The organism is Luteibacter sahnii (assembly GCF_034063545.1).
Taxonomy (GTDB): domain Bacteria; phylum Pseudomonadota; class Gammaproteobacteria; order Xanthomonadales; family Rhodanobacteraceae; genus Luteibacter; species Luteibacter sahnii.
The window spans coordinates 114014-225350 of the sequence record NZ_JAQLOK010000002.1 but is presented as its reverse complement, the minus strand read 5'-3'; the positions used below and the strand labels follow the sequence as shown (position 1 = coordinate 225350).

The following is a 111337-nucleotide window of genomic DNA, read 5'->3' as shown; positions in this document are numbered from 1 at the left end:
TCGGTGTCCGCGTGGGGCCAGGCGATGAGCACGCCGGCCTGCGGCTCCCATTCGGCGGGCAGGCGGTACGAAGAGCGATCGGTCATGGTCGGGGAGGGGCTGGCGGAAAGCCCGCTATTGTAAGCCCTGGCGATGACCGAACGCCCACCACCTACGCCAGAAGGGTACGGGGCGCCGCTACTGGCGGCCCCGAATGGCGCGGTTACCTGGGGTTCGCCGGATCGGTGTTGTTGCCGGCCGGGGTGTTCAGCACGGTATGGATCACCCGGCTGCGCTCGAAGTAGACGATGTAGCCCGGGTACATCCAGCGGTTGATCACCGGCTGGTGACGGCTGCCGCCGCCGCGGGCGTCCAGTTTCGACGTCGGCGTGCCGAACCGGCGCTCCACCTCGGCCATGCTCATGCCCTTGGTGGGCAGGTTCAGGCCCTGCTCCTGGTGCACACGATTGACCAGCAGCGCGTCGCCGGCATGGACGGACGACGCGGCGGCCGCCAGGGCGAGCGCGATGAAAGCAGGCTTGAAGGTGTGCATATCGGCTCCCGTGCGCTCCCCATGCGGCGCAGGACGCCGTTGTAGCAGATCGTCCCGACGCACGCCACGGGCGCGGTCCCGCCGCTGTCGCCGCGGTGGGCTGGGTCGCGTGTCGGGCGACGGCGCCCGTGCCGGGCGGCTATCATGGGCAGTCGCCTACACGCCTGACCGCCCGCCATGATCTCGTTTCGCAACCTCGCCCTGCGTCGGGGCAGCCGCACGCTGCTGTCGCAGATGGACCTCACCCTGCAGACCGGCTGGAGCCTCGGCGTCATCGGCCGCAACGGCTGCGGCAAGTCCACGCTGTTCGCCGCCCTCAAAGGCGAGCTCGAACCGGAGGTCGGCGATCTCGACATGCCCTCGAAGGTGCGCCTGGCGTCGGTAGCCCAGGAAACCCCGGCGTTGCCCGATCCCGCTATCGACTACGTGCTTGGAGGCGACGTGGCGGTGGCGGCCGCGCTCAAGGCCGAGCAGGAGGCCTATGCCGCGGAAGACCACGAGGCCGTGGCCGCCGCGCACCACCGCATCGAAGAACTGAACGGTTACGACGCGCGCTCGCGCGCCGGCCGGCTCATGCATGGCCTGGGCTTCAGTCCGGAAACCCACGAACGCCCCGTCGCATCGTTTTCCGGTGGTTGGCGCGTGCGCCTGAACCTCGCCCGTGCGCTGATGGCGCCGTCCGACCTGCTGCTGCTTGACGAACCGACCAACCATCTCGACCTCGACGCCGTGCTGTGGCTCGAGGAGTGGCTGCGCCGTTACCAGGGCACCCTGCTCATCATCTCGCACGACCGCGAGTTCCTCGACGGCGTCATCTCGCACACGCTCCACCTGCACGACGGCACCGCCAAGCTCTATACCGGCAATTACACGCAGTTCGAGCGCCAGCGCGCCGAACACCTTCGCCAGCAGCAGATCGCGCACGAGCGCGAACAGGCCGAGCGCGCGCACCTGCAATCGTTCATCGATCGCTTCAAGGCGAAGGCGAGCAAGGCCAAGCAGGCGCAGTCGCGCATGAAGCGCCTGGAGAAAATGGCCGGTACCGAAGCCGTTCGCGCCGAACGCGCCTTCAGTTTCGCGTTCCCTGTGCCCGATCGCCTCCCCACCTCGATGCTCCAGCTCGATCACATCGACGTCGGCTATGGCGAGCACGTGGTGTTGCGCGACGTCGCCTTTGGCCTGGAGTCGGGTGACCGCATCGGCCTGCTCGGCCCCAACGGCGCGGGCAAGTCCACGATGGTCAAGGCGCTCGTCGGCGAGCTGGCGCCGCTGGCCGGCGAGCGCGGCATGCACAAGGACACGAAGATCGGCTACTTCGCCCAGCACACGGTCGAAAGCCTGATCGAGGGTGCCAGCCCATTCGATCATCTCCAGCAGAAGGCGCCCAACGCCGGCGCGCAGGTCCTGCGCGACTATCTCGGTACCTGGAATTTTCCGGGCGATCGGGCTTTCGAACCCGTCGACGCGTTCTCCGGCGGCGAGCGGGCCCGTCTCGCGCTGGCCCTGATCGCCTGGGACAAGCCCAACCTGCTGCTGCTGGACGAACCCACCAACCACCTCGACCTCGACATGCGCGAAGCGCTGGCCGACGCGCTCGCCGCCTTCGATGGCGCCCTCGTGCTGGTGTCGCATGACCGACATCTGCTCGGCATGGTCTGCGATGAGTTCTGGCGCGTCGCCGACGGCTCGGTCGAGCCTTTCGATGGCGACCTCGACGACTACGCGAAGTGGCTGCGTTCCCGCGCCACCACGCGCAAGACCGCCGCCGTGGCCTCGGCGGCGGCGGAAGCGCCCATCCAGGCGTCCGCGAAAGAAAAGCGCAAGCTCAGTGCCGAAGAACGCGAGAAAGAAAAGCCGCTGCGGGCGCGGGTCAAGAAGATCGAGTCCCTCATTGAAGGCATGGACAAGGAACTCACGACGATCGAGGCGAAACTCGCGGATCCCGCGGTCTACGACGGCCCGACAGCGGAGTTGATGAAGCTCGGCCAGCGCCAGGCCGAGCTTCGCGGCGAAAAGGACACCCTCGAACGCGAGTGGATGGATATCCTCGAGAAGATCGAGGCCTGACGATGGCCCGCGTGTTGAACGTCCTGCTGCCGGGCCGCGAAAAACTCGCCTTCGTCGCGGATTTCGCGGCGTGGCTGGCGCGGGGCACGGCCTTGCCCGAACGTATGCCGGGCTATCTCAGCGCGTTGGCGGAGCAGTTCCGCTGGCCCGGCGGCCCGCTGCCGGCGGCCGCGCTCATCCGCCAGGCGGTGGCCGGCGATGCCGGCGATGCGCGCTGGCTGTGTGCCGATCCGGCCTGGGTGCAGGCCGAACTCAACGGTGCGCGACTGCTCGGCTGCGGCAACCTCGCCGTGAGCCCCACCGACGCCGTCGCGATGGTGCAGGCGCTGCGCGAGACGTTCGCCGAGCATGGCATGAACCTGCATGTGGGCGATCCGCAGCACTGGCAGTTGAGCGTGCCCGTCGATCTGCCGTTGCCCGCGTTTCCGGAGCCGGAAGACGCGCTGGGCGCCGATTTCTTCACGCAGTTGCCGCAAGGCGAAGAGGGGCGTCGCTGGCGCGCCTTGCTTAACGAGGCCCAGGTGGTGTTGCACCACCTGCCCGAGAACGCCGCGCGCGTGCGCGACGGCCTGCCGCCCGTGAACAGCGTGTGGCTGTGGGGCGCGGGCACCTTGCCGGCTTGGGTGGAATGCGGCCAAGGGCGCATCTACAGCGACGACCTGCTGGTCTGGGCGTTGGGCCAGAAGGCCAACGTCGACGTGCAGTCGCGCTCGGTTTTTTCGGCACGCGCCCGTGTCGGCGACGAACCCGTGGCCTTCACCCTGCTCGATCTCCAGGACGTGCAGCCGTCGCTTTTCGACCGGTCCTGGTGGCCTTTGCTACGCGAGCGCCTGGACGCCGGCCACGAGCTTCGCCTGTCGTTCGCCGACGGTCATCGCGTCGTGCTGCGCAAGCGTCACCGCCTGCGTTTCTGGCGCACGCCGTGACGACGAAGGTGTGGCGCCGTCGCGCCGTCGGCGAGGCGCCGCGCGGCTGGCCTGCGCATGTGCACGCCGTGGTGCAGCGGCTGTACGCCGCGCGTGGCGTCAGCACGCCCGACGGGGCGGAGCACAAGCTGGCGCGGATGCTCGCACCGACGCTCCTGGGTGGCATGGATCGCGCCGTGGCCTTGCTGAGGCAGGCGATCGACGAGGACTGGCGCATCATCGTCGCCGGCGACTACGACTGCGACGGTGCCACCGGCACCGCGGTGGCCGTGCGCGGGCTGCGCCTGCTCGGCGCGAAACACGTCGGTCACGTGGTGCCGAACCGCTTCGTGCACGGTTACGGCCTCGGCGAAGCGCTGGTTGCGTCGCTCGAGCCGGCCCCCGACCTCATCGTCACCGTCGACAATGGCGTGGCGAGCGTGGCTGGCGTGGCGGCCGCGCACGCGCGCGGCATCCGTGTACTGGTCACCGACCATCACCTCCCTGGCGACGTCCTGCCCGACGCCGATGCCATGGTGAACCCCAACCTCTCCGGCGACGGCTTCCCCAGCAAGGCGCTGTCGGGCGTCGGCGTGATGTTCTACCTCCTGCTCGGCCTGCGCGCGGCGATGCGCGATGCCGGGCGTTTTCCCGGGGAGGTGCCCGACCTCGGCGTCCTGTTGGATCTCGTCGCCCTGGGCACGGTCGCCGACCTCGTGCCGCTGGATTTCAACAACCGGGTACTCGTCGAAGCGGGTCTGAGGCGCATGCGCGCCGGCCGCGCCTGTCCCGGCATCGCCGCCTTGATCGACGTGAGTAACCGGTCGGTCGCGAGCGTGGCCGCCACCGACCTTGCGTTCGCCGTGGGGCCGCGACTCAACGCCGCCGGTCGCCTGGAGGACATGTCGCTCGGCGTGGCCTGCCTGTTGACCGACGAGGTCGCCATCGCCCGCCGGTACGCGGAGCAGCTCTCGGCGATCAACCAGGAGCGTCGCGAGGTCCAGGCCGGCATGGTCGACGAGGCCGAACGCATGGTGGCCGGCATGTCGCACGTGGATGCCGTCGGCGTCGCGTTGTTCGATCCGGGCTGGCACGCCGGGGTGGTGGGCCTGGTGGCCTCCAAGCTCAAGGAAAAGCTGCACCGGCCCGTGCTCGCGTTCGCGCCCGCCGGCGACGACAGCGACGAGCTGCGCGGGTCGGCGCGTTCGATTCCCGGCTTCCACATCCGCGACGCGCTCGCCGAGATCGACGCGCGCCATCCCGGTTTGGTGCTGCGCTTCGGAGGCCACGCGATGGCCGCCGGCCTCAGTCTGAAAACGGTCGATTTCGGTCGCTTCGCCGCGGCGTTCGACGCCGTGGCCCGCACGCATCTCGACGACGAGCGCCTGCAGGCGTCGATCCATACCGACGGCGAACTGGACTACCGCGACCACACCCTCGACCTGGCTCGACAGCTCCGCCACGCGGGACCGTGGGGGCAGGGCTTTCCGCCGCCGCTCTTCGAGAACGTGTTCGAGTGCGCTTCGTGGAAACCGATGGGCTCTCGCCACCTGCGCCTTCAACTGCGCCATACCCAGGGCGGTGCGCCGCTGGATGCCGTGATGTTCGGTGTTTACGACGGCACGCCCCCGCCGTCGCGGTTGCGCGCCGCCTACGAGTTGGCGGTTAACGACTGGCAGGGACGTGAAAGCGTGCGCTTGCTGCTGACCCACATGGAAGCGGTCTGAGCGCTCGATGCTCGCAGGCTCTGGCATAGTCGACCGATGTCATCGAACGCCCTCAAAGCCGTCGCCATCGCGCTGCTGTCCGCGCTGTTCTTCACGCTGACCTACGTGCTTAACCGCGCGGTCGTTAGCGGCGGCGGTCACTGGCAATGGGCGGTGATACTGCGTTACCTCCTGACCCTGCCGCTGCTGGCTGTCGTGCTGCCTTTCCAGGGCGGCCTGGGGCGCCTGCCGCATGAGCTGCGCACGCATCCGCGCACGTGGCTTGCCTGGAGCGGCGTCGGCTTCGTGCTCTTCGGCGTGCCGCTCACCTGGGCCGCGAGCAGCGGGCCGTCCTGGCTGGTCGCGGGTAGCTTCCAGACCACGGTGCTGGCCGGACCCTTGCTCGCGCCCTTCATCTACAGCGACGAGCGGGCACGCTGGCAGGGTGGGGTGCTGGCGATCGGCGGCCTGATCGTCACCGGCGTCATGTTGCTGCAGTTCGGGCACGCGCACGGTGCGCTCGATGCGTCCGCGTGGCTTGCCGTGGGCGCGGTGGTCTTCGCCGCGTTCGCCTATCCGCTAGGCAACCGGATGATCCTGCTGCATCTGGAGCGCAGCGGCACGCGACTGGGCGCGGTGCAGCGCGTGTTCGGCATGACGCTGTCGAGCTGGCCGTTCTGGTGGGTGTTGGCGGTGGTGGCGTGGCTTGCTGTGGGCCCCCCGTCGTGGCGCGACGTGCTCCTGGCCGGCGGTGTCGCCCTGTCGTCGGGCGTGGTCGCCACGGTGCTGTTCTTTCACGCGACCGAGCGCGTCGGCCGTCAACCGACCGCGCTGGCCGCGGTGGAAGCCATGCAGGCGGCGGAGCTGCTCTTCGCCACCGCGATGGGCGCGGCGTTTCTGGGCGAACCCGCGCCAGGCCCGCTGGCGGCCTGCGGCGCGGTGGCCATCGTGGCCGGCATCGTCGGGTTTGCCTGGGCGAGCGCCCGCGAAGCGGTGCCTGACCCGGCGGTAAGCACCGATCGCGGGGCCTGAGTATTCTCTTGCCCTGGCGCGGTACGCTGGCCGCGCTATCACGGAGGTTGCGCCATGAAGACCCTCATCCTCGCCTTGCTCGCCGGCCTTCCGTCGTCGCCGCAGACGCCGCCGGGCATGCACCGCGAGCCGGCCCCCGAGGTGCAGCCCCTGCGCCAGTTCAGCTGGCGCGATCCTGCGGTCGGCTACACGTTCATCGGCCCGCCGCGCTGGGCGGGCGTGGTGCAGGCGGTGCCCCTGCAGGGCGCGCACGGTGTGCGGTTCGTGGCCGATGGCAAGACGATCCTCACGGTGCGCAGCAGCGACGATGCCCAGGCGGAGGTGCGCGAAGGTTCCGGCGCGATCGCGCTGTCGCGCCGCGACGGCCGCGTGCTGACCGCCCAGGTCGGTGACGGGGCGGGGCCGCTGGCACTCACGCCGGAAGAAATGGCGTCGGCCATTCGCTGGGACGGCGACGCGGGCGGCGGGGCCGCCGAGCGCTGATACGGGGCCCTGACGATTCGTCAGGGCTATCGAACCGGAGGTTTTGCGGTATCGATTCGACTCAATCCAGGGTCTAGCCTGTGCCCATGACGGATTCCCTGGAGGTTCCCGTGGACGGTTCATCGCCTGCCACGCCCGACCGTCGCCTGCGCCACGGCACGGCGGCCTTTCGCCGCACCAACCTGGCGTTGTTCTCGTCGGGCTTTGCGACGTTCGGCCTGCTCTATTGCGTGCAGCCGCTGATGCCCGCGTTTTCCCACGCCTTTGGCGTGGACGCCGCGGCAAGTTCGCTATCGCTGTCGCTGACCACGGGCGTGCTTGCCGTGGCGATGCTGTTTGCCGGGGCGCTGTCGGACGCCTGGGGTCGCAAGCCGGTGATGCTCGCCTCGTTGCTCGGGTCGTCGCTGCTGGTGCTGGCGACCGCCGTGTCCACCGACTGGACCATGCTGCTGGTGTTGCGTGCGCTGCTGGGTGTGTCGCTCGCAGGCCTTCCCGCCGTGGCGATGACCTACGTCAGCGAAGAGATCCACACGGACTCGCTTGGCTTCGCCATGGGCCTGTACATCGGCGGCAACGCCATCGGCGGCATGGGCGGCCGGTTGATCGCGGGCTTCGCCGCCGATCACGCGTCGTGGCGCGTCGCCGTCGGCGTCATCGGCGTGCTGGGCCTGTGCGCTGCGGCGCTGGTGGCGAAGGGGTTGCCGCCGTCGATGCACTTCGAGCGCCGCCGTGTCCATCCGCGTGCGCTGGCGTCGGCCTTCGGCGGTCTCTGGCGCGATGCGGGATTGCCCTGGTTGTTCGCCGAGGGTTTCCTGTTGATGGGCGCGTTCGTGACGATCTACAACTACGTGTCCTACCGTCTGTTGGCGCCGCCGTTTTCGCTGTCGCAATCGCACGTGGGAGCGATCTTCCTCGTCTATCTCGTGGGCGTCGCCAGTTCGGCGTGGATGGGGGCGCTCGCGGGGCGCCTGGGCCGCCGCCGTGTCTTGTGGACGGCCTTCGTCATCATGCTGGCCGGCGTGGCGTTGACCGCGTCCGCGTCGCTGTGGGCCATCGTCGCTGGCATCGCCCTGGTCACCTTCGGTTTCTTCGGCGGTCATTCGATCGCAAGCAGCTGGGTCGGCAAGCGCGCGGGCGTGGCCAAGGCCCATGCGTCGTCGTTCTACCTCTTCGCGTATTACATGGGCTCGGCCATTGCCGGCTCGCTCGGTGGCTTCGCGTGGACGCATGCCGGCTGGGCCGGTGTCGCGGTCTACGTCGCAGGGCTGCTGGTGGCCGGCCTCGCGGTGGCGGCGAAGCTGCGCCACCTCGCGCCGTTGCCCGTTCGCTAGGGAACGACGTGCGTCGCACGCATCGCCGTGGTGAAGGCCTTGACGAGGGCCGAGCCATCATCACGGCGGTGCGCCAGGTGCAGCGCGCTGGCGGCATCGGGCGAATCGATGGCGACGTAGGCCACGCCGTCGACCTGCACCTGTCGCAGCGACGCCGGCAGCACGGCCACGCCCAGGCCCGCGGCCACCAGTCCGATCAGGGTGGAGGCCTCGCCTGCCTCCTGAGCGATGCGCGGCGAGAAGCCCGCGTTGCGGCACATGGTCAGCCACTGGTCGAGGATGCCCGTGCCCGCCGCACGGGTGAACACGACGAAACGCTCGTCGGCCAGCTCCGTCATGCGCAGGGAGCGCCGTCGACGCGTCGCGAGTGGATGCCCTGCGGGTAGCACGGCCAGCAGCGGATCGTCGACGATCCGGTGCGACACGAGCGAGGCGGGCAGGGCGGTGCCCCGGAGCAGCCCGACTTGCTGGCGACCGTCGAGCAGGGCTTCGATCTGCTGGAAGGTGTTGCGTTCCACCAGGTCGAGGTGGACGGCTGGATAGGCCTCGCGAAACGCGCGGATGGCGCGGGAAAACCGCTCGATCAGTGGCGCCGATCGGGTGAACGCGACGCGCAGCTCGCCGACTTCGCCGCGACTCGCCCGTTGCGCGAGGTCCGCGGCATCCCGCACGCGCCCGAGGATGTCGCGCGCGGCGGCAAGGTACGCCGCACCCGCGTCGGTCAGCTCCACCCGGCGATTGGTCCGGCGTAGCAGGCGCACGCCGAGCATGGTTTCCAGGTCACGGATCTGCTGACTCAGCGGCGGCTGCGAGATGCCGAGCCGTTCGGCGGCGCGGCCGAAGTGCAGTTCGTCGGCCACGGCGATGAAATAGCGCAGGTGCCGCAGCTCGACCTGCATCGCGGATCAGCCGGGCCGCACGCGGATCAGGCCTTCCTGGGCCGTGGAGGCGATAAGCCGCCCGTCGCGGGTGTAGATCATGCCGCGGGCCAGGCCGCGGCCGCCCTGCGACGTGGGGCTGTCGAAGGAATAGAGCAGCCACTCGTCGATGCGGAACGGCCGGTGGAACCACAGCGCGTGGTCGAGACTGGCCATCTGCATGTTGCGGGTGAGATAGGAGATGCCGTGGGGCAGCGTCGCGGTGCCGATCAGGTGGAAATCCGACGCGTAGGCGAGCAGGGCCTGGTGTAGTGGCAGCGTGTCGTCCACCGGGGCGGTGAGGCGAAACCAGATGTGCTGGTAGGGCGGACGCTTGGCGGGCCGCAGTTCGTCGCGTGGCCACACATGGCGGAACTCGAACGGACCGTCGATACCCAGCCAGCGCTGCGACTTCTCGGGCAGGCGCGCCAGTTGCTCGGCGTTGAGGGCGGGCATCGGTTCGACGTCTTCGGGCGCGGGCACCTCGGGCATCGACATCTGGTGTTCGTAGCCGGTCTCGGGTTCCTGGAACGAAATCGAGCCATTGAGGATCGGCTGGCCATGCTGGATGGCGACGACGCGCCGCGACGAGAACGAACCGCCGTCCCGGGTGCGCTCCACGCTGTAGACGATCGGCGCATCGATGTCGCCCGCGCGCAGGAAGTAGGCATGCAGCGAATGCGCTTCGCGCGACGGGTCCACCGTACGCTGCGCCGCGGACAATGCCTGGCCGAGCACCTGTCCGCCGAACACGAAGCGGGTGCCGATGTCGCGGCTCTGGCCGCGGAAGAGGTTGTCTTCGAGGCGTTCGAGTTGCAGCAGTTCGACGAGTTCGCCGACGTGATGTTCCGACATGGGGATCCTGGCAGGGTGGCGCGCGGTGGGGGCGGATTATAGCGGGGGTGCCGCCGTGATCCGCGTCAGCGGCAGGTCGGCGAGAAGGCGATCCCAGGGGAACATCGGGCCCGGGTCGCGCTTGCGCGGCACCTCGCGTCCGGGCGCGTCGCTTGCCGGCACGCGGGCCAGGTCGAGGTCCTCGTGGCCGGCCACGAGGCGCAGCGTGGGAAAGCGCGTCATCAGTTGCGCCACCAACGCGACGAGCGCGTCGACCTGGGTGTCGGGGTAAGGCTCGGTCATGACCTGGTTGTCCGAACGGAACCAGTCCGGGTAGCGCCCGAGGTTGACCAGTTCGATGCCGATCGAGCGAGGGTTGTAGCCGCGCGTGTGGTTGGCCGTGCGGTGTGGATCGACATAGCAGAGCGTCGTGCCGTCGCGGTCGATGTAGTAGTGGCCGCTGGCGCCCGTGCCGCGGTCCTCGTAGAGCACGCGTTCGCCGTATTCGCGGGCCATGCCGAGATCGGGCAATTCGGTGCAGTGGATCACCAGCAGGTCCACGTCGCCCGGCGATCGCTCGGGCAGGCGGGCCTCGTAAGGCAGGGGGGCATACAGGATGTCGATCATGGCGCTTTGATAACATAGCCGGTCATTTCGCGTACGGAGACCGCCATGCGCGGCCACATCATCCTTTCCCACGGGTCCGACTCCGGCCCCGACGCCACCAAGGTGAGCGCCCTGGCCGCCCTGGCCGAACGCCTCGGGTGGTCGACCGTGCGTCCCGATTACCGCGAAGCCGACCGCCTGGGCTACGCCGGGTCGATCGCCCCGCGCCTGGCGACGCTCGGCGAGGCCCTCGCCGCGGCGCCGGTGCCGCCGGTACTGGTCGGTTCGAGCATGGGCGCGTTCGTGTCGGGCCTCGCCTCGCTGGACGCGCCGGTCGCCGGGCTCTTCCTGCTGGCGCTGCCGACCCGCATCCCGGGCTATCCCCGGGCCTTCGCGGCGCGCGAAGGCGTGCCGTCGTTCCTCGTGCACGGGTATGCCGACGATGTCTGCCCGCTGGACGACGCCCTCGCGTTCGCTTCCGGTCGTCGCATGCCGGCGCTGCTGGTGGACGACGACCATCGGCTGGGCGCCACGCTGGGCGATATCGAGGCCGAATTCGGCCGCTTCCTGGAACGCCTGGCATGAATTTTTTCGCTACCTGCCCGAAGGGCCTGGAATACCTGCTCAAAGACGAACTGGTTGCCATCGGCGCCGCCGAGGTCAAGGAGGCGCTGGCGGGCGTGTCGTTCGAAGGCTCGCTGGAAACCGCCTACCGCGCTTGCCTGTGGTCGCGCATGGCCAGCCGCGTGCTGCTGCCCGTGGCCGAATTCGAGGCGGCCACGCCCGAGGCGCTCTATGACGGGGTGCAGGCCGTGGCCTGGGCGGATCACCTGGCGGCCCACGGCACCCTGGCGGTCGATGCCAACACCGCCCTGAGCAAGCTCACCCACAGCCAGTTCATCGCGCTGAAGACCAAGGACGCCATCGTCGACCAGTTTCGCGCCGCCAGCGGCGCGCGTCCCGATGTGGATCCCGAAGAGCCCGACCTGCGGGTGAACGTGCGCCTGCGCCGCGACCGTGCCACCGTATCGGTCGACCTGTCCGGCTCGCCGTTGCACCGTCGCGGCTGGCGCGAGCGCCAGGGCGAGGCCCCGCTCAAGGAAAACCTCGCGGCGGCGATGCTCGTCCGCGCGCAGTGGCCGCGCATCTATGCCGACGGCGGCGCGCTGGTCGACCCCATGTGCGGCTCCGGCACCCTGTTGATCGAGGGCGCGCTGATGGCTGCCGACGTGGCGCCCGGCCTGCGTCGGGGCTATTACGGCTTCCTGGGGTGGCTCAAGCACGATTACGCCCTGTGGCGGTCGCTGTGGGACGAGGCCAAGGCCCGCGCCGACGAGGGGATGCGCCAGCTGCGACCGGTGTTCTTCGGCAGCGATGCGGACCCGAACATGGTGCAGACCGCCAAGCGCAACGCGCAGGCGGCCAACGTGGCGGGCTTCATGCACCTGGACCGCCGAGACGCCGTGCACGTGGCGCCGCCTCCCGAGACCCCGCTGGGCCTGGTGATCACCAATCCGCCCTACGGCGAGCGCCTGGGCGACCGCGCCGAGTTGCCGCGCCTCTATCAGGACCTGGGCACCGCGCTCAAGGAGCGTTTCCCGGGCTGGCGGGCCGCCGTGCTCGCCGGCGACGAAGAACTCGGCCGCGCGCTACGCCTGTCGCCCGACAAGCGCTATGCCTTGTTCAACGGCGCCCTCGAAACCCCGCTGCTGACTTTCAGCCTGCGCGCCCGCGACGAGGCGCCCCGCGAGGCGAAGCCCCTCTCCGAGGGCGCGCAGATGCTGCGCAACCGGCTCGAAAAGAACGTGCGCCACCTGCGCAAGCGGCTGGCACGCGAGGGCATCACCTGCTGGCGGGCCTACGACCAGGACCTTCCCGAATATGCGGCTGCCATCGACGTCTACGAAAACTGGTTGCACGTCCAGGAATACAAGGCGCCCCAGGACGTTCCGGTCGACGTGGCGCGTCTGCGGATGCGTGAGATCGTTCGCGTGGCCGCCGAGGTGTTCGGCACGCCGCGCGAGCGGATCGCGGTGAAGACGCGCGAGCGCGGCAAGGGCGGCTCCAAGTACGGCCAGTTCGACCAGCGCGGCGAGTTCATCGAGGTGCACGAGGGCGGCCTGGCTTTCCTCATCAACCCGACCGACTACCTCGACACGGGCCTGTTCCTCGATCACCGTCTCGTCCGCGACAAGATTCGCGAACTCGCCCCCGGCAAGCACTTCCTCAACCTGTTTGCTTATACGGGCACGGCGAGCGTTTACGCCGCGGCGGGCGATGCCCGCGACACCACGAGCGTCGACCTGTCCGGCACCTACCTCGACTGGGCGTCGAAAAACCTGGCGCTCAACGGCTTCACGGGCAACCGCCACCGGCTGGTCCAGGACGATGCCATGGCGTTCCTCGAAAAACGCTCCATGCAGTACGGGCTGATCTATGTCGACCCGCCGACGTTCTCCAACTCCAAAAAAGCCGACGACTTCGACGTGCAGCGCGATCACGTCAAGTTGCTGCGCCTTTGCGCCGACCGTCTTCTGCCGGACGGGGTGATCGTTTTCTCGAACAATTACCGACGGTTCCAGCTTGATCGGGCGGCCCTTGAGCCCCATTTCTCCATCGAAGACTGGAGCGCACAGAGCATTCCGTTCGACTTTGCCCGTCGCCACGATATCCACGGCTGCTGGCTGCTTCGGAAGCCCTTCGTTAACCCTTGGAAAACGTGAAAGGGTCGTGCAGAAAACTTCAGTCCGGATTCAGTGCCGCGGCGCGAATCTGCGCTCAACACCCGGAGGCAACCGTCATGAAAGGTAAGCTCGTCAAGTCCGCCATCGCCCTCGCTGCCGTAGGCCTGATGGCGTTCACGCCCGCCACGTTCGCGCATGGCTGGGGGTACGGCGGCGGTTATCGCGGCGGTTATTACGGTGGTGGCGGCTATTACGGCCGCGGCTACCATGACCACACCGGTCGGTGGATCGCTGGCGCCATTGTCGCCGGCACAGTGGGTGCGCTGGTCTACAACGCCACCCAGCCGCGTACCGTGGTCTACGATCGCCCGGTGTATTACGACCGGCCGGTCTACTACAGCCGCCCGGCCACGGTGGTCTACGACGACGCGCCGGTCGTGACCCGTCGCGTTACCACTACCACCACCACGTACGACGACGGCTACACCACTCGCTACGTGCGCGACGATGGCGGTTACTGATCGCGTCACGCGGTAGCTGCTCGAAAAAAAGCCCGGCCGAACCATCGGCCGGGCTTTTTCGTTGGATGGCGATCCTAACGGACCATGCCGTTGGGTTCGGCGCCCGATCCTTTGCTCGCCGCCTTTTTCTCGAGATCCTGGTAGGTCGGCTTGTCGATCTTCTCGACGGTCTGGATCTGGCACGGCGGATCGTCCCGGCGAACGATCTGCTCGTCGATGCTGCCGCAGATTCGCATCGGCGCCACCGCCTTGATGTTCTCCGCGCCTCGAAAATGGATGCCACCGCCCAGGCCTACCCGCGGGCAGTCCACGTTGGTGGTGACGCGGTAGAAATTGGGGCCGTTCGCGACGATCACCGTGCGGTTGTCGACGACGGCCCAGTTGCTGATCCGGTCGGTACGCAGGCAATCGGCCATCGGCAACTCGTGACGTGCCTGGGGAGGGGGCGAGTTGTCCGCCGCCTGGGCGGCCCCGGCGAACGCGAAGACGGCAAGGGTGAGATATCGGGCTTGCATGGCGGAACCCTCCTGACGTGGTGCGCCCACGTTAAGCGCGTTGGGGATGAAAAACGAGGCTACGGCTTGCCTGGGTGCACCAGTCGTTAAGCCTTCGGTCGGCACCGCTCACGCCGGTTGAACGCTTGCTCGGGCATCGTCGTGCCGATCGCCGGTGTCCCCGCCGGCATGGGACCTCTTTCGCATGAGCCTTCGCCCCCTCGGCATCGCTCCCTTCTTACCCGCGAGCGCGGAGCGGGTCGCGCGGTTTCTTTCCGTACGGCATCGTACGGTGGCGTTGACAGCCCACCTGCGCCCGGAAGACACCGTGGTGCAGTCCATGCCAGACGCCAGCCCCACTAAGTGGCACCTGGCGCACACCACGTGGTTCTTCGAGCAGTTCGTGCTCGGTCGCGCGCGCGACTATGTCTCGCCCAACCCCGAATGGCATTACCTGTTCAATTCCTACTACCAGTCGGTCGGTCCCATGCACGCCCGCCCGCGACGGGGCATGCTCACGCGTCCCACGCTGGACGAGGTGATGGCGTATCGCCGTCGCGTGGATGACGCCGTGGCGGCGCGGCTCGAGGCTGGCGACGACGACGCGCTGCCCATGCTCGTCGAGCTGGGTATCCAGCACGAGCAGCAGCACCAGGAGTTGCTGCTGACCGACATCAAACATGCGTTCGCCCAGAACCCCCTCGAACCGGCCGCAATACCCGACGCCCCGCGGAGCCTGTCGATGGCGGCCCCCGCGTTGCGCTTCGTGCCGTTCGAAGAAGCCGTGGTGCGCGTTGGGTTCGAGGGCGATGGCTTCCATTTCGACAACGAAGGCCCGCGACACCGCACGTACCGCCAGGCAGGGTCCCTGGCGAATCGTCCGGTGACCAACGCGGAATACCGCGCCTTCGTGCTCGACGGTGGATACGACCAGCCGGCGCTGTGGCTCTCCGACGGCTGGGCCACCGTGCAGTCGGAGGGCTGGCGCCGTCCACTGTATTGGGATGAGGCACTGGAGACCGAATTCACCCTGCAGGGACGTCGCGAGATCGATCCGCACGCGCCGGTATGTCACGTCAGCTATTTCGAGGCCGATGCGTTCGCTCGTTGGGCGGGCGCACGTCTGCCGACGGAAGTGGAATGGGAAACGATGGCCGAAGATCTTCCCGTCCAGGGCAACCTGCAGGAGACGGGGGCGCTGCACCCGCGCGCCACGTCATTCGACACACCGCTGGGCCTGATGTACGGCGACGTTTGGGAATGGACGATGAGCCCTTATGTCAGTTACCCGGGCTTTCGTCCCCTCGACGGCTCGCTCGGCGAATACAACGGCAAGTTCATGAACGGCCAATGGGTGCTCCGTGGCGGCTCGTGCGCCACCCCTGCCGATCACGTGCGTGCCACTTACCGAAACTTCTTTCCTCCCCATGCCCGCTGGCAGTTTTCGGGGATCCGACTGGGAAACGATCGATGAGCGCTCAACCGCAAGACATCCGTGTCGACGACCGGCATCCGGACATCGAAGACACGATGCAGACCGTGCGCCGCGGCCTGTCGGCGAAACCGAAAAAGCTGCCTTCGCGCCTGTTCTACGATGAACGTGGCTCGGCACTTTTCGAGTCTATCTGCGAGCAGCCGGAGTACTACCTCACCCGCACCGAGATCGCGATCATGCGCGAGCATGCGGCGGACATCGCGGCCGCGCTCGGTCCCGAGGTGAGGCTGGTCGAATACGGCAGCGGTAGCGGCATCAAGACACGCATGCTCCTTGAGCACCTGGAGTCGCCGGCCGCGTACGTGCCCGTGGAAATCTCACGCTCTGCCTTGATGGAGAGCGTGGCCGCGCTGGCGGTGCAGTTTCCCGATGTACCGATGCAGCCGGTGTGTGCGGATTTCACCCAGCCGCTTCGCCTGCCGGTGGCGCTGCGCTCGCCCCGTCGCACCGTGATCTATTTTCCCGGCTCGACGATCGGCAATTTCGAGAGCAAGGATGCGCTGAAGATCCTCCGCCAGATGCGCACGGAGATGAGTGCCGGAGGCGGCATCCTGATCGGCGTCGACCTCAAGAAAGACACCGCGACGATCGAGGCGGCGTACAACGACGCGGCTGGTGTGACGCGCGACTTCACGCTCAACATGCTGGTGCGCCTGAATCGTGAGATCGGCACCGATTTCGATATCGACGCCTTCCGTCATCGCGCCCGTTACAACGCGCTTGCCGGACGCATCGAAACGTCGCTGGTCAGCACGACGCGGCAGGACGTTCACCTGGGCCGAGAGAGTTTCACCTTCGCCGAGAACGAGGCGATGCAGGTGGAGTACAGCTGCAAGTATTCGCTCGACGACTTTGCGCTGATGGCCGAGAAAGCCGGTCTTTCCGTGGAAAAGGTCTGGATGGACGCCGAGCGCCGGTTCAGCGTGCAGTATCTGGTGCGGGCGACACCCGCCGCCTGAAGCGTCTCGCCCGCCGGGAGGATCGGCGCCTACCGTACCGGTAGGCGCCGACGATCAGCCCGGGCGCCTCGCGCCCAGGGCCACCAGCGTATCTTGCGCCGCGCGAATTCGCTCGGCGCTTCCCGGCAGGTCCAGGATCACACGCAGCTTGTCCTGTCCATCCAGCTTGAACACCCGCGGTTGCTGCTGGATCAGCTTGATCAGCGACATCGGATCGATGTCGGGTTTGTCGCGAAAGGTGACGCGCCCCCCGTTGGCGCCGAAGTCGACCTTGCGGATACCCAGCGGAGTGGCCATGAGCTTGAGCTGGGCCACGGCGAACAGGCACTTGGTCTGGTCGGGCAGGAGGCCGAAGCGGTCAATCATTTCTACCTGGAGTTCGCGCAGGCCGTCGTCGTCGCGTGCGCTCGCGATCCGCTTGTAGAGGGTCAGGCGCGTGTGCACGTCGGGCAGATAATCGTCGGGAATGAGCGCGGGCAGGTGGAGTTCGACCTCGGTCTCGTGTTCGGAGGTGAGGTCGAAATCGGGCACCTTGCCCGACCTCAACGCGCGCACCGCGCGGTCGAGCAATTCGGTGTAGAGGCCGAAGCCGATTTCCTGGATCTGTCCGGACTGTTCTTCGCCCAGCATCTCGCCCGCACCACGGATTTCGAGATCGTGGGTGGCAAGGGTGAAGCCGGCGCCCAGTTCCTCCAGCGACGCGAGGGCTTCGAGACGCTTTTCCGCGTCGGCGGTCATCGCCTTGCGATCGGGCACGATCAGATAGGCGTAGGCACGGTGGTGGGAGCGACCTACGCGCCCGCGCAACTGGTGCAGCTGCGCCAGGCCGAAGCGGTCGGCGCGATTGACGATGATGGTGTTGGCGGTGGGAATGTCGATGCCGGATTCGATGATGGTGGTCGACACCAGCACGTTGAATCGCTGGCGATGGAAGTCGGCCATCACCTGTTCGAGTTCCCGCTCGGGCATCTGGCCGTGGGCGACGCGGATGCGCGCCTCCGGTACCAGCTCGCTCAACTCGCGCGCGATGCGCTCGATCGACTCCACTTCGTTGTGCAGGAAATACACCTGGCCGCCGCGCGCCAGCTCGCGCTGGATCGCCTCGCGGATCAGCGTGGGCTGGTAGGTCGAGATCAGCGTGCGCACGGCGGTGCGATGCGCGGGCGGAGTGGCGATGATCGACAGGTCGCGCAGCCCGCTCATCGCCATGTTGAGCGTGCGCGGGATGGGCGTCGCGGTGAGCGTGAGCAGGTCGACTTCGGCGCGCAGCTTCTTCAGCTGCTCTTTCTGGCGCACGCCGAACCGCTGCTCCTCGTCGACGATGACCAGGCCGAGGTTCTTGAAGCGGATATCCGGCTGCAGCAGCTTGTGCGTGCCGACCATGACGTCGACCTGGCCCTCCGCGAGCCGTTCCAGTGCATGGTCGACGTCTTTCTTCGACTTGAAGCGTGACAGCACGTCGACGCGGACCGGCCAGTCGGCGAAACGGTCGGCAAAGTTACGGTAATGCTGCTGGGCGAGGAGGGTGGTGGGCACGAGCACGGCCACCTGCTTGCCGGCGGTGGCGGCGGCGAAGGCGGCGCGAAGGGCTACTTCGGTCTTGCCGAAACCGACGTCGCCGCAGACCACGCGATCCATCGCTCGCGGGGCGGCGAGATCGGCGATCACTGCGTCGATGGCGCGTTGCTGGTCGAGGGTCTCTTCGAACGGGAAGGTCGCGGCAAATTCGTCGATCATCTGCCGGTCTACCGGCAACGACTCGCCCTGCTTCGCCTCGCGCTGCGCATAGATCGCCAGCAGCTCCGCCGCCACGTCGCGTACCTTTTCGGCGGCTTTCTTGCGGGCGCGCTCCCAGGCGTCGCCCCCCAGCGAGTGCAGCGGGGCCAGCTCGGGGGCGGTACCGGTGTAGCGGCTGACGAGGCCCAACTGGGCCACGGGCACGTAGAGCTTGTCGCCCTTGGCGTATTCGATGGTGAGGAACTCGCCCGGCATGTCCCCTACGTCGAGGGTGAGCAGACCCTGGTAGCGGCCCACGCCGTGATCGATGTGCACGATGGGCGAGCCGATCGACAGTTCGGTGAGGTCCTTGATGATGCTTTCGGGATCGCGCGCCGCGCCGACACGCTTGCGGCGGTCGGTACGCACGCGCTCGCCGAAGAGTTCGCGCTCGGTCAGCACGGTGAGCGCGGGCGTGTTCAGCGCGAAGCCCTGGTCCAGCGGGGCGACGGTAATGGCGAAACGCTCGTCGCTTGCCAGGAAGGCCTTCCACCCCTCGACGTTGGCTGGCTTCATGCCGCCCCCGCCAAGCTGCTCGATCAGGGCTTCGCGGCGACCGGCCGAGTCGGCTGCCACCAGCACGCGGCCCGGATAGTGGGCGAGAAACTGGCGCAAGGCCGTGCCGGGCTCTTCGCCCTTGCGGTTGAGCGGCAGATCGGGAGCGGGCTGCGTGCCGAGGTCGACGGCATGCGCATGCGCCTTGTCGACGACGTCGATGCGGACCTGCTTGTTGAGTTGCTCGCGCAGCGGTTCGGGGCCCAGGTAGATCTCCGCCGGCGGCAGCACCGGGCGCTCGATGTCATGCGCACGCTGTTCATAGCGGTCGGCCACCTGCTGCCAGAACGCGGCGGCCGCCTCCAGCGTGCCGTCGCCGAGCACGAAGAGCGCGTCGCCGGCCAGGTAATCGAACAGGGTTTCGGTGTGCGGGAAAAACAGCGGCAGGTAATATTCGATGCCGCCGGGCGTCACGCCTTCCTTCATGTCCTGGTAGAGCGGGCAGCGGCGCACGTCGATGGGAAACCGGTCGCGCAGCGCATGGCGGAAGTGCTTGGCCGCGTCGTCGGTCACCGGGAATTCGCGCGCGGGAAGCAACTCCACGCCCTCCACCTGGTGTTGCGACCGCTGGGTTTCCGTATCGAACGTGCGGATCGATTCGATCTCGTCGTCGAACAACTCCACGCGGTAGGGCTCGCTCGCGCCCATGGCGTAGATGTCGATCAATGCGCCGCGCACGGCGAAGTCGCCCGGCTCGGTCACCTGCGGAACGTTGCGGTAACCGGCGGCCTCCAGGCGGCGTTGTTCGGCGATGATGTCGAGCGTCTGCCCCTTGCGCAGCACCAGCCCCGAACCGGTGATGTGGCTGCGCGGGGCGATCCGCTGCATCAGGGTGGCCACCGGCACCACGAGCACGCCGCGCCTGACGCTGGGCAGGCGGTAGAGCGTGGCGATGCGCTGGGAGACGACCTCCGGGTGGGGGCTGAAAACGTCGTAGGGCAGGGTTTCCCAATCGGGGAAATGCAGCACCGGCAGGTCGCCCGCGAAGACGCCCAGTTCGTTTTCCAGCGTGTCGGCACTGCGCGTGTCCCGGGTCACCACCACCAACAGGCCCTCGTGCGCGCGGGCCGCCTCGGCGACCTCGAGCGCCCAGGAGGAACCATGCGGGACGGCCCAGTAACGGCGGGTTTTCGCGTTGGGGGGAAGCGGCGGGCGGGGAAGCGCTACGGGCATCGGGTCGGCGGCTCGGCGTTCGGGTGAGCCGCCGATTGTACTACCGCACGGTGAAGGGGCCGCCGCGGCCGTGGCCTGCGACGCCGCCTTAGTCGGTGATGTCCGGCTCGAAGAAGCTCCAGCGCACGTCCTTGAAGTGAGCCTTGAAATCGGCCTCGACGATGTTGATCGCCTCGACCATGGCCCGAGCGGTGGGCGTGGGCGCCATGCGTGCCTTGATCGCCACCATCACGTCGGTGCCCATCTGCAGGGTCAGCACGTTGTAGACGACTTCGATTTCCGGCCTTGCGTCGAGGAAGGCGACCATGTCGGCCTTGCGACGCGGCTCTACGCCCTGGCCGATGAGCAGCGCCTTGACCTCCCGGGCCACCGCGACGGCCACCACGATCAGCAGCACGCCGATGGCAATGGTGCCGATGGCGTCGAACACGAGGTTGCCGGTGACCATCGTCAGCAGCACCGCCACGAGGGCGACGCACAGGCCTAGCAGGGCGGCGAGGTCTTCGCCGAAGATCACGAGCAGTTCGCTGGCCCGGGTCTCGCGGAACCACTGCCAGAGGCTGCGTCCGTCACGCGCCTTGTTCACTTCCTGCAGGCAGCCGTGCATGGACACGCCCTCGGTGACGATCGAGAAGCCCAGCACGCCCACCGCGAGCCAGGCCCAGCGCAGCGGTTCCGGGTGGGTGAGCTTGTGTACGCCCTCGTACACCGAAAACATGCCGCCGACGCTGAAGAGCAGCATCGCCACCAGGAACGACCAGAAGTACAGCGCGCGGCCCCATCCCAGGGGATAGTCCGCCGACGGCGGCCGCTTGGCCTGACGCATGCCGAGCAGCAGCAGGCCCTGGTTGCCGCAGTCGGCCAGCGAATGGATGGCTTCGGCCAGCATGGCGCCTGAGCCGGTGAAGATCGCGGCGACCAGTTTGGCAATGAAAATGGCGAAATTGGCCCCGAGCGCGAGGAAGATCGCGCGTTTGGAATCGGCGTGTCCTGACATGGTCCCCGCTTGCCCTGGATGGTGTAAGCCGCCGGCCCTCGTGGCCGGCGGCGCGATCGCAGGATCTTACCGTATGACGCCGACGCCGACGCCGAAACTGACGTTGGGATGGCCGCCGGACATCTCCTTGGCCGTCCACACGTGCGACTGGTTCACCGATACCAACGGAAAGGTGTAGGACGCCTGGCCGACGTTGCCCGCACGCGTGCCGTTGAGCCGGCCCGCCACGGTGATCAGGCCGCCGTTGGGGTAGTCCAGGCTTTCCACGTAGCCGGGCATGGACGCGATGAAGCGACCGGCTCCCGTGTCATCGGCCGCTTTCGGCCGCTGTGAGGCGTCCAGCGGATAGGCCAGCACTTCGATTTCGCTGTGGTCGGCGAAATTTCGCACCTGGACGATGCGCCCGCCCCAGATGACGTCGGCGTTGCCATAGCGCTCGGGTGTGCGGGCGACCTGGCTGGGGGGCACCGACACGGTGTTGGGCGTGGCTTTGTAGATGGGCGCTGGCGCACAGGCGACCAGCGCCAGCAATGAGACGGGGATCAGGGCTCGGACAATATGACGCATGGGTCGGCTCCTTCGCAGGTGCCCCGACTCTAGCGCCTGCCGGGTGAACGTTTGGGCGAAGGCGGCGTGGGAGGCGCTTGGGCGGGCTCGTCGTTCACGAGCCAGCTAAGCCGGTACTCGGACTCGCCCGGCTTACCCAGCAGGCGCGGGAGCACCTTGAGCGAATCGCGCAGGGTTTCATCCAGTTTCCACGGCGCGTTGACGATGACCATCCCGCTGCCGTTGAGGCGCAGCGGTGAGTCATCCGGATGCAGGAGTAGTTCCGCCATGAGCACGCGTTTCGCCCCGCAGCGCGTCAGCCAGCGGTGGAACGGCTTCACGTGGCTGCGCTGCTTAATCGGATACCACACGGCGTACATGCCCGTCGGCCATTTTTCCAGCGCGGCCTTGAGCGATTTCTCGATGAGCCGGAACTCGGCCTCCTGGGCTTCGAACGGCGGGTCGATCAGCACCAGCCCGCGTTTTTCCTTCGGCGGCAGCAGCGCCTTCATGGCCTCGTAGCCGTCGCGCCCATGCACGTGCACGCGTGGATCGTGGTGGAAGACCTGGCGCAAGGCCGCGGCTTCCTCCGGATGCAACTCGCACAGCTGGGCACTGTCGGTGTCGCGCATCAGGTGCGCGGCGATCCACGGTGAGCCCGGGTAGTGGCGCAGGTCGTCGCCCTCGTTGCAGGCGCGCACCACCTCCAGCCATTTCCACAGCAGCGGCGGCAGGCCCGTGGCGGTGCGCAGCACGCCGAAGCCGTCGTCGGCCTCGGCCGTCTTGCGTGCCTCGACGCTGCGCAGGTCGTAGCGGCCGCGTCCGGCGTGCGTGTCGACGTAGCCGAACGGCGTGGCCTTCTGCTTGAGCGCGTCGACCAGGGCCACGAGCACCATGTGTTTGAGGACGTCGGCGAAGTTGCCGGCGTGGTAGGCGTGGCGATAGTTCATCCGGCGAGTATACCGGCCAGCGGCCCCGGCCGCTTTCTAGCGCGGATAGAGACGGCGCAGGGCGTCGGTCTTCCGGCGCAGCAGGGCCATGTCCGCGCGCACCAGCTCGGCGGGTGGCACGTCCCGGCCGAAGAACGTGCGAAGCAGCGTGGCCGGCGGCGCGTCGAACCCTTCGGCCATGAGGGCCGCGTAGCGCCTGCGGAAATCGGCCGGGTCGTTCATGGCCATGTCGAACATCCGCGTCGCAAGCAGTCCGGCATAGAGATAGTTCACGAGGTAGAGCGGGTCTTCGTACATCAGGCGCTTGCCGATCCAGGCGTGCGCCAGTTCGGGATCGATACCCGGCCAGATCTCGAAACGTGAGGTGGTCGCGAGGGTGAGCGTGTCCAGGTCGCCCGCCGAGCGGATCGTGCCGGCGCGCACGCCGTCGTAGATGGCTTCTTCCAATCGCGCTTCTTCGGCGGAGGTAAAGATCTCGAAGGTCATCTCGTCCAATTGGGCCTGCAGGTACCACGCCTTCGTCGCGGCATCCGGCGCGTGGCGATAAAGGTATTCGTAGAAGAGCATCTCGTTGAGGATGGCGATGCCTTCGTGCATCCAACTCGGGCCGTGGTTGTAGAACGGCGACACCCCGTGTTCGTTCATCAGCTGGCTGTGGATCGCGTGTCCCCCTTCGTGGGCGACGACGCTGGCGGCGTGCACCGTGGGTGTCCACGTGCCCAGGAAGAGCCCGGCCGGTACGCCGGGCGCGGCGATGGAGAAGCTGTCGTTGACGCGATGGCCCTGCGCGGCGGCGAGGTCCGTACGGTGGGTGGACGGGTCGAGCAGGTCCCGGAAGTGACGGACGTAGTCATCGCCCAGCGGGGCCAGGGCGGCCGGTATCGTGTCGCGCAGCCGGGCGAGGTCGAACGTGGGCGGCGTGACGCCGGGCGGGGGGACGGTCATGTCCCAGCTGTGCACGTCGTCGACGCCGAGCGCCTTGCCGGCCTGTGCCGCGCGCAGCCGCTGGTAGTCCTTCAGCACATCGGCCTGCGCCTCGACGGCGGCGACGGTCGCGTGCACGTCGTTCTTGTCGAACTGGCGCGAGACATACGCCGCCTCGGGCGCGTCGGCGAAGTGCTGGAGCGTCGCCTCGCGATCGTTCAGGCGCACCACGCCGATCAGGATCGCCGCATAGGTCTCGGCAAGCCCGTCGTCGGCCGCCTCACGTTGCCGCCACGCCTGGCGACGGACGTTCCGGTCGGGGTCCGCCGCCAGACGCACGGCATCCTTCGCGACGTCGAGGTCGCCATGCGCCGTGTGCACCAGGCCGTAGCGGGTGGCCCGGCGAGTCTTTTGGTAGGTCGTCCACAGCGCCTCGCCGGCCGTGTCGGAGAGGGCATCGAGCACGTCCTGCCCCTCCCGCGGCAGCGCGTGGGCCTGGTTACGTATCGCCCGTTCGCGAACGTAGGCGTAGCGGGCCAGGCTGGGCTCCGCCTTCACGGCCGCGCGGAAGCCGGCATCGTCGAATCGGCGCAGCGTCGCACGAACCTGATCGACGACGGCGTCCGAGGCGCTGCCGGCCGACGAGCGGGCGTCGCTCGCCGCGTGGTCATCGATGTCGAGCGCGGCGCGCAGGTGCAGGTACGCCGCGTGCCGCTGGCTCCTGGCCAGGAGGGCTTCCGCGTGCCGGAGGTAGCCGAGAAGGTTGGCGGGCGTCAGCGGCGCGGGTGGCGCAAAGGCCGCGACGTCGGCCTGTAGGGCGGCGAGATCGCTCGCCTCCTGGGCCGGCGTGGCGAAATACGGCGTGGGATCGATGTGGTAGTCGGTAGCCCCCAGCGGCGTGGCGCCGAGCAGGAGGAGAACGGCGGCGAGGCGTGGCGTGCGCATAGCGGTGGACCGAGGGCGTGGTGGACGTGACGCCACGCTATCAAGCCGCGATCGCCTGGGCTTTACCCGGATTAGCGCATCGCGGCGCGCCACGCGCTCGGGGTGGTCGCGTGCACCGCGCGAAACGACCGCGAGAACTGAGCCGCCCCGGCGAAGCCGCAATCCAGCGCGATGTCGAGCAGGGGACGTCGCGTCGTGCGCAGCAACAGGGCCGCCTGGTCGACGCGCAGCCGACGCACGTAATCGCCCACCGTGCACTGGTGAAACTGGCGGAAACTCCGGGCCAGGTGCACGGGATGGCGTTCCGCCACTGCGGCGAGCGTATCGAGCGAGACATCCCGCGAGGGATCCTCGTGCAGGTAGTCGCGTACGCGGCGCAGCCAGCGGGGTTCGTAACGGCAGGCGTCGTCGAGGCCTCGCGCTGCGTGACCAAGCATGTCCAGCGCCATCGATGCGATGGCGCTGGACGAGTACGGGTCATCCAACGCCAGCTCGCTGTCGACCCGCCGGCCCAACGCGAGCAGGGTGTCGGACCGGCGCAGCAGGGGGCGCCCGTCGAGGCGGGCCGCGTGCTCGTGGAGTAGCCCGGCGAGATGATCGTCGATCGCGAAGATGATCTTTTTCGCGCCTTTGGCGCCGAACCGTTGCGCGTGTTCGGCTTGCGCCGGGCAGTAGAGCAGGTCGCCGGGAAGGTGCGTGTTGCGCATGCCGAGGATGCGCTCTTCGTAGCCGCCTTCCACGATGAGGCAGAACCAGGCCTGGTCGTGGCGATGGGGGTGCATGTCGGCCCCGGCCGCGTAGCGTGAGACATGCAGATCGAGGATGCCGCTCATGGGTCCGCCCTGACCGAGGTGGCGACGACTATGCGGCGCCTCCTCGCGAGCGGCAAGTGCCGTCGGTCAGACCTGGCTTCCGAGCCGCAGGTTGATGCCCAGCGCCGTGGCGAGCAGGCGCATCGATTCGTCGTCGGAGGAGCGGGTGATCCATCCGGCGTAGACGCCGTCCTCGTCGGCCTCGCGCGCCCATAGCGTGTAGCCGTGTTCATTGAGTTGATCGAACGCGCGACCGAACAGCTCGGCGCCGTCGACGTCCTCGTGGAACTCGTCGTCGTCCGGGTCGCCGTCCCAGTCGATCTGGAGATTCCACCGCGCGACGAGTTCGTTGATGGCGTCGACGAAGCCACGGGTGTCGTCGGCATCCACTTCGAATCCGGAGCGCCAATCGGTGACCTGGGCAACGATGCGCATCGGGTCGTCGTCGCCTTCCTCATCGACGAGGTCGCGGTACTCGGAGAACTGCTGCATCGCCCCGTCTTCATCGCCTGGGTTGATCAGCTGGAGCAACTGCCAGACCTGCGATTCGAGGGTATCTTCGGCGTTGTCGCCGTCGCGTTCGTCGTCGTAATCGTCGTAGTCGTTCATCGTGATGTGCCCGGGGGAGGTCGGTGAAATGATGGCATAACGGCCGCGCCGGCTTGTTGACAAACGGGCGTTGCAATGCAACAAATGTGACTGCCCGCCGCCGTTTGGCGCGGGTCCAGGGCTCTTCCGCCGCCGCGCGCGGCGTCCCCACAGGCGATCCACCTTCCCAGTGACCGACATGCCTTTCCACGCTCCGACCCTCCCGGTAACGCTCGCGGCCTCGTCGCGATGTCCGGTGGCGTCGGCGTGTTGTCGCTGTCCGGGCTGATGTCGCGGCGCTAAGCCGCCCGTGCTTCCAGTGCATGCGCCGCCCGTGACCTGAGTCGCGGGCCTTACGCCTTTTTCCCTTTCCGACCCTGAGGGCCGGCGGCGCATCGCGTGGCCGCCCTTGGTCACCCCCTCCCGTCCGGCGCGATACGCGCCGGCGCCGTTTTTCTTTCCAGGATCCATCGTCCATGTCCCGTTCCGTTCGCCGCCCGCTGCTTTTTCCCACCCTCGCCGTGACCCTGGCCGCGTGGCAGCCCGTCGCCGCCCAGGAAGCGAAACAACTCGATACGGTCATCGTCACCGGCACGCGCAACACCGAACGCACGGTGTCCAGTTCGCTGCAACCGATCGACGTGATCACCCCGCAACAGCTCCAGCAAACGGGCGCCACGCAACTGTCCGCCGCGCTGGCGCGGCTCGTGCCGTCGCTCAACTTTCCCCAGCCGACCACGATCAGCGGCGCGGAAGTCGTGCGGCCGGTGACGCTGCGTGGCCTGAGTCCCGATCAGGTCCTCGTGCTGGTCGACGGCAAGCGCCAGCATGCGGGGGCGTTCCTCAACCTCGGCGGTGCGATCGGACGCGGGTCCAATCCCGTGGACCTCAACGCGATTCCGATGTCGGCCATCGAACGGGTGGAAGTGCTCCGTGACGGTCAATCGGCGCGCTACGGCTCGGATGCGATCGGTGGCGTGGTGAACGTCATCCTCAAGAAAGCGGGGCAGGGCGGGGAGGTGACCGCGCGCTTCGGAGGCTACGACGCGGGCGACGGTCTTCAGCGCCAGCTCGCCGCGGATGCCGGTTTCAGGCTGGGCGACAAGGGCTCGGTGCACGTGGCCATCGATACGCAGGACAACGACGGCACCAATCGGGCCGGCGTGGACCAGACCCGGGGCCCGACATTCGGCAAACGTGTCTATCGCCTGGGGGATCCGGCGGTCCGTTCGACCAAGCTGTCGCTCGTGGGCCAATACGCGTTCAGCAAAGCGGCTGAGGTGTATGTGGAGGCCCTCTATCGTCGGGACCGTGCCGAAACGGCCAGCCTGTATCGACAGGCGGGTGCCTCCAATAACGCGCGGGCGATCTATCCGGAGGGCTACCTCCCGGTCAGCGTACCGATCGTGAACGATACGTCGCTCACCGCGGGTGTCCGCGGCACGTTGGACGATGGCTGGCACTACGATCTCTCGGCGAGCCATGGCAGCAACGAGTACGACCAGCGCGCCCATGACATCAACGCCGACTATTACCGCGCCTTCGGCACCACGCCGTTTTTCATTCAGGGGCCGGATTACAAGGCGACGCAGCAGGTGGTCAACCTCGACATCGGCCGGGAAGTCTCACCCGGGTGGTTGCCCAACCCGGTGAGCGTGTCGTTTGGCGTGGAATACCTGCGCCAGGCGTATGCGGTCCGACCGGGCGACGCGGTGTCGCAATACGGTCCCAACGGTGGCATCACGGCCGACCTCCGGGGCCGCTGGCAGCGGCACGACACGTCGGCATACCTTGACCTGGAAACCAACCTCACCGACCGCTTCGCGGTGTCGCTGGCCGCTCGCCACGAAAACTACAGCGACTTCGGCGGCACGACGTCCGGCTCGCTCGCGGGACGATTCGACGTCACGCCCCGCGTGGCGATTCGCGGCAGCGTGGGCACGGGATTTCGCGCACCCACGCTCGTGCAACAGCATTACGCCGACATTTCCTCGCAATTGCAGGATCTCGGCCAGGGCCAGGTGATCGTGCAATCGGGTACCTTTCCCGTCGATGCGCGTGCGGCGAGCCTGCTCGGCGCGGAGGCCCTCAAGCCGGAAACGTCGCGTAGCGCCACGCTGGGCTTCGTGCTCAATCCGCTGGATGCGTGGCATGTCAGCGTCGATGCGTACTGGATCAAGATCCACAACCGCATCAACCTGTCGTCGAACATCCCCGTCAATACGCCGACGGTCAACGCGTATCTCGCGGCCAACGGCGTCGACGCCACCTATCAGTCGATCCGTTACTTCACCAACGCGGTGAACACCCGGACCCGCGGCCTCGACCTGGTGAGCCAGTACGCGTTCGCGTTCGCCAACGGGGATCGCCTGAATACGACGCTGGGCTGGGCCTACAACGACAACCGGGTCTCGCGGGTGAAGGCGAACCCGCCGATACTCGACGCGCTCGGCGTGGCCGTGCAGCGCGTGGAACGGCGCGAACGCCTTGGCATCCTCGCCGATACCAATCCGCGCACCAAGCTCGACCTCGGCCTCGACTACCTGCATGGTCGCTGGGCGGGGCATGCCAACGTGCAGCGATACGGCCGATACAAGGTCTACAGCAACAGCGGCCCCGCGCTCGATCAGACGTTCTCGCACCGGTGGGCGCTCGACCTCTCGGCCGACTACACCCTGGACCGCTGGACGTTCACCGCCGGGGCGAACAACGTCTTCGACGCGAAGCCGGGCCGGGTGAAATACGCCAACTCGACCAACGGCAACTTCCTCTACAGCCTGTTTTCGCCATTGAGCTGGAACGGTCGCTACTACTATGCGAGTGCCACATACCGGTGGGACTGAGCGCCGGTACGCTGCTTACCCCTTGAGCAACACCACGACCGCGCCGGTGCCGCCCTGCATCGGCCGGGCCGATGCAAAGGCAACCACATCGTCGCGTCGGCGCAGCAGCTTGTCGGTCAGTCCCTTGAGCACGGGGCCGCCGGCCTTCGAGCGCAATCCCTTGCCGTGAATGATCCGCACGCAGCGCAGGCCGTCATGCCTGCATTCGGCGAGAAACTCGGCGATGGTCATCTGCGCGGCGGCCGCGTTCATCTGGTGCAGGTCGACCTCGGCCTGGATGCTGAACTGGCCGCGCTTGAGTTGCCGCAGCACCTTCGGCGGGTAGCCGTCGCGCAGGTAGGCCAGTTCCTCGCCCACCTCCAGGTCGGCGGGGTCGTAATCGAAAAGCAGCGAGTCGGCCGGCACCGCGGCTTCATCCGCGTCGCGCATGAACGGGTGGGGCGCCGGGCGGGGGCGCTCGGGCACGCTCTCCACCGGTTCCATCGGACGGACATCGCCGATCGCCTCGCGGAAGAGGCGGATGTCGTCGTCCTGCACCGAGGGAGCGCGCCGTTTCATGACCCGCATCCTAGATCATCCCGGTCGTGCGTCGGTGAATCCGGGCGCCCGGTCCGGTAGACTGGGGCGGTCGGCGGCGCCCCTCATGGGGCCGCCATCCCCGTGTTTCGATCTGGATCAGCATGCAGGTTCTGGTAAGCAACGACGACGGCGTGGATGCCCCGGGTATCCGGGTGCTGGCCGGGCGTCTGGCCGAGTTCGGTACGGTGACCGTGGTCGCGCCCGACCGCGATCGCTCCGGCGCGAGCAACTCGCTCACGCTCGACGCGCCGATCCGCGCGCACCGCCTCGACAACGGCTTCTATCGCGTGGCCGGCACGCCCACCGATTGCGTTCACCTGGCCCTGGCGGGGCTGCTCGAGCACGAGATCGACATCGTTGTCTCGGGCATCAACAACGTCGCCAATCTCGGCGACGACGTCATCTATTCCGGCACCGTGTCCGCCGCGATGGAAGGCCGCTTCCTCGGCCTGCCCGCCATCGCCGTTTCGCTGGTGACCCGCGAGGGGTCGGGCTACCACTTCGACACCGCCGCCACCGCGGTGCTGATGCTCATGCGCCGGCTCATCGCCGACCCGTTGCCGGCCGACACCATTCTCAACGTGAACGTGCCCGACGTGCCCTGGGCCGACATCCGAGGGTTCGAAGTGACCCGGTTGGGCAAGCGCCACCGTGCGGCGCCCGCCATCCGCAGCGACGATCCCCGCGGTCGCCCGCTCTGGTGGATCGGCCCGCCCGGCGAGATCGACGACGCCGGCCCGGGCACCGACTTCGACGCGGTGCGCCGCGGCTATGTGTCGGTGAGCCCCATCCACACCGACCTCACCCGCTTCCAGGCGCTCGAGAAAGTCAGTTCATGGGCCACCGCGCTGTCGTCGTCGATCAGCGAGGAGGCGGCCTGACGTGGTGAACCTGCACGCCCTGCCGCCCTCGGCCCTGCGTGGCGAAGGCATGACGTCGCAACGCGCCCGCGACCGCCTCGTGGCGCGGCTGGCGGAGGAGGGCATCCGCGACCAGCGCGTGCTGGAGGTCATCCGCCAGCTGCCGCGCCACCACTTCATCGACCAGGCGCTGCATTCGCGCGCCTACGAAAACACCGCCTTGCCGATCGGCCACGGGCAGACGATTTCCCAGCCGTGGATCGTCGCTCGCATGACCGAGGCGCTCATCGAGCACGGCGTACCCGATCGCGTGCTCGAGATCGGCACGGGCTCCGGGTACCAGGCCGCGGTGCTGGCGGGCATCGTGCCCACCGTCTACACGGTCGAGCGCATCGAAGAATTGCTGCGCCAGGCCCGTCGCCGTTTCCGCCAGTTGGGGATCGAAAACCTGCGCTCTCGCCATGACGACGGCAAGCTGGGCTGGGAGTCCGACGCGCCCTTCGACGCCATCATCCTCACGGCCGCGGGTGACCGCGTTCCGCTCAAGCTCCTCGATCAGCTCGCTCCCGGGGGCGTGCTGGTCGCGCCCGTGGGCTCGCCCAGCCAGCAGGTGCTGGTCCGGCTGCGCAAGTCCGCCGACGGCGACGTGCAGCGCGAAGAGCTCGGTCCGGCGAGTTTCGTTCCGCTTTTGGGCGGCATCGGTTGATGCCGCTCCACCACAGGGAAAACCGCTGAATGCGGATGTTCGCTTCGCTCTATGATCGCGCCATCGTGTGGGCGCGCCACCGTCATGCGGTGCGTTACCTGGCCGGCCTGTCTTTCATCGAGGCCTTCATCTTCCCGGTGATGCCCGAGGTGATGCTGGCACCGATGATGCTGGCCGAGCCGCGCAAGGCGTTCCGCTTCGCGAACTGGAGCCTGATCTTCTCGCTGCTGGGTTCGCTGGTGGGATATGCGCTGGGCCATTTCGCTTTCGAGGCGCTGAAGCCCCTGCTGGCGTCGGCTCACCTGCTCGACCCGATCCTCAAGGGGGTCGACAACCTTCGCCAGGACATGCAGGCCCACTCGCTCGGCCTCTACATCGTGCTCGCCATGGCCGCGCTGCAACCCGTGGTGCCCATGAAGTTCGTGACCTGGGCGGCGGGCGTCGTCGGGGTGCCGGTGGTGCCGTTCCTGTTGTGCGTGCTCATCGGGCGGGGTAAGCGCGTATGGCTGCTCGCCCTGCTGGTACGCATCTTCGGCGAACGTGCCGAGCCGATCCTGCGCAAACACATCGAGTGGATCGGATGGGCTGCTATCGTAGCGCTCGTCCTCCTGGCCCTATGGTGGTTCCTCTCGCGATGAGTGCCCGTGCAAGGAATTTCGCGATGCGCCTGACCCGTCCCCTCGCCCTGGTCGCCGTGGCGGGCGCCGGTCTGATCCTGTCCGGCTGCGGCATCGAGCGCAGCTCTGTCGTCGTCACCCGCGCGCCCGGCAGCTACGCCGCGCCGTCGCACGGCGTGCCTGCGGCTGCGCCGGCACCGCCGGGCGGCAGCTATCGCGTACAGAAGGGCGACACCCTCTACAGCATCGCCTTCCGTAACAAGGTCGATTTCCGGCAGCTTGCCGACTGGAACGGCATCGCCTCGCCCTACACGATCTGGCCGGGCCAGGATCTCCGGCTCTCGCCCCCGGATACGGCCAAGCACGCGCCGGCCGTCGCCGCCGTCCCGCCGCCGTCGCACACGGCGCCACCGCCACCGCCATCGACGACGGCGCCTCCCTCGACGCCGCAACCGGGTTTCCAGCCGGTGGCGACCGCGGATGCGTTACCGCCGGTCGTTCCTGCGCCGGCGACGACCACCAACACGCCCGTGGTCGTGGCCGGCAAGCCTGCCGAGTCGGTCGTGCCCCCGCCGCAACCCGCGGCGCCACCCGCGATGCCACCCGCGCCCGTGGAAAACCCGGCCGCGGCTACGCCCATCGTCGCCAACGGCGCCACGCGTACCGCCGGCGGCATCGTTTGGCGCTGGCCGGCCGATGGCTCACTCATCAAGCGGTTCTCGTCCGGCGACGCCATTCCGGGCATCGAGGTGGCCGGCAAGTCCGGCGACCCGATCCGGGCCGCCGCCGACGGCGTGGTGGTGTATAGCGGCAACGGCCTGGTGGGCTACGGCGAGCTGGTGATCATCAAGCACAGCGACAGCTTCCTCTCCGCGTATGGCCACAACCGCAAGCGCCTGGTCAAGGAAGGCGAGAAGGTCAAGGCGGGGCAGCTTATCGCCGAGATGGGTTCGTCCGGCGCCACGCGGGACGAACTGCAGTTCCAGATCCGCCGCGACGGCAACCCGGTCGATCCACTGCAATACCTGCCGCCACAGAAGTGACCTCCCGGGGCCGGGCTCCGGGAGCGCCTGTCAGGCGGTGCGTGCCTGACGGGCTTCGAAGGCCTGGAGATGTGTCCAGGCGGCTTCGAGCATCGGGGCATTGACGCTCGCCTCGTACGCCCGGCGGAGCATGTCGCCCACGATGTGGTCGCCTTCGATCCGCTGGCCGGATTCGAGGTCGCGAAGCATCGAGGCCGTGAGCGGCGAGCCCTCCGCGGTCAGCGTCTTCCAGGCCATCGACCGGGCGTGGTCGGGTACGCCGTGGCCCGAGGCGCGGGCGACGGCAAGGCATTCCTCATAGCACCGTTCCATCAGTCGGCGCCCGTTGTCCGTGCCCACGATGTCGCCGACGCTCGCCCGGAACAGGCAGGTCATACCCGCAAGGGCGGTGAGGAAACTGAATTTCGCCCAGAGGTCGCGGGTGATGTCGTCGGCGAGGCGGTGATCGACGCCAGCCCTCGCGAAGGCGGTGGCCAGGGCCTCGCAACGGCCGCCATGGGCCAGGCCGTCCCGTTCGCCGAACGTGATCGACGCGCCGTTGCCGAAGTGGATGATCTCGCCGTCCGGCCCCTTCGCCGCGCTGATGACGCACAGGCCGCCAATGATCTTGTCCGGGCCGAAGCGGCGATCCAGCACGGGAAAATGAGCCAGCCCGTTGAGAATGGGCAGCACCGCGGTGTCCTCGCCTACCGCCGCATCGATGGATTCGAGGGCCGAATGCAGGTCGTAGGCCTTGCAGGACAGCATCACGACGTCGAAGGGCCCCGCATCGGCCACGGTCGCTGCCGTGACGTGGCGGACGTCGAGTCGGGCATCGCCGAGTGGACTGCGGATAACCAGGCCCCGGTGATCCAGCGTCGCCGCGCGTTCGGGGCGCACGAGAAAGGTGACGTCGACACCCGCCTGGGCCAGCCGGCCGCCGAAGTAGCCACCGGTGCCGCCAGCTCCCAGCACGAGGATGCGCACGGCTCAGCCCCGGGCGGGAAGGATGAAGGCGGCGAGCACGCGGCGACCTTCGCCGGCGAGCAGGCTGTAGGTGCGGGCGGCGGCGCCGCTGGTCATGGCTTCCACGCCGATGCCCCGGCGCAGGAACGCCGCCATGACCTCGGCCGGCGGAAAGACCTGGCGCTCACCGGTGCCGATGACGACGATCTCCGGCTTGAGCGCGGCGACGGTGTCGACGTCGGCCAGACTCATCGCCTTCGCGTCGGTCACCGGCCACTGCTCGACGACCTGTTCGGGCGTGATCAGCAGGCTGGCGTGGAAGTCACGATCGACGACGGTGACCGTGTCGGGTCCGACACGACGGACGAACAGGTAGTCGCCTGGGCGGTCGAGCGTGAGATCCATAGGGAATTACCGGGGCAGGGCCAGCTTCGGGTCCTGCTCGTTCCGGCGGAAAAGGACCACGACGTGTCCGATTTCCTGGACGTTTTCCGCACCGGTCTGCCCGGTGAGGAAATCGATCTGGGCCTGGCGTTCGTCCTTGTCGCCACCGGAGAGCTTGACCTTGACCAGTTCGTGAATGTCCAGCGCCTGGGCCAGTTCCTTCGCCACGGCCTCGGTGGCGCCCTTGTTGCCCAGCAGGATCACGGGGCGGAGGTCGTGGGCGAGGCTGCGCAGGTAGCGGCGCTGAGTAGGGGAGAGCGACATTGCGTTCAGGTTCGGTTCGCGGCGGACAGGCCGCAAAGGGTATCATGCGACACCGCAGCTTACTTCACCGGTCGTCACCCGATGTCACGCAGCAAGAGCAGTTCCCGCTGGCTTCGGGAGCATTTCGACGACGTTTACGTCAAACGTGCCCAGGCGGAGGGCCTGCGCTCGCGCGCCGTCTTCAAGCTCGAGGAGGTCGTCGACCGCGATCGGCTGATCAAGCCGGGCATGACCATCGTCGATCTCGGCGCCGCCCCCGGGGGCTGGTCGCAGCTGGCCCGCCAGCGCCTTGGCGACACCGGCAAAGTGATCGCGCTCGACATCCTCCCGATGACCGGCCTGGCCGGGGTCGAGTTCATGCAGGGCGATTTTCGCGAAGAATCGGTCCTGCGCGACCTTGAAGCCATGCTCGACGGCAAGAAAGTCGACCTTGTCCTGTCCGACATGGCCCCCAATATGTCCGGAGTGGCACTCGCCGATCAGATTCGCGCCATGGACCTGTGCGACCTCGCCCGGCAATTCAGCCTCGACTGGCTGAAGCCCGGTGGGTCCTTCCTCGTGAAACTGTTCCAGGGCGCGGGCTTCGACGATTACTTGAAGAACTTGCGCGCAGACTTCAGTCGCGTGACGATGCGTAAACCGAAGGCCTCCCGCGCCCGTTCGCGAGAGGTCTATGCGCTGGCGACCGGCCTGAAAGCCGCGTCCCGGCAACCTGGCGAGAACCGCGCATGAACGAGATGGCAAAAAACCTGTTGCTCTGGCTGATCATCGCGGTGGTCCTTCTGACCGTGTTCCAGACCTTCAACCCGCACGGCGGATCGTCGCAGGACATGTCCTACACGAGCTTCGCGCAGCAGGTCGATAACGGCAACGTCGCGAGCGCCACGATCACGTCCTCCGCACCGCCCACCATCACGGGCAAGCTGAAGGACGGTGGCGCGTACCGTACCGTGGTGCCGGTGGTCGGCCTGTCCACCAGCGACCTGGTCAAGCAGATGCGCGACAAGGGCGTCGAGCTTCGCCAGGAGCCCGCCGACAACGGCTTCTCCCTGCTGGGCCTGGTCTTCAACTGGTTGCCCATCATCATTTTCGTGGCCGTGTTGATCTGGTTCATGCGACAGATGCAGGCCGGCTCGGGTGGCCGGGGCGCCATGAGTTTCGGCCGCTCGCGGGCCAAGCTTCAGGGCGAGGACCAGGTCAAGGTCAACTTCACCGACGTCGCGGGTTGCGACGAGGCCAAGGAAGAAGTCGGCGAACTGGTCGAGTTCCTCCGTGACCCGGGCAAGTTCCAGAAGCTGGGCGGCAAGATTCCTCGCGGTGTGCTGATGGTCGGCCCGCCCGGCACCGGCAAGACGCTGCTGGCCAAGGCCATTGCCGGCGAGGCGAAGGTGCCGTTCTTCTCGATTTCCGGTTCCGACTTTGTCGAGATGTTCGTAGGCGTCGGCGCGAGCCGTGTGCGCGACATGTTCGAGCAGGCGAAAAAGCACGCCCCCTGCATCATCTTCATCGACGAAATCGACGCCGTCGGCCGCCATCGCGGCGCCGGCATGGGTGGCGGTCACGACGAGCGTGAGCAGACCCTCAACCAGCTGCTGGTCGAGATGGACGGTTTCGAGGGCACCGAAGGCATCATCGTCATCGCCGCCACCAATCGTCCCGACGTGCTCGACCCGGCGCTGCTGCGACCGGGCCGCTTCGACCGCCAAGTGGTCGTGGGTCTGCCTGATGTCAAGGGTCGTGAGCAGATTCTTAAGGTGCACATGCGAAAGGTGCCCACCGCGTCGGACGTCGACGCGATGACCATCGCGCGAGGCACGCCGGGTTTCTCGGGTGCCGACCTGGCCAATCTGGTCAACGAGGCCGCCTTGTTCGCCGCGCGTGAGAATGCGCGCGAAGTCCGCATGAGCCACATGGACCGCGCCCGCGACAAGATCCTCATGGGCGCCGAGCGCCGCTCCATGGCGATGAACGACGAAGAGAAGCGGCTCACCGCGTATCACGAGGCCGGCCACGCGATCATCGGTCGCCTGGTGCCGGAACACGATCCCGTCTACAAGGTCACCATCATCCCGCGCGGCCGTGCGCTGGGCGTCACGATGTACCTTCCCGAGGGCGATCGCTACAGCATGAACAAGGTAGCGATCGAGTCGCAGCTTTGCTCGCTTTACGGCGGCCGTGTCGCGGAAGAGGTCATCTTCGGCCACGACAAGATCACCACGGGCGCTTCGAACGACATCGAACGCGCGACGAAGATGGCCCGCAACATGGCCACCAAGTGGGGTCTGTCCGACGAGCTCGGCCCGGTGATGTACGGCGAGGAAGAAGACGAGGTCTTCATCGGCCGCTCGGTGACGCAGCACAAGAGCGTCTCCAACGAGACCGCCCGCAAGATCGACGAGGTGGTGCGCACCATCCTCGATCGTGCTTACGCGCGTAGCAAGGACCTGCTCACCACCAACATCGACAAGCTGCACGTGATGGCGGAGGCCTTGCTGCAGTACGAAACCATCGACGCCCGCCAGATCGATGACATCATGGCCGGACGCGAACCCGGGCCGCCTGCCGATTGGCAGAAGCCGGGTCCGACGCCACCCCCGCCGCCCCGCGGCGATGCCGGCTCGGCGCCAGACAAGGTCGGCAAGCCGGCCACGCAACTGTAAGAAGAAGGGCGGCCAATGGCCGCCCTTTTTTCAGGTTCATCGCGGATCCCCGAAGGCTATCCGTCTGTGGACCTGACGTCCCGGTGGACGGTTCGATCGTGCGAGCCGTGGTGCTCCTGTGACCGGGACGTCGACACGGCCTTTCGCCATCGTCGCGCCGATGAGTCGCCACGCGCATGAGCGCTCCGACAAGGACGGCGAGAACGCTACCAGGGCGCGATCAAGCGTCTACCCCATGGGCCGGGGCGGATCGGGTATCCGCCGACAGATCGCGTGGTACGGCGACGTCTTTCGCGTTAGTAGCGCCTACGGCCACGACGCTTCCTTTCACGCCGGCCGTGTCGTGCGTGGCGCTGATCATTCCGCCAGCCACAGAGCGCACGCACCCAGGTATGGACGTCCATTCCCACGCCGTCGTTACCGCGCCGCGAAAAAAAGTTTCAGAAAAGTGTTGACGCGCACCCTCAATATCTGAATAATTCCGCTTCTCGGCACGGCGCTAACGCTCCACAGCGATAGGCACCGGGTCAAAGCTTTTAAGTGTGCGCCCGTAGCTCAGTTGGATAGAGTACCAGGCTACGAACTTGGTGGTCGGGAGTTCGAATCTCTCCGGGCGCGCCATTTTTAAGCAGGCTATCGTAGTGGTTTATGCGATAGCGGCGGTTGTTGAAAGTGTGGTGTGTTCATACGGATTGACGGGCTAGGCTTTGACCCGTAGCATCTGAAAGCTTCACCGGTCCATTAGGTGAAACTTGAGGTTCCGGGGTATAGCTCAGTCTGGTAGAGCGCCAGCTTTGGGAGCTGGATGTCGGGGGTTCGAATCCCTCTGCCCCGACCATTTGGTGCTCTACGTACAGTGCCTGCGCCTGTAGCTCAACCGGATAGAGCATCGGCCTTCTAAGCCGACGGTTGCAGGTTCGATTCCTGTCGGGCGCGCCAGTTCAGGTTTTATGGTGGGCGTAGCTCAGTTGGTTAGAGTACCGGATTGTGATTCCGGATGTCGTGGGTTCGAATCCCATCGTCCACCCCACTTTTAGTGTGTTACAATTTGTGTTTTATGGGCCGTTAGCTCAGCTGGTAGAGCAGTTGACTCTTAATCAATTGGTCCTAGGTTCGAATCCTAGACGGCCCACCAATTTGAAAAGCCGACAGTGAAAACTGTCGGCTTTTTTCTTTTCAGAAAATGCTTGTACGCATTTAAATGGCCCACCTAGAATGGGTTGCCGCGCGAAAGTGGCGAAATTGGTAGACGCACCAGATTTAGGTTCTGGCGGAGCAATCCTTGAGGGTTCGAGTCCCTCCTTTCGCACCATGTTCGAGCGCCTGGCCAGCGCAGGTATCGCCCGCACCGCGCCTGCAGCCAACGCACGAGTTTGACGATCATCGCTTCCAGCACGATCGTCGCGCCCCGTATCGCCACGACGAGCCCGCTTGCTGCCGGCATAGGGTAGAAGCGAATCTGCGCGTTGATCTTCGCGGTTTCGGCGCTGAGCTTCATGGTCTCGGCCATCATCGTGTTGGTTCGCGTGGATGAGTTCGCGGCCGTCGTCGTTCACGATGCATCGGTGCGTGGTGGGAGCATCGAGACTATCGTCGCGCGTCATCATGCACCGGCTGACCGAGCGTTACCGCGTCGCGCGGCGACGTACGCGTTCGGCGCGTAACAAGGGCTTGGCGTCACCCATGCGGCGTTTCGGAGCGTTGCTCACCGCGTGGCGTCGGTGCGACGTGCGACGATGATGCCAAGCGCGGCGAGCGCTGTCGTGATCGCGAAGTTCGCTGCGAAAGCGAGCGGGTAAGACACGGTGAGCAGGGCGGCGAAAAGTGAGCCACCGATGGCCAGCGTGGCGGCGACCATCAACGATTCACACAATTGAAGCGCCGAACTGTTCGTGCCCTGGTCCTGCGTCGACGACATAGACAGCGTCACGACCGACACCGTCGCATAGGCCATACCCATCCCAAGGCCGGTGAACGCCCAGCCCGCGATAGACGCTGCGACCGGCATACCGTGGAACGTGCCCAAGGCTGCGAGGATCGTTCCGGCCAGCATCGTCGCCGTGCCGCGGCGGAGCAGGGCCTGGCGCGAGATGGTGGCGTAATGGCCCTGGTACCACGATCCGCAGAACCAGCCGAGCGCGCCACCGCTGATCGCCAGGCCTGAACCCAGCGGCGACATGTCGTGCTCGTGCGAGAACATCAGGGGAAGAAAGGCTTCGGTGCCGAAGAAAGCAGACGCCGCCACGCCGCGTAGGGCGATCACCGACGGCAACCCCCGGGCGAGCGAGAGCGTGCCTCGCGGCAGCAGTTGCCGGCCACAGCCGACGAGCAAGGCGATCGCGGGCAGGAACAACGCGGCCGCGAGCCATCCATGCTCCTGGCCAGCGACGAACAGCAGGCATGCACCGAGGGAGGCGCCCACCGCATGGCGCATGCGGCCTGGCTGGACCGGCGGCGGGCTGGCGGGACGTTCCATCATGCGTAAGGCGCCACGCAGCGCGACAGCGGCGGGCACGGCCAAGACCGGTACGGCGAGGAAGACCCAGCGCCATCCCGCATGCTCGACGATCGCGCCGCTGATGGCCGGGCCGATCAGCGCCGGTATGACCCATCCCGCCGAGAAGGACGCGAAGACCTTCGGCCGCATCGACTCGGGGTAGAGCCGCCCCACGATGACGTAAAGCGCGGGAAACAGACAGCCCGCACCGAAGCCCTGCACAAGACGCCCGAGGAGCAGTACCGGCATGGTCGGTGCCAGCCCGGCGATCAACAGGCCCGCCACGAAGCCGGCCAAGCCGGTCCATATCGCGGGCGCGGGGCCGCGCCCGTCGCTCCAGCGACCCGAGAGGGTCATGCCGATGATGCTCGTGGCGAGCACGCCGCCGAAGGCCAGGGCATACAGCTTGACGCCGTCGAGCTCGCGCGCCACGGTCGGCATGGCGGTGGTCACGGCCAGCGCCTCGAAGGCGATCAGCGAGATCAGGGCCACCATGCCCATCGTCGCCGCCCGGTATGGCGCGGACAGGATGCCGCCGGTGCCGTCGCGCTCATGCAGGTCGGCGTCTCGCGTGCTCACGTTCATGGATAGTCCTTCCGCATCCGGGCAGTGTCTCACGCTTGCTTCGCGGCCCCGTGTCGCGCAGCATGCGACCTTAACCTATGTTGAGGTCAAGGCGATGCGCGAGCTGAGCGTGGGCGACGTGGCCCGCAGGGCGGGTGTGGCGGTATCCGCCCTGCATTTCTACGAGCGGAAAGGTCTGATCCACAGCCTGCGGACGGCCGGAAACCAGCGCCGGTACCCTGCCGACGTCCTTCGTCGACTGGCGGTGATCCGGGTGGCCCAGCGGGTGGGCATCCCGCTCGATGCCGTGGGTCGGGCGTTTGCCGCGCTTCCGGCCGGGCGCCCCCCGGGCAAGGACGATTGGACCGCGATGTCGGCGTTGTGGCGCGATGAGCTGGCGCAGCGCATCGTCCAGCTGACCCACCTGAAGGACCGCCTGGACGATTGCATCGGCTGCGGATGCCTCTCACTGACCGCCTGCGCCCTGGCGAACCCGGGCGATGCCCTGGCGGACGGCGGGGCAGGCCCACGGCGCTGGTTCGCTTAGGGCATGTTGCGGCGGTATGAAGGCGAAACGTAGAATGGGCAGTCATTTGCGGGGTTTTTCGCCACCGGGGATGGGGTCGCCGCGGCGGCCCGGCGTTCACGGCGAGTCCCTTTGTTTCGGTTACGGCGACGGATGGTCGCCATCGCGCCACGGCACGTGGTGGTTTCAGGAGAGGTCATGCAGGTTTCGGTTGAGAATGTCGGCAAGCTCGGGCGCAAGCTCACGGTGAAGTTCCCGGCCGAGCGCCTGGAGGCGCAGGTCAGCGAGCGCATCGCGGAAATGGGTCGCACGGTCCGCCTCAAGGGCTTCCGTCCCGGCAAGGTGCCCACCAACGTGATCAAGCAGCGCTTCGGCGCGCAGGTCCGTGGCGAGGCGCTCTCCGAGCTCATCGGCAGCACGCTGCGCGACGCCGTGACGCAGGAGAAGCTCCAGCCCATCGCCAATCCGTCCGTCGACACCACCGGCCATCCCGTGGACGGCGAAATCGCCTACACCGCCACCTTCGAGGTGATGCCGGAGTTCCCGGCCATCGATGTCTCGGCGCTCGAGATCGCCCGTCCGAAGGCCGAGGTGACCGACACCGACATCGACAAGATGATCGAGACCCTGCGCACCCAGCGCCGTAGCTTCGACGATGTGTCGCGCGCCTCGAAAGAAGGCGACTTCGTGATGTTCGAATACGCCGCCGAAGCGGGCGATTACCGCTTTCCGGCTGAAGGCCTGGAGCGCGCAGGCAGCGTGATCGGCTCGGGCACCCTGTTCAAAGCGCTCGACGAGGCCCTCACCGGCCGCACCGCGGGTGACGACCTGGTGCAAGATGTCGCCTTCCCCGACGACTTCCGCAACCCGGATCTGGCGGGCAAGACCGCCAAGGTCACGTTCAAGATCGTGAAGGTGCAGGAGCCCAACCTCCCGGCCGTCGACGCCGACTTCGTGAAGCTGTTCGGCGTGGCCGACGGCAGCATCGAGACCTTCCGCAAGGAAGTCCGCGCCAACCTCGAGCGTGAACTGAAGGCCACCCTCATGGCCCGCCTGAAGTCCGAAGTGGCCGAGAAGCTCGCGGGCGCCTATCCGGAACTCGACGTGCCCGACCTGATGGCCAACGCCGAGGCACAGAGCCTCGCTGCCGGCAACCTGCCGCGCGGTCAGCAGCCGTCGCCGGAGATGGTGGCCGAGGCCCTGCCTTTCGCCCGCAAGCGCGTCGCCGCTGCCCTGCTGATGGGTGAGATCGCGCGCAAGAACGAACTCCGCCTCGATCGCAAGCGCCTGGCCGAGATGCTCACGGCGATTGCTTCTACCTATGAAGAGCCGGAAAAGGTCATTGAACTCTATAACGGCGATCCCCAACTGATGCAGGGACTGCAGAACCGCGTGATGGAAGACCAGGTGGCCGAGTGGGTGGCGGACAACGCCAAGACCACCGACCAGGCACTGAGCTTCGACGAGGTGATGCGACCGGTCGGCGCCTGAGCGCCGATCGTCCGATTACCCCTTGGGCCCCATACGAAGGAGAGACCGAATGTCCATGGCTCCGATCCAGAACCTCAACCTGGTGCCCATCGTCGTCGAGCAGACCTCGCGCGGCGAGCGTTCCTATGACATCTATTCGCGTCTCCTCAAGGAGCGCATCATCTTCGCGGTCGGCCCGGTCGACGATTACATGGCCAATGTGATCGTCGCCCAGTTGCTGTTCCTCGAGTCCGAAAACCCGGACAAGGACATCAACCTGTACATCAACAGCCCCGGCGGTTCGGTCACCGCGGGCATGGCGATCTACGACACCATGCAGTTCATCAAGCCGGACGTCAGCACCATGTGCATCGGCCAGGCGGCCTCGATGGGCGCGCTGCTGCTGTCGGCGGGTGCGGCCGGCAAGCGCTATTCGCTGCCGCATTCGCGGATCATGATTCACCAGCCGTGGGCGGGCGGTATCTCCGGCCAGGCCACCGACATCGAGATCCATGCCCGTGAAATTCTCACGATGCGTGAGCGCCTCAATGCCATCCTGGCCCACCACACCGGCAAGACGGTGGAGGAAATCGCCCGTGATACCGAGCGCGACCGCTTCATGAGCGGCGCGGAAGCCCAGGCCTATGGCCTGATCGACTCGGTCCACGACAAGCGCGCGGTCGATTCCGTCCGCTCGGCTTGATTCTCATTTCGCGTTTGAAATCCAGCACTTCGCCCCTGGCAACCAGGGGCGAAGTGCTGTGCTATTCTCAAATCGCACCAGATTCTCAGTAGGGCACAAAGCATGAGCGACGAGCGGCAGGGCCGTTCCAATGACGGCGGCAAGATTCTTTACTGCTCTTTCTGCGGCAAGAGCCAGCATGAAGTGCGCAAGCTGATTGCCGGCCCCAGCGTGTTCATCTGCGACGAATGCGTTGAGCTGTGCAACGACATCATCCGCGAAGAGCTGGAAGAAAAGGCGGCCACCGGTCGCACTCACCTTCCCAAGCCGCGCGAGATCATGGACGCACTCGACCAGTACGTGGTCGGCCAGACGCGCGCCAAGAAGGCGCTCTCCGTCGCGGTCTACAACCACTACAAGCGCATGGAGTCGCGCCAGAAGAACGATGACGTCGAGCTGGGCAAGTCCAACATCCTCCTGATCGGTCCCACCGGTTCGGGCAAGACGCTGCTGGCCGAAACGCTGGCGCGCCTCCTCAACGTCCCCTTCACCATCGCGGACGCCACCACGCTCACCGAGGCGGGCTACGTGGGTGAGGATGTCGAGAACATCATCCAGAAGCTGCTGCAGAAGTGCGACTACGACGTCGAGAAGGCGCAGAGCGGCATCGTCTACATCGACGAAATCGACAAGATCTCGCGCAAGAGCGAGAACCCGTCGATCACCCGCGACGTCTCCGGTGAAGGCGTCCAGCAGGCCCTTCTCAAGCTCATCGAGGGCACGCTGGCGTCGGTGCCGCCGCAGGGTGGGCGCAAGCACCCGCAGCAGGAGTTCCTGCAGGTCGATACGCGCAACATCCTCTTCATCTGCGGCGGGGCGTTCGCGGGGCTGGAGAAGGTCATCCAGCAGCGTTCCGAGACCACGGGCATCGGCTTCGGTGCCGAGGTCCGTTCGAAGGCGCGCACGGAAAACGTCGGCAAGCTGCTCGCCGACGTCGAGCCGGCCGATCTGGTCCGTTTCGGTCTCATTCCCGAGTTTGTCGGCCGTCTCCCGGTCGTCGCGACGCTCGACGAACTGGACGAGGCCGCGCTGGTCCAGATTCTCACCGAGCCCAAGAACGCGGTCACCAAGCAGTTCCGCAAGCTCTTCGAGATGGAAGGCGCCGAACTGGAATTCCGCCCGGAGGCCCTGTCCGCCATCGCTCGTCGCGCGCTCAAGCGCAAGACCGGCGCGCGCGGCCTGCGTACCATCCTCGAGCAAGTGCTGCTTGAAACCATGTTCGAGCTCCCGTCGCTGGAGCATGTGAGCAAGGTCGTGGTGGACGACGCGGTGATCGAAGGCCAGGCCGAGCCTTACCTGATCTATCGCGGCAACCTCCAGCAGCAGCGCATCGCGGGGGAGGGCGGCGACGCGGCCTGACGGCCCCGTTCCGCCGCCCCGGCGGCCCCGGCGTCGACAGGCGCCGGGGCCGTTTTCGTTTCGGGTCGGGCACTTGATCGGCCTCCACGAAACCACCACTTGACGTTCATGGCGGCTCCGGCGCAGTGTCGGGGCGAGCCCAACTTTTCGAGGGAAACCCCAAGCACATGGCGAAGAATCGCAGCCAAACCACGAGCGGCGCCGAGCTGGACCTGCTTCCGGTCCTGCCGTTGCGTGACGTCGTCGTCTATCCGCACATGGTCATTCCGCTGTTCGTCGGGCGCGACAAGTCCATGCGTGCGCTGGAGCGGGCGATGGAAGGCGAGCGGCAGATCCTGCTGGTCGCTCAGAAGAGCCCGGACATCGACGATCCGAGCGTCGCCGACCTCCACCAGGTGGGCACGTTGGCCGGCGTACTGCAGCTGCTGAAGCTCCCCGACGGCACCGTCAAGGTACTCGTCGAGGGCCAGTCGCGCGTGCACGTCGATTCTTTCGAGGACGAAGCGGGCATGATGAGCGGTCGCGCGCGCGTCATTGAACCGATCTACAGCAGTAACGAGCGCGAACTTGACGTCGTGTCGCGTTCGCTCGTGTCGCTGTTCGAACAACTGGTCAAGCAGAGCCGCAAGCTGCCGCCTGAAATCCTCGCCACGCTGTCGGGTATCGAAGATCCGTCGCGCCTGGCTGACTCCATTGCCGCGCACCTGTCGGTGCGCATGGCCGACAAGCAGAAGGTGCTCGAGACCGCCGACGTCGGCGATCGCCTTGAACTGCTCATCGGGCTCGTGGACGGCGAGATGGACCTCCAGCAGGTCGAGAAGCGCATCCGCGGCCGCGTGAAGTCGCAGATGGAGAAGAGCCAGCGCGAGTACTACCTCAACGAACAGATGAAGGCCATCCAGAAGGAACTGGGTGAAGGCGAAGAAGGCGCCAACGAGCTCGAAGATCTGCAGAAAAAGATCGAAGCGGCTGGCATGCCCAAGGCCGTGCTCGCGAAGGCCAAGCAGGAGTTCAACAAGCTCAAGCAGATGTCGCCGATGTCGGCCGAGGCCACCGTGGTGCGCAACTACCTCGATTGGGTGGTGGGCGTGCCGTGGAAGAAGCGCAGCAAGGTCCGCAAGGATCTCGCCCTCGCGCAGGAAACCCTCGATGCCGATCACTTCGGCCTCGAGAAGGTCAAGGAGCGCATCCTCGAGTACCTCGCCGTGCAGCAGCGCGTCGATCGCATGAAGGGCCCGATCCTGTGCCTCGTCGGTCCGCCGGGCGTGGGCAAGACGTCGCTGGGCCAGTCGATCGCGAAGGCGACCAACCGTAAGTTCGTCCGCATGAGTCTGGGCGGCGTGCGCGACGAGGCCGAGATCCGCGGACACCGCCGCACCTATATCGGTTCGATGCCGGGCCGCATCGTGCAGAACCTCAACAAGGTCGCCACGAAGAATCCGCTTTTCGTCCTCGACGAGATCGACAAGATGTCGATGGATTTCCGCGGCGATCCCTCGTCGGCTCTTCTCGAGGTGCTTGATCCCGAGCAGAACAACGCGTTCAACGACCACTATCTGGAGGTCGATCTCGATCTGTCCGAAGTGATGTGGATCGCCACGGCCAACTCGCTGAACATCCCCGGTCCGCTGCTCGACCGCATGGAAGTCATCCGCATTCCGGGCTACACGGAGGATGAAAAGCTCAACATCGCGCAGAAATATCTCCTGCCCAAGCAGCTGAAGGCCAATGGGCTGAAGGCCAATGAGCTGAGCGTGGCCGAGGACGCGCTGCGTGACATCGTTCGCTACTACACGCGCGAGTCGGGCGTGCGCAACCTCGAGCGCGAAGTCTCCAAGATCTGCCGCAAAGTGGTGAAAGAGCTCGCGCTCGGCACGGTGCCGGCCAATGCGAAGGCGAAGGTCAAGAAAATCCCCGCCAAAGCCGCCAAGCCGGGCAAGGCGCTCGCCCCGGGTCAGGTGCGCGTGGATGCGTCCAACCTCGACCACTACCTCGGTGTGCGCCGTTTCGACTTCGGTCGTGCGGAGCAGCAGAACGAAGTGGGCCTGGTGACGGGCCTGGCGTGGACCCAGGTCGGCGGCGACCTGCTCAGCATCGAAGCCTCGGTGGTGCCGGGCAAGGGACGTCTGGTCCATACCGGACAGCTGGGCGATGTCATGAAGGAGTCGATCCAGGCGGCGTTGAGCGTGGTGCGCGCGCGGGCGGATCGCTTCGGCATCGAACCCGATTTCCACGAGAAACTCGACATCCACATCCACGTGCCGGAGGGCGCCACGCCAAAGGACGGACCGAGTGCCGGCATCGCCATGTGCACGGCGCTGGTGTCGTCGCTCACCAAGGTGCCTGTGCGCTCGGAGGTGGCGATGACCGGCGAGATCACCCTGCGTGGCCGTGTGCTGCCCATCGGTGGTCTCAAGGAGAAACTGCTCGCGGCGCATCGCGGTGGTATCACCACGGTGATCATTCCGGAAGAAAACCGGAAAGACCTCGCCGACCTGCCGGAAAACATCACATCGTCGCTGGACATCCATCCTGTGAAGTGGATCGACGAGGTGCTCGACCTTGCGCTCGAGCGAGCGTTGGGCCCGAAGAAGCCGGGTGGTGGCGAAGGCGTGGCGGTGCCGCGCGCGAAGGGCAAGGGTAAGGCGAAAGAGTCGCCGTCCGTCACCCATTAATTGCCATTTCATCGTTTCCGTTCGCGAACAAGGGCGCACTCCGGTACGCCCTTTTCGTTTTCGTGGTGCTGATTCGTCAACGCGCAATAATCCCATTCGTCCGCGTGCGCAAGTCTCTTCAGCCCATGCATATGTGCTGAAAGCCTTGGTATTGCTTGTATTGCGGTGGGGGGGAGGGCGCTGGTATAAAGGCGGCACCGCAATCACCCGATGCCGCAACGGCACGATCGATCGCGGGGTCGATTCCCAGGTCACCTGGCTCCAACGACCTAGCCTTTTTCCTCCAGGATCGCCGTCCGGCGGTTCGAATCACCTTTAGGAGTTACGTAATGAATAAATCCGAACTGATCGCCGCCATCGCCGAGAAGTCCGAGCTGTCGAAGGCCGATGCCGGTCGCGCGCTCGAAGGCCTGATCGAAGCGGTGAAGGAAGCCCTGAAGAAGGGTGACGACGTCGCCGTCGTCGGGTTCGGCACGTTCAAGGTGCGTAGCCGCGCCGCCCGTACGGGTCGCAACCCGCGCACGAACGAAGAGATCAAGATCCCCGCGTCGAAGGTGCCTGCGTTCACCGCTGGCAAGGCGCTGAAGGATCACGTAAACTAACCGGTCTGACCGTTAGGGGTGCTTAGCTCAGCGGTAGAGCGTCGCCTTTACACGGCGCTGGTCGGGGGTTCGATCCCCTCAGCACCCACCAACGGAACGTGGAGTGGTAGTTCAGTCGGTTAGAATGCTGGCCTGTCACGCCGGAGGTCGCGGGTTCGAGTCCCGTCCACTCCGCCATTCGTCCGCAAAGGCGCCCGCGTGGCGCCTTTGCTTTATCTAACGTCGGTTAGGATTTGCCGGCGCAACCGTTGCGAGTCGCATCATGCTGCAAGCCCTGCGTAACAAGATCCACGGCTGGCCCGCCGCCATCGTCCTCGGCGTCAGCGTGTTCGCCGTCGCCTTCTTCGGCATCGAGTCGTACTTCGTCTCGCGCGTCGACACCTACGTGGCGAAGGTTGGCGATCACGAAATCTCGCAGCAGGACTGGCAAAGCCGCCTCAACGATCTTCGCCAGCAGTTTTCGCAGGACCCTAACTCGCCGTACAAGCCGGCCGACCTGGAAACACCCGCGTTCAAGCAGCGCGTGCTCGATGGCATGATCAACCAGGCGCTGCTCCAGCAGGCCAATACCGACCTCAAGCTCACGGTCTCCAACCTTGACGTGCGCCAGGCGATCGGCAGCGATCCCGGTTTCCAGGTCAATGGTCAGTTCAGTCCCGAAGCCTACCGCGCCATCCTCAACATGCAGGGCATGACGCCGGCGATGTACGAGGCCAAGATCCGCGCGTCGCTGGCCACGCAGTTGCTGCCGCAGGCGATCGCCGCCACGACGATCGTCAGCGATGCCGATGTCGACGCGTTCTTCCGCCTGCGCCTGCAGAAGCGCGACCTCCGCCTCGTCGAGCTGCCGCGTCCGTCGCTGACCGACACCAACGTGTCGGACGCCGATATCAACGCGTTCTACCAGTCGCACCTTGTCGACTACACCACGCCGGAACAGGTGTCGGTCGATTACCTCGAAGTGAAGCAGGCCGACCTCAAGGCCACCGCGCCCACCGACGATCAGCTTCGCGAGTACTACGCCCAGAACAAGCAGCGTTACGCGCAGCCCGAGCAGCGCGAGGCGTCGCACATCCTCATCGAGGTGCCGAAGAATGCCACGCCGGCGCAGCAAAAGGCCGCGCTCGACAAGGCCAAGAAGATCGCCGCCGAAGCCACGCCGGAAAACTTCGCCAAGCTCGCCGCGGACAACTCCGACGATCTCGGTTCCAAGCGTAGCGGTGGTGACCTCGGCTGGCTGGAGAAGGGCGTTGCCAACGCCGCGTTCGACACCGCGCTGTTTGGCATGAAAAAGGGCGAGATCACCAAGGAGCCGGTGCTGTCGCCGGACGAGGGCTATCACATCATCTGGTTGCGCGACGCCCGCGAAGGCGACGCCAAGCCGTTCGAGCAGGTGCGTGCGCAGCTGGCCGAAGACTGGTCGAAGAACGAGGGCGACCGTCTTTATAACGAACGCGCGGGCAAGCTCGCCGATCTCGCCGAGCGCAACCCGGGTTCGCTCGAACCCGTCGCCAAAGAGTTGGGCCTGTCGATCCAGACGTCGCCGCTGTTCGGTCGCCAGGGTGGTGAAGGCGTCACGGCCGACCCCAAGTTTGTGCAGGCTGCTTTCGCCGATGACGTCGTCAACCAGGGCAACAATTCGTCGCTGGTGCAGATCGGCAAGGGCGATGCGATCGTCATGCACCTCAACAAGCACAACGCCGCCGCGCCGAAGGCGCTTGCCGACGTGAAGGACGCGATCCGCCAGCGCATTCTCGACGAACGCGTCGACGCCATGGCGAAGAAGCAGGCCGACGACATCGCGGCGCAGCTCACGAAGGGCGGCGACGTGGCGACGATCGCCAAGGCGCCGGTGCGCACGCTCAACGCGCTCGAGCGCGACAAGCTCGCCAGCATGAAGGATGTCGCTCCGGACGTGCTCATGAAGGCGTTCAGCCTGCCGCACCCGGTCGATGGCAAGCCGACGTGGACGGTCGTCCGCACGGGTAACGGCGCGTACGACCTCGTGGCGGTCGACAAGGTCACCGAGGGCGATCCGTCCAAGGTCGACAAGGCCGAGCGGGACGGGATCCGTGGCCAGATGATGGACGCAATGGCCAATGCCGCCACCCTCGACTACATCAAGGCGCTGCGGGCCAAGACCGAGGTCAAGATCGCTCAGGACCGCATGTAAGGGTTCGCCGCTGCCGCGGATCCCCGGGCCCCTCCCATGGAGGGGCTCTTTTTTTGGTTCATCGCGGAAGTGCGGGGACTATCCCAGCGATCGACCTTGTGGCCCGGTGGATGGTTGATCCCGCGAGCCGTGGCGCTGTGGTGACTTTTTAGCGCCAGAGCGCGTTGCACCTGGGCGTTTGGCAGCACCGAAGGCTCGGGCCTCACCGTCCGAGCCGACGGCAAGGCCTGCATCCTTGCGGCATCCCCGCACTTCCGCGATGAACCTTTTTTTGTGCCGCCCTGGCGCACCATGCGGAAGCGCATGGACCACCCCGCCGATTACAATGGCCGCCTTGACGCGTCAAAGGAACCCTCCGTGATCATTCAACCCAAGGTCCGCGGCTTCATCTGCACCACCGCCCATCCGACCGGCTGCGCGAAAAACGTCCAAGAGCAGATCGACATCACCCGGGCCAGCGGCGCGTTCGCCAGCGGCCCTAAAAACGTGCTGGTGATCGGCGCGTCCACCGGTTACGGCCTCGCCTCACGCATCACCGCCGCTTTCGGTCACGGTGCCGCCACCCTGGGCGTGTTCTTCGAAAAGCCCTCCAGCGAAGCGAAGACGGGTACCGCCGGTTGGTACAACGCGCATGCCTTCGACCGCCTCGCCCGTGAGAAGGGCTTGTTCGCGAAGTCGATCAACGGCGACGCGTTCGCCAACGAAACGCGCGCCAAGGCGATCGACATCATCCGCAACGAGATGGGCGGCAAGGTCGATCTCGTCGTCTATTCGCTCGCTTCGCCCGTGCGAAAGCTGCCGGAGGGCACCCGCATGGGTGAGCCCGGCACCCTCGTGCGTTCGGCGCTGAAGACCATGGGTGAGACGTTCACGGCATCCTCGGTGGACACCAACAAGGACCAGGTGGTGCAGGCTACCGTCGAGCCGGCGAACGAGCAGGAGGTGAAGGACACGGTTACCGTCATGGGCGGCGAAGACTGGGCGATGTGGATCGACGCCCTGGCCGAGGCCGGTGTGCTGGCCGACGGGGCCACCACCATCGCCTACAGCTACGTCGGCACGTCGATCACCTGGCCGATCTACTGGCACGGCACCCTGGGCCAGGCCAAGCAACACGTGGACCGCACCGCCGTCGAGTTGCGTGAGCGCCACGCGAGCCGCGGCCTGCGCTCCTACGTGGGCGTGATGAAGTCGGTGGTCACCCAGGCCAGCTCGGCCATTCCCGTGATTCCGCTCTACGTATCGATGGTCTTCAAGATCATGAAGGCCAAGGGCATCCACGAGGGCACGATCGAACAGATCAACCGCCTGTTCCACGACCGTCTCTATCGCGCCGATGGCGCGGCTCCCGAAACCGACGCCGAAGGGCGCGTGCGCCTGGACGACTGGGAGCTGCGCGACGACGTGCAGGGCGAATGCAAGGCGCTGTGGCCGAACGTCACCACCGACAACCTGTGGACCGACACCGACTACGCCGGCTACAAGCACGATTTCATCAAGCTGTTCGGCTTTGAAGTCGACGGCGTGGATTACGCGGCGGACGTGAGCGCCGACGTGCAGTGGGACGTGGTGCAGCTCTAAGCCGCGTCATCGCGTGCAGGGGCGGCGGTCGTGATCGACGTCGTTCCCGCGCGAGCGAGCCGCCGTCAGCGCGACGCCGTCAGCTTCAGCACCTGGCCAGGCTTCACGGATTTCGACGACAGGTCGTTCCACTTGACGAGCTCTTCGACGCTTACCTGATGCAGGCGAGCGATCGACCACAGCGATTCGCCGCTGTTGACCTTATGGATCACCACCTCGGGCGCGCTGGACGTCGCAGGCTTTTTCGTCGACGCGACGGCCTTCTTGTTGGCTTTCGACGCGCTGCGCTTCGGGGTCGTTTCCGCCGGCGCGTCATCGTCCGCGGAGGTATCCGTCGACACATCGGCCACGTTGTCGACCGGTGCAACCGGACCGAGCTTGTATTGATCGGCGGCGCTCTTGGGCAGCAGCAGCGTCGACGTGACCGTACCCTTGGTGTTGCGATACGCGGGATTGAAATCGCGCAGGTCGTTCATCGACAGCCCCGACTGCTTTGCCGCCTGGGCGAGCGACTGGGGATTGGACACCTGCACGACCTGCAACGCGCCGTCGTTGTCCTGGCGGGGTAGCTGCACGTTGAAGCGGCCGGGGTCGCGAACGATGCACGCGATGGCCATGAGCTTGACGAGGTGCTCCTTGGTATTGGCCTTCATCGGCACGTCGGGCAGGCCGTCGTCGTCCGACGGGCCACCGTGCTTGTCGATGGTGCGCTTGAGCCCGAACTCGCCCGCGTTGTAAGCCACGTCGACCAGACGCCAGTCGCCGAGGTCGTCGTAATAGCGACGCATCATCGACATCACCGAGTCGGTGGACTTGGTGATGTCCAGGCGCTCGTCGTAGTTCTTTTCCACGCGCAGACCGAGGGTGCGTGCGGTTTCCGGCATGATCTGCCACATGCCCGCCGGGCGGTTCTTCTTGCCGGGCACGTGGCGATACTGGCTTTCGACCCAGGGCAGCAGCGCGAACTCGCCGGCCACGCCGTGTTGCATCGCCGACTTGTGCGCGTAGACGATGAGCGGCAGCACCTCGTTGACCTGCTGCTCGAACCGGTTCGGCATCTTCGTGTAGGTGCGTGCCCACGCGGTGACCTGCGGGTCGGCGGAGCAGCCCGGCATGCCGAAGCTGTCGCGCATGCTCGCCCAGAAATCCGCCGGCGGTGCCGGCCGGATCATCTTCGGCACGACCGCGACATCGTTCACCACGGGCGGCGGCGTGGGCGTGGCCGGTGCTGGCACGGGGCGCGTAGGCGCGCCGGCACAGGCAGTGAGGATCAACGGGAGTAGGGCCGGCAGCAGCCGTCGTGTGGGAGCGATCATGCGTTGAAGGTGTCCTTGGCCTGTCGCAACGCGGCGAAACGCTGCGTACGCGTGGCGTCTTCCATGCCTTGCGCCGTCACCCAGCGGGCGATCGCCTCGCTGTCCACGCGCAGGAAGGGATTGGTGGCGTATTCGTCGGCGAGGCGGCTGGGCACGCTGGGGCGGCCTTCCTCGCGCAGGCGCGCCACCTCGTCACGACGGAGGCGCAAGGGGCCGTTGTCCGGATCGACGCTCAGCGCGAAACGGACGTTGGCCGCGGTGTACTCGTGCGCGCAGCAGACCAGCGTGTCACCGGGCAGGTCCGCGAAACGATCCAGCGAGGCGAGCATCTGCTCCGGCGTGCCTTCGAAAAGCCGGCCGCAGCCCACGCTGAAAAGCGTGTCGCCGCAAAACAGGAAGCCTTCGCCGACATAGGCCACGTGCGAGCGCGTGTGCCCGGGCACGGCGATCACGCGGAAGCGTGCTTTCGGCGACTCCAGTTCGAAGACGTCGCCGTCTTCCACGAAACGGTTCTTCGGCTGGATACGCGGGTCGTCGGTCGCGTAGACCTCGACATCGTGGCGGGCCACGAGATCGGAGACGCCCCCGATGTGGTCGGCGTGGTGGTGCGTGAGCAGGATGGCGCGCAGCGTCCAACCGCGCTCGGCCAGCGCGGCTTCGACGGGGGTGGCGTCACCGGGATCCACGACGAAGGCATTGCCCTCGTCATCGGCGACCAGCCAGATGTAGTTGTCGCTCAAGGCCGCGACGGGTACCCAGTGCATCGGGCCGGCTCCGTGACGTCATAGGGCGCGAACACCCAGGGAATGGCCGCCGGAAAGGGCGGGCCGCCGGACTATATCAACGGGGTATCGGCGTCTTGTTAGAAGCCCGTTAACCGTGCGGAGCCCGTTCAACGTGACTACACTCCCCCCATGCCCCAGTTCGCCCCGGACATCTACGCCTCTCCGCAGATCGGCAAGCTGCTTGCCGACGAAGCCCGCGTGCTCGGTCCGATGCTGGCCCGTTGCACCGCCGACCACGGCCTGCACCTGACCGCCGCGGCACAGGCGGGGGTGCCCGCGCTGCCCCTGCTGGGGCACTGGGCCACGGTGAGGGTGGGTGGAGCGTCCCTGGCCGGCGACGTGCGCGCGAGCGGCCTGGAGCCCCTCCCGTTCGTCGACGACGCCTTCGGGGTGGTGCTGCTCCGGCACGCCCTGGAAACCACGGCTCGTCAGGACAACCTGCTCGACGAAGCCATCCGCGTGCTTGCGCCGGGCGGCATGCTGGCGATTACCGGCATCCATCCCGTGGGCCTGTGGTCGCCGTGGGTCGCCCGGCACAGCCGGGGCACGCGGCCCCGGCTCACCTGGCCGTGGTGGTGGAGCCAGCGGCTCGTGCGCGACGATTTCGAGCTGGCCATGCCCAGGCGCGTAGGCAGCCCCTGGCCTCGGGCGAGCGGCGTGCCCTTCGGCGAATCGATGATCGGTGGGGGATACCTCCTGCTGGCGCGCAAAAAACGTCCCGCGGCGGTACCCTTGCGCCCCCGCCTGGTGGCGGTGCCGTCGCCGATGTCCGGCACGCTTGCTTCCGGCGCCCGCCGCAACGCCCGTCAAACCCTCTAGCTCTAGCCGAACCCGTACATGACCGACACCGTTGAACTCTTCACCGACGGCGCCTGCCTCGGCAATCCCGGCCCGGGAGGCTGGGCCGCGCTGCTGCGCGCCAAGGGCATCGAGAAGATGCTTTCCGGCGGCGAGCCGGACACCACCAACAACCGCATGGAGCTCATGGCCGCCATCGCGGGCCTCGAAGCGCTCACGCGACGCTGCAGCGTCCACCTGATGACCGATTCCAAATACGTCATGCAAGGCGTGCAGGAGTGGGTGCCCAAGTGGCGGCGCAACGGCTGGATGACGGCCGACAAGAAGCCCGTGAAGAACCAGGACCTCTGGGTGCGCCTGGACGCGGCCGCGGCGGCGCACACGGTGACCTGGGAGTGGGTGAAGGGCCATAGCGGCCACGACGAAAACGAGCGCGTGGACACGGCCGCGCGCGACCAGGCGTTGATCTACAAGGCGAAGGGCAAGGTGGCATGAGGCAGGTCGTTCTCGATACGGAAACCACGGGCCTGGAGGTCCAGCAGGGCCACCGCCTGGTGGAAATCGGTGCGGTCGAGATGATCGGCCGGCGTCCCACGGGGCGGCATTTCCACACCTACCTCAATCCCGAGCGTGCCATCGACGAGGAAGCGAGCAAGGTCACTGGCATCCGCGACGAAGACCTGGTCGACAAACCGTTCTTCCGCGACAAGGTCGAGGAGTTCCTGGCTTTCATCAAGGGCGCCGAACTCATCATCCATAACGCGGCGTTCGACGTGGGCTTCCTCGACGCCGAGTTGCGCATGGCCGGCGCGCAGTACGGCCGCGTCGCCGACCACGCCAGCGTGCTCGATACGCTCGTGATGGCGCGCACGATGTATCCCGGCCAGCGCAACAGCCTCGATGCGCTGTGCAAGCGCCTGGGCGTGGACAACACCAAGCGCGACCTGCACGGTGGCCTGCTCGACGCGCAGCTTCTGGCCGATGTCTATATCGCGATGACGTCGGGCCAGGTCGGCCTCGACTTCGTTTTCGATCCCGGCGCCGACCGCGCGGCGTCCAGTCATCTGGACGACATCGTGATCACCCGCCGCCCGATCGTGCTTCGCGCCACGGCCGACGAACGGGCCCTGCACGACAAGCGTCTGGACGCGCTCGACAAGGCCGCGGGCGGCCAGAGCGTCTGGCGCAAGCTGGAATCGGACACCCTGCACTGAGTCGTGCGCGGTGTCGGCGGCTGGCTCAGTCGGCGGCGCGCAGCAGGATGGCGGTGACGTTGTCGCGCCCCGCGCCGGACAACGCCTGGAGGATGAGATGATCCACGGCTTCCTGCGCGGCGATGTCCGAGCGTGACACGATCGCGGCGATGCGGGCGTCGTCCACCTCGTCGGTGAGGCCGTCGGTGCAGAGTAGCAGGCGGGCCCCGGCGCGCAGTTCGCCCCGGGCGAGCCCGATGTGCAACTGGTCGGGCAGGGTGATGCCGAGCGCCTGGGTCAGCAGGCTCCGCTGCGGGTGGTTGCGCGCCTGGGCTTCGGTCAGCTCGCCGGCCTCGACCAGGGCTTCCACGATAGAGTGATCGTGCGAGAGCCGCTCCAGTGTGCCGTCCCAGCGGTAGATCCGGCTGTCACCGACCCAGGCCGCTTCGTAGCTGCGTCCCTCCACACGGACAGCCGCGATGGTCGTGCCCATCGGCCGCGACTCGCTGAGCCCACTCGATCGCGCGATCAGCGCCTCGTTGACCCGCTGGATGGCATCGACCAGCGACTGGCCCGCACTGACCTGGGCCACCACGCCGTCGCGCGCCGTGGCCGACGCCACCTCGCCATGCCGATGCCCACCCATGCCGTCGACCACCAGGAACAGCCCCAGCGACGCGTCGGCGTAGTAGGTATCTTCATTGCGCAGCCGGCGAAGCCCGGTATGCGTGCCGTGTCCGAACTCGATCATGAGGGCCTTGGAAAACGAAAGGGCCGGGCGCCGAAACGCCCCGCATGCCGGGGCAGGATGCCCCATCAAACGCCTGTTGTCACGGCGCGGAAGACCGATTATGATTGCCGACTCGACAGGGCCCCAATCCTGTTGACGACCGTTCCCGGAGAGGTGGCAGAGTGGTCGAATGTACCTGACTCGAAATCAGGCGTACGTGTAAGCGTACCGTGGGTTCGAATCCCACCCTCTCCGCCATATACATTGACTTACGAGGCCCCGCCACCGTGCGGGGCCTCGTTTTTCTGCCATCCCGTAAAACTCCCCGTAAGAGTCGATGCGTTTCAAACGCCGCCGGGCGTGGTCGTTCGTGGAAGGCTGAGGTCGTAGACGTCCATCATGGCGTCGCTCTTGTGGCCGCTGCTCTCGCGCTTTTCCGCCCGCGTGCCCTTGGTATCCGTGATGCCCTTGCGCTTAGCGTCGTGCATGCCAAAGCGCTGCTCCGGCGCGATTGCCCCCTTCTCGATGCAGTGCTTCATCAACGTCTGCCAGATCGTGCTGAGCGCCCGGCGCGTGACAGGCTTGCCGTGCACGTTCACGAGCACCAGGCGGTCGATCGCCTGCATCGGCACAGGCATCCGGCGCTTCGCCCAGATCGCATTCCGCTGGCGGATAGCCTCGTCCCACGCCGCTCGCAACCGTGGCGACCAGAGGATCAGGGTGTCGCGAGAACCCTTGCGGCGATTGGTTTGCACACCCTCGTCGCTGGCGTGGGCGTCAGTCAGCGTGATCGCCTCAATCCCACGAAGCCGCAGCAAGAACGCAAGTTCGAGGGCAATCCAGACATAGTGGGGGAAGTGGGCTTGAGCTTCCGCGCGCACAGCGGCGAAGGCCACCTCGGCCGGTAGCCGGCGCTGCCGGCGCTCGACGGCCTGCTCCACGCCCGCGGCGGGATTCTTGCCGCAGTGCCCACGCGTCACGCCCCAATTCAGCACCCGGCGAAGGTAGCGGAGCAGATGGTTGGCTTTCGAGGGGTGCTCGCCGCCGATCTTGTCCACCAGGCGCTGCACGAAGGGTGTCGTCAGATCCACGACGCGCAGCGACCCCAGCGGCCCCCGCTTTGTCTGGTAGGTGCGAACGATCTTGAGCTGCGCCTCATAGTCCTCGCGCGTCTTGGCGGCGAGCGCCTTGAACTTCGACGTCTCGTGGAAAAGCTCACACAGCCACAGCAGCGTGCCGCGCTCGACGCCCGCGAACTCCTCCAGGATGCGGTGCAGGTCCGACAGGCGCACTTCCGGTCCAGCGAGCTTCCGCCGCTTCCGCTTCCCATCCTCCACCAGCACCGTGAACCAATGGCGATCGGTGCGCGACCAGTAGGCCCCCTTGGGGATGCTCGACTGATCGATGTGGGCGGGGATGGTCTTGTCGATGAGTCGTGGCCGGCCCATGCGCTTCACACGTCGTCCGGCCCCAGTGGCCGCTCCGCTTCGCTGTTCGCCGGAGCCAGGCCTGCCGCTGCGTTGATCAGATCGATGGTCGTCCACGGCTTCCCGCCCTTGCCCAAGTGGTAGCGGATGCCCTGGGCGTCGAACGACCGACGGAGATCCGCCAGCCGGTCATACCCAGTGAGCTCTAAGAGCTCGTCCGCCTTCAGGCAGCCATTAAGCATCGACCCCTCCCGCTCGCTCAACATTCGATTCGCCATGGGCCGCATGCCGGGTCACGCGACGAAACTCCACTACCTACACCCACGAGTTGTCGGCCGCGAAGGTGCCCGGGTCGGCGTTGCTGTCCCAGATGTCAGCGAATTGCTGGCAGGTCGACCACGGCGTCGTGCTCGCGTAGGGCAGTCTGCACGCCCTCGGCGATGGCCTGTTCGGCCGTGAGCTGCTGGATCCGCTCCACGCGGACGCGCGTCACCTCAAGCCAGATGCGGGCGGCCACTTCGGCATGCTGGCGGCGGAGCGTGGGCGTGGCGGCCGATCTCCGTCCTCCGAATAGCGGGCATCCCACTCGTCCGCCAGTTCGCACGATGGCGCAGCCACCATCCGCTCTTCGTTGTCGGCCTTAAAGATCACCGTGACCATCGGCTTTTCGGAATCGGGGGCGTGGTCGTAGCCCGGAACCCAAGCCTCCTTTACATACAGCCGATCACCGGCAACGTAGGGCGCACGGAGCCCGCTGGTCATTTCCACGCTGCCAGCGATGTGGAACAGGCTCCCGTTGGAAAAGGCACGCCCCTGGCTGAAGTTCGGATTGACGCCGGGAATCCCGGGGATGTCTTTCACGACCAGGCGCATACGGTCTTGCGGCCTTCGAGGATGGCGCGCACCATCGGGGCACTGAATAGGATGGGAGTTCACGCATGGATAAGCCTCACGGCAAGTACAACGTTCGGGTGACCGTCTTAGAGGGCTTCCAGACGTCGGCTGGAAAATGGGTGGGGCACTGGGAGGTGTTCGATACCGAGCTAGGCCCCGATGCGCTGGCGATAGGCAGTGGCGAAACTACGCCTGCGGCGACGTTCGAACTGGCGAGCAATATTGGTTTTGCAGAGGGATTGCTGTTTGCCGAACGCCGTGAGGGGCGTGGCGAGGTCACTAACTACCGCGATTTCGACTGAATTGGATGCCATCGGCGCACAGAAAAGGATTAGGGGTCACGCATGGGAAGAGTTCTTCGCTGGTTCCGTATGCACGGCAGTCTCATCGTTTCGTTTGCGGTGGGAATTATCGTAGGAGTGCTTATTCGGTATCCGGCCGGATGGGTTCTGCCCGATAGCTCCGCGAATATTGTTGGCGCTGCGGCCGGCTCCGTGCTTTCAGTGGGCGGAGCGTTCATAGTTCTTCGTAGCCAGCTCGACGCTGCATCTGCGGCCAAGGAAGTCAGCCGGCTCGACGCTCTCAAGCATTTCGCCGACGTGGTGGTTGCGAGCCTCATCGACACGCGCAACTTTCTGACGAAGTTTCCTGGTTTTGGGTACGGCGACGTCTACTCGATGGCAGAAAGGCTTCATGCCTCGCTTCGCGCTGCGCAACTCGAGGTTGATTCTTTTAGTAACCATCAGTTCGAACTTGGACTTGAAGGAACCAGGGTATTTAGATTGGTGAGAACTGATTTCGAGGCGATTCTGATCAGATTGGCGGCAATTAGAGGCAATGCTGCACTCGCTGCGCAAAACGACGATGCTAGGGCTGAATGTCATCGGCACTATCAGGGACTGACGTTGACGCATAATCGAATTACGAACGCGCTGGCCAAAGGCACGGGTGATCGCGCATATCTCGACTTGCTAGCACCTGAGCCCATAGACGCTTAGGTCGGTTCGCACGTAGCACCAAGACACCTTCAGCCACTGCCAACCTCCCCATCCCCCGCCGTGCGGGTATCCGCCATTCGGTCTTCAATCGCTTTTCGGTGTTGCCGGTTCCACTCGGCCAGAGCGTCCAAGGCGGGAAGCGTCACAACCCAGCGACTGTCATCGAACCTGACCGCAGCGCCTAAACTCTGGAGCTTCTTCCAGTCTTACTCGGTTGCTTTTTTCTCCGTGGCAGGCTGAATGTGGCTAGAGTCAAGGAGTCAAATTTGCGCGCCTTGATCTTAGCCACGGGGCACCTCCGGCGCGGCGGCGAGCAAATAACGCAGTGCCAGTTTCTGGCTGTCAAGCGACAGTCCGATTTCGTCAACGGGAAGATCGTGCAGGGAGAACAGCTTGAGCCGCTGATCGTCCGAAAGTTCGCGGAAAAACAATAACTCGACCTTGGGCCACCGCTTTGTTACCACCGCCCCGGCGCTGGGCGAGGCGAGGGTGGCGGCTTCCAGCACGCGCAGCACATCATGGATCGTTTCCAGGTCTTCGCCGTAGACCTTCTACTCGCGCACGAGTGCATGCGCTGCGCGTAAGAGGATTGCCCTCACATCACCGTCATGGAATGACAGCGCATCATTCGGCAACGTCACGATCGGGTGGCCTGCGAAGCTGGCCCCCTACATGCCTGCCCTACTCTTAGACGTGCCTTTCAAGGCCAGCCTCGATGGGTTCACCGTACTGCTCGACGGTGTCCCCCACGCGTTCGTGACCCGGCTCGATGCCATGACGTTTGCCATGGAACATGCCCGCGCTCATGTTCGACAGGGTGGGGAGGCCTACGTCAGCGTTGAGGGCGCTGATGGCATCTGGCGGCTGTTCAAGCCTGATCTGACCGCGCCGTTGACCTCATAGGCCTCGGCGGCAAGCGAAGGTCCGAGGCAACGTTCGCCTTTCCCTCCATGTTCTTTAAGGGCGAAGGCCTGTCTCCCATCCGAAGGCGATGCGCTCCACCCCGATTTGGCGCCCGCTCCGGCGCGTCGAGATCGCGGTGGGAGCCGCGTATGGGTCCGACCCGGCAAAGGTCATCTCACTACTGGAAACAGCGGCATCCCTGACCGCTGGCGTCGCAGCGGACCCCAAACCATCGGCACAGTTCGCAGGGTATGGCTCGAGTGATCTCCAGTTCGTTCTGCGAGCTTGGACGCCCGACCTCGACACATGGGGCAACGTGAAGAGCGACTTGCTGGCCCAGACGCTTTCGGCGCTCAACTAGGCCGGCGTGATCATCCCCTTTCCGCAGGTCGAGGTGAGCCTGCGACCGCCCGTCGGGCCCACCGGCGGGCTAGCCAACGGCCCCGTGACGTCGCAGGCATGACGAAGAGGGGATGGCTCCAACGGCGCGACACCGATCCACGCGCCTCACCGCGATCCATTTCCCTAGTGCGATGCATCCAAGGCCATAGGCGGCGGGCGTCGTCGGAAAAGACCGATCACAGGGTCACCTCCACTTTGGCCCACAGCGTCCGGCCAGGCTCGTTGACTCGCGTGGTGTTCACGTAACCGACCAAACCGGCGGTGGCCGCGTTGACGTGTTCCGCGTAGGTCTTGTTGAGCAGGTTGTCCACACCCGCACTTAGCGTCATGGTCTTGGAGAAGCGGTAGCCGCCATTGAGCGAGAACACGCCGAACCCGCCCGTGGGACCGAGATCCTGTCCGACGATGTTGCCGTCGCCCACGGCTACGTGGTGCTGCGAGTGAACCACGCGCCACAGGGCGCCGGCGGACCATGCCCCGGTGTCGTACGTCAGCCCAAAGCGGGCTTCCAACGGGGGCATCTGTGGCAGCGGGCGGTGATCCGTTCGGTTCTCGCCCCAGGCATAGGCCAGGGTGCCGTCCACCTTCCAGTGATCGGTCAAGGCAAACACCGCGCCCGCCTCGCCGCCCGCCGTGCGGGCACTGACGTTACGAGCGGCTCCCGTGGCCATCGCATTCAGACCGTAACGGATCAGGATGAAATCGTTGACGACGCCCGTGTAGGCCGACACCCACGCCTTGAGGCGATCGGTTCGATATTGGAAGCCGATGTCCAACTGGGTCGTTTTTTCCGGAGCAACACGGCGAAAGCCGTCCACGTCCCCGGCCACGTGGCCGCCGAACAACTCCCAATAATCGGGGAAGCGCTCGACATGGCCCACACCGGCATAGAACGTGCCCGGCATCGCTGCCAGGTCGTGCTCGTAGCGCACAAAACCCGAAGGCAGCCAGTTGGACCGGCTCGCGGCGGTGGTCGCCGACGCACCCATGCCCATGCCCATGTCCATCCCGCCCACGTCCATGTCGCCCATCCCCATCCCGCTGTCATCCGAGGCGAGGGTGTAGCCGCGCGCATGCGCTCGATCCGCTCGGCCGCCGGTGATCAGCCGTGACGTAGCGTCGAGTCGCCAGGTGGCCTCGGCGAACGTGCCAATCGTGCTCATTCGGGCATCACGGTCCCGCGGCAGGTCGCGGTAGTACCCCATCATGCTGCCGGGCGGTCCCCCGTTGCGCACCGTGTGCGTGTTGGTCGAGCCGTCCACGCCGGCGACGACCGTGACGACGTCCGGCCAGTCCATCGTGACCGCGGCCCGCCCACCATGGGTGCGTCGGGCCACATCGCTGGCCATGGCCATGGGCATCATCGACGCGGGGTCGGGATCGCGCAGGGTGTAGTTGTCCATCACGTGGTCGGCGTAGTTCGTGTAGACCTGAGCCTCCAGTTGGGTGACGTGCTCGGAGAGGTTCTTGATCTCGACCTTCAGCCCGGCGCTCTCGCGCAGGAACTGGGCACCATCCATGCTGGAAAACGCATAGGCGGCCTTGCCGTCACCCCGGCCGGCGGTCAGTTCCACGCGGGTGTCGTCGGTCGGCGTCCAGCCCACCGTGGCATCGGCGTTCCAGCGGTCGTAATACGAGCGCACGCGGTCGCCGTTGCCGTCTTCGTAGTCCTGGGAATGGGTGTGGTTGGCGCTGATGCCGAGGTAGCCCTGCGAGGTGCCCCCGCGGAGATCCACCATCTGGTCGTTCCGGCCCCAGGAGCCACCCAGCACGCTGGCGTTGAGGCCGACGGTCGGCTCGGTGTAACGGACGAACTCGCGATCAAACAGCACCGTGCCGGCCGAGTTGCCCGGCCCGTAGAGCACGGTCTCGGGTCCCTTGATCACCGTGACCTTGTCGTAGAGCTGGGGCGAGATGTAAGACGTCGGCGGGTCCATGCGGGAAGGACAACCGCCGCCGATCTGGCCACCGTCCACCAGGATGTTGAGGCGCGACCCCGCCATGCCGCGCAGCACGGGATCGCCATTGGTACCGCCCTTTCGGATGGTCGAGAAGCCCGGGATGGACTTGAGGAAGTCGGCGCCGTCGCTCGCGGGCACGGGCTGGCGGGGAGCCTTCGGATCGGTGACCACGGTGAGCGGGCTGGTTTCCATCGGGGCGGTGACCACGATGGGTGTGAGGTGGTCGGTGGACGGCGGGTCACTGGCATACGCCAAGGCCGGGCAGGCGAGGGCGATGAACACGGGCAGCGGACGGCGGGCCCACCGGTTGAGGCGAGCGGGCGCGCACGGACGCGTCGCGCGGGAGTGCGAGAGCATGGGAAAATCCTAATTCGGAGGGAGAACGACCGCTTCGGCGGTCGGCGCAGGTCGAATCAGGCGAGCGGCGGCCCTCGGGGCGCGGCATCGAGCAGGGGGACGGCAACGGTGAGGCGTTGGGGCACTGCCTCGGGCGTAACCTCCGGCCCGAGTGCCGGGGGACGCATGACAACGACGGGGACCGTCGGCAGCCCAGGGTGGTGGGCCATGAACGCGCAGTAGCCGCACGCATCCATGGGCGCGGTGCCATGGTCCGGGGGCATGGGCTGGCCTTCATGGACCCTTCCCATGTGACCCTCGCACCCGCCACTGACCAGGGCGGCGGGTGGCCGGAGGACCTGGGAAACGACCGGCACGAACGCTGCCAGGCCCATCGCCACGAAGGCGAGCCAGGCAAACGCGCGCAGCGATGGTCGAAGTCGTCGAAACATGGGTCCCTGGAGCCACGGGTGGTCGAGTCGCGTGCGCATGGTGCCCCCGCGGCCGGCGGCGGGCGCTGTGGCACGTTGCCGCGCCGGGATGCATGACCCTCCGCCCACTATGCCATGATCTGGACCCAGGTCCAGACTTTGGGGTGAGTGAGGGTGAGGCGGGTGCGCACACGCAGGCCGACGGTGATCCTGGCCTGGCTGGCCCTGGGGCTGGCCTTGGTCGTGCCCGTGGGCTCCCGCTTCCATCAGGCATGGGCCGGGTTACCGAGCCTCGGCGCCTGGTGCGTGGGCCACACGGGTCACCCGCCGCCCACCGCCTCGGTGGACGCCTGCGCCTATTGCGTCTGGCTGGCGCAGAGCCCGTGGCTGGGTGCCTCCGTCGCATGGCTCTGGCTGGCCGGCGTCTTGCCGGCCGTCACCCAAGGCACGACGCGACTCTCAAGGTTCGGGCCATCGCCGTGGGCGATCCGGCAGGGACGCGGGCCACCGGTGATGTGATCCAGTGGGGGCGGCCCCGCTGCCCCACGGAACCCCGCCAGCGCGGGGTACGGGCCCTCGGCCCTCGATCGCATGGGTGACTTATGAGCGTTTCCACGTCGCGCGGCGCGACCTACCGCATGATCTGGCGGTGGCATTTCTACGCGGGGCTGTTTTGCTTGCCGTTTATCGTGTGGCTGTCCTTGACCGGGATGATTTACCTGTTCAAACCCCAGATTGAACCGTTCCTGGAGCGGTCCTACGCTTAAGTGGCCCATGGCCCCGCCCAGGCCCCCTTCGTCCAGGTGGCCGCCGCGCTCGCAGCGGTGCCGGGTGGAGTACTCAACGCGTATGAACTGCCGGCGACGCCCGACCAGGCTACCCGCATCTTGATCGGCAAAGGGCCAAAGGTCATCCGCGTGTTCGTGGACCCTTCGACGGCCCAGGTGCTCCATGTCGTGGACGAAAACGATCGCTTCATGCGGGTGATTTTCTATCTCCACGGCGAACTTCTGTCGGGAACGCCTGGCTCCATGCTGGTGGAACTCGCCGCCTCCTGGACGATCGTGATGCTGCTGACGGGCCTCTACCTGTGGTGGCCTCGGGGCGGGCGCCTTCGCGGCGTCATCTTCCCCCGGCTGGCGGCCGGAGGCCGTGTGTTCTGGCGGGATCTGCATGCCGTGACCGGCTTCTGGGTGTCCCTGATGGCGCTGACGCTTTTGGTCTCGGGCCTGCCCTGGTCCAAGTCGTGGGGCGGGATGCTGAAGACGGTGCGGCAGACCTACGCGCAGACGGTCGTGGCGCAGGACTGGACGACCGGCAGCGCTGCCGAGCGGCAGACCAATCGGGCCGCCAACACCCCGGTGGCCGACGAGCACGCCCACATGGCGGGCATGGGGGCGATGGCCGACACGGGCAGGGTGGACCCCGACGCTTACAGCCCGCTGGACCGACTGGTGCCGGTCGTGGCGCGGTTCGGCTGGCCGGCGCCCGTGCTGATCAGCCCACCGTCGACACTGTCACCGGGATGGTCGGCCCGGACCGATACCCAAAACAGGCCCCGACGGGTCGAAGCCCGGCTGGATCCGGCCAGCGGAGCCATCGTCTCCCAGGTGCGCTTTGCCGACCGGCCGTTTCTGGATCGGCTGATCGGCTACGGCGTCGCGATCCATGAGGGCCAACTGTTTGCCCCGCTCAACCAGGTGCTGGGCGTCGTGACTGCTTTGGGCCTGTTGACGATGGCCGTGAGTTCGGTGGTGCTGTGGTGGCGGCGCCGTCCGGCGGGCACGTTGGGCGCTCCACCGGCGCACGCCTCGGCACGTCACCCAGCGGTGATCATCGCCCTGGTATGCGTGTTGGGGGTGCTGTTGCCCTTGCTTGGCATCACTCTTGTGCTGGTCCTGATCGTCGAACGGGGCGTGCTTCGCCGGTTCCCGCTCGCACAGCATGTGCTGGGCCTGAGCGTCCCTTCGAGTGAAAACACTAACGTGACAAGCGCGCGATGACGATCCCACGGATCGCCACGGTGGCGTTTGATATGTGCTTGGCAGGGGGGGCAGCGGGTGCCACGCAAGCGGCGACGAATTGAGGCGGGGCCTCACACATCGGTAAAACCGCTTTGGGTCGGATGGGCATGGGAGGTGGGTTTACCAGCTTCCTCTTCGAGCCCTTGTTCGCAGTCGTCGATGTCGAACATGACACGGTCAACGCGCTCGGTAGTCCTGAAACCAGCGTGCCCCTCACAACGCCCGAAGGCATTGCCGTGCGCACAGCCGAGATCGTCTTCTTCGCGCCGCGCTCCCGGAACGAGATCGTTCACCTGTCTGGCGACGCGCTCACGTCACGTCGCTACCAGCTCACGGCTGGCTTCGCGAAAGCGCCTTCGCCAAGCCCACCAGCGCATCGCGCGTTACCGGCTTCTGCATATAGGGGAGCGAGGAGAATGGCGGTGGAAGCACCGTACGTGGGTGTCCCGACACGAACGCCACCGGAATGTCCTTTGCCAGCAGGGCGGTCGCCACACCCATCGAGTCGCCGCCCTGGATGTCGATGTCGACGAGGGCAATGTCGGGGCGGCGCTTGAGCAGCGCATCGATCGCTTCCGGTTCGGATACGGCAACGTGGCACACACGAAAGCCCGCGTCTTCCAGGATCAGTTCGAAGACATCCGAGACGAAATGATCGTCTTCGACCAGGAGGCACGTGGTAGGCGATTCGATCAAATGCATGGTGCGTGTCGCTCCATAGAGTGACTTGCAGCGTGGGTTCGTCGCCGTCAACTTGCCGTATCGACGCCGCTTGCGTCTCGTGCGCGAATGTGAGGACGATCTTCCCAGTCTCCTGCACCGGATTCGACATCCCGGCAGAGGCACCGAACAACCGTCCGTGCTGTCCGCGGACATCGCGTGCGCGGCGTATCATCCTGTGATTATTGCGCCTGTCCGATCGCATCCGGCACCAACGCTGCGGCACGTCCCTTGCTAACGTCCGGTGCCCGATCAGGGCGAGCGATCACACGAAGGATGCGTCGATGAAGTGGTGTTTTGCGTTATGTCTTTGGATGGTGAGTACTGTCGCCGTGGCGGTCGTTACGCGGGCCGATGTGAGTGAAAGCCGCTATCGTGTGGCCGCGTCGACGTATCCCGCCTTGGTCGATCTTCCGGGTGAAGGGCATGGTGTCCTGATCGCGCCACAGTGGGTGCTGACCGCCGCGCACGCGGCGCCGATGATCATGCCGGGGAGTCAGACCGAGGTCGTGGTCGGCGGCACCGCGCGCAAGGTCAAGCGCGTCGTTACTTATCCGGGTTACAGGAAGCTTCCCGGATCGCTCGTCGACGAGGCGCTGGCTTCCGGAAGCCTGACGAAGGTGACGGATTTTCTTGCGGCATCCGACGACATCGCGCTGGTCGAACTCGCCGCGCCCGTGGAGGGCGTCACGCCGTTGGTGCTTTACCGGGGGCATGACGAGGTCGGTATGAGGGCGGAACTGGTCGGTAAGGGTGCCACGGGTGACGGTGTCAAAGGTCAGGAGCCCCAAGGAGCGCACCGTGGGATCCTGCGGCATGCCTATAACCTCATCATCGGAACGGACACGCGCTACGTGTCGTACCGTTTCGACCCGCCGCCATCCGCGCTGCCGCTGGAAGGCATGACGGGCGGCGGCGACAGCGGCGGCCCTCTCTTCATCGGCGATGGCGCGTCGCGGCAGGTGATCGGCTTGGCCTCCTGGAGCCGGTACCCATCCGATCACCCGTTCTGGAAGACATGGCGGCCCGGTCGGCCGTTTGTCAGCGGGCTTTACGGCGCCATCGTCTACGCGGTGCGCGTATCGCGTTACATCCCGTGGATCGACAGCGTCATCGCCACGGACGGACGTTGACGCATCGCCGCGCGCCTTTTAGGCTGCTGCGCACGGAGATGGCATGCCTCCGCGAACCGCCCCTCGGGGCTGATGATGCCTACATGTCCTGGTTCCCCAGGCGTGTAGGCCTGCGTGCCGCGCCCGGGATCAGGTGACGTCCACCCATCGGGATCCACCATGCGCGCGCTTCGCTCCCTCGAACAATGGGAACTTCTCCACTATCTCGGCCGTTGGCTGCTTCTCGCCTGTGCGGCGGCCGTGCTGGCCGGCTCCGCTTCCGCCGCCTTTCTCCTTGCCCTGGCATGGGCCACGCAGACGCGGGAGTCCACCCCCTGGCTGATCGCCGTTCTGCCCATCGCGGGCTTCGCCGTGGGTTGGGTCTACCACCGGGTGGGCCGGCCCGTGGAGGCCGGCAACAACCTGATCATCGACGAGATCCACGATCCGCGGAAAGTGATCCCGCGTCGCATGGTGCCGCTGGTGTTCCTCGGCACGGTCGTGTCCCACCTCTTCGGCGCCTCGGTGGGGCGGGAGGGTACGGCCGTGCAGATGGGCGGGGCGCTCGCCGATCAGGTGGCGAAGGCCTGCCGGTTGCGGCCGGAGGATCGGCGCGTGCTCCTGATGACCGGCATGAGCGCGGGCTTCGCGGCCGTGTTCGGCACGCCACTGGCGGGGGCCGTGTTCGGCCTGGAGGTGCTGGCCATTGGCCGGCTCCGATACGACGCGCTGTTTCCGTGCGTCATGGCCGCGATCGTAGCCGATCGGGTCTGCCTGGCGTGGGGCGTGCATCACACCGTCTATGCCGTGGGTACGGTGCCGCCCGTGACCGCGGCGAGCGTGCTCGCCGTGCTCCTAGCCGGCGTCGTCTTCGGCCTGGCCGGCCTGCTCTTCGCCCGGGCGACCCATCGCTTTGGCGCGCTGATGAAGCGGTGGGTCGGCTACCCGCCCTTGCGGCCGTTCGTGGGTGGCCTCATGGTCGCCGGATCGGTCTATCTGCTGCATACGCAGGCCTATGTCGGGCTCGGCATTCCCACCATCGTCGCCGCATTCGAGCATCCGCTGCCGTGGTGGGACAGCGTGGGCAAGTTCGCCTACACCGTCGTGTCGTTGGGCTCGGGTTTCAAAGGGGGCGAGGTCACGCCGCTGTTCTTCATCGGCGCGACCCTGGGCAACAGCCTGGCCCCCTGGCTCCATCTGCCGTTCGCGATGCTGGCGGGCCTGGGCTTCGTCGCCGTGTTCGCCGGTGCCGCCAACACGCCGCTCGCCACGACGGTCATGGCGATCGAGTTGTTCGGGCCGGCCGTCGCACCGTTCGCCGCCATGGCGTGTGTGGCGAGCTATCTCTTCTCGGGTCACGCAGGCATCTATCACGCACAGCGACTGGGCGCCGCCAAGCACGTGCGCTCGCTGCCGGAGGATCTTCGCGTCGGCGAGTGGCCGGCGTATCGTCGCCAGCGGGATCGCGACGCACCCTAGCACCACGGCGCCGGATCCCCCGCGCGCGCATCGCTTTGTCTTCATCGAGGTCACCTCATGCATTCTCCCGAGTCGCAGGCCCCTGCGGGCCACATTCTCCTCATCGGCGCATCCCGTGGCCTTGGCCACGCGATGGCGGCGGAACTGGTCGAGCGCGGCTGGGCCGTGACCGGAACGGTGCGCGGCACCTCGCATACGTCGCTGCATGACCTTGCGGCGCGTCATCCGCGCCGGGTGACCGTCGAAACGCTGGACATGAACGAGCCGTCCCAGATCGCTGCCCTGCGTGGACGTCTGTCAGGCCGCGTCTTCGACGTGCTCTTTGTCAACGCGGGCACCACGAACAGCGATCCGGGACAGACGATCGGGGAGGTGGACACCGACGAGTTCGTGCGGGTGATGGTGACCAATGCGCTCAGCCCCATGCGGGTGATCGAACGGTTGGACACCCTCGTGTCGGGCGACGGCGTGATCGGCGTGATGTCGTCCGGGCAGGGCAGCATCGCCAACAACGAGCGGGGTGGGCGCGAGGTCTATCGCGGCTCCAAGGCCGCCCTGAACCAATACATGCGCGGCTACGCGGCGCGCCATGCGGATGGCGCACGGGCGATGCTGTCGATGGCGCCCGGCTGGATCCGCACCGACCTGGGCGGTCCCGATGCGCCGTTCACCCTCGAAGAATCCGTGCCGCTGATCATCGACGTCCTGCTCGCCCAGCGGGGTAACCCCGGCTTGCGCTACCTCGACCGCGACGGACGGACGGTGCCTTGGTGATGCGCCGCTGAATCCATGACGTCGGTGATTCATCGACGTCAACGCGCTTTCTCGCGCGGTGCGACACCTTCCTCACGGGTCGGTTCCGAGTCTGTGCACTCCCAGCCACCGCCAGGAGACCCGATGGATGCCATCGCACTGCTCAAGCAGGATCATGAACGGGTCAAGAGCCTTCTCGAAGAACTGGCCACATCGACCACCCGCGCCGTGAAGAAGCGCAGGGAGCTTCTGCAGAAGATTCACGTCAACCTCAAGGCGCATACCACCATCGAGGAGGAAATCTTCTATCCGGCGTTCAAGGCGGCAGGCAAGAAGGACGAAGCGACGATGTATTTCGAGGCGCTCGAAGAGCATCGCGCCGCCGAGGATCTCGTGCTGCCCGACCTGATGGACACCGACCCCGCCACCGAGCAGTTTTCCGGTCGGGCGAAGGTGCTGAAGGAACTCATCGAACACCATATCGAAGAGGAAGATGGCGAGATGTTCAAGGAGGCGAAGAAGCTCCTGGACAAGCCTCGCCTCGCCGAGCTCGGTGCGCGCATGGAAGCCCGCAAGAAGGACATCCTGGGCGAACTGACGACCGCCGCATGACGGCCAAGCGTGTCACGCAGCCCTGCGCGTGACACGCACCTCCGATACCCCGAGCAGTCCCGCGAGCGGCACCGTGGCTTCGGTCTGCGCCTTGTCGACAGCGAGCCTTTCGCGCCGCAGCAGATCGAGCAGCATCGATGCGAGTGGCATCACCATGTGCCGCCCCCAGCAGCGCTCCGCGCGGTGACCGAAGGGGAGATAGGGCGCATAGCGATCAGGGTCGAGGGTATTCCAGCGTTCGGGGCGGAAGATGTCCGGATCGTCCCAATGGGCCGGATCGCGGTGGCTGAGCAGCGGAAGAATCAGGATGTCGTCGGTCGCGCGGATCCGCGGGTCGATCGACGGAAACTCCGGTGACGCGTTGCGCAGGATGTTCCACGATGGGGGAAGCAGGCGCATCGCTTCGTAGAGGATGTGATCGTTCGGCGTGTCGTCCTCGAAGGGCGAGCCCAGCCACAACGCGTTGGCGACGAGCGTGGAGATGGTGAAGCACACCGGGGCGACGGTGCGGCGATAGAGTCCCATCGCGTAGCGACGATCATGGTAGCCGTCAGCGGCCGCGGGCATCCCGGCGACGACGGACGCTTTCTCGTCGAGGCGGAAGGGCCAGATTGCGCCCACGGCAATCACCGACCAGGTCAGCTTGGGCGTGAGTTCGAGCACGCGGCTCATGAGCACGCGCAGGCGCTCCGGGTCGTGGCCCAGGAGCAGGTCGCGAAGGTAATCGTGACCGGTTTGCGGCCACTCGCCCGCGAGGTTGGCCGGCATCGGCAATGGGGCTTTCAATGCCGCGCGCACGTCACGGCCGATGGCCTGCATCCATCTCGTCGCGTCGGCGCGTTGGATCGACCGGCCATGCAGCGGTTTGAACGTGGGGCGTTCGAATTCGGTGGCGTAGCGGGCGGAAAGAAGGCGGTCGATCAACTCCGGGCACGCGACGCCGATCGTGTCGTGGTCCAGCCGGAAAAGGTCCTCGCCGCGATGCTCGTCCAGCAGGGCCTGGAGCCGTGGGGCGAAGACGGTGCGTTTCGTTGCGACAGCGCGATGCGTCATCGGGGCCTCCGTGCGGGCGCATGCCGTGCCAGGATAGGTCCTGGCACGGCGAGGAACATCAGTACCAGAGATACCAGGCGTACGACTTCAGGCTCTTCTTCGCGGTAAGCACGTTTTTCAGGGAAAAAAGCATCTTCATGAGCGGTGAGTCCTCTGAGACGGTGAGTGGTGGAATAGCCGCGCGGCAGGGGGAGAACGGTCGGCGCGCGGCGAAGGGCGTGCCTTCGCACGGCCCGTTTTCATCGTAGTCGGATCGACACGCATCACCAGACGGGTAACTGTGATAGCCATCCCAATCGGAGACCGGCATGGCCATTTATGCCGGAAATGGGCGGGGTGGTTTCTCGCAAGTTATTGCGAAACAAGGAGAAAAGTATCGCATTGGCACGAATGTGCTGTCGGCCCCGCGTGTGTCGTCGCGAAACGACGGCAGTTCGCCACGCGCAGTACTCAGATCTCGAGTGGGTCGGAGTGCAACTCGTCCATCCAGCCGTTTCGCCGCTGCACAGCCCATTCGACATGACGCGCGAACAGCCCGTCGATGTCGCCACCTCCGTCCATGATGGACAGGCTGAGTTCGGTGACCTCACCGATGAATGCCGCCTGTTCCGCGTAGCCGGCGATGCCTTCGGCGTCGAGCCGGGCGAGGACGGTGCGCAGGTTGATATGGCGGGCGTGCTGTTCGGGCATGGTGGCGGGATAGCGGCGGTCATGACGTCCATCGGCGGGCGGCGGGGGATCTTTAGCCGCCGTCCGCTGCGGCGCCCCGATGCCCGACGCGTGCGTAAGCTGCTAATCTCCCGCGTCCGAACGCAGGAGACCGCCATGAGCCTGATCCAGACCCCCGTGTCCTACGGTGAGCTGATCGACAAGATCACCATCCTCCAGATCAAGCTGCAGGAGATCAAGGACGACGCGAAGCTGGCTAACGTCCGCAACGAGCTTGAGCTGCTCGATGCCACCTGGAAGAACGACTCGGCCTCGCAGACCGACATCACCGACGAGACGGCGCGCCTGCTCGCGGTGAACCAGCGCCTGTGGAAGATCGAGGACGACATCCGCCTGAAGGAGAAGGCCCAGGCCTTCGACGACGAATTCATCCAGCTCGCCCGGTCGGTCTACATCGAGAACGACGAGCGCGCAAAGATCAAGCGCGAGATCAACGTGAAGCTGGGTTCGACGCTCGTGGAAGAGAAGTCGTACCAGGACTACCGCGCGCCGCAGGCCTGAGGCTGCGTCACCGTCGATCGTAGGGGTGGTCCGGGCCGTGATGACGTGCATGGCGTCGTCCGCCATGGTCGCCCCGAGGGTTCGCGGACACGGTCCGCTCCCACCGTCGCCCGTCGGAGCCTGCGGGCGATCCGGCGCTGCCTCTACGGTGTCAGCCAGGCAGCCTGAGCCCCAGGAACGACGCGCACGCCTCGAAGCGGTCGACCATGTCACTGACCTCGATCAGATCCATGACGCCCGGCTTCTCGATCTTCGTGCCCCATGGGATCGCCGATGCGGGCTTGCCCAGAAACTTGCGTGACGCTGCGTCGTACCGGTCCACGCACCAGCGGCGATCCGAATACGGCCCCGACCGGTCCGGATTGCTTGCCGCATGCAGGCCAAGCACCTTCACGCCCGCCGCGTTGGCCATGTGCATCGGACCGGAATCGGGCGTGAGGATCATCGCGGCGCGCGCCAGCAGGGCCATGAACCGCTTCAGGGTGTCTTTGCCCGTGAGGTCGAGCGGCGGCCGCGCCACCTGGCCCAGGATGGCGTCGGCCAACGCCCGTTCGGCCTGCGACGGTCCGCCGACCAGGGCAACGCGCATGCCTCGCGTCATGGCATGGTCGATCAAGGCGGCGTAGCGCTCCACCCGCCAGTTGCGCACGGTGTGACTGGACATCGGACTGACGAGCAGCGTAGGCGGGTCGCCGGGGAGTTGCTCGGCGGCCCAGGCGTGGTCGTCGGGGGATACGGGAATATCCCAGCGCACCTGGGTCTGCTCCAGCCCCAGCGGCTCGATGAAGCTGGCCATGGCATCGAGCACGTGTTCGCCGCTGCGTGCGGGGATGCGCTCGTTCACGAACAGGCCGTGCAGGTCCTTCGACCGCGCCCGGTCGTAACCGATGCGGCGATCGGCCTTCACGGCAAGGCTGAGCAGGTTGGAGCGCAAGGCCACCTGCATGTGCAACAAGGCATCGAAGCGGCGTCCCGCCAGGGCCTCGCGCACATCGCGCAGCCCCTGGCGGCCCTTGCCCTTGTCGAACGTAATGAACTGCACCCCGGGCAGGTCGCCCACCAGGCGGCGCTCCAGCTTGCCGACGATCCAGGTGAGGCGGGTCGCCGGCGCCTTGGATTGCAGCGTCCGCACGAGCGGGACCACGTGGGTGACGTCGCCGATGGCGGACGTCCGCAGGATGCAGAGCTGGGAATCTCCCGACGGGAGCGGACGGCTTGTTAGACTGGGCACGATCGGATTACCGGAACGGGAGGCCGCCACGCGGAGCGGCCGGAGCATGACAGACCAACGCGTAACGGAGGCCGCGGACGGAACGATTCTGTTCGACGCGGCCCTTGCATCACAAGTCGACCACGACTGGTTCTCGCCCGCCCGCTGGCGCGAGCGCGGCCTGCTGCGCACGCAGGCCGGAGGGCGGGGCGGCGTGGCCATCGTCGACACGCCGGCCGGGGAGGCCGTGCTGCGGCACTACCGGCGCGGCGGCATGGTCGCCGCCCTGCTGGGCGATCGCTACCTCTTCACCGGACGCCGGCGCACGCGCAGCGAGCGGGAGTTTCGCCTGCTGATGACGCTGCAGGGCCTGGGCCTGCCGGTCTCGCCGCCCCTGGCGGCCCGCTACGTTCGCCACGGCTGGCGCTACAGCGCCGACCTCATGACCCTGCGCATCGCCGGGGCCGCTACGCTGGCCGAGCGTGTGGCCGATGCCGCCTTCAATGAGGCGCTCGCGACCCGGGTCGGCGAACTGGTGGCCCGTTTCCATCGTGTCGGCGCATGGCATGCCGACCTCAACGCGCACAACATTCTCATCACCGCCGACGCCCTCTACCTCATCGATTTCGACAAGGGATGCCTGCGCCGTCCCGCCGCGCGCTGGCGCAAGGCCAACCTCGCGAGGTTGCGGCGCTCGCTGGTCAAGGTCGGCGCAAGCGAGAGTGGCGATGCGTTCGACGACACGCTCTGGCCCGCGCTGATGGCCGCCTACGAACGGAGCTACGGATCATGAGCTGGCACCTGCGTTTCCTCGGTACCGGCGCGGCCCACGCGGTGGAACTGGGCTCGTCCGCCGTCGTGCTCGAGCGCGACGGTCGGCCGTCGCTGCTGGTCGACTGCGGTCCTGACACGCTCGACCGCTATCAGGACGCCTACGGCGCGCCACCGTCGGCGCTCTACGTCACCCATACGCACATGGACCACGTGGCCGGCATGGAGCGGTTGTTCTTCCGCCTGTGGTTCGACGAATCGCTGCGCGGACGTACCCGCGTCTACCTTCACGCGGCCCTGCTGCCATGGCTGCAGGGCAGGGTGGCCGATTACCCCGGTGCGCTGGCCGAGGGCGGCGTGAACTACTGGGAGGCCTTCCACCTGCTGCCGTGCACCCGCGGGTTCTGGCATGACGGCCTGTGGTTCGACGTGTTTCCCACCCGCCACCATGTGCAGGGCACGTCGTACGGCCTTGCGTTGCGCGGCAGCTTCGCCTTCACCGGCGACACACGGCCCGTGCCCGAGGCGCTGGCGATCCATGCCGCGCACGGCGAAACCGTCGCCCACGATTGCGGCGTGGTGGGCAACCCGTCGCACACCGGCGTGGACGATCTCGAACGCGAATACGCCTCCGACCTGCGCGAACGCATGGTGCTCTACCACTACGGCAGCGTCGCCGACGGCGAACGGCTCGTATCGCGGGGCTACCGGGTGGCACGTCCCGGCGAGCGCATCGCGTTGCCCGAGCCCCACCCGACGAGGCCCACGGCGGGCTGAAGAGTCCGCGCGGCAGCTTGAATCCGGTGAGCGCTACCGTTATCCTTCCGCTTCTTTGTCGGACGGGATGCCGGCAAGGGAGAGGCGTTACCGGTGTGGAGAGGTGTCCGAGTGGTTTAAGGAGCACGCCTGGAAAGTGTGTATACGTTAATAGCGTATCGCGGGTTCGAATCCCGCCCTCTCCGCCACTGGCTTGACGGGATCGACCCGGACGATGTCCGACGCACCCGGCGGCATGGCCGCAAAACTATCTTTTATGGTGGCCCTGTCGGTCCCCCCGCGACGATAGTCCGTAAACCCCGCCAGGTCCGGAAGGAAGCAACGGTAGCGGACGATTCGGGTGCCGGGGTGTGGCTGGCAGGGTCATCGCCTTTCAGGGCCACGCTTTCGCCCGCCCCCCGACCTTGGCACAATCGACTGTCGTCCCAAGGTAACTGGCATGTCCTATCAGGTTCTCGCACGCAAGTGGCGCCCGCGAAAGTTCGCCGAACTCGTGGGACAGGAGCACGTGGTCCGCGCGCTGACGAACGCGCTCGACACCGGCCGCATGCACCATGCCTATCTCTTCACGGGCACCCGTGGCGTCGGCAAGACCACCATCGCGCGCATCTTCGCCAAGTCGCTCAATTGCGAGCGCGGCGAGTCGGCCGATCCGTGCGGTGAGTGCGCGGTCTGCACCGCGGTGGACGCGGGCCGCTTCGTCGACCTGCTCGAGATCGACGCGGCCAGCAACACCGGCGTCGACGACGTGCGCGAGGTGATCGAAAACGCGCAATACGCGCCGTCGCGAGGCCGGTTCAAGGTCTACCTCGTCGACGAGGTGCACATGCTGTCCAAGCCGGCGTTCAACGCGCTGCTGAAGACGCTCGAAGAGCCGCCCCCGCACGTGAAGTTCCTGCTCGCCACCACCGACCCGCAGAAGCTGCCGGTGACCGTGCTGTCGCGCTGCCTGAAGTTCAACCTCAAACGCCTGCTGCCAGACCAGATCGGCGGCCAGATGCGCCATATCCTCGGTGCCGAAGCGATCGCGTTCGACGACGATGCCATCGGCGAGCTCGCGCACGCGGCCGACGGATCGCTGCGCGATGGCCTGTCGCTGCTCGACCAGGCCATCGCCTACGGCGGCGGCAGTCTTCGCGCGAGCGATGTGCGGGCCATGCTGGGCAGCGTGGAGCGCGGCCAGGTGCTGGGTGTGCTTGCCGCGCTGGCGGCCGGGGACGGCGCCGCGCTGATGGCGGAATCCGACCGTATCGCGTCGTTCTCCCCGGACTTCGGCGGCGTGCTGGACGACCTCGCGACCGTGCTGCACCGGGTGCAACTGCTTCAGTTGGTGCCCGGCTACCGCGGCGAAGAAAGCGACGTCGGCCTGGCCGACATCGCCGAGCGCCTGGCTCCCGAAGACGTTCAGCTCTATTACCAGATCGCCACCGCCGGCCGTCGCGACCTGCCGATGGCGCCCGATGCGCGCATCGGTTTTGAGATGGTCCTGCTGCGCATGCATGCGTTCCGTCCCGCCGAGGCCGGCCAGGCGGCGCCGGCCCGTGCCGCGGCCCCGGCCCCCGCGCGCGTCGCGCCGTCGCCCAGCGTGTCCGCGCCGGCCCCCACGTCCATGCCGACACCTCGCGCGGCGCCTGCACCGGCCGCGGCCGCGCCTGCACCCGTCGCACCCCCGTCGACACCTCGTCCGTTGACGATGGGCGCGGACGGGCTGCCCGACTGGCATGACATCGTGGAGCGGGCGAACCTGCGTGGCCCCATCGGACAGCTCGCGCAGAACTCGTCCCTGCGTGGCGTGGAAGGCGACGCCATGGTGCTCGCCCTCCAGCCCCAGCACATGCATCTGGCGGTCGAGCCGCTCACCAGCCAGATGGAAGAAAAAGTCTCGCAGGCGCTCGGTCGCCGCGTGCGCTTCCGCTTCGTCGCCGACACCGGCAACGGCGGCGGCAACCTCGGCACGCCGGCGGAACGCCGGGCCCAGGCCGCCAGCGATGCGCAGGCCCATGCCGAAGCCTCGATGGAGACCGACCCGCTCGTCCAGGCGCTCAAGCGCGACTTCGACGCGCGTGTCATCCCGCAATCGATCAAACCCGTGGAGCCGTAGAAAACATGAAAGGTCAAATCGGTCAGCTGATGCAGCAGGCCCAGCGCATGCAGGACGAGATGAAGCGTGCGCAGGAAGAACTGGCGAAGACCGAAATCACCGGCACCGCCGGTGGCGGCCTCGTCACCGTGACGATGACCGGCGGACACGAGGTGCGCTCGGTGCACATCGACCGCCAGACCTTCGCCGACGATCCGGAGATGGCCGAAGATCTCGTCGCCGCCGCGGTCAACGACGCGGTCAACAAGATCGCCGAGATCAGCCGCTCGCGGCTGGGGGGCGTCACCTCGGGGCTGAACCTGCCCCCCGGCTTCAAGATGCCGTTCTGAGACGCCGATGAGCCACGGTTCACGCCTCCTGGGCGAGTTGATCGACGCCCTGCGCTGCCTGCCGGGCGTGGGTGCGAAGAGCGCTCAGCGCATGGCGTTCCATCTGCTCGAGCGTGAGCGGCAGGGTGGCGTCCGCCTCGCCGCCGCGCTGGACTCCGCGATGCGCGACGTGGGCAACTGCACGCGCTGCCGCAACTTCAGCGAAACGCCTGTGTGCACGCTCTGCGCCAGCACGAGCCGCGACCGCCACGTGCTCTGCGTGGTCGAGTCGCCGTCCGACCTGGCCGCGATCGAACAGGCCACCGGCTACCGCGGGCACTACTTCGTGCTTCTCGGGCGCCTTTCGCCGCTCGACGGGCTGGGCCCCGACGAACTGGGCCTGCCTTTGCTCGCCGAACGACTGGGCGAGGGCGAGGTGGACGAAATGATCATCGCCACGAACCCCACGGTGGAAGGTGAGGCGACCGCGCACTACCTCGGTCAGCTGGCGAAGGCCGCCGGCATCCGTGCCACCCGGCTCGCCCACGGCGTGCCCTTGGGTGGTGAACTCGAATTCGTCGATCGCGGCACGCTCGCGCATGCGTTCGGCAGCCGCCAGTCGCTAGGTTCCTGAGGTATGCCATGACTGAAACCATCTTCGCCAAGATCGTCCGCCGCGAGATCCCCGCCGATATCGTCTTCGACGACGACGACGTACTCGGTTTTCGCGACCTGAACCCGCAGGCGCCGGTGCACGTGCTTTTCATTCCCAAGCGCCCCATCGCCACGCTCGATGACGCGCAGGCGGGCGACGCCGAACTGTTGGGCAAGCTGTTGCTCGCCGCGGCGTCGTACGCGCGCGAACAGGGATTCTCGAAAGAGGGCTACCGCACGGTGATCAACACCCACACCCATGGCGGGCAGACGGTGTTCCACATCCACGTGCACCTGCTCGCCGGCCGCCAGATGCACTGGCCGCCGGGCTGACCGTCTCCCGTGCCGATCGCCGCGAAAGAAATTCGTCGCGGAAATGCGGGGATGTCGCATGGTTGCAGGCTTGCCGCCGGCTCGGAGAGTGAAGCCAGAGCCTTCGGTGTCCACCCTCGCTGTTCCTGCGGTCCTTTGCGTTCGGCAGGGGAAGGCCGTTGACGGGGCCCGTGTACCTAAGTGGCCTACGGCCGCTTCCTTGAGCGGAACTCGCCTCGAGTGTGGACACCACGGTCTCCTTGCGACACCGTCCAGGTGCACCTCGCTCTGGCGCTACAAGGTCACCACAGCCCCACGACTCGTCCGATCGAACCATCCACCGGGCCATGAGGTCGATCGCTTGGGTGGTCTTCTGTCATTCGCGATGAACGAAAAAAAAGCCGGCGCGAGGCCGGCTTTTTCGTGGGACTTACTTGTGCGGTGCGGGTGCGGGTCGGACCGGTACGATGATGGTGCGCGGGCGGTAGAAGAACGGATCGCCCCACGGGCCGTAATACGGGCCCCACGGACCGCCCCAGCCCGGACCCCAGAACGGGTCGTAGAAACCTGGCGGATAGCGGTTGACCGGCACCCGCTTGGGCCAGAGGTAGACCACGTCGGCTTCGACGCGCGGGTAGGCGTAGTCGAAATCGCCCACCTTTTGCGACACCGCGCCACGCACGGTGCCGGTCACGGTGATTTCGCGACCGCGGGTGAAGACTTCCGGATCGTAAAAGCCATCGCGGCAGGCGACGAAGCGGCCCTGGCTCTCCTGCTTGCTCGCCGTCGGGCGGGCCTCGCTGTCGAGCGGCTCGGAAAGCACGAAGAAGCACGTTTGCTGCGGACCGGGTTCGGTCTTGATGATTTCACCACCCCAGCGCACCTTGGCGCCCGGGGCGCCGCCCTGCTGGGCGCCGGCCGTGGATACGTCGTTGAACTGACCCTGCAGCGGCTGCGGCACGGTGGCGCACGCGCCGAGTGCCAGAGTCGCGGCGACGATGGCCAGCGGTTTGTACATGGACATGTCACTTCTCCCAGGGGCGCCGGACACGGCCGACGCCATTGCGCTATTTGACCACGCGTCGCGTCTTTAATTCCCTAACGTTCCGTCCGAATTCAGTGATGGATTCAGGCGGCGGTACGTCATGGGCGTAACGCGATCGCAAGTAGAGCCCGCTCAACCTTTCCAGCGCATTTCGCTGTGCCGGCAGGGCGCGCGCCGCGCGGGCAAGGAAATGTTTCGGACCTTCACCGGGACGACGGACGACGCCCGCCCTGCCGAGCTTGCGTTCGAGGCGGTGCATCCACGCATCCAGTGCGTCGCCTTCACGTCGCTGGAGCAGCGCCCAGCCAAGGGCGACCGCGACCAGCAGCGCGCAACCGGTGGCAAGGACCGCGGCCAGGTCGGTGACGTCGGCATGGTCGACCCCGAATGGACGGAGCAGGCCTTGCTGACGCAGGCTGTCGAAGCCGATAACGCCGCGACTCCACCATTGGTTGACCACGTCCCACTGGTTGCGCAGGGCGCGCAGCCAGGCCGGGCCGAAGGTGTCGCCGCCGGCGCCCTCCGCCGCGGCCGCCGCACCCAGGTCGACCCGCTCGGGGCGCACCGCCGCCGTCGGGTCGAAGCGCACCCAGCCGCGTCCGTCGAGCCAGACCTCGGACCAGGCGTGCGCGTCCGAACGGCGGACCAGCAGATAACCCGCGCGGCCGTTCCAGAAGCCGCCCTGATAGCCGGTGACGACGCGTGCGGGAAGGCCGGCGGCGCGCATCAGGAAGGTGAAGCCCGACGCGAAGTGCTCGCAGTAGCCCTGGCGGGTAGCGAAGAGGAAATCGTCGATGCGGTCGCGACCCAGGGGTTCGGGCGCGAGCGTGTAGGAGAAGTCGGCGTGGAACAGGGCGAGGGCCGCGCGCACGATCGCCGCGTGGTCGGTGCCGTAGCGTTCGGCCCATGACGCCGCCAGCGCGCGGGCCCGAGGGCCGGTGCCCGCCGGCAGTTGAAGGTTGTCGCGTCGTACGCCGTCGTCGAGCGTGGGTTCGAGGCGATAGCGCGTCGCCGCCTCGGCGGTGAAGGTGACCGCGTCGTCGATGCGGCGGTTCGCCAGCACCGTGCGATCCGCCCTGAGCTCGGTGTCCGGCGGGGCCGCGACGGGCAGGTCGAGCAGGGGCACGATGCGGTCGTGGGTCGGTTCCAGCGATGCGTGGTAGGTGATACGCGGTCCGTAATCCGCCTGCGCGGGCGGTCGGCGGGTACGGCGCAGGCCCGGCGTCCAGGCCTCGCCGTCGAACAGTTGCATCGTGTAAGCGCGGAAATAGAGCGACGCGTTCGCGGGGGGCGGGCCGTCGAACCGGATCCGGAGCGCGGGCGTATCGTCGGTCATGAGGTCGAGCATGTCGCCCGGCGACAGACGGGACGAGAGTCCCGTGGCGGCTTGCCCACTGTCCGGCGTTCCCCACAGCGGGCTGGAAAGCCTTGGCACGAACAGGAAGGCAAACACCGACAGCGGTACCGACGCCAGCAGCGCGAAGAGCACCGGTTTCCACTGGGTCACCAACCGACGCTGGTCGGCCTCGGGATCTTCCACGGCGCACAGGGTCGTGAGCGCGGGGATCAGGCCCAGGCTCACCACGGCGCTCGCGACGAGGCCCTGGTCGAAGAGCAGGGCGCTCATCAGGGCGAAACACGCGAAGGCGATGCCCACCCGGGCATCTCGCGGCTCCTCGGCCTCCAGCAGTTTGAGCACCAGCAAACCGACGGCGAACGCGCTGCCCGGTTCGCGACCGAACAGCGTGCCGTAGTGTCCGATCACCGCGGCGAGCAACGTCGCCAGCAAGGGCAGGCGCAGGGACGCGGGCACTTTGCCGCCGCCGCGTCGCCGTTGCCACCAGCGGCCGCCGGCCACCACCGCAAGCGCGACGCTCAGCCACCACGGCAGGTGCAGCGCGTGCACGAGCAGCACGAACAGCATCGTGACGGTGAGCAGGTCGAAAGCGCGGCGGCCGAGGGATGGCATCGCGCCGGGATGCTTGCGCAAGGAAGGGCGTCGGCCGGTCATGGCCGAAGCGCGAGGGCGGTCAGGCAACGGTGGTAGTGCTCGTCGCCCTGGGCGATATCGAAATAGCCGTCCGGAAGGCGCAGGCTCCAGCGCCGGCCTCCTTCGTGGGCTTCCTCGATCCAGCGGGCCAGGCGGGCGATGCGCGATTCGTCGTCGAGTCCGTGGATGGCGTCCCAGTCGAGCCGCCAATCTTCACGCGGAGCGGGTTGCTCCAGGTCTTTCACGAGCAGGCCGTGATGCCGCGCGCTGAGTTTCCAGGCGATCTGCCGGCGCGGGTCGCCCGGACGATAGTCACGCAGCGAGGCCAATTCGTCGCCGGCACGGGGGCGACCGCGATCCGCATCGCCTTCGGGTACGTGGGGCGCCGGACCGAACGCCTCGACACCGGGGTAGACCAGCACCTGGGCGTCGGGGTGGAGCCAGCTCCACGCCCGGAACAACCCCATCGGCCAGCGGCTGTGCAGGCGCATACGCGGCAAGGGCAGCCAGCCGCGGTGCGTGGCGTCGAGTGGGAGTTCGACGACGCAGGGGGTGCCGGGCGTGACGGAAAAAACCTGCGTGTGGCCGGCGACGTCGAGGCGTAGCGCCGTCCGCGCGTGCCCGGATGCCGATACGTCGAGCGAGACGCGCACGCGATCGCCGACCCGGGCCGTGTCGGCACGCACGCCGCCGATCGTCAGTCCATTGAGGGTGCGAAACGCCACCAGCATGCTGCCGACCGCGGCGGCGCCCAGCAGGCAGGTGAGGCCTAGCGCCGCGTTGTTCGCGTAGTTGAGCGCACCGAGGAGCATCACGCCCAACAGTATCGCCAGGCCCACGCCGAACCCCGTGGGCACGATGTAGATGCGGCGCCGGTGCAGCACGATGGGCAAGGTTTCGACGGGGCGCAGACGCGTCAGCGACGGCAGGCGGCGCTCCGCCCACGCGAGCAGGCCGGCGACCCGCGAGGTCATCCGGGCACCGCGGTGTCGTTGAGCAGCGCGCGGCCGATCGCGTCGCGATGCCCCCCGCGCCCCGGCACGAGGCGGTGGGCGGCGACGGGCACGAACACGGCCTGCACGTCTTCGGGGATCACGTAGTCGCGTCCACTCAGCAGGGCCCACGCCCGCGCGGCGGCGAGCAGGGCGAGGCCGGCACGGGGCGAAAGCCCCACGCGCACGTCGTTGTGTCGCCGGCTGGCGGCGAGAAGGGCCTGGAGGTAGTCGAGCAGGCGCGGGCTCACCGTCACCGCCCGTGCGGCGTCATGCAGATGGTCGATCGCGGCCGCGTCGAGGCAGGGCGCGAGCTGCGCCATCATGTCGCGGCGGCTCGCCCCGGTCAGCAGCGCCCGTTCGGCGACGGGGTCGGGGTAATCCAGGCTAAGGCGCAACATGAAACGGTCCAGCTGCGAGTCGGGCAGCGGGAAGGTGCCGGCAAGGTCGAGCGGGTTTTGCGTGGCTACCACGAAGAACGGGCGAGGCAGGGCGTGGGTGGTGCCGTCTACCGTCGCCTGGCCTTCGGCCATCGCCTCCAGGAGCGCGCTCTGCGTCTTCGGCGTCGCGCGGTTGATCTCATCGGCCAGCAGAAGGCGGGTGAAGATCGGCCCCGGATGGAAGCGGAACTCACCCGTCTCGCGCTCGTACACGCTCACCCCGATAATGTCGGACGGGAGCAGGTCGCTGGTGAACTGGATGCGCTGGACATCGAGGTCGAAGGTGGCCGCGAGGGCATGCGCGAGTGTTGTCTTGCCCACGCCCGGCACGTCTTCCAGCAACAGGTGGCCGCCGGCCACGAGGCAGGTGAAGGCCAGTTTCACCTGGCGCGGCTTGCCCAGCAGCACCCCGTTGACCTGGGCCAAGGCGGCATCGAGGCGTTGCCGGAGCTTTTCATCGTTGAGCGGAGTCGTTACGGACATGATCGAAACGTGTGCCCCTGTGGCGAAGTCCGTCGATGGATGATCGGTCGAGTGTAGCCGTGCGTTCGCGCCACTGGCGAGGCGTGTTCCTCATCCTGTTCGCCGTGACGCTCGCGATTCGCCTCGTCATCGCATGCACGCTGTCGCCCTTCGGTGACGAAGCCTTCTACTGGCAGGAGAGCCTGGCCCCCGCGTGGGGCTACAGCGACCTGCCGCCGCTCACGGCGTGGCTGATCGGCGTGTCCGAAGCGGTCTTCGGGCACGGCCTGTTGCCCATGCGTTTGCCGTTCCTGGTCATCGGCGCGATGGTGCCGTTCCAGGTGAGGGCGATCGCACGGCGCGGCGGCGACGAAGCGGCCGCCTGGCAGGCGGCGACGCTGGCCCTGTGCCTGCCGCTGGTCGGTAGCCTGGGCGTGCTGGCGCTGCCGGACGTGCCGCTGACGTTCGCGATCCTGCTTGCCACGCAGGGGCTGCTTCGCGCGCTCGACGAAGGGCATCTGCGTGACTGGAGCGTGCTGGGCGTCGGGCTGGCCATCGCCTGGATGACGCACTACCGCGCCGCGATGCCGATGCTGGGCGGGCTCGTTTTCCTCCTCGCGACGCCGCGTGGGCGTGCGCAATGGCGTCGCGCGGGCCTGTGGTGGGCGATGGCCATCGCGTCGCTGGGCCTGGTGCCCCTGGTGATCTACAACGTTCAGGCGCGGGGCGCTGGCGTGGCATTCCAGCTGGTGGAACGCAATCCGTGGGCCTTCCACGCCGACGCGCTGGTGCAACCGCTTGAGCAGGCGGTGGCCTGCACGCCGCTGGCCTATGTCGTGTTGCTGGGGATTCTGTGGCAGGCATGGCGACGTCGCGACACGCCGCCGTTCGACGTCATCGGCAGCATCGCCGGCACGTTCATCGTCGGCTACTTCGTGCTGGGGTTGTTCGCGGACGACCTGCGGTTTCGCGCGCACTGGCCGTTGCCCGGCTACCTGCTGCTGTGCGCGGCCTGGCCGGGCATGCGCCTGTCGTCCGGGTGGCGCAGGTTGACGGGTGCGGGATTCGCGCTGGCCTTTGTCGGCTTGCTGGGGGGCTTCGCCTGGCTGGGCCTCGCGGCCTCGACCGATGGTGCGCGCTGGCTGGCCGACCGCAAAGCCTTCCCGGCGAATTTCACCGGTTGGCGCGAGAGCGCGGCGATGGTGCGCGACGAACTGACGCGCGACAGCGGCGTGCGGTTGGTGGCCGACAATTTCATGCTGGCCGCCGAACTGCGTTTCGCCCTCGGCAGCCCGCGTGAGGTCTACTCGCTGGACAGTCCCCTGAACACCAAGCACGGGCGCGCACCGCAGTTGGCGGCGTGGCGGCTGGACGAAGCCGGGTTGCGCGCCCACGCGGGCGACCGGTTGCTCCTGGCGGTGGACGAGACCGCCTTGCGCGATCGCGACACGCGCGACTGGCTCGGCTCGGTGTGCGCCCGCGTGAACGTGGGCAGGCCGCTGTCGCGGGTGGATCTCTTCGATGGCCGCCGCCGTATCGCCCTCTACGAGGCCGTGGCCCGCGCGAAGGCCGCCGCGCCCGGCGACCCGGACGACTGCAAGGTGTGGATGGCGGCCTATCGCGCCGCGTCGCGCTAGGGCAGGGTGACGCCGGCCGCGCGCAGCAGGCGTGACGTGGCGATCAGTGGCAGACCGACGAGGGCCGTGGGGTCTTCGTTGACGATTCGTTCGAACAGCGCGATGCCCAGGCCCTCGCACTTGAAGCTGCCCGCGCAGTCGAGCGGTCGTTCGCGTTCGACGTAGCGGGTGATGTCGCCTTCGGACAGCGCGCGAAAGCGCACCCGGGTCTCGTCGACATGGGTCATGGCGTCGCCGCGCGCATCGATCACGCACACGGCGGTATGGAACACCACCTCACGTCCGGCACTCGCCGCCAACTGGCGGTGGGCCGCGTGCACGGTGCCTGGCTTGTCCAGCACCGTGCCGTCGAGGTCGGCGACCTGGTCCGACCCGATGACGACGGCGCCGGGGCGTTGGCCGGCGACATCGCGCGCCTTGGCTTCGGCCAGGCGCGCGGCACGCGCCGCGGGGGCTTCGCCGGCGAGGTGCGCCTCGTCGCTGCCGGGCGCAGCCTGTTCGAACTGCTCCACCAGGCGGCGCAGGAGGCCGGCGCGGTAAGGCGAGGTGGACGCGAGGATCACGGTAGGTTCGGTCGGCACGGTCAGAAGCCTTTGTGGATATGTTCGCGCACGGCGGTGTCGAGCGCGGCCTGGGCATCGTCGAGGGCGCGCAGGCGCGGTTCGATCTGATGACGGGCGTGAAGCAGGGCGTCCACGGCCCGATCGAGTTCGCGCTGGCTGGCCGCGGGGGCCTGGTCACGGATCCACAGGCGCTGGCCGAGGAGGGCTTTCAGTCCGGAGTCGACCGCCTGGCGCGCCTCGACTTCCCCGGCGGCCGGGAGTTCGGGATGGGGCGACATGACGGCATGGGCGCGCTGGAGCCGTTCCCGGCAGTCTTTGAGGTCGGCCTCGAGACGATCCGCGTGGTCGTGGAGGTCTTGCAGGGCGCCCCGCCGCCGACGGCGGCGCTGATGGACGAACGCCCAGGCGCAACCCGCCACGGCGAGCGCCACGACGGCGGAAAGTGCATAATACACAAAGGAAAACACGCTCGATCTTCCCCATGGGAGCGGCCGCCGGCGGTCGATCCGGCCAAAGGACGAGTCTGCCCCAAAGGCGGCGGCGGGCGCAAAATCCCGGCGAACCATCTAACCGGTTGACTTCAAGCATATTCGTGCCTACCATTTCCCGATTATGTCCGTGACTTTGCCATCGTCGGTGGACGCTTGGCGCGAGGTCCGTGCGCGGCGTTCGTTTCAGGGTTTCCTTCCCGTGTCGGCGTTCCATCGCCTCAACGAGGTGGTCGCGTCACCCGAAGGTGACGTAACCTATGAGCTCGACTTTGGCCGTGACGACCTCGGCATCGCCTACGTGGCGGTCCGCGCGAATGCCTCGCTCATGCTGGTCTGCCAGCGTTCGCTCGAGCCGTTCGTGCTGCCGGTGGCGATCGATGCCCGTCTCGGACTGATCGTCGAAGAACGCGAAGAAGCCTCGCTTCCTCCGGGTTACGAACCGCTCCTGCTCGAACAGGACGGCAAGCTCGACCCGCTCGCGACGATCGAAGACGAACTGCTGTTGGCGCTGCCCCTGGTTCCGGTCAATCCGGACTACGAGTTGCCCGAAGAGATCACCGGCCCCGACGAGGAAATCACCCCTCCGGAGCCCTCCGACAACCCGTTCGCGGCACTCCGCGAACTCATGAAGAAGTAATCGCTGGAGATTTGCCATGGCCGTTGCCAAGAGCCGCAAGACCCCGTCCACCCGCGGCATGCGTCGTTCGCACGATGCGCTGAAGACCGTTCAGCTGTCGACCGATCCGACCAGCGGTGAAGTCCACCTGCGTCACCACGTGACGAAGGATGGCTACTACCGTGGCAAGAAGGTCATCGACACCCGCGGTGCGGTCGAAGTCGAAGACTGATCCGTCGTTCGTTCCGAACGTCAGGCAAAACGGCGCGGAAACGCGCCGTTTTGCATTTCAAGAATCGGACCAGACGCGTGCGAATGGTGCATTCGCCCTCGGGTTGCTGGCACCATTCGCGGCTGACGTTTTACGGAATCGACCCGAATGACCGATACCTCCGCCTCCCTTGCGATCGTCTTTCCCGGCCAGGGCTCCCAGTCCGTCGGCATGCTCGCCGATCTCGCGGCCGTCCATCCCGAGATGAAGGCGACCTTCGACGAAGCCTCCGAGGGCGCGGGCGTCGACCTGTGGGACATCAGCCAGCACGGCCCCGAGGATGCGCTCAACCGCACCGAGAACACCCAGCCCGCTTTGCTGGCGGCCAGCGTCGCCGTGTGGCGGGTTTATCTGAAGCAGGGCGGTCGCCGCCCGGCCTATCTGTCCGGCCATAGCCTCGGCGAATACAGCGCCCTGGTCGCCGCCGGCGCCCTGTCGTTGACGGATGCGGCTGGCCTGGTCGCCGAGCGCGGCCGCCTGATGCAGGCCGCCGTGCCCACGGGCGTGGGCGCCATGGCCGCGATCCTCGGTGGCGACGATGCACAGATCGCGCAGGTGTGCGACGAGGTGGCGCACGGACAGATCGTGGCTCCGGCGAACTACAACTCGCCGGGTCAGCTGGTGATCGCGGGGCATGCCGAGGCCGTGGACCGCGCGCTCGCGCGGCTGGCGGAGTTGGGCGTGAAGAAGGCCGTGAAGCTCGCCGTATCCGTGCCCTCGCACTGCATGCTGATGCGCGAGGCGGCCGATCGGCTGGGTGAGACGATGGCGGCGCTAACGTGGCGCCTGCCGTCGATCCCCGTGGTGCAGAACGCCGACGCCGCCGTGCATGCCAGCCTCGACGACATCCGGGGCGCGCTGCAGCGCCAGCTCTATCTCCCCGTTCGCTGGACCGGTTGCGTGCAGGCGCTGGCGGTGGTGGGCGTGACCCAAGTGATCGAGTGCGGCCCAGGCAAGGTGCTGTCCGGCCTGGTCAAGCGCATCGACAAATCGATCGAGGCGAAGCCGATCGGCACCCCGGCCGAACTCGACGCGGCCATCGCGGCCTGACGTCCCCTTTCGTAAGGAATCCACGACATGACGCACTCCCTGAAGGGTGAAGTTGCCCTCGTCACCGGCGCCAGCCGCGGCATCGGTGCCGCCATCGCCGACCGTCTCGCCGCGCTCGGGGCCACGGTCTACGGCACCGCCACCAGCGAAGCCGGCGCCAAGGCCATCGGCGACCGCCTGGCGGCGCACGGCGGCCACGGGCGTGTGCTCGACGTGACCGACGCCGCGTCCATCGACGCGCTGGTCGACGCGATCGCGAAAGACACCGGCGCCGTGTCGATCTTGGTGAATAACGCGGGTATCACGCGCGACCAGCTCCTCATGCGCATGAAGGAGGACGACTGGAGCGCCATCATGGATACCAACCTGACGTCCGTGTTCCGGGCGTCCAAGGCCGTGATGCGTGGCATGATGAAGGCTCGCAAGGGCCGCATCATCAGCATCGCGTCGGTGGTGGGCGTCACCGGCAACCCCGGCCAGGCGAATTACGCCGCGGCCAAGGCCGGCATCATCGCGTTTTCCAAGTCGCTGGCCCGCGAGATCGGTTCGCGCGGCATCACGGTCAACGTGGTTGCGCCAGGCTTCATCGATACCGACATGACCCGCGCCCTGCCGGAGGACCAGCGCCAGGCGTTGCTTTCGGGCATTGCCCTGGGCCACCTGGGCGAGAGCGACGACATCGCCGAGGCCGTCGCCTTCCTCGCGTCGTCGGCCGCCAAGTACATCACCGGCGAGACCCTTCACGTCAACGGCGGCATGTATATGCCCTGAGCGGGTCCGGTCCCGGGTCGGGGGAGTCGCCACCGGCCCGTTTTTGAGAGACAATCGTTATTTCGCGCCCGGCACCACCCGGGCGTCTTCCACGTCACGGCGGTAGGTTGGCGGGCCGATGCCCAAGCCACTACAATGCCGCCGGATTTTCCCCTCGGGAGGTTAAGGCAACATGAGCACCATCGAAGAGCGCGTCAAGAAGATCGTCGTTGAACAGCTGGGCGTCAAGGAAGAAGAAGTCACCCCGAACGCCTCGTTCGTGGACGATCTGGGCGCCGACTCGCTCGATACCGTCGAGCTCGTGATGGCCCTCGAAGAGGAATTCGAGTGCGAGATTCCGGACGAAGACGCCGAGAAGATCACGACGGTCCAGCAGGCTGTCGATTACATCAAGGCCCACGTCAAGGCCTGATCGTACGAAGGCTGTCGATCGGGGGCGCCGCCTCCCGTCGATCTCCGAGCGACACGGAAGCTGCGCCGTCATGGCGCAGTTTTCGTTTCCGCAAGTCGTAACCTGCGCGTGCGTATGGTTGCGCGGAAACCGTTGAGGGATGAGAACGCATGAGTAAGCGACGTGTGGTAGTGACCGGCATGGGCATCCTGTCGCCGGTCGGCAACGATCTCGCCACCGCCTGGAAGAACGTCGTCGAGGGTGTGAGCGGCATCGCTCCCATCAGCCCGCTGGAGGGTGTCGACTGGACCAAGTACGCCACGCAGATCGCGGGCGAAGTCCGCGACTTCGATCCGGTGGAAGCCTATTTCGCGGGCGTCGACGCGCCGGATGACGAGAAGCGCGCGATCGCGAAAGACTTCAAGCGGATGGATCCCTTCATCCACTACGGCATCGTCGCCGGCGTGCACGCGTTCCGCCAGTCCGGCCTGCAGGTGACCGACGAAAACGCCGGTCGCATCGGTATCGCCGCGGGTGCCGGCATCGGTGGCCTGCACACGATCGAATCCACGTCCGTCGAGCTGCGCGAGAAGGGCCCCCGCAAGGTATCGCCGTTCTTCGTGCCCAGCTCGATCATCAACATGGTCGCCGGCAACCTGTCGATCTACCTCGGCATGAAGGGGCCGAACATCGCCCTCGTATCGGCGTGCACCACGGCCGCGCACAACATCGGCATGGCCATGCGCCTCATCCAGTACGGCGATGCCGACGCGATGCTCGCCGGCGGCGCCGAATTCGCGACCACGCCCACGGCGATGGCGGGGTTCTGCTCGGCCAAGGCCATGTCCACGCGCAACGACGATCCGGCGCACGCCAGCCGTCCGTGGGACACCGCCCGCGATGGCTTCCTGCTGTCCAACGGTGCGGGCATGCTGATGCTCGAGGAATACGAATTCGCCAAGGCGCGCGGTGCCACCATCCTTGCCGAGATCATCGGCTTCGGCATGAGCGGCGACGCGTACCACATCACCGCGCCCAGCGGCGACGGCGCCGAACTGGCGATGCGCAATGCGCTGCATGACGCCGGCCTCAAGCCCGAAGACGTGCAGTACGTCAACGCGCACGGCACGTCCACCCCGGTCGGCGACCTGGGCGAGGCCAAGGCCATCCGCAACGTGTTTGGCGACCACGCCACCCGCAAGGGTGCGTTCGCCGTCAGCTCCACCAAGTCGGTCACCGGCCACCTGCTCGGTGCCGCCGGCGGCGTGGAGGCGATCTTCTCCATCATGGCGCTGCGCGACGGCATCATTCCGCCCACGATGAACCTCGATAACGTCGACCCGGAGGTCGCCGCGCTCGGCATGGACCTCGTGCCGAACAAGGCCGAAAAAGCCGATCTCACGGTGGCTCTATCCAACTCGTTCGGCTTCGGCGGCACAAACGGGACGCTCGTCTTCCGACGCGCCTGACGCCACGTTGGCTTTCGTCACCCGCACCCTGGCCGGCCGGCGCGACCTCCTCGCGCCGGCCGCGTCGTATCGGGACCGGTATCCCGCCCTGCTGGCCAGCGCGGTCACCGGCACGCCCCAGTCGCGCTTCGACATCCTCTTCGCCGCGGGCGACGGCCTGCTGATCCTGTCCGCCGACGGGCGCGTTTGCGACGAGAACGGCGACGAGGTCGAGGGCCCCTTCCTCGACGCACTCGATCGCGCGTGGTGTCGGGACCGCCGGCCGCGTGTCGACGACGGCCTGCCGTTCCATGGCGGCTGGTTCATCTACCTCGCTTACGAGCTGGTCGGGCAGATCGAGCCATCGCTGCGCTTGCCCCCGTCGTCCGGTGCGCTTCCCGTGGCTTTCGCGTTGCGCACGCCAGCGGCCGCCATCGTCGACCACGTCGCCGGTTGCACGACGCTCGTGGCGGAGGAGGGGAGCGAGGCGTGGCTCGACGTTCTCGACGCGGATCTGGCCGTCGCGCCGCACGATCTCGTGCTGCCGCCGCCGCTCGCGGTCGACGAGGACGACCCGGCGCGTTTCCTCGATGGCGTCGCCCGCGTGCATGCGCACCTCCAGGCCGGCGACGTGTTCCAGGTGAATCTTTCGCGCCGCTGGGCGGCCCATTTCGCCGCCGCACCCGCCCCGGCCGCGCTGATGGACGCTCTGCGCCGGGCGAACCCCGCGCCGTTTGCCGGCCTCCTGCAGCAGCCGGGCTGGGCGGTGGTCAGTTCGTCGCCCGAGCGTCTGGTGGCCTCGCGCGGCGGCCACTTGCAGACCCGGCCGATCGCCGGCACCCGACCGCGCGTGACCGGCGACGACGACGCGGCGCGCATTCGCGAACTCACCGCGCACCCCAAGGAGCGCGCCGAGCACGTGATGCTCATCGACCTGGAACGTAACGATCTCGGTCGCCTCTGCGTGCCGGGCAGCGTGAAGGTCGACGAACTCATGGTGGTGGAGAGTTACGCCCACGTGCACCACATCGTGTCGAACGTGGTCGGACGGGCCCGCGACGGCGTGACCCCGGGACAGGTCATCGCGGCGACGTTTCCCGGCGGCACGATCACCGGCTGTCCAAAGGTGCGTTGCATGCAGATCATCGGTGCCATCGAGCAGGCCCCGCGGGGCGCCTATACCGGCGCGTTCGGCTACCTCGATCGTGATGGCGACATGGATCTCAACATCCTGATCCGCACGTTCACCGCGGAGGGCAGCACGGTGTCCTGGCGCGCCGGCGCCGGCATCGTGACCGACTCCGTGGCGGAGAAAGAGCTGGACGAAACCCGGGCCAAGGCGCGTGGCCTCCTGCGCGCGTTCGGCGCAGCATGAGCGCGCGTTTCTCCGTGAATTTCGTCGATGGCGCCGCGGTATCCGCCGCCGATCGCGGCGTCGCCTATGGCGACGGCCTGTTCGAGACGCTGCGTGTCGTCGAAGGGCATATGCCGCTGTGGGACCGGCACATGGCGCGCCTGCGCGCCGGCTGCGAACGCCTGCGCCTACCCTCGCCCGATGCCGATACCTTGCGGGTCGAGATCGGGCGGCTTTGCCATGACCTGCCCGACGCGGTGGTCCGTGTCACCTGGACGCGTGGCGAAGGCGAGCGGGGATACGCCTTGCCGGCTTCGGCGAAGCCGACACTGGTCGTACAGGTCGCGCCGCTCGCGCTCGATCCCGCGGCCTATCGTGACGGCATCGCGGTGCGGCTCTGCGAGACGCCGCTGGCGCTCCAGCCCGCGCTGGCCGGCATGAAACACCTGAACCGGCTCGAACAGGTGCTCGCGCGTGCCGAATGGGATGGAACGGCCTGGGGCGAAGGCCTGATGTGCTCGACCGCGGGTGACCTGACGTGCGCCACGGCGGCGAACCTCTTCGCGATCTTCGGCGACCGCTGGGCGACGCCGCCAGTCACCGCGTGCGGTGTCGCCGGCGTGGCGAGGGCCGAGGTGCTGGCCTGTCGCGACGTCGCCGTCGAGGTACTTCGGCCCGACGAACTCGTGCGCGCCGATGAGGTCTTCCTCACATCAGCCGTTCGCGGCATTCTCCCAGTCCGTGAGTTCGCCGGCAGGCGATGGGTTCCCGGTCCCGCCGTCCGTGCGTTGCAGGCACACTGGCGCTCCCTGGGCCTGCCTCTGCCCCTGTTCGAAGGATGGTCCAAGTGATGAAGGTGCGTGGCGTCGCCCTGTGGCGAGCGATCCTGTTGGCGGTCGTGGTGGCGTTGATCGCCGCGGGCGCTTGGACCTGGTACGACTGGGCCCGTTTCGCCCGTACGCCGCTGACGATCCCTTCGGGCGTGCAGAGCATCGACGTGGCGCGCGGCACGTCGTTCAAGAACCTCGTACGCGAGTTGCGTGCCCGCGGCGCCACCACGGCCTCCCCGCTCTACTGGCGCGTGCTGGCGACGGAGATGCATGCGGCCGGGCACCTGCACGCCGGCGAATACGCTTTGCGGCCGGGGATGACGCCGCGCGACCTCCTGCGCGACATGGCCCTGGGCAAGGTCGTGCAGCACTACTTCACCATCGTCGAAGGCTGGACGTTCGCCGAGTTCCGCCGCGTGCTCGCCACCGTGCCCACCCTGACGCACGACATGACCGAGGTCGACGACGCCGACCTCATGAAGCGTCTCGGTGCGGAAGGCGACGAGCCCGAGGGTCGCTTCCTCCCGGAGACCTACGCTTACATCAAGGGAGACCCCGAGTCGGCGATCATGAAGCGCGCCCACGACGCGATGACGCGGCTCCTCGACGCGGAATGGCCCAGGCGCGCGCCCGACCTGCCGCTGGCCTCGCCCTACGAGGCGCTGATCCTGGCGTCGATCGTCGAGAAGGAAACGGGCAGGGCGGACGAACGGCCGCGAATCGCCGGCGTCTTCGTCCGTCGCCTGCAGCAACGCATGCTGCTGCAGACCGATCCGAGTGTCATCTACGGGCTGGGTGCGGCCTATGACGGCAACATCCACAAGAGCGACCTGACCACCGACACGCCCTACAATACCTACACCCGGGTGGGGCTGCCGCCGACGCCGATCGCCTTGCCGGGACGGGCCGCCATCCAGGCGGCGCTGCACCCGGAGAGCGGCAAATCGCTCTATTTCGTGGCCCGCGGCGATGGCAGCCATGTGTTTTCCGATACCCTCGAAGAACACAACCGGGCCGTGGCCTGCTACCAGTTGAAGCGATGCAAGTGATGTCCCTCTCCCTCCATGGCGGAGCGCGCGCGTGAGCCCGCGGCCTTGGCATGCCGATGCCTGGGCGCGGCTTCAGGCGCGCCGCGAACGCGATGCGCTGCCGCACGCGCTGCTGCTCGCTGGCCCCTTTGGGCTGGGCAAGCGCGAGTTCATGGCGGCGTTCGTCAAGGGTCTGTTGTGTCAGCGCCCCAGCGATGGCCACGCCTGCGGTACCTGTCGCAGCTGCCAGTTCGTGGCGGCCGGCACGCACCCCGATCTCATCGCCCTGTCGTTCGGCCAGCGCAAGGACGGAGTTACCCGCAGCGAAATCGTGGTCGACCAGATCCGTGAGCTGTCCCAGCGCCTGGCCATGGCGAGCCAGTTCGGCGGCTGGCAGGTCGTGAGCATCGATCCGGCCGACGCGATGAATGCAGCCGCCGCCAATGCCTTGCTGAAGACGCTGGAAGAACCGACCCCCGCCACCCTGCTCATGCTGGTCGCGGACGAGCCGGCCCGTCTACCGGCGACGATCCGCAGCCGCTGCCAGCGCATCGATTTCCTCGTGCCGTCGCGTGAAGCCTCGCTGGCGTGGCTGCGCGCCGAGAGCGTGACCGACCCGGTCGCGGCGCTGGACGCGGCGGGCGGCAATCCCGGACTGGCCCGTACCTGGGCTGCCGACGGCGCGCTCAAGCAGCGCGGCGAAGTGCGACACGACCTCAAGGCCCTCGCGGCCGGCCGCGGGGATCCCCTCGAGGTGGTCAAGCGCTGGCAAGCCTCGGACGCGCCCCGTTACCTCTGGTTCGCCGCGCAGGCCGTCACCGACGAGCTCCGCGCGCGCGCCGCCGGGGGCGACGCGCCGCTGGAGAGTCGGCTCGACGACGAGTCGTTGGATGCCTGGTACATGCGGGCGAACCGCGCGCGCGATGCGCTGCGCGGGCCGCTCCGCGCCGACCTGGTACTTCTCGAACTCATCGCGGCGTGGCGTTGACGCGGCCTTTCGTATGGATGAGCGCTAATCGGCACGACCGTACGTATGCCGGAACCCTCTCGACCCGTGCCTGACCTGCTCCCTATCGACCGACAGACTCGCCTGCTGGTCGTCGCTCCCCATCCCGACGACGAAACCCTGGGTGCCGGCCTCTTGATCCAGCGCGTGCTCGCCACCGGTGGCGACGTGGACGTGCTCCTGCTGACCGATGGCGACGACAACCCCTGGCCGCAGCGGTGGCTTGAACGGCGCGTGTTCATCGGCCGCCGTGCCCGGGCCCGGTGGGGCCGGCGCCGTCGCGGCGAGGCCCTGGCGGCGCTCGGCCGCCTGGGTGTCACCGCCGACCGGCTTCACGCGCTCGGCTGGCACGACATGCAGGTGACCCGGGCCCTGCGCTGCGACCACGGCGTGGCCGTGAAGCGGGTGGGGGAGGTCGTCGCCGGGGTTCGGCCCACCCTCGTGCTGCTACCGGCGCTGTCCGACACCCACCCCGACCACTCCGCCGCCCACGTGCTGGTACGCCTTGCGCTGTGGGAAGCCAGAAGTGCGGCCGCGGTACTGACCTATGCCATCCACGGCGGCGCGGCGTGCGGGGCTGCCGCGCCGCTCCTCGTGGATGCCGCGCACCTTGCCACGAAGATGGCGGCCATGGGCGAACACATCACGCAGATGGCCCTGAGCCGCGAACGCATGATGGGCTATGCCCGGCGCCCGGAGATCCATCGGGCCGCGCCGCCGGCCGGCGCGGGTGGGCTGCTGCGGCTTCCCTGGCATCCCGGACCGATCGCCCGCGCCCGCCTGCGCGTGATGCTCTCCGACGGGCAGGGCACCGTCGTCTGGCCGTGGCGGCGGGCGCCGCTGGCCTGTGTCGACGGTGACTGGGTGCTGACATTGCGCGAGCCCGCGGGCCCGGCCTTCGTCAAACTCACCGCCGACATGGCCACGCCATGGATCCATGACCGATACGGCTGGACCTGCCGGGGCCTGGCTCGCTAGGATTCCCCGTCACCGGAGAGTCATCGCCATGAACGCCAACGCTTCCGCGCCGCGCCAGCAGGGCATCCTGTCCCTGAAGATCAAGGACGTGAACTCCCTGTACATCTCGTACATGCCGTTCCTGAAGAACGGGGGGCTCTTCGCGCCCACTGCCCAGCGCTACACCCTGGGCGACGAAGTGGCGCTCCTCGTGTCCCTCCTGGAAGAAGGCGAGCGCCTCTCGGTCGCCGGCAAGGTGGTCTGGATCACCCCCGTGGGCGCCCAGGGCAACCGTACGGCCGGGGTGGGCATCCAGTTCAGCGAGTCCCCGGAGAGCGAAGCGGCCCGCCAACGTATCGAGAGCTTGCTCGCCGGCAGCCTGGCGTCCGAGCGCCCTACCCAGACGATGTGAGGGTCGTCCTCACGCCGGGCGTAAGACTTTGCACCCTCCGGATGCAGTTTTCCTCGTATTAATACTTGTCGTCTTACCTGCACGCGCTGGTACAATAGTTCGGTTACCCAACGTGAGATTGTGGATATCCGGAGTCGTTGGCGCGCCTGTCGCGCTGACACGGATGGGTCCATTTGGATCGATTCGATAAAAGCTCCGGCGTTCTAGCCGGACCGCTCGTCCCCGCCGACGGTCACTGATGCGCCCAGTGAGGCGCGGAGGTACGCAGCATCGTGCTCGCCCAATATTGGCCCGTCCTGTTGTTCATCGCCGTGGCCGTCGGCCTAGGCATCGTGCTCATGGTGCTCGGCATGCTCGCCGGTCCGCGCCGCCCCGACGCCGAAAAACTCTCGCCCTACGAGTGCGGCTTCGAGGCCTTCGAGGACGCGCGCATGAAGTTCGACGTGCGCTACTACCTCATCGCCATCCTCTTCATCATCTTCGACCTCGAAATCGCCTTCCTGTTTCCGTGGGCAGTGGTGTTCGACAAGATCGGCGCCATCGCGCTGATCGAGATGGCGCTGTTCCTCGCGCTGCTCGTGGTCGGTTTCGCTTACGTCTGGAAGAAGGGAGCACTCGAATGGGAGTGATGACCACCATCGACCGGGTGATGCACAACCCGGAGCCGCTGAACCTCGTCGACGATATCATCCGCCCGACCGGCGACGCCCCGATGCCGCAGCGCGGCTTCGGCGTCACCAGCGTCGACGCCCTGATGAACTGGGCCCGCACCGGCTCGATGTGGCCGATGACCTTCGGCCTGGCCTGTTGCGCCGTCGAAATGATGCACGCGGGCGCGGCGCGCCTGGACCTGGACCGCTTCGGCGTCGTGTTCCGCCCGAGCCCCCGTCAGTCCGACGTGATGATCGTGGCCGGCACGCTGGTCAACAAGATGGCCCCCGCGCTGCGCAAGGTCTACGACCAGATGCCCGAGCCGAAGTGGGTCATCTCGATGGGCTCGTGCGCGAACGGTGGTGGCTACTACCACTATTCCTATTCGGTCGTGCGCGGCTGCGACCGCATCGTGCCGGTCGACATCTACGTGCCGGGTTGCCCGCCGACGGCGGAAGCGCTGATCCACGGGATCCTGCAGCTGCAGAAGAAGATCCGCCGTACCCACACGATCGCGCGCTAAGGGCTGCCTCATGAGCGTTAACAACGAGACCTCGCTGGTCGAACGCCTTGCCGCGCGCTTCGGCGACATGCTGACCGTGAAGGTCGACCGCAACGAAGTCACCGCCGAGGTCGCCGCGCGCGACCTCTCGTCCGTGGCGCTCGCGCTGCGTGACGAGGCGGGCTTCCGCTTCACCGTTTTCATCGATGCGTGCGGCGTCGATTACCTGGGTTACGGCAAGGTCGAGTGGGACACCGATACCGCGCAGGGCGAAAGCTTCTCGCGAGGCGTCGAGGCCCAGGCCGTCGGCCGTTTCACCTGGGAAGAGCGTCCGCGTCAGGTCGAGCAGGCCCGGCGCTTCGCCGTGGTCTATCACCTGCTGTCGATCGAACTGAACCAGCGCATCCGCGTGCGCGTGTTCTGCGACGACGAGCATTTCCCGGTGGTGGCCTCGGTCACCTCGGTGTGGCCGGGTGCCGACTGGTTCGAGCGCGAGGCGTTCGATCTCTACGGGATCATCTTCGAAGGTCATCCCGACCTGCGCCGCATCCTCACCGACTACGGCTTCGTGGGGCATCCGTTCCGCAAGGATTTCCCCCTCATCGGCAACGTCGAAGTCCGCTACGACCCCGAACAGAAGCGCGTGGTGTACGAACCGGTTTCGATCGAGCCGCGCGTGCTGGTGCCGCGCACGATCCGCAACGACGCCGACCTCGATCAGGCCAGGGCGGAAGCCGCCGACAACTGGCGGGAGAATTAAGCCGTGGAAGAAATCCGCAATTACACGATGAACTTCGGCCCGCAGCATCCGGCCGCGCACGGCGTGCTCCGCCTGGTGCTGGAGATGGACGGTGAAACGGTCGTCCGTGCCGACCCGCACATCGGCCTGCTCCATCGCGGTACCGAGAAGCTGGCCGAGTCCAAGCCGTTCAACCAGTCCATCGGCTACATGGACCGCCTCGACTACGTGTCGATGATGTGCAACGAGCACGCCTACGTGCGCGCCATCGAGAACCTCATGGGGATCGAGGCGCCGGTGCGCGCGCAGTACATCCGCACGATGTTCGACGAGATCACCCGCATCCTGAACCACCTGATGTGGGTCGGTTCCAACGCGCTCGACCTGGGCGCGATGGCGGTGTTCCTCTATGCGTTCCGTGAGCGCGAAGAGCTGATGGACGTCTACGAGGCGGTCTCGGGCGCGCGCATGCATGCCGCGTACTACCGCCCCGGTGGTGTCTATCGCGATCTCCCCGAGCAGATGTCCAAGTACCGCGAATCGCCGTGGCACAAGGGCGGCGACCTCAAGCGCCTCAACGCGTGGCGCGAGGGCTCGATGCTCGACTACCTCACCGAGTTCACCAACGATTTCCCGGCCCGCGTCGACGAGTACGAGTCGCTGCTGACCAACAACCGCATCTGGAAACAGCGCACCGTCGGCATCGGCGTGGTCGATCCCGAGCGCGCCCAGGGGTGGGGCATGACCGGCGCGATGCTGCGCGGCTCGGGTATCGCGTGGGATCTGCGCAAGAAGCAGCCCTACGCCATGTACGATAAAATGGACTTCGACATCCCGGTCGGCGTCAATGGCGACTGCTACGACCGTTACCTCGTGCGCGTGGAAGAAATGCGCCAGTCCAACCGCATCATCCGCCAGTGCGTCGATTGGCTGAAGGCCAACCCGGGCCCGGTGATGGTGCAGAACTACAAGGTCGCTCCGCCCAGCCGTGTCGAAATGAAGAACGACATGGAAGCGCTGATCCATCACTTCAAGCTCTTCACCGAGGGCTACGGCGTGCCGGCCGGCGAAACCTACGCCGCGGTCGAGGCGCCCAAGGGTGAGTTCGGCTGCTATCTGGTGTCCGACGGTGCCAACAAGCCATTCCGCGTGCACCTGCGCGCGCCGGGTTTCGCGCACCTGTCTTCGATGGACGCGTTCGTCCGGGGCCACATGCTCGCCGACGTCGTCGCGATGATCGGCACCTACGATCTCGTCTTCGGCGAAGTCGACCGCTAAGTCGACGGAGTAAAGAATCATGAAAGCCACCGGTCATTTCGAGCAGGTGAAGGACGTCGATCCTTTCGTCGTGCTCAACGATCACACCCGTGCCCACATCGATCACTGGGTGAGCAAGTTTCCGCCGGATCGCAAGCGCTCGGCGCTGATCCAGGGCCTGATGGGCGCGCAGGAGCAGAACCAGGGCTACCTCACCGACGAGCTGATCACTGCCGTCGCGAAGTACCTCGACCTGCCGCCGATCTGGGCCTACGAGGTCTCCACGTTCTATTCGATGTTCGAGACGACGCCCGTCGGTCGAAACAACGTCGCCATCTGCACCAACATCTCGTGCTGGCTCAACGGTGCCGAAGGCATCGTGCGCCACTGCGAGAAGAAGCTGGGCATCAAGACCGGTGAAAGCACCGCCGACGGCCGTGTCTACCTCAAACAGGAAGAGGAATGCCTGGCCGCGTGCGCGGGCGGTCCGATGATGGTCGTCAACGGTCATTACCACGAGAAGCTGACGACCGAAAAGGTCGACGCGATCCTCGACGGTCTCAAGTGAGGTAAGGGCAATGGCTAGCACCACCGGTCCGGTCGGACCCGCTCCCAAGGAACACCAGGTCGTCTACACGACCCTGCATTTCGAAAAGCCCTGGTCGCTCGAAAGCTACGAGAAGGTCGACGGCTGGAAGGCCTGGCGCAAGATTCTCGCCGAGAAGCCCGATCCCGCCGCGCTGATCGAAGAGATCAAGAAGAGCGCGCTGCGCGGCCGCGGCGGCGCCGGGTTCCCCACCGGCCTGAAGTGGTCGTTCATGCCGCGCACCGCGCCGGGCCAGAAGTACATCCTGTGCAACTCCGACGAATCCGAGCCGGGCACCTGCAAGGACCGTGACATCCTGCGCTTCAACCCGCACGCCGTGCTCGAGGGCCTGGCGATCGCGTGTTATTGCACGGGTTCCACGGTGGCCTACAACTACCTGCGCGGCGAGTTCCATCACGAGCCGTTCGAGCACATCGAAGAGGCCCTGAAGGAAGCCTATGCCGCCGGCCTGCTGGGCAAGGACATCGATGGCACGGGCGTCGACGTCGACATCTATAACGCGCTCGGCGCGGGTGCGTACATCTGCGGCGAAGAAACCGCGTTGATGGAATCGCTCGAGGGCAAGAAGGGCCAGCCGCGCTTCAAGCCGCCGTTCCCGGCCGGCTTCGGTCTCTACGGCCGTCCGACCACCATCAACAACACCGAGACCTACGCGTCGGTGCCGGCCATCCTGCGCAACGGCGCGGAATGGTTCCTCAACATCGGCAAGCCGAACAACGGCGGCCCGAAGATCTTCTCGGTCTCCGGCCACGTGAACAACCCGGGCAATTTCGAGATCAAGCTCGGCACGCCGTTCGCCGACCTGCTGGAGATGGCGGGTGGCGTGCGGAACGGCCACGCCCTGAAAGCGGTGATCCCGGGCGGCTCCTCGATGAAGGTGCTGCCGGCCGACAAGATGATGGAATGCACCATGGACTACGACTCGCTGCAGAAAGCGGGATCGGGCCTGGGTTCGGGCGCCGTCATCGTGATGGACGAAAAGACCTGCATGGTGCGCGCCTGCCATCGCATCTCGCGCTTCTACAAGGCGGAGTCGTGCGGGCAGTGCACGCCGTGCCGCGAAGGCACCGGCTGGATGTACCGCGTGCTGACCCGCATCGTGGAAGGCAAGGGCACGCAGGACGACCTGCACCGCCTGAAGGCGGTCGCCGGCCAGATCGAAGGGCACACCATCTGCGCCTTCGGCGAAGCCGCCGCCTGGCCGGTGCAGGGGTTCCTGCACCACTTCTGGCACGAATTCGAATACTACGTGGAGCACGGCCGTTCGATCGTCGACGGCCCGGCTGACACGGTCACCAGTGGAGTCGCTGCATGAGTGCGCAGCCCGTAGCCCATGCCGCGCCGGATCTCGTCAACATCGAGATCGACGGCGTTCCGGTGCAGGTCGCCAAGGGGTCGATGATCATCCAGGCGGCTGATGCCGTCGGTATCCCCATCCCGCGCTTCTGCTACCACCGCAAGCTCCCGATCGCCGCCAACTGCCGCATGTGCCTGGTGGAAATCGAGAAGATGCCCAAGCCGGCCCCGGCCTGCGCCACGCCGGTGGGCGAGGGCATGAAGGTCTTCACGCGTTCCGACAAGGCGCTCAAGTCCCAGCGCAACGTGATGGAGTTCCTGCTCATCAACCACCCGCTCGACTGCCCGATCTGCGACCAGGGCGGCGAGTGCGAATTGCAGGACGTCTCGCTCGGCTACGGCCGCTCGGTGTCCCGCTACGTCGAACGCAAGCGCACGGTGGCCGACGAGAACATCGGGCCGCTGATCGCCACCGAAATGACCCGGTGCATCCAGTGCACGCGCTGCGTCCGCTTCACCAGCGAGATCGCAGGCACCTACGAACTGGGCGGCATGAGCCGTGGCGAAACGCTCGAGATCGGCACCTACATCGGCAAGACCATCGAGAGCGAACTGTCGGGCAACATCATCGACGTCTGCCCGGTGGGTGCGCTGACCAACAAGCCGTTCCAGTTCCAGGCCCGCGCGTGGGAACTGATCGCCCGTCCGTCCATCGGCTACCACGACGCGCTGGGTTCCAACTTGTGGATGCACACGCGTCGCGGCGAAGTGCTGCGCAACGTGCCGCGCGACAACGAGACGATCAACGAGTGCTGGCTGTCCGACCGCGATCGCTACAGCCATCAGGGCCTGTATGCCGCCGACCGCGTGACGTCGCCGATGGTCAAGCGTAACGGCCAGTGGTCGGCCACCACGTGGGACGACGCGCTCTCGGTGGCCCGCGAGGCGCTCAAGAGCGTCGCCGGCGCCGATCTCGGCGTGCTGGTGCACGGCGCTACCTCGAACGAGGAGGGCGAGCTGATCGTCCGCCTCGCCCGTGGCCTGGGCAGCGCCCATGTCGATCATCGCCTGCGTCAGCTCGACTTCGCCGACAACGCGTTCGCGAAGCCGTTCGCTTCGACCATCGCCTCGTTCGACAAGGTGACGTCCGCGCTGCTGGTCGGTTCCGACCTGCGCCACGAAGTGCCGCTGCTCAACCACCGCATCCGCCAGGCGGTGAAGAAGGGTGCGAAGGTCTATGCCGTAAACCCCGCGCACTTCCACTTCAACTATCCCCTGGCCGGCGAAGCCGTGGCCGCGCCGCACGCGCTGGTGGACGAGCTGCTGATGCTCGCCCGCGCGGCGACCGACAACGGCGCGACCGCACCGGAGGCGCTCGCCGCCGCCATCGGCGGTGCGCAGACCAGCGACGCCCATCGCGATGCGATCAAGGCCCTGTCGTCGGACGGTGCCGTGGTCATCTTCGGCCACGCCGCCGCGACGCACCCCGAGGCCTCGTGGCTGCGTGCCATCGCCCGCTTCATTGCGCAGGCGAGCGGTGCGGCGTTCAACGAGTTGCCGCTGGGCGCCAATGCGATCGGTCTGTCGTCGGTGGGCGTGCTGCCGACCGCGGGTGGTCTCGACGCCCGCGCGATGCTGGCGCAACCGCGCAAGGGCTATATCCTCTATAACGTCGAACCGCCGCACGACTTCGCCGACGGCGCGCTCGCGCTCCAGGCGATGCACTCGGCGCAGACCGTCGTGGCCTTCGCGGCCTATGCGAGCGATGCGCTCAAGGATTCCGCCGATGTCATCCTGCCGATCGCGCTGACGCCGGAAATCGACGCCACGCTGGTCAACGTCGAAGGCACGGCGCAGGCCGTCGCCGCCGGTGCCAAGGCGCCGGGTGACGCGCGTCCGGGTTGGAAGGTTCTCCGTGCCCTGGGCGGCATGCTCGGTGTGGCCGGTTTCGAGTTCGACGACCTTGCCGGCCTGCGTGACGGCCTGACCGAGCGCCCGACGGAGTGGCGTGCGCAGCTCGCCACGCGTGCGTCGGGCGTCACGTTCTCCCGCCTGGCGACGATGCCGATCTACCGCATCGACGCGGTGCTTCGCCGTGCCGCCGCACTCAACGCGCATCCGCTCAACCGTCCGGCCGCCGTGCGCATCAACGCGGACGAGGCGGGCAAGCTGGGTCTCGCCGAAGGTGGCCATGTCCGCGTGGGCGACACCGTGCTGCCGCTTGCCATCGACGACGCGATGCCCGCAGGCGCCGCGTGGATCGAAGCCGCGCTTCCCGAAACCGCGATGCTGCCCCCGTATGGCGCGGCCATCACCCTGAGCAAGGCGTAAACCATGGCCGATCAACTCTTCGACCACCTCTTGCTGCCGGTGCTCTACATCCTGGCGATCGTGCTGCCGCTCGTGATCGGCGTGGCGATGTACGTCTGGTGGGAGCGCAAGGTGCTTGGCTGGATGCACGTGCGCATGGGGCCCAACAAGGTCGGCCCCGCCGGCCTGCTCCAGGCGTTCGCCGACGTGGTCAAGCTGCTTCTGAAAGAAGTGGTGCTGCCTACCAATGCCAACAAGCTGCTCTATTACCTCGCGCCGTTGCTGGCCCTCGTGCCGGCGCTCTGCGCCTGGGCGGTGGTGCCGTTCGGCCCCGGGGTGGTGCTCGCCAACGTCAACGCGGGCGTGCTTTACCTGCTCGCGATGACCTCGATGGGCGTGTACGGCATCATCCTGGCAGGCTGGTCGTCCAACTCGCGCTACGCGATGCTCGGTGCCATGCGCGCCGCGGCGCAGGTCATCTCGTACGAACTGGCGATGGGCATGTCCATCGTGTGCGTGCTCGTACTCACCGGCAGCCTGAACCTCTCCGCTATCGTCGATGCGCAGCAGGGCGGCTTTTTCAGCTGGTACTGGCTGCCGCTGCTGCCGGTATTCGTCATCTACTTCGTGTCGGGCGTGGCGGAAACCAACCGCGCGCCGTTCGACGTGGCCGAGGGCGAGTCGGAGATCGTAGCCGGCTTCCACGTGGAATACTCCGGATCGCCGTTCGCGCTGTTCTTCCTCGCCGAATACGCCAACATGATCCTGGTGAGCTTCCTCACCTCGGTGCTGTTCATGGGCGGCTGGCTGTCGCCGTTCCCCGCGTCGTGGGGCCTCATCGGCCACGGCGGTTTCCACTGGCTGTTCATCAAGGCCTTCTTCTTCGCCTTCCTGTTCCTCTGGTTCCGCGCCAGCTTCCCGCGCTACCGCTACGACCAGATCATGCGTCTGGGCTGGAAGGTCTTCATCCCCATCACCATCGTCTGGGTCCTCGTTGCCGGCTGCATGAAGTATTTCGGCTGGGTCCACATCGGCACGGGAGCCTAAAGAGCCATGTCCCGCGTAACCCATTACTTCAAGAGCCTGCTGCTCATCGAGCTGTTCAAGGGCATGGGCCTGACCATGCGCTACATGTTCAGCCCCAAATACACGATGCGCTACCCGATGGAGCACATCCCCAAGTCGAACCGCTTCCGCGGCCTGCATGCCCTGCGCCGTTACGCCAACGGCGAAGAACGCTGCATCGCGTGCAAGCTGTGCGAGGCGGTGTGCCCGGCCCTGGCGATCACCATCGACTCGGCGCCCCGCGCGGAAGACGGCCAGCGCCGCACCACGCGTTACGACATCGACCTGTTCAAGTGCATCTTCTGCGGCTTCTGCGAAGAGAGCTGCCCGGTCGACTCCATCGTGGAGACGCACGTGCACGAATACCACTTCGAACAGCGTGGCGAGAACGTGGTGACGAAGGCCCAGCTTCTGGCCATCGGCGACCGCTTCGAGCAGGACATCGCTGCCGCCCGCGCGCAGGACGCGGCTTACCGCTGAGCGCCCCGGGAGATATGCGATGAATACCGATCTGCTCCAACTTATCTGTTTCTACCTCTTCGGAGGCGTGGCGGTTATCGCCGGCCTCATGGTCATCTCCGTGCGCAACTCGGTGCATGCCGTGCTGTCGCTCGTACTGGCCTTCTTCAGCATGGCCTGCGTGTGGTTGCTGGCCGAAGCGGAGTTCCTTGCCATCGCCCTGGTCGTCGTCTACGTCGGCGCGGTGATGGTGCTGTTCCTGTTCGTGGTGATGATGCTCGACATCAAGCAGGAGGCCGTCCGCGAGGGCTTCATGCGCTACCTGCCGGTGGGCGTCGTGGTCGCCGTGGTCATGCTGGTCGAGATGCTGGCGATGATCGGTGTCAAGGCGATGCATGCCCACACGCTCGGCCCCAACCCGGCCGGCAGCTCCAACGTCGCGTGGCTGGGCCAGGCCCTTTACACCCAGTTCCTGCTGCCGTTCGAGATCGCCGCGCTGATCCTCACCGTGGGTGTGGTCGCCGCCGTGGCGCTCACCCTGCGCCAGCGCCTGGGCGTGCGTCATCAGTCGGCCGCTCAGCAGGTGGCGGTCAAGGCCACCGATCGCGTCCGCGTGGTGAAGGTGCCCAGCGAAACGATGGCATCCGTCCGGCCGGCCCCCGCGCCGGTCGTCGATCCGACGCAGGAGAACGCCCAGTGATCACGCTTTCCCATTACATCGTGCTTGGCGCGATCCTGTTCTGCATCGCGGTGGCCGGCATCTTCATCAATCGCAAGAACGTGATCGTGCTGCTCATGGCGATCGAGCTCATGCTCCTCGCGGTGAACACCAACTTCGTGGCCTTCTCGCGTTTCTTCGGCGACGTGTCGGGCCAGGTGTTCGTGTTCTTCATCCTTACCGTGGCCGCGGCGGAATCCGCCATCGGCCTGGCGATCCTCGTGCTGCTGTTCCGTAACCGCAGCACGATCAACGTCGCCGAAATCGACAGCATGAAGGGTTGATCCGATGAGTCTCTCGCTTTCAATCCTGCTGACGATCGCCCTCGCGCCACTCGCGGGCGCGATCCTGGCCGGCCTGTTCGGCAAGCTGATCGGCCGGGCAGGAGCGCACAGCGCCACCATCCTGGGCGTCGCGATCGCCTGTGGCCTGTCGTTCTACGTGCTCTACCAGCTGGTCTGGGGCGGCGCCGACAACTTCAACCAGGATGTCTACACCTGGTTCGAGATCGGCCGCTTTCACGCCTCGGTGGGCTTCATGGTCGACCGCCTCACCGCCATGATGATGGTGGTGGTCACCTTCGTGTCGCTGCTGGTGCACCTGTACACCATCGGCTACATGGCGGAAGACCCGGGCTACCAGCGCTTCTTCAGCTATATCTCCCTGTTCACCTTCTCGATGTTGATGCTCGTGATGAGCAACAACTTCATGCAGCTGTTCTTCGGCTGGGAGGCGGTGGGCCTGGTGTCGTACCTGCTGATCGGCTTCTGGTACAAGCGCCCGACGGCGATCTTCGCCAACCTCAAGGCGTTCCTGGTGAACCGCGTGGGTGACTTCGGTTTCCTGCTGGGCATCTCGGCGATCCTGTATTTCCTGGGTACGCTCGATTACCAGACAGCCTTCGACCACGCGCCGGAACTGGTCGGCAAGACCCTGCAGATTACCCAGAACCACGCGTGGGATGCTGCCACCGTGATCGGCGTCCTGCTGTTCATCGGTGCCATGGGCAAGTCGGCGCAGGTGCCGCTGCACGTGTGGCTGCCCGATTCGATGGAAGGCCCCACGCCGATCTCGGCCCTGATCCACGCGGCCACCATGGTGACCGCGGGCATCTTCATGGTCGCCCGCATGTCGCCGATTTTCGAACTGACCGACACGGCGCTGTCGTTCATCCTCGTCATTGGTTCGACCACCGCGTTCTTCACGGGCATCATCGGCATCGTGCAGAACGACATCAAGCGCGTCATCGCGTATTCCACGCTCTCGCAGCTGGGCTACATGACCGTCGCCCTCGGCGTGTCGGCGTACAGCGGCGCGGTGTTCCACCTGATGACCCATGCCTTCTTCAAGGCGCTGCTGTTCCTGGGTGCCGGCTCGGTCATCATGGGCATGCACCACGAGCAGGACATGCGCTACATGGGTGGCCTGCGCAAGTACATGCCCGTCACCTGGATCACGATGTGGATCGGTTCGTTGGCCCTGGCCGGCACCCCGTTCTTCTCGGGCTTCTATTCGAAGGACGCCATCATCGAGGCCGTGGGCGAATCGCATCGCTGGGGCGCCGGTTATGCCTACTTCTGTGTGCTGGGCGGCGTATTCGTCACCTCGTTCTACAGTTTCCGCCTGCTCTACATGACCTTCCACGGCAAGGAGCGCTTCACGGTGGCGCACAAGGCGCATGGGCACGGCCATGATGCGCACCATGACGACGACCACGGTCACCATACGCCGGGCGTGCTTGAGCACGCACCGCACGAGTCGCCCTGGGTGGTCACCGTGCCGTTGGTGTTGCTGGCGATTCCGTCGATCGTGATCGGTTGGTTCACGGTCAAGCCGATGCTCTACGACGGCTGGTTCGGCAAGGCCATCCACGTGAATGAATCGAATGACGTACTGGGCGAACTCGCGCACGAGTTCCACGGCGTGATCGCTGCGGGCATCCACGGTTTCATGGCGCCGCCGTTCTGGATCGCCTTTGCCGCCTTCGCGATCGCCACGTACGTCTACCTGTTCAACCCGGCCGTGGCCGACAAGGCGAAGACCGCGCTCAAGCCGGTCTACGAGATGCTCAACCACAAGTACTGGATCGACGAACTCTATTTCGCGGTGTTCGCCAAGGGCGGTGTCAAGCTGGGCGAAGGCCTGTCGAAGGTGGGCGATACCGCCATCATCGACGGCGCCGTCGTCAACGGCTCGGCGGGCCTGGTCCGCCGCATCGCGGGTGGCATGCGTCACCTGCAGTCCGGATTCCTCTTCCACTACGCGTTCGCCATGATCCTCGGTCTGATCCTGCTCCTGGGCGGGTACTGGCTGATCGGGCAATAAGGGAAACGAGCTCTATGTCGAATCACTTGCTCAGCCTGCTGATCTGGCTCCCGGTCCTCGGCGCTGTCCCGGTGCTGCTGGCCGGTTCCGGTCGCCCAGGCGCCGCCCGCTGGATCGCCCTCCTCGTGGCGATCGCCACGTTCGCCGCCAGCCTGGCCCTGTTGCCCGCCTACGATGCCGCTACCGGCACGCTCCAGCTCACCGAATCGATGAGTTGGATCCCTTCGCTGGGCATCAACTACGCGTTGGCCGTGGACGGCATCTCCGTCGCGCTCATCGTGCTGACGACGTTCACCCAGATCCTCGTGATCGTGGGCGCGTGGGAGGTGGTGCAGAACAAGCCCCACCAGTACATGGCCGCGATGCTGATCCTCGAGGGCCTGATGATCGGCGTGTTCTGCGCGACGGACGCGATGCTCTTCTACGTGTTCTTCGAGGCCATGCTGATCCCGATGTTCATCATCATCGGTATCTGGGGCGGCCCGCGTCGCGTCTACGCCACGCTGAAGTTCTTCATCTACACGTTCTTCGGCTCCATTTTCATGCTGGTGGGCCTGCTCTACCTCTGGCACAAGACCGGCGGCAGCTTCGCCCTGGCCGACATGGCCAACGTGCACCTGACGATGACGGAGCAGAGCTGGCTGTTCTTCGCCTTCCTGCTCGGCTTCGCGATCAAGGTGCCGATGGTGCCGGTGCACACTTGGTTGCCGGATGCCCACGTGGAGGCGCCGACAGGTGGCTCGGTGGTGCTGGCGGCGGTGATGCTGAAGATCGGTGGCTACGGTTTCCTGCGCTTCAGCCTGCCGATCGTCCCCGACGCCTCGCATCAGTTCGCCTGGCTGATCATCGTGCTGTCGCTGATTGCCGTGTGCTACATCGGCTACGTCGCGCTGGTCCAGCAGGACATGAAAAAGCTGGTGGCGTACTCGTCGATCGCCCACATGGGTTTCGTGACCCTGGGTATCTTCATCGCGTTCCTGCTCGTGCGTGACTCGCAGAACGCCGACGCGGCCCGCCTGGGCATGCAGGGCGCGATGGTGCAGATGATCTCGCACGGCTTCATTTCCGGCGCGATGTTCAGCTGCATCGGCGTGCTCTACGACCGCCTGCACTCGCGCCAGATCAAGGACTACGGCGGCGTTATCAACGTCATGCCGGTGTTCGCGCCGTTCTACGTGCTGTTCGCCATGGCCAACAGCGGCCTGCCGGGTACCAGCGGCTTCGTCGGCGAGTTCATGGTGATCCTGGCCTCGTTCTCGGCCAACCCGTGGATCGCACTGTTCGCCGCGTTCACCCTGATCATCGGCGCCGCCTACACCCTGTGGATGGTCAAGCGCGTGCTCTGGGGCGACATCACCAACCCGCACGTGAAGGAACTCACGGACGTCAACGGCCGCGAGATCTTCATGCTCTCGGCGTTCGCCGCCGGCGTGCTGCTCTTCGGCATCTGGCCCGAACCGCTGGTCCACCTGATGGACGCGTCGGTGTCCCGCATCGTCGAACAGCTGGCCATCACCAAAGTCTGAGCGGGAATCAACATGCCTGGTATCAACGACATTCTCATCCTGCTCCCCGAGGTCTATCTCACCATCGCGGCGTGCGTGCTGCTACTTCTGGACGCGTTTCTGAAACCGTCGCAGAAGGGCGCCGTGCACTGGCTGTCGATCCTGGTGGTCCTGGTCGGTGCGTATCTGGTCGTCAGCGGCCAGCAGACGGGAAGCTCCGTCACCGCGTTCAGCGGCATGTTCGTCCGCGACGGCGTGTCGACCGTGCTCAAGCTGTTCTCGCTGGTGCTGATGGCGGTCATCTTCGTCTATGCGCGCCCCTACCTGAAGGCACGGGCGATTCCGTTCGGCGAGTTCTACACGCTGTCGATCTTCGCTACCGTGGGCATCCTGTTCCTCGTGGCCGCGGGCAGCCTGGTCACGGTGTACCTTGGCCTCGAACTGCTGACGCTCTCGTCGTATGCGCTGGTCGCGCTCAACCGCGATTCGCCGTTGTCGTCCGAAGCGGCCATCAAGTACTTCGTGTTGGGTGCCCTGTCCTCGGGCATGCTGCTGTACGGCATGTCGATGGTCTATGGCGCCACGCATAGCCTCGACCTGCACACGATCCACGCGGCCATCGTCGGCACCGAGTGGAAGACGCTGTTGCTGTTCGGCCTCGTCTTCATGATCGTCGGCATCGGCTTCAAGTTGGGCGCCGCCCCGTTCCATATGTGGATTCCCGACGTTTACCAAGGCGCACCCACGGCCGTCACGATCTTCATCGGTTCGGCGCAGAAGTTGGCGGCGTTCGGCATGGCGTATCGCTTGCTGTCGACGGGGATGGGCGACATCGCCGGCGGCGCGACCGGCCTGGCACCGCAGTGGCAGTTGATGATCGCGGTGCTTGCCGTGCTCTCGCTGGCGATCGGTAACTTCGTCGCCATCGTGCAGACCAACCTCAAGCGCCTGCTGGCCTACTCGACCATCTCGCACATGGGTTACCTGCTGGTGGGCCTGGTCAACGCCGGACCCGAGGGCTACTCGGCGTCGATGTTCTATGCCGTGAGCTACGCGATCACCAGCGCCGCGGCGTTCGGCATGATTCTCGTGCTGTCGCGCGCAGGCTTCGAGTGCGAAGAGATCGACGACCTCAAGGGCCTGAACCAGCGGTCGCCGTGGTTCGCCTTCCTGATGCTGCTGGTGATGTTCTCACTGGCCGGCGTGCCGCCGCTGTTCGGCTTCTACGGCAAGCTGCTGGTCCTGAAGGCCGCCATCGACGCAGGCATGCTGTGGCTCGCCGTGGTCGGTGCGGTCGCGGCGATCATCGGCTTGTATTACTACCTGCGCGTGGTCAAGGTGATGTACTTCGATGCGCCGTCGGAGGGCAGCGACGTGCGAGCCACGTCCGATGTCATGTCGCGCTGGATGCTCTCAATCAACGCGCTGGCGTTGCTGGTGCTGGGTTTCACCTGGTCGCCGCTGCTGGCGTGGTGCCAGAGCGCATTCGGCGGTTGATCGTGGGGACGCATCCGGCGCTTCCGGATGCGTCTTTCGCCTAGGCTCGTCGCTTTCTTTCACGAAGATGTAAGAAAGGGCTTGCAAGAATTCGGCCACGTCGCTATACTTTTTGACTCTGATGCGGGGTGGAGCAGTCTGGCAGCTCGTCGGGCTCATAACCCGAAGGTCGCAGGTTCGAATCCTGCCCCCGCTACCAGTTTTATCTTAGACGGCGCGATCTCATAGATCGCGCCGTCTTTCTTTGTGTCTCTTACATACGAGCCCACCGCGGGTCTTTCGGCGTTTCACGCAAGACGGAGTGCTGGGTCAGTTCACCGTGTACTCCGCGAACGACTGAGGTCGCATCCAGACGCGTTTACCCCCGCCGCTGACGCGGC

The 111337-nt window shown here is 66.7% G+C and carries 113 protein-coding genes, 11 tRNA genes, 1 other RNA gene, 1 pseudogene and 1 riboswitch (1 of these 127 only partly in view); of the genes and pseudogenes, 87 read left to right on the top strand and 39 right to left on the bottom strand.

The window, feature by feature from the left end; genetic code table 11:
* Together PI246_RS06355 and PI246_RS06350 are read right to left on the bottom strand one after the other, a co-directional pair.
* Positions 1–86: the 5' portion of an agmatine deiminase family protein gene (locus tag PI246_RS06355; RefSeq protein WP_320550458.1), read on the bottom strand. It extends 952 nt beyond the left edge of the window; only the first 86 of its 1038 coding nucleotides appear in the window; it begins with the start codon at positions 84–86; its stop codon lies beyond the left edge, outside the window.
* A gap of 116 nt (positions 87–202) precedes the next feature.
* Positions 203–532, bottom strand: a complete 330-nt coding sequence (locus PI246_RS06350; protein ID WP_320550457.1) for a hypothetical protein — start codon at positions 530–532, stop codon at positions 203–205.
* A gap of 177 nt (positions 533–709) precedes the next feature.
* On the opposite strand from PI246_RS06350, the gene PI246_RS06345 reads away from it, so the two are divergent.
* The 6 genes from PI246_RS06345 (at position 710) to PI246_RS06320 (ending at position 8056) form a co-directional block, all read left to right on the top strand.
* Positions 710–2599 carry an ABC-F family ATP-binding cassette domain-containing protein gene (locus PI246_RS06345; protein WP_320550456.1) on the top strand — a complete coding sequence of 630 codons (1890 nt, stop codon included), beginning with the start codon at positions 710–712 and terminating at the stop codon, positions 2597–2599.
* 2 nt (positions 2600–2601) lie between these two features.
* Positions 2602–3525: a phosphoglycerate mutase gene (locus PI246_RS06340; protein ID WP_320550455.1), complete on the top strand. Its 924-nt coding sequence runs from the start codon at positions 2602–2604 to the stop codon at positions 3523–3525.
* Positions 3522–5231 carry a single-stranded-DNA-specific exonuclease RecJ gene (gene recJ, locus PI246_RS06335; protein ID WP_320550454.1) on the top strand — a complete coding sequence of 570 codons (1710 nt, stop codon included), beginning with the start codon at positions 3522–3524 and terminating at the stop codon, positions 5229–5231. Before PI246_RS06340 ends, recJ begins: the two co-directional genes overlap by 4 nt.
* Positions 5232–5267: 36 nt before the next feature.
* A complete protein-coding gene (locus PI246_RS06330) occupies positions 5268–6242 on the top strand; it encodes a multidrug resistance efflux transporter family protein (RefSeq protein WP_320550453.1) in 975 nt (324 codons plus the stop codon).
* A gap of 54 nt (positions 6243–6296) precedes the next feature.
* Positions 6297–6725 carry a hypothetical protein gene (locus PI246_RS06325; RefSeq protein WP_320550452.1) on the top strand — a complete coding sequence of 143 codons (429 nt, stop codon included), beginning with the start codon at positions 6297–6299 and terminating at the stop codon, positions 6723–6725.
* 86 nt (positions 6726–6811) lie between these two features.
* Positions 6812–8056 carry an MFS transporter gene (locus PI246_RS06320; RefSeq protein WP_320550451.1) on the top strand — a complete coding sequence of 415 codons (1245 nt, stop codon included), beginning with the start codon at positions 6812–6814 and terminating at the stop codon, positions 8054–8056.
* Here PI246_RS06320 and PI246_RS06315 read toward each other — a convergent pair.
* The 3 genes from PI246_RS06315 to PI246_RS06305 are packed head-to-tail and all read right to left on the bottom strand — an operon-like array spanning position 8053 to position 10434.
* On the bottom strand, positions 8053–8955 hold the full coding sequence (locus PI246_RS06315; RefSeq protein WP_320550450.1) for a LysR family transcriptional regulator: 903 nt from the start codon (positions 8953–8955) through the stop codon (positions 8053–8055). The two genes, PI246_RS06320 and PI246_RS06315, sit on opposite strands and share 4 nt — an antisense overlap.
* Before the next feature lie 6 nt (positions 8956–8961).
* On the bottom strand, positions 8962–9828 hold the full coding sequence (tesB, locus tag PI246_RS06310; RefSeq protein ID WP_320550449.1) for an acyl-CoA thioesterase II: 867 nt from the start codon (positions 9826–9828) through the stop codon (positions 8962–8964).
* A 36-nt stretch (positions 9829–9864) separates the two neighbouring features.
* A complete protein-coding gene (locus tag PI246_RS06305; RefSeq protein WP_320550448.1) occupies positions 9865–10434 on the bottom strand; it encodes an N-acetylmuramoyl-L-alanine amidase in 570 nt (189 codons plus the stop codon).
* Positions 10435–10479: 45 nt separating this feature from the next.
* Here PI246_RS06305 and PI246_RS06300 point away from each other — a divergent pair, with 45 nt between their 5' ends.
* From PI246_RS06300 to PI246_RS06290, 3 genes are all read left to right on the top strand, one after another.
* The gene (locus PI246_RS06300; RefSeq protein ID WP_320550447.1) at positions 10480–10998 is read left to right on the top strand and encodes an alpha/beta hydrolase; all 519 of its coding nucleotides are present in this window, start codon (positions 10480–10482) and stop codon (positions 10996–10998) included.
* Positions 10995–13136 carry a bifunctional 23S rRNA (guanine(2069)-N(7))-methyltransferase RlmK/23S rRNA (guanine(2445)-N(2))-methyltransferase RlmL gene (gene rlmKL, locus PI246_RS06295; RefSeq protein WP_320550446.1) on the top strand — a complete coding sequence of 714 codons (2142 nt, stop codon included), beginning with the start codon at positions 10995–10997 and terminating at the stop codon, positions 13134–13136. The genes PI246_RS06300 and rlmKL overlap by 4 nt, the downstream gene beginning before the upstream one ends.
* 77 nt (positions 13137–13213) lie before the next feature.
* Entirely contained in the window at positions 13214–13618 is a 405-nt protein-coding gene (locus PI246_RS06290; RefSeq protein ID WP_320550445.1) for a hypothetical protein, read from the top strand.
* Between the two features lie 74 nt (positions 13619–13692).
* Here the strand turns inward: PI246_RS06290 and PI246_RS06285 are convergent, their stop codons facing one another.
* Positions 13693–14133 carry a DUF6491 family protein gene (locus tag PI246_RS06285; RefSeq protein WP_320550444.1) on the bottom strand — a complete coding sequence of 147 codons (441 nt, stop codon included), beginning with the start codon at positions 14131–14133 and terminating at the stop codon, positions 13693–13695.
* Between the two features lie 184 nt (positions 14134–14317).
* Between PI246_RS06285 and egtB the strand changes: the two genes are divergently transcribed.
* Both egtB and egtD read left to right on the top strand, forming a co-directional pair.
* Positions 14318–15586 carry an ergothioneine biosynthesis protein EgtB gene (gene egtB, locus PI246_RS06280; RefSeq protein WP_320550443.1) on the top strand — a complete coding sequence of 423 codons (1269 nt, stop codon included), beginning with the start codon at positions 14318–14320 and terminating at the stop codon, positions 15584–15586.
* On the top strand, positions 15583–16566 hold the full coding sequence (egtD, locus tag PI246_RS06275) for an L-histidine N(alpha)-methyltransferase (protein WP_320550442.1): 984 nt from the start codon (positions 15583–15585) through the stop codon (positions 16564–16566). Before egtB ends, egtD begins: the two co-directional genes overlap by 4 nt.
* A gap of 54 nt (positions 16567–16620) precedes the next feature.
* Here the strand turns inward: egtD and mfd are convergent, their stop codons facing one another.
* The 7 genes from mfd to PI246_RS06240 all read right to left on the bottom strand — a co-directional run bounded on the left by mfd (position 16621) and on the right by PI246_RS06240 (position 25853).
* Entirely contained in the window at positions 16621–20070 is a 3450-nt protein-coding gene (gene mfd, locus PI246_RS06270; protein ID WP_320550441.1) for a transcription-repair coupling factor, read from the bottom strand.
* An 88-nt stretch (positions 20071–20158) separates the two neighbouring features.
* On the bottom strand, positions 20159–21067 hold the full coding sequence (locus PI246_RS06265) for a cation diffusion facilitator family transporter (RefSeq protein WP_320550440.1): 909 nt from the start codon (positions 21065–21067) through the stop codon (positions 20159–20161).
* A 66-nt stretch (positions 21068–21133) separates the two neighbouring features.
* Entirely contained in the window at positions 21134–21634 is a 501-nt protein-coding gene (locus tag PI246_RS06260; protein WP_320550439.1) for a Slp family lipoprotein, read from the bottom strand.
* A gap of 29 nt (positions 21635–21663) precedes the next feature.
* Positions 21664–22563 carry a 23S rRNA (adenine(2030)-N(6))-methyltransferase RlmJ gene (locus tag PI246_RS06255; RefSeq protein ID WP_320550438.1) on the bottom strand — a complete coding sequence of 300 codons (900 nt, stop codon included), beginning with the start codon at positions 22561–22563 and terminating at the stop codon, positions 21664–21666.
* A gap of 36 nt (positions 22564–22599) precedes the next feature.
* Positions 22600–24432, bottom strand: coding sequence for a M3 family metallopeptidase (locus tag PI246_RS06250; RefSeq protein WP_320550437.1), 1833 nt, complete (start codon positions 24430–24432; stop codon positions 22600–22602).
* A 71-nt stretch (positions 24433–24503) separates the two neighbouring features.
* Complete coding sequence (locus PI246_RS06245; protein ID WP_320550436.1) at positions 24504–25265, bottom strand: AraC family transcriptional regulator; 762 nt, start codon at positions 25263–25265, stop codon at positions 24504–24506.
* 66 nt (positions 25266–25331) lie between these two features.
* Positions 25332–25853 carry a DUF6630 family protein gene (locus PI246_RS06240; RefSeq protein ID WP_320550435.1) on the bottom strand — a complete coding sequence of 174 codons (522 nt, stop codon included), beginning with the start codon at positions 25851–25853 and terminating at the stop codon, positions 25332–25334.
* Positions 25854–26308: 455 nt separating this feature from the next.
* Here PI246_RS06240 and PI246_RS06235 point away from each other — a divergent pair, with 455 nt between their 5' ends.
* On the top strand, positions 26309–28675 hold the full coding sequence (locus PI246_RS06235; protein ID WP_320550434.1) for a TonB-dependent receptor plug domain-containing protein: 2367 nt from the start codon (positions 26309–26311) through the stop codon (positions 28673–28675).
* A 15-nt stretch (positions 28676–28690) separates the two neighbouring features.
* Here PI246_RS06235 and PI246_RS06230 read toward each other — a convergent pair whose 3' ends face one another.
* Positions 28691–29233, bottom strand: a complete 543-nt coding sequence (locus PI246_RS06230; protein WP_320550433.1) for a Smr/MutS family protein — start codon at positions 29231–29233, stop codon at positions 28691–28693.
* Positions 29234–29355: 122 nt separating this feature from the next.
* Here PI246_RS06230 and surE point away from each other — a divergent pair, with 122 nt between their 5' ends.
* From surE to PI246_RS06210, 4 genes are read left to right on the top strand one after another with little or no spacing between them, the layout of a single operon-like run.
* On the top strand, positions 29356–30135 hold the full coding sequence (gene surE / locus PI246_RS06225) for a 5'/3'-nucleotidase SurE (protein WP_320550432.1): 780 nt from the start codon (positions 29356–29358) through the stop codon (positions 30133–30135).
* Between the two features lie 49 nt (positions 30136–30184).
* Positions 30185–30820 (top strand): protein-L-isoaspartate(D-aspartate) O-methyltransferase, encoded by a 636-nt coding sequence (locus tag PI246_RS06220; RefSeq protein WP_407069801.1) that lies wholly within the window; start codon positions 30185–30187, stop codon positions 30818–30820.
* Positions 30821–30849: 29 nt separating this feature from the next.
* Positions 30850–31458 carry a YqaA family protein gene (locus tag PI246_RS06215; RefSeq protein WP_320550431.1) on the top strand — a complete coding sequence of 203 codons (609 nt, stop codon included), beginning with the start codon at positions 30850–30852 and terminating at the stop codon, positions 31456–31458.
* Positions 31459–31481: 23 nt separating this feature from the next.
* On the top strand, positions 31482–32480 hold the full coding sequence (locus PI246_RS06210) for a peptidoglycan DD-metalloendopeptidase family protein (protein WP_320550430.1): 999 nt from the start codon (positions 31482–31484) through the stop codon (positions 32478–32480).
* A 30-nt stretch (positions 32481–32510) separates the two neighbouring features.
* Here the strand turns inward: PI246_RS06210 and panE are convergent, their stop codons facing one another.
* From panE to yhbY, 3 genes are read right to left on the bottom strand one after another with little or no spacing between them, the layout of a single operon-like run.
* The gene (gene panE, locus PI246_RS06205; RefSeq protein WP_320550429.1) at positions 32511–33446 is read right to left on the bottom strand and encodes a 2-dehydropantoate 2-reductase; all 936 of its coding nucleotides are present in this window, start codon (positions 33444–33446) and stop codon (positions 32511–32513) included.
* Between the two features lie 3 nt (positions 33447–33449).
* On the bottom strand, positions 33450–33830 hold the full coding sequence (locus PI246_RS06200; protein WP_320550428.1) for an Mth938-like domain-containing protein: 381 nt from the start codon (positions 33828–33830) through the stop codon (positions 33450–33452).
* A 6-nt stretch (positions 33831–33836) separates the two neighbouring features.
* Positions 33837–34133: a ribosome assembly RNA-binding protein YhbY gene (gene yhbY / locus PI246_RS06195; RefSeq protein ID WP_320550427.1), complete on the bottom strand. Its 297-nt coding sequence runs from the start codon at positions 34131–34133 to the stop codon at positions 33837–33839.
* 81 nt (positions 34134–34214) lie between these two features.
* Between yhbY and rlmE the strand changes: the two genes are divergently transcribed.
* From rlmE to PI246_RS06150, 9 genes are all read left to right on the top strand, one after another.
* Positions 34215–34865, top strand: a complete 651-nt coding sequence (rlmE, locus tag PI246_RS06190; RefSeq protein WP_320550426.1) for a 23S rRNA (uridine(2552)-2'-O)-methyltransferase RlmE — start codon at positions 34215–34217, stop codon at positions 34863–34865.
* Positions 34862–36793 carry an ATP-dependent zinc metalloprotease FtsH gene (gene ftsH / locus PI246_RS06185; RefSeq protein WP_320550425.1) on the top strand — a complete coding sequence of 644 codons (1932 nt, stop codon included), beginning with the start codon at positions 34862–34864 and terminating at the stop codon, positions 36791–36793. The genes rlmE and ftsH overlap by 4 nt, the downstream gene beginning before the upstream one ends.
* Before the next feature lie 544 nt (positions 36794–37337).
* Positions 37338–37414 (top strand) — tRNA-Arg (locus PI246_RS06180).
* 140 nt (positions 37415–37554) lie between these two features.
* Positions 37555–37631 (top strand) — tRNA-Pro (locus PI246_RS06175).
* A gap of 24 nt (positions 37632–37655) precedes the next feature.
* Positions 37656–37732, top strand: a tRNA-Arg gene (locus PI246_RS06170).
* Positions 37733–37746: 14 nt separating this feature from the next.
* Positions 37747–37823, top strand: a tRNA-His gene (locus PI246_RS06165).
* Between the two features lie 29 nt (positions 37824–37852).
* Positions 37853–37928: transfer RNA gene (locus tag PI246_RS06160), tRNA-Lys, on the top strand.
* A gap of 92 nt (positions 37929–38020) precedes the next feature.
* Positions 38021–38105: transfer RNA gene (locus PI246_RS06155), tRNA-Leu, on the top strand.
* A gap of 154 nt (positions 38106–38259) precedes the next feature.
* Positions 38260–38457 carry a hypothetical protein gene (locus tag PI246_RS06150; protein WP_320550424.1) on the top strand — a complete coding sequence of 66 codons (198 nt, stop codon included), beginning with the start codon at positions 38260–38262 and terminating at the stop codon, positions 38455–38457.
* 41 nt (positions 38458–38498) lie between these two features.
* Here PI246_RS06150 and PI246_RS06145 read toward each other — a convergent pair whose 3' ends face one another.
* Positions 38499–39875 carry an MFS transporter gene (locus tag PI246_RS06145; RefSeq protein ID WP_320550423.1) on the bottom strand — a complete coding sequence of 459 codons (1377 nt, stop codon included), beginning with the start codon at positions 39873–39875 and terminating at the stop codon, positions 38499–38501.
* 94 nt (positions 39876–39969) lie between these two features.
* Between PI246_RS06145 and soxR the strand changes: the two genes are divergently transcribed.
* The 10 genes from soxR to fabV all read left to right on the top strand — a co-directional run bounded on the left by soxR (position 39970) and on the right by fabV (position 50982).
* Positions 39970–40401, top strand: a complete 432-nt coding sequence (gene soxR / locus PI246_RS06140; protein ID WP_320550422.1) for a redox-sensitive transcriptional activator SoxR — start codon at positions 39970–39972, stop codon at positions 40399–40401.
* A gap of 177 nt (positions 40402–40578) precedes the next feature.
* Positions 40579–41871: a trigger factor gene (gene tig, locus PI246_RS06135; RefSeq protein WP_320550421.1), complete on the top strand. Its 1293-nt coding sequence runs from the start codon at positions 40579–40581 to the stop codon at positions 41869–41871.
* Positions 41872–41926: 55 nt separating this feature from the next.
* On the top strand, positions 41927–42553 hold the full coding sequence (gene clpP / locus PI246_RS06130) for an ATP-dependent Clp endopeptidase proteolytic subunit ClpP (RefSeq protein WP_407069787.1): 627 nt from the start codon (positions 41927–41929) through the stop codon (positions 42551–42553).
* A 102-nt stretch (positions 42554–42655) separates the two neighbouring features.
* A complete protein-coding gene (gene clpX / locus PI246_RS06125; protein ID WP_320550419.1) occupies positions 42656–43951 on the top strand; it encodes an ATP-dependent Clp protease ATP-binding subunit ClpX in 1296 nt (431 codons plus the stop codon).
* Between the two features lie 167 nt (positions 43952–44118).
* Positions 44119–46626, top strand: coding sequence for an endopeptidase La (gene lon / locus PI246_RS06120; protein WP_320550418.1), 2508 nt, complete (start codon positions 44119–44121; stop codon positions 46624–46626).
* A gap of 329 nt (positions 46627–46955) precedes the next feature.
* Complete coding sequence (locus PI246_RS06115) at positions 46956–47228, top strand: HU family DNA-binding protein (protein WP_320550417.1); 273 nt, start codon at positions 46956–46958, stop codon at positions 47226–47228.
* A 16-nt stretch (positions 47229–47244) separates the two neighbouring features.
* A tRNA-Val gene (locus PI246_RS06110) sits at positions 47245–47319 on the top strand.
* 9 nt (positions 47320–47328) lie between these two features.
* A tRNA-Asp gene (locus tag PI246_RS06105) sits at positions 47329–47405 on the top strand.
* 85 nt (positions 47406–47490) lie between these two features.
* Positions 47491–49401: a SurA N-terminal domain-containing protein gene (locus PI246_RS06100; RefSeq protein WP_320550416.1), complete on the top strand. Its 1911-nt coding sequence runs from the start codon at positions 47491–47493 to the stop codon at positions 49399–49401.
* 357 nt (positions 49402–49758) lie between these two features.
* Positions 49759–50982: an enoyl-ACP reductase FabV gene (gene fabV / locus PI246_RS06095; protein WP_320550415.1), complete on the top strand. Its 1224-nt coding sequence runs from the start codon at positions 49759–49761 to the stop codon at positions 50980–50982.
* Positions 50983–51047: 65 nt separating this feature from the next.
* On the opposite strand, the gene PI246_RS06090 is transcribed toward fabV, so the two are convergent.
* On the bottom strand, positions 51048–52298 hold the full coding sequence (locus PI246_RS06090) for a transglycosylase SLT domain-containing protein (RefSeq protein WP_320550414.1): 1251 nt from the start codon (positions 52296–52298) through the stop codon (positions 51048–51050).
* Positions 52295–53062, bottom strand: coding sequence for a hydroxyacylglutathione hydrolase (gene gloB, locus PI246_RS06085; protein ID WP_320550413.1), 768 nt, complete (start codon positions 53060–53062; stop codon positions 52295–52297). The genes PI246_RS06090 and gloB overlap by 4 nt, the downstream gene beginning before the upstream one ends.
* 150 nt (positions 53063–53212) lie before the next feature.
* Here gloB and PI246_RS06080 point away from each other — a divergent pair, with 150 nt between their 5' ends.
* Genes PI246_RS06080 through dnaQ form a run of 3 tightly spaced genes read left to right on the top strand, consistent with a single transcriptional unit; the run spans position 53213 to position 55095 of the window.
* Positions 53213–53902: a methyltransferase domain-containing protein gene (locus PI246_RS06080; RefSeq protein ID WP_320550412.1), complete on the top strand. Its 690-nt coding sequence runs from the start codon at positions 53213–53215 to the stop codon at positions 53900–53902.
* A gap of 18 nt (positions 53903–53920) precedes the next feature.
* Positions 53921–54376: a ribonuclease HI gene (gene rnhA, locus PI246_RS06075; protein WP_320550411.1), complete on the top strand. Its 456-nt coding sequence runs from the start codon at positions 53921–53923 to the stop codon at positions 54374–54376.
* The gene (dnaQ, locus tag PI246_RS06070; protein WP_320550410.1) at positions 54373–55095 is read left to right on the top strand and encodes a DNA polymerase III subunit epsilon; all 723 of its coding nucleotides are present in this window, start codon (positions 54373–54375) and stop codon (positions 55093–55095) included. Before rnhA ends, dnaQ begins: the two co-directional genes overlap by 4 nt.
* Positions 55096–55120: 25 nt before the next feature.
* Here the strand turns inward: dnaQ and PI246_RS06065 are convergent, their stop codons facing one another.
* A complete protein-coding gene (locus PI246_RS06065; protein ID WP_320550409.1) occupies positions 55121–55825 on the bottom strand; it encodes a PP2C family protein-serine/threonine phosphatase in 705 nt (234 codons plus the stop codon).
* Positions 55826–55972: 147 nt separating this feature from the next.
* Here PI246_RS06065 and PI246_RS06060 point away from each other — a divergent pair.
* A tRNA-Ser gene (locus PI246_RS06060) sits at positions 55973–56062 on the top strand.
* An 86-nt stretch (positions 56063–56148) separates the two neighbouring features.
* Here PI246_RS06060 and PI246_RS06055 read toward each other — a convergent pair.
* The 4 genes from PI246_RS06055 to PI246_RS06040 form a co-directional block, all read right to left on the bottom strand.
* Entirely contained in the window at positions 56149–57261 is a 1113-nt protein-coding gene (locus PI246_RS06055) for a site-specific integrase (RefSeq protein ID WP_320550408.1), read from the bottom strand.
* Entirely contained in the window at positions 57258–57473 is a 216-nt protein-coding gene (locus PI246_RS06050) for a DUF4224 domain-containing protein (RefSeq protein ID WP_320550407.1), read from the bottom strand. Before PI246_RS06050 ends, PI246_RS06055 begins: the two co-directional genes overlap by 4 nt.
* 131 nt (positions 57474–57604) lie before the next feature.
* Positions 57605–57748: a hypothetical protein gene (locus PI246_RS06045; protein WP_320550406.1), complete on the bottom strand. Its 144-nt coding sequence runs from the start codon at positions 57746–57748 to the stop codon at positions 57605–57607.
* The gene (locus PI246_RS06040) at positions 57721–58104 is read right to left on the bottom strand and encodes a hypothetical protein (RefSeq protein ID WP_320550405.1); all 384 of its coding nucleotides are present in this window, start codon (positions 58102–58104) and stop codon (positions 57721–57723) included. Before PI246_RS06040 ends, PI246_RS06045 begins: the two co-directional genes overlap by 28 nt.
* A gap of 65 nt (positions 58105–58169) precedes the next feature.
* On the opposite strand from PI246_RS06040, the gene PI246_RS06035 reads away from it, so the two are divergent.
* Both PI246_RS06035 and PI246_RS06030 read left to right on the top strand, forming a co-directional pair.
* Positions 58170–58427 carry a hypothetical protein gene (locus PI246_RS06035; RefSeq protein WP_320550404.1) on the top strand — a complete coding sequence of 86 codons (258 nt, stop codon included), beginning with the start codon at positions 58170–58172 and terminating at the stop codon, positions 58425–58427.
* Between the two features lie 42 nt (positions 58428–58469).
* Positions 58470–59123, top strand: coding sequence for a hypothetical protein (locus PI246_RS06030; RefSeq protein ID WP_320550403.1), 654 nt, complete (start codon positions 58470–58472; stop codon positions 59121–59123).
* Positions 59124–59404: 281 nt separating this feature from the next.
* Here the strand turns inward: PI246_RS06030 and PI246_RS06025 are convergent, their stop codons facing one another.
* A complete protein-coding gene (locus PI246_RS06025; protein ID WP_320550402.1) occupies positions 59405–59638 on the bottom strand; it encodes a hypothetical protein in 234 nt (77 codons plus the stop codon).
* 157 nt (positions 59639–59795) lie between these two features.
* Here PI246_RS06025 and PI246_RS06020 point away from each other — a divergent pair, with 157 nt between their 5' ends.
* Positions 59796–60026 carry a hypothetical protein gene (locus PI246_RS06020; protein ID WP_320550401.1) on the top strand — a complete coding sequence of 77 codons (231 nt, stop codon included), beginning with the start codon at positions 59796–59798 and terminating at the stop codon, positions 60024–60026.
* An 88-nt stretch (positions 60027–60114) separates the two neighbouring features.
* Positions 60115–60387, top strand: coding sequence for a hypothetical protein (locus PI246_RS18470; protein WP_369335407.1), 273 nt, complete (start codon positions 60115–60117; stop codon positions 60385–60387).
* Between the two features lie 217 nt (positions 60388–60604).
* Here the strand turns inward: PI246_RS18470 and PI246_RS06015 are convergent, their stop codons facing one another.
* Together PI246_RS06015 and PI246_RS18465 are read right to left on the bottom strand one after the other, a co-directional pair.
* On the bottom strand, positions 60605–62746 hold the full coding sequence (locus tag PI246_RS06015) for a TonB-dependent copper receptor (protein WP_320550400.1): 2142 nt from the start codon (positions 62744–62746) through the stop codon (positions 60605–60607).
* A gap of 56 nt (positions 62747–62802) precedes the next feature.
* Complete coding sequence (locus tag PI246_RS18465) at positions 62803–63177, bottom strand: DUF2946 domain-containing protein (protein ID WP_369335406.1); 375 nt, start codon at positions 63175–63177, stop codon at positions 62803–62805.
* 162 nt (positions 63178–63339) lie between these two features.
* On the opposite strand from PI246_RS18465, the gene PI246_RS06010 reads away from it, so the two are divergent.
* Both PI246_RS06010 and PI246_RS06005 read left to right on the top strand, forming a co-directional pair.
* Positions 63340–63675, top strand: coding sequence for a hypothetical protein (locus PI246_RS06010; RefSeq protein WP_320550399.1), 336 nt, complete (start codon positions 63340–63342; stop codon positions 63673–63675).
* 83 nt (positions 63676–63758) lie between these two features.
* Positions 63759–65159, top strand: a pseudogene (locus PI246_RS06005) (PepSY-associated TM helix domain-containing protein).
* Between the two features lie 92 nt (positions 65160–65251).
* Here the strand turns inward: PI246_RS06005 and PI246_RS06000 are convergent.
* Positions 65252–65473 carry a hypothetical protein gene (locus PI246_RS06000; RefSeq protein ID WP_320550398.1) on the bottom strand — a complete coding sequence of 74 codons (222 nt, stop codon included), beginning with the start codon at positions 65471–65473 and terminating at the stop codon, positions 65252–65254.
* Positions 65474–65510: 37 nt separating this feature from the next.
* Positions 65511–65882 carry a response regulator gene (locus PI246_RS05995; protein ID WP_320550397.1) on the bottom strand — a complete coding sequence of 124 codons (372 nt, stop codon included), beginning with the start codon at positions 65880–65882 and terminating at the stop codon, positions 65511–65513.
* Positions 65883–66184: 302 nt separating this feature from the next.
* Here PI246_RS05995 and PI246_RS05990 point away from each other — a divergent pair, with 302 nt between their 5' ends.
* The 4 genes from PI246_RS05990 to PI246_RS05975 all read left to right on the top strand — a co-directional run bounded on the left by PI246_RS05990 (position 66185) and on the right by PI246_RS05975 (position 69856).
* Entirely contained in the window at positions 66185–67033 is an 849-nt protein-coding gene (locus PI246_RS05990; protein WP_320550396.1) for a trypsin-like serine protease, read from the top strand.
* Between the two features lie 25 nt (positions 67034–67058).
* Positions 67059–67122: riboswitch (Fluoride riboswitch) on the top strand.
* A gap of 70 nt (positions 67123–67192) precedes the next feature.
* A complete protein-coding gene (locus tag PI246_RS05985) occupies positions 67193–68491 on the top strand; it encodes a voltage-gated chloride channel family protein (RefSeq protein WP_320550395.1) in 1299 nt (432 codons plus the stop codon).
* A 57-nt stretch (positions 68492–68548) separates the two neighbouring features.
* A complete protein-coding gene (locus tag PI246_RS05980) occupies positions 68549–69265 on the top strand; it encodes an SDR family NAD(P)-dependent oxidoreductase (RefSeq protein ID WP_320550394.1) in 717 nt (238 codons plus the stop codon).
* Positions 69266–69388: 123 nt separating this feature from the next.
* Positions 69389–69856: a hemerythrin domain-containing protein gene (locus tag PI246_RS05975; RefSeq protein WP_320550393.1), complete on the top strand. Its 468-nt coding sequence runs from the start codon at positions 69389–69391 to the stop codon at positions 69854–69856.
* A gap of 12 nt (positions 69857–69868) precedes the next feature.
* On the opposite strand, the gene PI246_RS05970 is transcribed toward PI246_RS05975, so the two are convergent.
* The 3 genes from PI246_RS05970 to PI246_RS05960 form a co-directional block, all read right to left on the bottom strand.
* Positions 69869–70909 (bottom strand): cytochrome P450, encoded by a 1041-nt coding sequence (locus PI246_RS05970; protein ID WP_320550392.1) that lies wholly within the window; start codon positions 70907–70909, stop codon positions 69869–69871.
* 58 nt (positions 70910–70967) lie between these two features.
* Complete coding sequence (locus PI246_RS05965) at positions 70968–71042, bottom strand: tryptorubin family RiPP precursor (RefSeq protein WP_320551198.1); 75 nt, start codon at positions 71040–71042, stop codon at positions 70968–70970.
* Positions 71043–71359: 317 nt separating this feature from the next.
* The gene (locus PI246_RS05960) at positions 71360–71599 is read right to left on the bottom strand and encodes a hypothetical protein (protein ID WP_320550391.1); all 240 of its coding nucleotides are present in this window, start codon (positions 71597–71599) and stop codon (positions 71360–71362) included.
* 135 nt (positions 71600–71734) lie between these two features.
* Between PI246_RS05960 and PI246_RS05955 the strand changes: the two genes are divergently transcribed.
* Positions 71735–72139 carry a DUF6165 family protein gene (locus tag PI246_RS05955; RefSeq protein ID WP_320550390.1) on the top strand — a complete coding sequence of 135 codons (405 nt, stop codon included), beginning with the start codon at positions 71735–71737 and terminating at the stop codon, positions 72137–72139.
* A gap of 151 nt (positions 72140–72290) precedes the next feature.
* Here PI246_RS05955 and PI246_RS05950 read toward each other — a convergent pair whose 3' ends face one another.
* Positions 72291–73370, bottom strand: coding sequence for a glycosyltransferase family 9 protein (locus PI246_RS05950; protein WP_320550389.1), 1080 nt, complete (start codon positions 73368–73370; stop codon positions 72291–72293).
* 46 nt (positions 73371–73416) lie between these two features.
* Between PI246_RS05950 and PI246_RS05945 the strand changes: the two genes are divergently transcribed.
* The 8 genes from PI246_RS05945 (at position 73417) to PI246_RS05910 (ending at position 78293) form a co-directional block, all read left to right on the top strand.
* Positions 73417–74142 carry a 3-deoxy-D-manno-octulosonic acid kinase gene (locus PI246_RS05945; protein WP_320550388.1) on the top strand — a complete coding sequence of 242 codons (726 nt, stop codon included), beginning with the start codon at positions 73417–73419 and terminating at the stop codon, positions 74140–74142.
* The gene (locus tag PI246_RS05940; RefSeq protein WP_320550387.1) at positions 74139–74897 is read left to right on the top strand and encodes an MBL fold metallo-hydrolase; all 759 of its coding nucleotides are present in this window, start codon (positions 74139–74141) and stop codon (positions 74895–74897) included. Before PI246_RS05945 ends, PI246_RS05940 begins: the two co-directional genes overlap by 4 nt.
* A 97-nt stretch (positions 74898–74994) precedes the next feature.
* Positions 74995–75085 (top strand) — tRNA-Ser (locus PI246_RS05935).
* A gap of 78 nt (positions 75086–75163) precedes the next feature.
* Positions 75164–75260, top strand: an RNA gene (gene ffs / locus PI246_RS05930) — signal recognition particle sRNA small type.
* 76 nt (positions 75261–75336) lie between these two features.
* Complete coding sequence (gene dnaX / locus PI246_RS05925; protein WP_320550386.1) at positions 75337–76998, top strand: DNA polymerase III subunit gamma/tau; 1662 nt, start codon at positions 75337–75339, stop codon at positions 76996–76998.
* Between the two features lie 5 nt (positions 76999–77003).
* Positions 77004–77327: a YbaB/EbfC family nucleoid-associated protein gene (locus PI246_RS05920; RefSeq protein ID WP_320550385.1), complete on the top strand. Its 324-nt coding sequence runs from the start codon at positions 77004–77006 to the stop codon at positions 77325–77327.
* Between the two features lie 7 nt (positions 77328–77334).
* Positions 77335–77940, top strand: coding sequence for a recombination mediator RecR (recR, locus tag PI246_RS05915; protein WP_320550384.1), 606 nt, complete (start codon positions 77335–77337; stop codon positions 77938–77940).
* A gap of 8 nt (positions 77941–77948) precedes the next feature.
* Positions 77949–78293: a histidine triad nucleotide-binding protein gene (locus PI246_RS05910; protein WP_320550383.1), complete on the top strand. Its 345-nt coding sequence runs from the start codon at positions 77949–77951 to the stop codon at positions 78291–78293.
* Positions 78294–78702: 409 nt separating this feature from the next.
* Here PI246_RS05910 and PI246_RS05905 read toward each other — a convergent pair whose 3' ends face one another.
* From PI246_RS05905 to PI246_RS05890, 4 genes are read right to left on the bottom strand one after another with little or no spacing between them, the layout of a single operon-like run.
* Positions 78703–79296 (bottom strand): Slp family lipoprotein, encoded by a 594-nt coding sequence (locus tag PI246_RS05905; RefSeq protein WP_320550382.1) that lies wholly within the window; start codon positions 79294–79296, stop codon positions 78703–78705.
* A gap of 43 nt (positions 79297–79339) precedes the next feature.
* On the bottom strand, positions 79340–81307 hold the full coding sequence (locus PI246_RS05900) for a transglutaminase TgpA family protein (protein ID WP_320550381.1): 1968 nt from the start codon (positions 81305–81307) through the stop codon (positions 79340–79342).
* A gap of 17 nt (positions 81308–81324) precedes the next feature.
* Positions 81325–82281, bottom strand: a complete 957-nt coding sequence (locus PI246_RS05895) for a DUF58 domain-containing protein (protein WP_320550380.1) — start codon at positions 82279–82281, stop codon at positions 81325–81327.
* Positions 82278–83222 (bottom strand): AAA family ATPase, encoded by a 945-nt coding sequence (locus PI246_RS05890; RefSeq protein WP_320550379.1) that lies wholly within the window; start codon positions 83220–83222, stop codon positions 82278–82280. Before PI246_RS05890 ends, PI246_RS05895 begins: the two co-directional genes overlap by 4 nt.
* A 59-nt stretch (positions 83223–83281) precedes the next feature.
* On the opposite strand from PI246_RS05890, the gene PI246_RS05885 reads away from it, so the two are divergent.
* Complete coding sequence (locus tag PI246_RS05885; protein WP_320550378.1) at positions 83282–84838, top strand: ArnT family glycosyltransferase; 1557 nt, start codon at positions 83282–83284, stop codon at positions 84836–84838.
* Here PI246_RS05885 and PI246_RS05880 read toward each other — a convergent pair.
* A complete protein-coding gene (locus PI246_RS05880; RefSeq protein WP_407069800.1) occupies positions 84835–85425 on the bottom strand; it encodes a Maf family protein in 591 nt (196 codons plus the stop codon). The genes PI246_RS05885 and PI246_RS05880 overlap by 4 nt on opposite strands.
* An 8-nt stretch (positions 85426–85433) precedes the next feature.
* Between PI246_RS05880 and PI246_RS05875 the strand changes: the two genes are divergently transcribed.
* The 28 genes from PI246_RS05875 (at position 85434) to PI246_RS05740 (ending at position 111156) form a co-directional block, all read left to right on the top strand.
* Entirely contained in the window at positions 85434–85979 is a 546-nt protein-coding gene (locus PI246_RS05875; protein WP_320550376.1) for a hypothetical protein, read from the top strand.
* A 112-nt stretch (positions 85980–86091) separates the two neighbouring features.
* Positions 86092–86529 carry a YceD family protein gene (locus tag PI246_RS05870; protein WP_320550375.1) on the top strand — a complete coding sequence of 146 codons (438 nt, stop codon included), beginning with the start codon at positions 86092–86094 and terminating at the stop codon, positions 86527–86529.
* Between the two features lie 16 nt (positions 86530–86545).
* Positions 86546–86740, top strand: coding sequence for a 50S ribosomal protein L32 (gene rpmF / locus PI246_RS05865; RefSeq protein ID WP_144910343.1), 195 nt, complete (start codon positions 86546–86548; stop codon positions 86738–86740).
* 147 nt (positions 86741–86887) lie between these two features.
* Complete coding sequence (gene fabD / locus PI246_RS05860; RefSeq protein WP_320550374.1) at positions 86888–87829, top strand: ACP S-malonyltransferase; 942 nt, start codon at positions 86888–86890, stop codon at positions 87827–87829.
* Between the two features lie 27 nt (positions 87830–87856).
* Positions 87857–88600, top strand: coding sequence for a 3-oxoacyl-ACP reductase FabG (gene fabG, locus PI246_RS05855; protein WP_320550373.1), 744 nt, complete (start codon positions 87857–87859; stop codon positions 88598–88600).
* 172 nt (positions 88601–88772) lie between these two features.
* Positions 88773–89012: an acyl carrier protein gene (gene acpP, locus PI246_RS05850; protein WP_320550372.1), complete on the top strand. Its 240-nt coding sequence runs from the start codon at positions 88773–88775 to the stop codon at positions 89010–89012.
* A 149-nt stretch (positions 89013–89161) separates the two neighbouring features.
* Positions 89162–90460, top strand: coding sequence for a beta-ketoacyl-ACP synthase II (fabF, locus tag PI246_RS05845; RefSeq protein WP_320550371.1), 1299 nt, complete (start codon positions 89162–89164; stop codon positions 90458–90460).
* A gap of 7 nt (positions 90461–90467) precedes the next feature.
* Complete coding sequence (locus tag PI246_RS05840; protein WP_407069786.1) at positions 90468–91814, top strand: aminodeoxychorismate synthase component I; 1347 nt, start codon at positions 90468–90470, stop codon at positions 91812–91814.
* Positions 91811–92644 carry an aminodeoxychorismate lyase gene (gene pabC, locus PI246_RS05835; RefSeq protein WP_320550370.1) on the top strand — a complete coding sequence of 278 codons (834 nt, stop codon included), beginning with the start codon at positions 91811–91813 and terminating at the stop codon, positions 92642–92644. Before PI246_RS05840 ends, pabC begins: the two co-directional genes overlap by 4 nt.
* On the top strand, positions 92644–93672 hold the full coding sequence (mltG, locus tag PI246_RS05830) for an endolytic transglycosylase MltG (RefSeq protein ID WP_320550369.1): 1029 nt from the start codon (positions 92644–92646) through the stop codon (positions 93670–93672). Before pabC ends, mltG begins: the two co-directional genes overlap by 1 nt.
* Positions 93673–93703: 31 nt before the next feature.
* Positions 93704–94639 (top strand): DNA polymerase III subunit delta', encoded by a 936-nt coding sequence (gene holB / locus PI246_RS05825; protein ID WP_320550368.1) that lies wholly within the window; start codon positions 93704–93706, stop codon positions 94637–94639.
* 66 nt (positions 94640–94705) lie between these two features.
* The gene (locus PI246_RS05820; RefSeq protein ID WP_320550367.1) at positions 94706–95635 is read left to right on the top strand and encodes a PIG-L deacetylase family protein; all 930 of its coding nucleotides are present in this window, start codon (positions 94706–94708) and stop codon (positions 95633–95635) included.
* A 28-nt stretch (positions 95636–95663) separates the two neighbouring features.
* Entirely contained in the window at positions 95664–96026 is a 363-nt protein-coding gene (locus tag PI246_RS05815) for a PilZ domain-containing protein (protein ID WP_320550366.1), read from the top strand.
* 272 nt (positions 96027–96298) lie between these two features.
* Complete coding sequence (locus PI246_RS05810; protein ID WP_247367646.1) at positions 96299–96655, top strand: NADH-quinone oxidoreductase subunit A; 357 nt, start codon at positions 96299–96301, stop codon at positions 96653–96655.
* Positions 96646–97200, top strand: coding sequence for a NuoB/complex I 20 kDa subunit family protein (locus tag PI246_RS05805; RefSeq protein WP_320550365.1), 555 nt, complete (start codon positions 96646–96648; stop codon positions 97198–97200). Before PI246_RS05810 ends, PI246_RS05805 begins: the two co-directional genes overlap by 10 nt.
* Positions 97201–97210: 10 nt before the next feature.
* Entirely contained in the window at positions 97211–97939 is a 729-nt protein-coding gene (locus PI246_RS05800; RefSeq protein WP_320550364.1) for an NADH-quinone oxidoreductase subunit C, read from the top strand.
* Positions 97940–97966: 27 nt separating this feature from the next.
* Positions 97967–99196, top strand: coding sequence for an NADH-quinone oxidoreductase subunit D (locus PI246_RS05795; protein WP_320551196.1), 1230 nt, complete (start codon positions 97967–97969; stop codon positions 99194–99196).
* A gap of 19 nt (positions 99197–99215) precedes the next feature.
* Positions 99216–99743 (top strand): NADH-quinone oxidoreductase subunit NuoE, encoded by a 528-nt coding sequence (gene nuoE, locus PI246_RS05790; protein WP_320550363.1) that lies wholly within the window; start codon positions 99216–99218, stop codon positions 99741–99743.
* 10 nt (positions 99744–99753) lie between these two features.
* Positions 99754–101097 (top strand): NADH-quinone oxidoreductase subunit NuoF, encoded by a 1344-nt coding sequence (nuoF, locus tag PI246_RS05785; RefSeq protein WP_320550362.1) that lies wholly within the window; start codon positions 99754–99756, stop codon positions 101095–101097.
* Entirely contained in the window at positions 101094–103409 is a 2316-nt protein-coding gene (gene nuoG, locus PI246_RS05780; protein WP_320550361.1) for an NADH-quinone oxidoreductase subunit NuoG, read from the top strand. The genes nuoF and nuoG overlap by 4 nt, the downstream gene beginning before the upstream one ends.
* A gap of 3 nt (positions 103410–103412) precedes the next feature.
* On the top strand, positions 103413–104435 hold the full coding sequence (gene nuoH / locus PI246_RS05775; protein WP_320550360.1) for an NADH-quinone oxidoreductase subunit NuoH: 1023 nt from the start codon (positions 103413–103415) through the stop codon (positions 104433–104435).
* Between the two features lie 6 nt (positions 104436–104441).
* Positions 104442–104933, top strand: a complete 492-nt coding sequence (gene nuoI, locus PI246_RS05770; protein ID WP_320550359.1) for an NADH-quinone oxidoreductase subunit NuoI — start codon at positions 104442–104444, stop codon at positions 104931–104933.
* 19 nt (positions 104934–104952) lie between these two features.
* A complete protein-coding gene (locus PI246_RS05765; RefSeq protein WP_320550358.1) occupies positions 104953–105612 on the top strand; it encodes an NADH-quinone oxidoreductase subunit J in 660 nt (219 codons plus the stop codon).
* Positions 105609–105914, top strand: coding sequence for an NADH-quinone oxidoreductase subunit NuoK (gene nuoK, locus PI246_RS05760; protein WP_320550357.1), 306 nt, complete (start codon positions 105609–105611; stop codon positions 105912–105914). The genes PI246_RS05765 and nuoK overlap by 4 nt, the downstream gene beginning before the upstream one ends.
* 4 nt (positions 105915–105918) lie before the next feature.
* Positions 105919–107955 (top strand): NADH-quinone oxidoreductase subunit L, encoded by a 2037-nt coding sequence (gene nuoL / locus PI246_RS05755; protein ID WP_320550356.1) that lies wholly within the window; start codon positions 105919–105921, stop codon positions 107953–107955.
* Positions 107956–107969: 14 nt separating this feature from the next.
* Entirely contained in the window at positions 107970–109481 is a 1512-nt protein-coding gene (locus tag PI246_RS05750; RefSeq protein WP_320550355.1) for an NADH-quinone oxidoreductase subunit M, read from the top strand.
* A gap of 12 nt (positions 109482–109493) precedes the next feature.
* Entirely contained in the window at positions 109494–110957 is a 1464-nt protein-coding gene (gene nuoN / locus PI246_RS05745; protein WP_320550354.1) for an NADH-quinone oxidoreductase subunit NuoN, read from the top strand.
* Positions 110958–111079: 122 nt separating this feature from the next.
* Positions 111080–111156, top strand: a tRNA-Met gene (locus PI246_RS05740).
* The last annotated feature ends 181 nt before the right edge of the window (positions 111157–111337 follow it).

Excerpts from the sequence above, each read along its gene's own strand:
- PI246_RS06350 (WP_320550457.1), bottom strand. The coding sequence starts at position 532 with ATGCACACCTTCAAGCCTGCTTTCATCGCGCTCGCCCTGGCGGCCGCC.
- PI246_RS06345 (WP_320550456.1), top strand. The coding sequence starts at position 710 with ATGATCTCGTTTCGCAACCTCGCCCTGCGTCGGGGCAGCCGCACGCTG.
- PI246_RS06340 (WP_320550455.1), top strand. The coding sequence starts at position 2,602 with ATGGCCCGCGTGTTGAACGTCCTGCTGCCGGGCCGCGAAAAACTCGCC.
- PI246_RS06330 (WP_320550453.1), top strand. The coding sequence starts at position 5,268 with ATGTCATCGAACGCCCTCAAAGCCGTCGCCATCGCGCTGCTGTCCGCG.
- PI246_RS06325 (WP_320550452.1), top strand. The coding sequence starts at position 6,297 with ATGAAGACCCTCATCCTCGCCTTGCTCGCCGGCCTTCCGTCGTCGCCG.
- PI246_RS06320 (WP_320550451.1), top strand. The coding sequence starts at position 6,812 with ATGACGGATTCCCTGGAGGTTCCCGTGGACGGTTCATCGCCTGCCACG.
- PI246_RS06315 (WP_320550450.1), bottom strand. The coding sequence starts at position 8,955 with ATGCAGGTCGAGCTGCGGCACCTGCGCTATTTCATCGCCGTGGCCGAC.
- tesB (WP_320550449.1), bottom strand. The coding sequence starts at position 9,828 with ATGTCGGAACATCACGTCGGCGAACTCGTCGAACTGCTGCAACTCGAA.
- PI246_RS06305 (WP_320550448.1), bottom strand. The coding sequence starts at position 10,434 with ATGATCGACATCCTGTATGCCCCCCTGCCTTACGAGGCCCGCCTGCCC.
- PI246_RS06300 (WP_320550447.1), top strand. The coding sequence starts at position 10,480 with ATGCGCGGCCACATCATCCTTTCCCACGGGTCCGACTCCGGCCCCGAC.
- rlmKL (WP_320550446.1), top strand. The coding sequence starts at position 10,995 with ATGAATTTTTTCGCTACCTGCCCGAAGGGCCTGGAATACCTGCTCAAA.
- PI246_RS06290 (WP_320550445.1), top strand. The coding sequence starts at position 13,214 with ATGAAAGGTAAGCTCGTCAAGTCCGCCATCGCCCTCGCTGCCGTAGGC.
- PI246_RS06285 (WP_320550444.1), bottom strand. The coding sequence starts at position 14,133 with ATGCAAGCCCGATATCTCACCCTTGCCGTCTTCGCGTTCGCCGGGGCC.
- egtB (WP_320550443.1), top strand. The coding sequence starts at position 14,318 with ATGAGCCTTCGCCCCCTCGGCATCGCTCCCTTCTTACCCGCGAGCGCG.
- egtD (WP_320550442.1), top strand. The coding sequence starts at position 15,583 with ATGAGCGCTCAACCGCAAGACATCCGTGTCGACGACCGGCATCCGGAC.
- mfd (WP_320550441.1), bottom strand. The coding sequence starts at position 20,070 with ATGCCCGTAGCGCTTCCCCGCCCGCCGCTTCCCCCCAACGCGAAAACC.
- PI246_RS06265 (WP_320550440.1), bottom strand. The coding sequence starts at position 21,067 with ATGTCAGGACACGCCGATTCCAAACGCGCGATCTTCCTCGCGCTCGGG.
- PI246_RS06260 (WP_320550439.1), bottom strand. The coding sequence starts at position 21,634 with ATGCGTCATATTGTCCGAGCCCTGATCCCCGTCTCATTGCTGGCGCTG.
- PI246_RS06255 (WP_320550438.1), bottom strand. The coding sequence starts at position 22,563 with ATGAACTATCGCCACGCCTACCACGCCGGCAACTTCGCCGACGTCCTC.
- PI246_RS06250 (WP_320550437.1), bottom strand. The coding sequence starts at position 24,432 with ATGCGCACGCCACGCCTCGCCGCCGTTCTCCTCCTGCTCGGCGCCACG.
- PI246_RS06245 (WP_320550436.1), bottom strand. The coding sequence starts at position 25,265 with ATGAGCGGCATCCTCGATCTGCATGTCTCACGCTACGCGGCCGGGGCC.
- PI246_RS06240 (WP_320550435.1), bottom strand. The coding sequence starts at position 25,853 with ATGAACGACTACGACGATTACGACGACGAACGCGACGGCGACAACGCC.
- PI246_RS06235 (WP_320550434.1), top strand. The coding sequence starts at position 26,309 with ATGTCCCGTTCCGTTCGCCGCCCGCTGCTTTTTCCCACCCTCGCCGTG.
- PI246_RS06230 (WP_320550433.1), bottom strand. The coding sequence starts at position 29,233 with ATGAAACGGCGCGCTCCCTCGGTGCAGGACGACGACATCCGCCTCTTC.
- surE (WP_320550432.1), top strand. The coding sequence starts at position 29,356 with ATGCAGGTTCTGGTAAGCAACGACGACGGCGTGGATGCCCCGGGTATC.
- PI246_RS06220 (WP_407069801.1), top strand. The coding sequence starts at position 30,185 with ATGACGTCGCAACGCGCCCGCGACCGCCTCGTGGCGCGGCTGGCGGAG.
- PI246_RS06215 (WP_320550431.1), top strand. The coding sequence starts at position 30,850 with ATGCGGATGTTCGCTTCGCTCTATGATCGCGCCATCGTGTGGGCGCGC.
- PI246_RS06210 (WP_320550430.1), top strand. The coding sequence starts at position 31,482 with ATGCGCCTGACCCGTCCCCTCGCCCTGGTCGCCGTGGCGGGCGCCGGT.
- PI246_RS06200 (WP_320550428.1), bottom strand. The coding sequence starts at position 33,830 with ATGGATCTCACGCTCGACCGCCCAGGCGACTACCTGTTCGTCCGTCGT.
- yhbY (WP_320550427.1), bottom strand. The coding sequence starts at position 34,133 with ATGTCGCTCTCCCCTACTCAGCGCCGCTACCTGCGCAGCCTCGCCCAC.
- rlmE (WP_320550426.1), top strand. The coding sequence starts at position 34,215 with ATGTCACGCAGCAAGAGCAGTTCCCGCTGGCTTCGGGAGCATTTCGAC.
- ftsH (WP_320550425.1), top strand. The coding sequence starts at position 34,862 with ATGAACGAGATGGCAAAAAACCTGTTGCTCTGGCTGATCATCGCGGTG.
- PI246_RS06145 (WP_320550423.1), bottom strand. The coding sequence starts at position 39,875 with ATGAACGTGAGCACGCGAGACGCCGACCTGCATGAGCGCGACGGCACC.
- soxR (WP_320550422.1), top strand. The coding sequence starts at position 39,970 with ATGCGCGAGCTGAGCGTGGGCGACGTGGCCCGCAGGGCGGGTGTGGCG.
- tig (WP_320550421.1), top strand. The coding sequence starts at position 40,579 with ATGCAGGTTTCGGTTGAGAATGTCGGCAAGCTCGGGCGCAAGCTCACG.
- clpP (WP_407069787.1), top strand. The coding sequence starts at position 41,927 with ATGGCTCCGATCCAGAACCTCAACCTGGTGCCCATCGTCGTCGAGCAG.
- clpX (WP_320550419.1), top strand. The coding sequence starts at position 42,656 with ATGAGCGACGAGCGGCAGGGCCGTTCCAATGACGGCGGCAAGATTCTT.
- lon (WP_320550418.1), top strand. The coding sequence starts at position 44,119 with ATGGCGAAGAATCGCAGCCAAACCACGAGCGGCGCCGAGCTGGACCTG.
- PI246_RS06115 (WP_320550417.1), top strand. The coding sequence starts at position 46,956 with ATGAATAAATCCGAACTGATCGCCGCCATCGCCGAGAAGTCCGAGCTG.
- PI246_RS06100 (WP_320550416.1), top strand. The coding sequence starts at position 47,491 with ATGCTGCAAGCCCTGCGTAACAAGATCCACGGCTGGCCCGCCGCCATC.
- PI246_RS06090 (WP_320550414.1), bottom strand. The coding sequence starts at position 52,298 with ATGATCGCTCCCACACGACGGCTGCTGCCGGCCCTACTCCCGTTGATC.
- gloB (WP_320550413.1), bottom strand. The coding sequence starts at position 53,062 with ATGCACTGGGTACCCGTCGCGGCCTTGAGCGACAACTACATCTGGCTG.
- PI246_RS06080 (WP_320550412.1), top strand. The coding sequence starts at position 53,213 with ATGCCCCAGTTCGCCCCGGACATCTACGCCTCTCCGCAGATCGGCAAG.
- rnhA (WP_320550411.1), top strand. The coding sequence starts at position 53,921 with ATGACCGACACCGTTGAACTCTTCACCGACGGCGCCTGCCTCGGCAAT.
- dnaQ (WP_320550410.1), top strand. The coding sequence starts at position 54,373 with ATGAGGCAGGTCGTTCTCGATACGGAAACCACGGGCCTGGAGGTCCAG.
- PI246_RS06065 (WP_320550409.1), bottom strand. The coding sequence starts at position 55,825 with ATGATCGAGTTCGGACACGGCACGCATACCGGGCTTCGCCGGCTGCGC.
- PI246_RS06050 (WP_320550407.1), bottom strand. The coding sequence starts at position 57,473 with ATGCTTAATGGCTGCCTGAAGGCGGACGAGCTCTTAGAGCTCACTGGG.
- PI246_RS06040 (WP_320550405.1), bottom strand. The coding sequence starts at position 58,104 with ATGCGCCTGGTCGTGAAAGACATCCCCGGGATTCCCGGCGTCAATCCG.
- PI246_RS06035 (WP_320550404.1), top strand. The coding sequence starts at position 58,170 with ATGGATAAGCCTCACGGCAAGTACAACGTTCGGGTGACCGTCTTAGAG.
- PI246_RS06030 (WP_320550403.1), top strand. The coding sequence starts at position 58,470 with ATGGGAAGAGTTCTTCGCTGGTTCCGTATGCACGGCAGTCTCATCGTT.
- PI246_RS06020 (WP_320550401.1), top strand. The coding sequence starts at position 59,796 with ATGCCTGCCCTACTCTTAGACGTGCCTTTCAAGGCCAGCCTCGATGGG.
- PI246_RS18470 (WP_369335407.1), top strand. The coding sequence starts at position 60,115 with ATGCGCTCCACCCCGATTTGGCGCCCGCTCCGGCGCGTCGAGATCGCG.
- PI246_RS06015 (WP_320550400.1), bottom strand. The coding sequence starts at position 62,746 with ATGCTCTCGCACTCCCGCGCGACGCGTCCGTGCGCGCCCGCTCGCCTC.
- PI246_RS18465 (WP_369335406.1), bottom strand. The coding sequence starts at position 63,177 with ATGTTTCGACGACTTCGACCATCGCTGCGCGCGTTTGCCTGGCTCGCC.
- PI246_RS05995 (WP_320550397.1), bottom strand. The coding sequence starts at position 65,882 with ATGCATTTGATCGAATCGCCTACCACGTGCCTCCTGGTCGAAGACGAT.
- PI246_RS05990 (WP_320550396.1), top strand. The coding sequence starts at position 66,185 with ATGAAGTGGTGTTTTGCGTTATGTCTTTGGATGGTGAGTACTGTCGCC.
- PI246_RS05985 (WP_320550395.1), top strand. The coding sequence starts at position 67,193 with ATGCGCGCGCTTCGCTCCCTCGAACAATGGGAACTTCTCCACTATCTC.
- PI246_RS05980 (WP_320550394.1), top strand. The coding sequence starts at position 68,549 with ATGCATTCTCCCGAGTCGCAGGCCCCTGCGGGCCACATTCTCCTCATC.
- PI246_RS05975 (WP_320550393.1), top strand. The coding sequence starts at position 69,389 with ATGGATGCCATCGCACTGCTCAAGCAGGATCATGAACGGGTCAAGAGC.
- PI246_RS05970 (WP_320550392.1), bottom strand. The coding sequence starts at position 70,909 with ATGACGCATCGCGCTGTCGCAACGAAACGCACCGTCTTCGCCCCACGG.
- PI246_RS05960 (WP_320550391.1), bottom strand. The coding sequence starts at position 71,599 with ATGCCCGAACAGCACGCCCGCCATATCAACCTGCGCACCGTCCTCGCC.
- PI246_RS05955 (WP_320550390.1), top strand. The coding sequence starts at position 71,735 with ATGAGCCTGATCCAGACCCCCGTGTCCTACGGTGAGCTGATCGACAAG.
- PI246_RS05945 (WP_320550388.1), top strand. The coding sequence starts at position 73,417 with ATGACAGACCAACGCGTAACGGAGGCCGCGGACGGAACGATTCTGTTC.
- PI246_RS05940 (WP_320550387.1), top strand. The coding sequence starts at position 74,139 with ATGAGCTGGCACCTGCGTTTCCTCGGTACCGGCGCGGCCCACGCGGTG.
- dnaX (WP_320550386.1), top strand. The coding sequence starts at position 75,337 with ATGTCCTATCAGGTTCTCGCACGCAAGTGGCGCCCGCGAAAGTTCGCC.
- PI246_RS05920 (WP_320550385.1), top strand. The coding sequence starts at position 77,004 with ATGAAAGGTCAAATCGGTCAGCTGATGCAGCAGGCCCAGCGCATGCAG.
- recR (WP_320550384.1), top strand. The coding sequence starts at position 77,335 with ATGAGCCACGGTTCACGCCTCCTGGGCGAGTTGATCGACGCCCTGCGC.
- PI246_RS05910 (WP_320550383.1), top strand. The coding sequence starts at position 77,949 with ATGACTGAAACCATCTTCGCCAAGATCGTCCGCCGCGAGATCCCCGCC.
- PI246_RS05905 (WP_320550382.1), bottom strand. The coding sequence starts at position 79,296 with ATGTCCATGTACAAACCGCTGGCCATCGTCGCCGCGACTCTGGCACTC.
- PI246_RS05895 (WP_320550380.1), bottom strand. The coding sequence starts at position 82,281 with ATGACCTCGCGGGTCGCCGGCCTGCTCGCGTGGGCGGAGCGCCGCCTG.
- PI246_RS05890 (WP_320550379.1), bottom strand. The coding sequence starts at position 83,222 with ATGTCCGTAACGACTCCGCTCAACGATGAAAAGCTCCGGCAACGCCTC.
- rpmF (WP_144910343.1), top strand. The coding sequence starts at position 86,546 with ATGGCCGTTGCCAAGAGCCGCAAGACCCCGTCCACCCGCGGCATGCGT.
- fabD (WP_320550374.1), top strand. The coding sequence starts at position 86,888 with ATGACCGATACCTCCGCCTCCCTTGCGATCGTCTTTCCCGGCCAGGGC.
- fabG (WP_320550373.1), top strand. The coding sequence starts at position 87,857 with ATGACGCACTCCCTGAAGGGTGAAGTTGCCCTCGTCACCGGCGCCAGC.
- acpP (WP_320550372.1), top strand. The coding sequence starts at position 88,773 with ATGAGCACCATCGAAGAGCGCGTCAAGAAGATCGTCGTTGAACAGCTG.
- fabF (WP_320550371.1), top strand. The coding sequence starts at position 89,162 with ATGAGTAAGCGACGTGTGGTAGTGACCGGCATGGGCATCCTGTCGCCG.
- pabC (WP_320550370.1), top strand. The coding sequence starts at position 91,811 with ATGAGCGCGCGTTTCTCCGTGAATTTCGTCGATGGCGCCGCGGTATCC.
- mltG (WP_320550369.1), top strand. The coding sequence starts at position 92,644 with ATGAAGGTGCGTGGCGTCGCCCTGTGGCGAGCGATCCTGTTGGCGGTC.
- PI246_RS05815 (WP_320550366.1), top strand. The coding sequence starts at position 95,664 with ATGAACGCCAACGCTTCCGCGCCGCGCCAGCAGGGCATCCTGTCCCTG.
- PI246_RS05805 (WP_320550365.1), top strand. The coding sequence starts at position 96,646 with ATGGGAGTGATGACCACCATCGACCGGGTGATGCACAACCCGGAGCCG.
- PI246_RS05800 (WP_320550364.1), top strand. The coding sequence starts at position 97,211 with ATGAGCGTTAACAACGAGACCTCGCTGGTCGAACGCCTTGCCGCGCGC.
- PI246_RS05795 (WP_320551196.1), top strand. The coding sequence starts at position 97,967 with ATGAACTTCGGCCCGCAGCATCCGGCCGCGCACGGCGTGCTCCGCCTG.
- nuoE (WP_320550363.1), top strand. The coding sequence starts at position 99,216 with ATGAAAGCCACCGGTCATTTCGAGCAGGTGAAGGACGTCGATCCTTTC.
- nuoF (WP_320550362.1), top strand. The coding sequence starts at position 99,754 with ATGGCTAGCACCACCGGTCCGGTCGGACCCGCTCCCAAGGAACACCAG.
- nuoG (WP_320550361.1), top strand. The coding sequence starts at position 101,094 with ATGAGTGCGCAGCCCGTAGCCCATGCCGCGCCGGATCTCGTCAACATC.
- nuoH (WP_320550360.1), top strand. The coding sequence starts at position 103,413 with ATGGCCGATCAACTCTTCGACCACCTCTTGCTGCCGGTGCTCTACATC.
- nuoI (WP_320550359.1), top strand. The coding sequence starts at position 104,442 with ATGTCCCGCGTAACCCATTACTTCAAGAGCCTGCTGCTCATCGAGCTG.
- PI246_RS05765 (WP_320550358.1), top strand. The coding sequence starts at position 104,953 with ATGAATACCGATCTGCTCCAACTTATCTGTTTCTACCTCTTCGGAGGC.
- nuoL (WP_320550356.1), top strand. The coding sequence starts at position 105,919 with ATGAGTCTCTCGCTTTCAATCCTGCTGACGATCGCCCTCGCGCCACTC.
- PI246_RS05750 (WP_320550355.1), top strand. The coding sequence starts at position 107,970 with ATGTCGAATCACTTGCTCAGCCTGCTGATCTGGCTCCCGGTCCTCGGC.
- nuoN (WP_320550354.1), top strand. The coding sequence starts at position 109,494 with ATGCCTGGTATCAACGACATTCTCATCCTGCTCCCCGAGGTCTATCTC.